The organism is Streptomyces sp. NPDC093109, from assembly GCF_040701725.1.
Lineage (GTDB): Bacteria > Actinomycetota > Actinomycetes > Streptomycetales > Streptomycetaceae > Streptomyces.
Genome location: NZ_JBFBEZ010000028.1, coordinates 1 through 103744 on the forward strand (window position 1 = coordinate 1; position 103744 = coordinate 103744).

Sequence of the window (103744 nt, forward strand, 5' to 3'; positions counted from 1 at the left end):
GTGCTGCACGCCTTCGCCGACGCCGGTGGCCACCGTGCCATCGTCTACTCGCGCGGCGACGCCGCATACCCCATCCCCAAGCGGCTGTACGAGTCCTTGGGATTCACCGCGTACACCCGCACCCACACCTACGTCGGCGCACCGACCGGCTGAGACGCCGACCAGGTCCCGCTGATCAGAACAACCGGGACCCGATCACTTCGCCGATCAGATAGCGCGGGAAGCGCTCACCTTCACTGGGAACGGACAGTTATGGCTGCGAGTCACAGGCGAGGGGCGAGTGGCGCGTAACACTTTTGCAAGCGTGTGCTTGCAAAAGTTAGCGCGCGGTCGCAGGATGGCGGCATGGCATCACTCAACGTCGGCAATCTCGGTGAGTATCTGCGCGAGCAGCGGCGTCACGCGCAGCTGTCGCTGCGGCAGCTCGCCGATGCCGCCGGGGTGTCGAATCCGTATCTGAGCCAGATCGAGCGCGGGCTGCGGAAGCCCAGCGCGGACATTCTCCAGCAGCTGGCGAAGGCGCTGCGGATTTCAGCCGAGACCCTGTATGTGCAGGCCGGGATGCTCGACGAGCGGGAGCGGGAGGAGCTGGAGACGCGGGCGGTCATTCTGGCCGATCCCTCGATCAACGAGCGGCAGAAGCAGGTGCTTCTGCAGATCTACGACTCGTTCCGCAAGGAGAACGCGATGGATGCGGAGGCCGGGGCCGAGGCCGCAGAGGCCGCCGGGACCGGGACCGGCACTGGCGCCGGCGCCGGTGAGTCGCCCGCCGAATCTTCAGACACACCACCACCCTCACAGTGATCCGGGAGGACACAGTCATGGCCATCACCGATGACCTGCGCAAGACCCTCACCGACCCGAAGCCCCTCTACTTCGCCGCCGGTACGGCCGAGCTGGCCGTGGAGCAGGCGAAGAAGGTGCCCGGCCTGATCGACCAGCTGCGGGCCGAGGCCCCGGGGCGGTTCGAGGCGGTACGGAACGCGGACCCGAAGGCCGTGCAGGACAAGGTCAGCGTGCAGGCCAAGGAAGCCCAGGCGACCGTGCAGGCCAAGGTTACCGAGGTGATCGGGGTCCTCGACACCGACCTGAAGAAGCTCGGCGAGACCGCGCAGGATCTGGCGCTCCGGGGCGTCGGCGTGGCCGCCGAGTACGCCGTCAGGGCTCGCGAGACGTACGAGAGGGTCGCGGAGCGCGGCGAGCAGACCGTACGGTCCTGGCGGGGCGAGGCGGCCGAGGAGATCACCGAGATCCCCGTCGCCGTGGAGCCCGTCACCGCGACTGCGCCCGCGACCGCGACTGCGCCCGCGACCGCACCCGCGTCCGAGCCCGCCCCCGAGGTGAAGCCCGCCACCGCCAAGAAGGCCGGGCCGCGCAAGGCCGCCGCGAAGAAGGCCGCCCCGGCGGAGCCTGCCGAGCCGGCCGCCCCTGCCGAGTAGAACGTCTCAGCGCGGGCCGGGCACCTCCAGGGTGTCCGGCCCGTTGTCCAGGTACCTTGGCTGTTCGGTCCCGATTGTTTAGGAGGGTCTCAGGCATGTTGATTTCGGGATTCAACTCGCTGCTCGCCCTGCTCAGCCTGGGCATGGTCATTTTCGCCGTGGTCGCGCTCTTCTTCGCCGCGGCGGCCCGGGAGGACGCGTACCGGGCGGCCGACAAGCAGACGAAGATGTTCTGGCTGATCATTCTCGGCGTCACGGTCGCCGTGGATCTCCTGCTGTCGATGCTGTTCCTGCAGCTCGCCGGGCTGGTCGCCACCATCGTCTTCATGGTCGACGTACGGCCCGCACTCAAGGCGGTCTCCGGCGGTGGCGGCGGCGGACGCCGCAGCGGCGGCTCCAGCAGCGACGGTCCTTACGGGCCCTACAACGGAGGGCGCTGACCCCCCTTTACCGGCCACCGCATGACCCTACGGCCGCCGCGAGACCCTACGCGCCGCGCCCCAGCAGCAGTACCGCCACGTCGTCCGTCAGCTCCCCGCCGTTCAGCTCGCGCGCCCGCGCCACCGCCGCCTCCAGCAGGTCGTCGCCGCTCAGCCCGTCCGCGAGGTGGCCGTTGACCATCTCGACCATGCCCTCCTGGCCCAGCCGCTGGGTGGCCCCAGGACCGACCCGGCCCTCGATCAGACCGTCGGTGTACATCATCAGGCTCCACGAGCCGCCCAGCTCCACCTGCCTGCGCGGCCAGCGCGCGCCCGGCAGCAGCCCCAGCGCCGGGCCGCCGTCCTCGTACGGGAGCAGCTCGCCCGCCCGGCCCTCCCGGGTGATCAGCGGCGACGGATGGCCCGCGAGGCAGAGGCCCGCCCGCCGCCCGTCGGGCGCGATGTCGACCGTACAGAGCGTCGCGAAGATCTCCTCGCTCTCCCGCTCGTGCTCCAGCACCTGCTGGAGCGTCGCGAGGAGCCGGTCGCCGCAGAGCCCCGCCAGGGTCAGCGCCCGCCAGGCGATCCGCAGCTCCACGCCGAGCGCCGCCTCGTCCGGGCCGTGGCCGCAGACGTCGCCGATCATCGCGTGGACCGTGCCGTCCGGCGTACGGACCGTGTCGTAGAAGTCCCCGCCCAGCAGCGCCCGGGACCGCCCCGGCCGGTAGTGCGAGGAGAAGCGCAGGTCGGAGCCCTGGAGCAGGGGAGTGGGCAGCAGACCGCGCTCCAGCCGGGCGTTCTCCTGCGCGCGCAGCCGCGACTCGGTCAGCTGGCGCTGCGCGATGTCCGCGCGCTTGCGCTCGACGGCGTACCGGATGGCGCGGCTCAGCAGCCGCCCGTCCAGTTCGTCGCGGAAGAGGTAGTCCTGCGCGCCGGCCCGTACGGCCGCCGCCGCGCGTTCGACATCGCCCTCCGCCGCCAGGGCGAGCACGGCGTGCCGGGGTGCCAGCCGCAGTACGTGCTTCAGCGGCGCCAGTTCGTCGGCCGCGTCCATTCCGCCGACGGCGGGCAGCGCGAGATCCACCAGGATGCAGTGGATGTCGTCCGTGAGCAGCCGCTCGGCCTCGGTGAGGTTGCGGGCGGTACGGATACGGAGCCGGGTGCCGGTCGCGCCGGAGCCTTCCGGCTGCGTCAGGTCGTCCGGTGCGGTGGTGAGGTCGCCCGCCGGGTCGTCCGCGATGACGAGGAGCGTGAGATCGCCGCCCACAGAAGCGTCCTTGGCGGAAGTGCCCTCGACGGAAGCGCCCTCGGCGTCCTCCGCAGAGGTGTCCCCGGGGCCGCCCACGGCGGAGTCCGCCACCGGGCCGCGCTCGGCCTCCGGCGCCGGCCCTGTGCGCTGCCGCGGTACGGGTACGGATGCGGGCATCGGTCTGGGTTTCCTTCCCACCCCCCGAGGGCATGGTGCGGGCGACGGTCGACGCCCCACCAGACCGGGACCATAGCGTTAGCCGCGCCCCCAGCGGAATGGCACGGGGACCGGGCGCCACCGTCATATGCCGTATCCCGTAACGCATCCGGCGCTATTCGGCCACCGGTGGCCATGACAAACATCACGTGAGGGTTAAGGAGAGAGCCGGCCGGGCGTCGCGCCCTGCGGGTCGGCTGCGGGTCGGCTGCGGGTCGCCTACGGGTTGTCTACGGGTTGTCCACGGGTCGCCCTACGCGTCCGGGCGGACCACTCCCAGGATCTGCATCGACCCCGCGCCCGCCATCGTGATGTTCCGGCCCGGCCGGGGCGCGTGCACCATCCGCCCGTCGCCCACGTACATGGCGACATGGCTGGCGTCCGCGAAGTAGATGATCAGGTCGCCGGGCCGCATGTCCGCGACGGCGACCTTCGGCAGCAGCCGCCACTGCTCCTGCGACGTGCGGGGGATGGGCCGGCCCGCCGCGAGCCACGCCTGCGAGGTCAGTCCCGAGCAGTCGAACGAGTTCGGTCCCGCCCCGCCCCACACGTACGGCTTGCCGATCTGCGCCGTGGCGAAGCCGATGGCCTTCGCGCCCTGCTCGCTCGCGCCCAGGCCAACCCCCTGGAGCTGGAACGATTCCGTCCCGAGCCACGCCGTCTGCGCCCGCGCCGCCGCCGCGCGGTCCAGCGCCGCGAGCCGCTCACGGTCCTTCTTGACGAGGCTCTTCTCCAGCTTCTTGGCGGCGGAGATCTGCTTCTTGATCTCCTTCTCCGCCTTTTCCTTCCTGTCCCGGGTCTCCTTGAGCCGCTCCCAGTGCGTATGGGAGTCGGCCGCGTAGGTCTTCAAGTCCTCCTGTTCCCGGGTCAGTTCGAGGATGAGGTCGCTGGTGGCCTTCTGGCCCTGCTTGATCCGGCCGACGCCGTCGAGGAAGAGCTGCGGGTCACCGGCGAGAAGCAGCCGGGCCTCCGGCGGCAGGCCGGCGCCCATGTACTGCGCGCGGGCGGCGGCGCCCGCCTGGGCTCTGAGGGCGTCGATGCGCTGCCGGCCCCTGACGATGTCCCCGGCCAGATCGGCGACTTCGGACGCCTGCTTCTTCACCTGCTCGTCGGCGAGGTTGTACGCGTCGGTCGCGGACGCGGCCTTGCGGTAGAGCCGCGCGATCTCCAGCCGTACCTTTTCGAGGGACTGTTCACCGCTCCCGGCGCCCGAGCCCGCGATGCCCGAGCCCGCGATGTCCGACTCCGTTGTCCCCGGGGGGAGTTCGACCGGCGGCGGGGCCACGGCGGAAGGGGAGGCGGCCGGCGTGGGCACGGGCGCGGCGTACGCCCGGTTCAGTGGGTCCGGCGAGGCGAGTACGGCCAGCGCGCAGACCAAGGTGGTCGCTACGGCCGCACAACGGCGTCGGTTCACGGACTCCCCCTCCGAAGCCAGGTATTTCGCCCGGCCGGCCGTCCGACCGGTCGTCAGCAGCTCGTTCCCCTTGGCGATGGTGCCATGTTCACGGTCAAAGAGACAGAGGAGGAAGGAAGCTCACGGGTTCCCCCACATCGTCTGTGAGGTCCATGTGGCCCGTGCCACACACGATGCACGAGGTACGTATGTGGTGCGCCGTACATGCGGTGTACGCGTCATGAACGCGGCGCCAATGCCGCCCACTCCACCGTCACTTCGCCCTGCCGGCGCCTGCGCGGGTCGTCCGCCAGCGGCCAGTCGGCCGACAACTCCCGTACGGCCGTGATCCAGCGCTGCCTCGCGCCCAGCGAGGCGTACGGGGCCGCCGCCGCCCACGCCCGGTCGAAGTCCCGCAGGAACGCGTGCACCGGCTCGCCGGGCACATTGCGGTGGATCAGCGCCTTGGGCAGCCGTTCCGCCAGGTCGGAGGGGCGGTCGAGGGAGCCGAGCCGGGTCGCGAACGTGACGGTACGCGGCCCCTCCGGGCCGAGCGCCACCCACACATGGCGCCGGCCGATCTCGTCGCACGTGCCCTCCACCAGCAGCCCGCCCGGCGCGAGGCGCGCGCACAGCCGCGCCCAGACCCCGGCGACCTCGGCCTCGTCGTACTGGCGCAGGACGTTGGCGGCGCGGATGAGGACGGGCCGACGGGGTACGGCCGCGCCCGCGCCGGTGTCGGCACCCGCGCCTGCGCCCGTGCCCCCGCCCCCGCTCCCGCTCCCGCCCGCGCCCGAGACCACGCCGAGCGGGATCTCGAAGCCGCCGTGCCGGAAGCGGAGCCCGTCCGTCTCGTACGGGAGCGCGGCGGCGACCCGCGCCGGGTCGATCTCGATGCCCACGACCTCCGTACGCGGCTCCGCCGCCCGCAGCCGCCGCAGCAGTTCGACGGCGGTCCAGGGGGCGGCCCCGTATCCGAGGTCGACGACCACGGGGTCGGCCGCCCGGCGCAGCGCCGGGCCGTGGGTGGCGGCGATCCAGCGGTCCATGCGGCGCAGCCGGTTCTGGTGGGTGGTGCCACGCGTCACGGTGCCGACCGGACGGGCCGAGCGGGGCGAGGACGAGCGGGTTGAAGGGGACGGGGACACCATGGGACGAGCGTAACGAGAAGGGCGTGCCGCGTGACGGCTGAGCCCCGGGAGTAACGTTTCGGTAAAGCGGAAATGAAAAGGGCCCGCCCCACTGTTCACGCCCTTCGGACGTCTTCGGAACTCTCCAGAACCCTCCGGACCCTTCCGAACGTACAGAGCCGAACGTACGAGCCGAACGTACAGAGCCGAAGAAGCGAGACCCACAGACCCCGGGGCTCCAGAAACCCCGAGTGACCCCGAGCGACAGGACGGTGGACATGAGCCAGTACGTGTCCCGCATCGCCGGTACGTTCGTCGGCCCGCCCCGGCTCCGGCTCCCCGGCCACCACCGCAGGCCCCGCCGTATCGCCGTGTTCAGCGTCCACACCTCCCCGCTGCACCAGCCGGGGACGGGCGACGCGGGCGGCATGAACGTCTACATCGTCGAGCTGGCGAAACGTCTCGCCACCCTCGGCATCGAGGTCGAGATCTTCACCCGCGCTACCACCGGCGGGCTCGCCCCCACCGTGGAACTCGCGCCCGGCGTCCTCGTCCGGCACGTCGACGCGGGACCGTACGAGGGCCTCGACAAGGAGGACCTGCCCGCGCAGCTCTGCGCCTTCACCCACGGGGTGATGCAGGCGTGGGCCGGCCAGCGCCCCGGCTACTACGACCTGGTCCACTCCCACTACTGGCTCTCCGGGCACGTCGGCTGGCTCGCCTCCGAGCGGTGGGGCGTCCCGCTCGTGCACGCGATGCACACCATGGCCAAGGTCAAGAACGCCGCGCTCGCCGACGGCGACCGCCCCGAGCCCGCCGCCCGCGTCATCGGCGAGACCCAGATCGTGCGCGCCGCCGACCGGCTGATCGCCAACACGGCCGAGGAGGCCGCCGACCTCGTCCGCTTCTACGAGGCCGACCCGGCGAAGGCCGCCGTCGTCCACCCCGGCGTCAACCTGGAGTGTTTCCGCCCCGCCGACGGCCGCGCCGCCGCCCGCGCCCGGCTGGGCCTGCCCCAGGACGCCTTCATTCCGCTCTTCGCCGGCCGGATCCAGCCGCTCAAGGCGCCCGATGTCCTGCTGCGCGCCGTGGCCGTACTCCTCGACCAGGACCCGTCGCTCCGTACCCGGTTGGTGGTGCCGGTCGTCGGCGGCCCGAGCGGCAGCGGCCTCGCCAAGCCGGAGGTGCTCCAGAAACTGGCGGCGCGGCTCGGCATCGCGGACGTCGTACGGTTCCGGCCGCCCGTCGGGCACGCGCAGCTGGCGGACTGGTTCCGGGCGGCGTCCGTGCTGGTCATGCCCTCGTACAGCGAGTCCTTCGGCCTGGTCGCGATCGAGGCCCAGGCGGCGGGCACCCCGGTGGTCGCGGCGGCCGTGGGCGGGCTGCCGGTGGCGGTGCGGGACGGGGTGACCGGCTTTCTCGTACCCGGCCACGAACCGGCCGCGTACGCGCGGGCGCTGCGCGACTTCATCGACCACCCCGAGCTGGTCGACCGCATGGGCGCGGCGGCCTCGCGCCACGCGCGCGACTTCGGCTGGGACGCGTCGGCGAGCGCGACGGCGGATGTCTACACGGAGGCGATGCTCGACCACCGGCGCAGGGGCCGGACAGCGCGCTGAGGTCGTACGCTCCGAGACATGGCTGACGCGAAAACCACAGCAGGCACCGAAGGCACCGAAGGCACCGGAAGCACCGAAGGCACCGGAAGTACCGGAAGCACCGGAACGGCGCGAGTCGTCGAGGAAGCGCTGAAGTCGGCCGAACTGACGTGGGAGACCCCGGCCCCCGGCACCTACGTCGTCACCCTCCCCGGCATCCGCAAGCTCTCCACCACCTGCTCCCTGCGCGTCGGCCGCCACGCGCTCTCCCTCAACGCCTTCGTGATCCGCCACCCCGACGAGAACGCCGACGGCGTGCACCGCTGGCTGCTGGAGCGCAACCTCAAGCTGTACGGCGTGAGTTACGCGGTCGACGCGCTCGGCGACATCTACCTCACCGGCAAACTCCCGCTGGCGGCGGTCACGGAGGACGAGATCGACCGGCTGCTCGGGTCGGTGCTGGAAGCGGCGGACGGCGCCTTCAACACCCTGCTGGAGCTGGGGTTCGCGAGCGCGATCCGCAAGGAGTACGCGTGGCGGGTGTCGCGCGGCGAGTCGACGAGGAACCTGGACGCGTTCGCGCATCTGACCAGGCCGGCGCAGTAGCGGCAGCAGGAGCAGCAGCAGTAGCGCGAGGCGGACCCCCGGGCGAGGATGCGCCCATGGCAGACATACCGGACGCGGCGGGCCGCCCGGGGGCGCTGGACCGCCGACCGGACCGCCGACCGGACCGTCGGCGCTTCCTCGGCGTGGCCGCCGCCGGAGCCGCGTCGCTCGCGGTGGGCGCGGTGGCGGCCTGCGATGCCGCGCGTACGGCTGCGGATACGGCGCAGGAGCAACAGCGAACCGCAAGAAACACCGGCACCCCCCTCCACACCGGCACCCCCCTCCCCGCCGACGCCACCGAGCGCGCCCGCCCCGGCAGCCCCGACTGGCGCATCCGCTCCAAGGGCCCGCCCGACGCCGTCCTCGGCTACACCGACCGGGTGAGCGTCCTGCCGGGCGAGGAGTTCGGCCTGTACGTCTCGACCACCGCGCCCGGCTTCCGCGTCTGCGCGTACCGCGTTGGCTGGTACGGCGGCGCGCAGGCCCGGCTGGTCTGGCGCTCCGACCGGGTGCCGGGCCGGGCCCAGCGCGGCCCGCGCGAGGCGCGCCGGGTGCGCGCGACCCAGCTGGTCCGCGCCGACTGGGACCGTACCCTCACCGTCCGCGCGACCGGCTGGCCCGAGGGCGCGTACCTGCTCCGGCTGGACGCCGAGAACGGCCACCAGCGCTACGTCCCGCTGATCGTCCGCTCGGCGTCCGGCGCGGGGCGGACCGTACTGGCCCACGCGCCCGCGACCTGGCAGGCGTACAACCTGTGGGGCGGCCGGAGCCTCTACGAGGGCCCGGACGGCCGGTACGGGAGCCGCTCCCTGGCCGTCAGCTTCGACCGGCCGTACGACAAGAACGGCGCCGAGAAGTTCCTCGTCTACGAACGCGCGGCGGTCGTCCTCGCCGAACGGCTCGGCATCCCGCTCGCGTACACGACGGGCCCGGACCTCCACGCGGACCCGGCCGTCCTGCGGGGCGCGGCGGCGGCGGTCTCGCTGGGCCACGACGAGTACTGGACACCGGAGCAGCGGCGGAACCTCACACGGGCGCGCGACGCGGGGACCAACCTGGCGTTCCTGGGCGCGAACACCTGCTACCGCAGAATCCGCCTGGAGGGCCAGGACCCCGGAAACCCCCGAACGGTGGTCTGCTACAAATCCGACTACGCGAACGACCCGTATCTCGTCCAGCACCGCACCATGGTCACCACTGACTTCCGCCACCCCCCGGCGGCCGACCCCGAGTCCGCCCTGACCGGCGTCCTCTACGAGGGCTTCCCGGTGGACGCCCCGTACGTCGTGCACAGCGCGGACCACTGGATCTTCGCGGGCACGGGCGTACGGACCGGAGACGCCTTCGCGCACCTCGTCGGCGTGGAGTACGACCGCGTCACCCCGGAGGCCCCCACCCCCTCGCCGCTGGAGATCGTCGCCCACTCCCCGCTGACCTGCAAGGGCCGCAGAAGCCACGCCGACTCCGCGTACTACACGACCCCGAGCGGCGCGGGCGTCTTCGCGTCGGGAACGATGCGCTGGGTCGAGGCCCTGATGGCCGGCACCCGGGACAACGGCCGCAACCACGGCCTGACCCCCCGCACCGGCGCGTTCGTCACCCGCACGACGGAGAACATACTCCGAGCCTTCGCCAAGGGCCCGGCGGCCCACCACAGACCACCGCCGCGGGACAACGTACGGAAGGTGTACGGGCGCGGGTGAACGGCGTCGCGGGTTACGGAATCGCCTCGGTGGCCGGCGCGTCCTCCCGGGCAGCCGTCACCTCCCGCGCAGCCGCCGTCGGCCGCTCGGTCGCCGCCTTCCGCTCGGCCTCCGGCTGCTGCGCATCCTCCCGCCCCGGCTCCTCCGTAGGCAGCCCCCGCATCAGCAGCCAGTACCCGGCGCCCGCCGCCGTACCCAGTACCGCGCACGCGCCCCACAGCCACTGCGCGCCGTAGTGGTCGAGGACGAAGCCCGACATCAGCGGGGCGACCAGGGCCGCCACCGACCAGGACATGGAGTACATGCCCTGGTAGCGGCCCCGGCCGTGGACCGGGGAGAGGCGGACGACCAGGCTGGTCTGGGTGGGGGCGTTGACGATCTCGGCGAGGGTCCAGACGCAGACGGTGAGGATGTAGACGCCGAGCGAGCCGGCGAACGCGGTGAGGCCGAAGCCGTATCCCGCGAGGATCGACGAGACGATCAGCAGCCGGCGCGGGTCGCGGTGCTGGATGAGGCGGGTGACCGGGATCTGCAGCACCACGATCAGTACGCCGTTCATCGCGATGGCCGTACCGAAGTCGGCGCTGTCGAAACCGTCGGCCCCCATCGCCACCGGCAGCCCCACGGCCCCCTGCTGGAAGATCAGCGCGACGACGAAGGACAACCCGACGACGCTCATGAACCGCCCGTCGCGCACCACCGCCCCGAGCCCGACCGACGGTACGGACGGAACAGCCGCCGTCGACGGCCCGGCACCGCCCCGCGCGGCCACCGGCGCCCGCTCGGGACGGGACTCCGGCAGCTTCAGGAAGATCAGGACCGCGCAGGCCATCGTCAGCACGGCCTCGCCGAGGAAGCCCGCCAGATAGCTGTACTGCGCGAGGAAGCCCGCGCCCGCCGACGAGATCGCGAAGCCCAGGTTGATCGCCCAGTAGTTCAGCGAGAAGGCCCGCACCCGGTCCTCGGGCCGGACGATGTCCGCCATCATCGCCTGTACGGCCGGACGCGACGCGGTGGAGGCCATCCCCACCAGGAACGCCACCGCCGCGATCGCCAGCGGATCCCGCATGAAGCCCAGCAGCGCGACCGACACGGCCATGGCCGACTGCGCGATCAGCAGCGTCGGCCGCCGCCCGAGCCGGTCCGTCAGTACGCCGGAGCCGAGCGACGAGACCACCCCGCCGAGCCCGTGCAGCGCGGCCACCAGACCGGCGTACGAGGCGGAGTAGCCCTGGTCCAGCGTGAGGTAGAGCGCCATGAACGTGGCGACGAACCCGCCCAGCCGGTTGACCAGCGTGCTGGCCCAGAGCCACCAGAACGCCCGGGGCAGCCCGGACACGCTCTCGCGCACCGCGCGCCGCGCGCTCAGGACGGTCTTGGCGACGGACATGCGGATTCCCCCTGGGACGGTCGAACGATCGCTCGAAACCTACGGAGGGCCGCCCGCCCGCCGCCACTCAATTGACAACACCCGTCAAACCCCGCCCAGGGGGACCGGGCCGGTGGGCCGCCCGGGGCGTTCCATTAGGCTCGGCCCCATGGCCGACGCACCGTACAAGCTGATCCTCCTCCGCCACGGCGAGAGCGAATGGAACGCGAAGAACCTGTTCACCGGCTGGGTGGACGTCAATCTCACCGACAAGGGAGAGAAGGAGGCGGTGCGCGGCGGTGAGCTGCTCAAGGACGCCGGCCTGCTCCCCGATGTCCTGCACACCTCGCTCCAGAAGCGCGCCATCCGCACCGCGCAGCTCGCGCTGGAGTCCGCCGACCGGCACTGGATCCCCGTCCAGCGCTCCTGGCGCCTGAACGAGCGCCACTACGGCGCGCTCCAGGGCAAGGACAAGGCGCAGACGCTCGCCGAGTTCGGCGAGGAGCAGTTCATGCTCTGGCGCCGCTCGTACGACACCCCGCCGCCCGCCCTTGAGGACGGCACCGAGTTCTCGCAGAGCGACGACCCGCGCTACGCCGCGATCCCGAGCGACATCCGCCCGCGGACCGAGTGCCTCAAGGACGTCGTCGACCGGATGCTGCCGTACTGGTACGACTCGATCGTCCCGGACCTGCTCGCCGGCCGTACGGTCCTGATCGCCGCCCACGGCAACAGCCTGCGCGCGCTGGTCAAGCACCTCGACGGGATCTCGGACGCGGACATCGCGGGCCTGAACATCCCGACCGGCATCCCGCTCGTGTACGAGCTGGACGCCGACTTCCACCCGGTCACCCCGGGCGGCACCTACCTGGACGCCGACGCGGCGGCGGCGGCCATCGAGGCCGTCAAGAACCAGGGCAAGAAGTAGGCAGGACGCAGTCACGGCGAAGGCCGCCGCCCGCCGGAACGTTTCCGTTCCGGGGGCGGCGGCTTTTTTGCAGATGCGTACGTTACGGGTGAGCGGCAGGACGTGGCTAGCCGCAGCCGCCGCCGCACTGGCAGGAGCCGCCCGACTGGCAGCCGCAGCCGCAGCCCGAGCCGCAGCCGCAGGCGCCCAGGACGGGCAGGATCGAGCCGGGCGCTGAGCCGGGGGTGTCCCGCGGGGGCTGGGTGATGGGGGAATCGGCCATGGAATGAGCCTCCTCATAGGGCGCGCACGGATGTCGCCGTATCCCATTGCACGCCCATCGCGCCGGGCGCATCAAGGGCGCATCCGTGCAGGCGCCGCCGTACGCACCCGGCGCACGCGCCCCGGCGCCCGTCGCGGCGCCGAGTACTCCCGGAGGCGCGTGCCCTCGGCAGCGAGTGCCCCCGGAGGCGCGTGCCCCCGGAGGCACGCGCCCACACGACGGGCGCCCGTGACCGTTACGCGCCCTCGACCGGCGTTTCGGCCTGCTGGATCTCGTCCGCGTGCTCGCCCGTCACCAGATAGACGACCCGCTTGGCGACCGACACCGCGTGGTCCGCGAACCGCTCGTAGTAGCGGCCCAGCAGCGTCACATCCACCGCCGTCTCGATGCCGTGCTTCCAGCGGTCGTCCATCAGGTGCTGGAACAGCGTGCGGTGCAGCAGGTCCATCTCGTCGTCGTCCTGCTCCAGCTGGAGCGCCAGCTCGACGTCCTTGGTGATGATGACCTCGGCCGCCTTCGCCATCAGACGCTGCGCCAGCTGCCCCATCTCCAGCAGCGTCGTGTGCAGGTCGTGCGGCACGGGCGACTGCGGGAAACGGAGCCTGGCCTGCTTGGCGACGTGCTGGGCCAGGTCGCCCGCGCGCTCCAGGTCGGCGCTCATCCGCAGCGAGGTGACCACGATCCGCAGATCCGTCGCCACCGGCTGCTGCCGTGCCAGCAGGGCGATCGCCCTGGCCTCCAGGTCGTGCTGGAGATCGTCGACCTTCTGGTCACCGGCGATCACGCTCTCGGCGAGCCTCAGATCCGCGTCGAGCATGGCCGTGGTGGCCCGGCCGATGGCGGAACCGACCAGCCGGGCCATCTCGACCAGGTCCTCGCCTATCGAGTCAAGTTCCTCGTGGTACGCGTCCCGCATGGGGTGTGTCCCTCTCTTGTACGTTCCTGCCGTAAGGCCGTAAGGAAGGCCGGTGGGGTGAGGAAACGGGTGGAGTCCGTCCCCCGGTCCCGAGTGGAGCCCTGAGCCCCACGATGTCACGGTGGGCCCGGGACAAGTCAGGACCCTCCACCCCAAGTGAACCGGCCCTTGCTCCTCGGTGAACTCTGGGCGACGAGTGTCCGAGGAGGCCCCTCGATGGCTGGGAGAGTGTCAGTGGACGCGCATAACCTGGATGCATGGACGTGAACGCGGCAGTCGCCGCATTGGCAGCGATCGCCGGGGTGTGCACCGGCGTGATCGCCATGCTGGCGTTTCGCTGGAGCGAACGCGACCAGGCCAGGCCCACTCGCACCGCACTGCACACGGATGCCGTACTGCCCCCGGGCGTGGACACCGTGCTCTCGGTGCTCCGTTCCTCGGCGGTCGTCCTCGACGAGAGCGACTCCGTGGTCAAGGCCAGCTCCGCCGCGTACGCGCTGGGCCTGGTCCGGGGCGGGAAGCTGGCTGTGGAGCCGATGCTCCACATGGCCCGCGACACCCGCAGGGACGGCGAGATACGGCAGGTGGAGCTGGACCTGCCCCGGCGCGGTACGGGCCGGGGCGAGGCCCTCGCGGTCTCCGCCCGGGTCGCGCCGCTCGGCTCCCGTCTCGTCCTCCTCCTGGTCGAGGACCTCACGGAGGCCCGCCGTATCGAAGCGGTACGGCGCGATTTCGTGGCGAATGTCAGCCACGAGCTGAAGACCCCCACCGGGGCGCTCTCCCTGCTCTCCGAGGCGGTCATGGACGCCTCGGACGACCCCGAGGCGGTCACCCGCTTCGCCGGCCGGATGCAGATCGAGGCGACCCGGCTCACCAACCTCGTGCAGGAGCTGATCGACCTCTCCCGGGTGCAGAACGACGACCCGCTGGAGGACTCCGAATCCGTGCGCGTGGACGAGCTGATCGCCGAGGCCATCGACCGCTGCCGGCAGCCCGCGTCCACCAAACAGATCAACATGGCCTCCGGAGGCACGCCCGGCCTGCGCGTATGGGGGAACCGCAGCCAGCTCGCCGGAGCCCTCGGCAATCTCGTGGAGAACGCCGTCAACTACTCACCGGCCCGGACCCGCGTCGGCATCGCCGTACACCGCGTGTCCGCGTCCGGGGGGAACCTGATCGAGATAGCCGTGACCGACCAGGGCATAGGTATCTCGGAGAAGGACCGTGAACGGGTCTTCGAGCGCTTCTACCGCGTCGACCCGGCCCGCTCCCGGGCCACCGGTGGTACGGGGCTCGGCCTCGCCATCGTCAAGCACGTGGCCGCCTCGCACGGCGGGGAGGTCACCGTATGGAGTTCGGAAGGGCAGGGCTCGACGTTCACCCTGCGGCTGCCCGAGGCGGGCGGCGGCAAGGAGAAGCGTGCGCGCGACGCCCCGGACACCTCGTCCGTGCCGTCCGCGGCGTCCACACCGCCGGGCCAGTCCCCCACAGCCTCCACCGCACCGGCCGAGGAAGACCACGGCCCCTACCCCGCAGACCCCAGCCTTCGGCTGGCTCCCCCGACCGTGATTCCTGCCCCGGAGGTCCTTCCGTGACCCGAGTGCTCGTCGTCGAGGATGAGGAATCCTTCAGCGACGCCCTGTCCTACATGCTCCGCAAGGAAGGCTTCGAGGTCGCCATCGCGACCACCGGGCCCGCGGGGCTCGACGAGTTCGAACGCAACGGCGCCGACCTCGTCCTCCTCGACCTGATGCTGCCCGGCCTGCCGGGCACCGAGGTCTGCCGCCAACTGCGCGGCAAGTCCAATGTCCCGGTGATCATGGTGACCGCCAAGGACAGCGAGATCGACAAGGTCGTCGGCCTGGAGATAGGGGCCGACGACTATGTGACCAAGCCCTTCTCCTCGCGGGAGCTGGTGGCCCGCATCCGCGCGGTGCTGCGCCGCCGCGGCGAGCCGGAGGAGGTCACCCCGGCGGCCCTGGAGGCCGGCCCGGTCCGGATGGACGTGGACCGCCACGTCGTCACCGTCTCCGGCGGCAAGGTCGACCTGCCCCTCAAGGAGTTCGACCTGCTGGAAATGCTGCTGCGCAACGCGGGCCGCGTACTGACCCGTATGCAGCTGATCGACCGCGTCTGGGGCGCGGACTACGTGGGCGACACCAAGACCCTCGACGTCCACGTCAAGCGCCTCCGCGCCAAGATCGAACCCGACCCCGGCGCGCCGCGGTATCTCGTGACGGTGCGCGGCCTGGGCTACAAGTTCGAGCCGTAAACCGGACGTTCGTTATACGCGCGCAGGGCGGGAACCGGTGGTCGGGATCCCGCCCCAAAGGCGTTGGCGTGCGCGCCGGTGCTGTACGCGCCGGTGCTGTGCGCGCCGGTCAGTGTGTCAGGCTCGCGCTGGACGTCACCGTACCGTCGGCCGGTGCGGACTCCTCCGAGCCCGTTTCCGCCGCATCGGCGTTCGGCGCGCCCGATTCCCCGGTGGCGGTGTCGCCGCTGCCGGCCTTCGGGGACTCCGTCGCCGAAGGGGTGGCCGACGGGGTCGGCAGGGCGCTCGGGCCGACGCCCTCGAAGTAGCTGCGCGCCGGGTAGACCAGGGCGCCCAGGGTGACCTCGCCCGTCTCGCTGAACGAGAACACGACCTTCTGGACGTCGCCGTCCTTCCCCGCCTCGCGGCCCTTAGCGATCACGGCGGAGGCATTGCCCGCGCCGCCGAGCTGGACCGAGCCGAGCGCGGGCACCGTGATCGGGCCCGAACCCTTGGCGGGGGAGAGCTTCACCGTGACGCCGGCACCCGGCAGCGTGATGGAGTCGAGGGTCTGGTCCTTCTGACCGCTGTTGAAGACCGTGCCGGTGACGACCGCCGGACCTTCGGCCTCGGCCGTCGGCTGGGTGACGACCGTCGCGTTCTGGATCTTGATGTCGCCGACCGAGGTGGCGGCGCTGTCCGGCTTGACGCCGAGCGTCTGAGCGTCGTTGCCCGCACCGCACGCGGTGAGCGGGGCGAGCGACAACACGAGGGCGGTAGCGGCGAGAGTGCCGCGTCGAAGGCTGCGGCTCACGGCGGCGGCAACTCCTAGGACGTACGGACGGAGGGGCTCAGGACACGCTGCGAACCTCGGATACGGATAAAGGTGCCGTCAGCGGCCCTCAGGTTACCGAGCCGTCGTCGTCGCCCCGCACCCGACCCGCCTCCGAGCGGATCTCCGCCGGTGATCGGACAACCCGGAGCCGTCGCCCGAGCGGTCGCCCGAGCCGTCGCCCGAGCCGTCACCGGTCACCGTTTCGCGCAGATCTCATAAAGCTGGTGATCAAGTGGGTGATCGACCGGTGATCAATTTCCGGCGCCGCCGCGGATTCCTTACGAATAGCGTGGTGCGCGACGCGGTGATCAAATTCAGAATCTCTCGCACTTCTGCTGTACTTCCGTCACCCTTCCGCTCGTACGGACAGTCAGCCATCGAACGTGTGTAGGGAACTTTGAGCTTCAGAACCCGGCAAATCGGGACGTTCATCCTCTCCGGAGGGTCTCGCGCGCTTCGTAACGGGCGCGTTTCCCTGCCCCCGTGCAGCCGCTCCGACCTGCGAATACCCCGTTCCGGGAGCCGTCCGCAGCACGACCGCGGCGCTGTTGTCAAGCCCCGAGATACGCCCTGACCTGCGAAAACGCCATTCAGAAGCGCTCATTCTCGTGTTATCCTGGATAGCCACGGAAGGGGTACCTGTCACATGACGTTCAAGGTTGGCGACACCGTGGTCTATCCCCATCACGGGGCCGCGCTGATCGAGGCCATCGAAACTCGCCAGATCAAAGGCGTGGACAAGACCTACTTGGTGCTCAAGGTCGCCCAGGGCGACTTGACGGTGCGTGTACCGGCGGACAATGCGGAGTTCGTCGGCGTGCGCGATGTGGTTGGTCAGGACGGGCTGGACCGGGTCTTCGAGGTGCTCAGGGCGCCGTACGCGGAAGAGCCCACGAACTGGTCCCGCCGCTACAAGGCAAATCTCGAGAAGCTCGCCTCCGGCGACGTCATCAAGGTCGCTGAAGTGGTGCGTGACCTGTGGCGCCGAGAGCGCGAGCGTGGACTCTCCGCAGGTGAGAAGCGCATGCTCGCCAAGGCGCGGCAGATTCTTGTCAGCGAGCTGGCCCTCGCGGAGAACACGAACGAAGACAAGGCCGAGGCTCTGCTCGACGAGGTCCTCGCGTCCTGAACCGTGCGTTCCGAATGCTCTGAACGCAACGCAGCGCATTCGAACGCAGTGCAGCAAGCGCAGTGCAGCAGTGAAATGCCGTGGTGCCCGCTGACCAGCCAGGAGTAAATGGCTGTGTCGCCGGGCGCTGCGGCATGTCCGTGTATCCGCATCCCGCCCGACAATCCATGGCCATTCCCCGTACACGCGCAAACTTCTGCCCGTTCACGTTTCGGTTCACGTTCCGTGCGCGACGCATTTGGTGTTACGGAAGGGACGGAAGGGTCCTGTCAAGCGTCGCGCCCGGCACGCTTGAGGCCATACCCATGTCGGCCGAGGGAACAAACCTGCCGGAGTACAAGCGAATGTCAGAGGAAGCCAGGCCCCACCGCACCGCCGCGGTGATCCCCGCGGCGGGCCGGGGCGTACGGCTCGGTCCCGGCGCACCCAAGGCGCTCCGCGCGCTGGGCGGCACCCCGATGCTGATCCACGCCGTCCGCGCGATGGCGGCCTCGCGCGCCGTCTCCCTGGTCGTCGTGGTCGCCCCGCCCGAAGGCGCGCCCGGAGTGAAGAACCTGCTGGACGACCACGCCCTGCCCGAGCGCACCGACTATCTCGTCGTCCCCGGCGGCGAGACCCGCCAGGAGTCCGTACGGCGCGGCATCGAGGCCCTGCCCGGCGACATCACCGCCGTCCTGGTGCACGACGCGGCCCGGCCGCTCGTGCCGGTCGAGACCGTGGACGCCGTCGTCGAGGCCGTCCACGCCGGCGCGCCCGCCGTCGTACCCGGGCTGCCGCTCGCGGACACCGTCAAAGAGGTCGAGCCCCGCGAGAAGGGCGAGCCCGAGCCGGTCGTCGCCACGCCCGAGCGGTCGCTGCTGCGCGCCGTACAGACCCCGCAGGGGTTCGACCGCGAGACCCTCCAGCGCGCGCACCGGACGGTGGAGCAGGTGGGGGAGGGTGCGACGGACTGCGCCGGCATGGTCGAGCGGCTCGGCGCGCCGGTGGTGATCGTGCCCGGCCACGAGGAGGCGTTCAAGGTGACCCGACCGCTGGATCTGGTACTGGCCGAGGCGGTACTCGCCCGGAGGAGGGCCAACGATGGCTTCTGACGACACGACCCCGACCCCGGCAGTACCGGCGCACGCCTCGCGGGCCCTGCCCTTCGTGCTGCCGCAGGTCGGTATCGGCACCGACATCCACGCCTTCGAGGAGGGCCGCGACCTGTGGTGCGCGGGGCTGCTCTGGGAGGGCGAGGGGCCCGGTCTCGCCGGGCACTCGGACGCGGACGTGGTCGCGCACGCGGCCTGCAACGCGCTGTTCTCCGCCGCCGGGCTCGGCGATCTCGGCGCCCACTTCGGCACCGGGCGCCCCCAGTGGTCCGGCGCGTCCGGGATCACCCTGTTGACCGAGGCGGCCCGGATCGTGCGGGACGCGGGTTTCACGATCGGCAATGTCGCCGTCCAGGTCGTCGGCGTACGGCCCAAGATCGGCAAGCGCAGGGAAGAGGCGCAGAAGGTGCTCACCGAGGCGGTCGGCGCGCCCGTCGCGGTCTCCGCCGCCACCTCGGACGGGCTCGGGTTCACCGGGCGCGGCGAGGGGCTGGCCGCGATCGCGACCGCGCTGGTGGTCCGTACGGGCTGAGGCCGGGGCCGGGGGGCGCGAAATGCGGCGCTGGGGGTGCGGGTTGGGGGAGCATCACCCCGTAAGCCGCTCCGCGTCCCCCGTCCCCGTCCCGGTTCCGCAATCGTCACCCGTCATCCGTCATCCGTCATCCGTCACTCGTCACGCGTACGTTCAGGAGGCACCCCATGGCAGTCGCTCTCTCCGACGACCTCAAGACGCTTCTCGACCAGCCCGTCTTCGTCAACATCGCCACCATCCAGCCCGACGGCAGCCCGCAGGTATCACCCGTGTGGGTGAAGCGTGACGGGAACGACGTGCTGATCTCGACGACGGTCGGCCGCCGCAAGGAGCAGAACCTGGCCCGCGACCCGCGCGTGACGGTTCTCGTCCAGCCCGCCGACTCCCCGTACACGTACGCGGAGATCCGCGGCGTCGCGACGCTGACCACCGAGGGCGGCCAGGGGCTGATCGACGACCTGTCGCGCAAGTACACGGGCAAGGTGTACGCGGACTTCAACCCGGCGTCGGCCCGGGACGCCGAGCGCGTGGTCGTCCGTATCTCCGCCCGCAAGGTCGTCGGCAACATCTGAGCGCCGGCACAGCGCCGGCACAGCATCGGCGCAGCGGCACGGCTGCGGCACCGCCCCGGGCGTTATCGGCCGTATTGGCAGCGCCCGCGGGCCAGAATTGTCACGCTTCGGTGTCCCCGTGGCCCAAAGGGTCGCGGGGCACTGCCCCGGGCGCACTACCCTTGTCGCGTGACTATTCGGCTGTACGACACCGGCGCCCGGCAGATCCGTGATTTCACCCCGCTCACGCCGGGCTGTGTCTCGATCTACCTCTGTGGCGCCACCGTGCAGGCCGCCCCGCACATCGGCCACATCCGGTCGGGACTGAACTTCGACATCATGCGCCGCTGGTTCGCGTACCGCGGCTACGACGTGACGTTCGTCCGCAACGTCACGGACATCGACGACAAGATCATCGCCAAGTCGGCCGAGCAGGGCCGCCCGTGGTGGTCCATCGGCTACGAGAACGAGCGCGCCTTCAACTCCGGTTACGACGCCCTCGGCTGCCTGCCGCCCACCTACGAGCCGCGCGCCACCGGGCACATCCCCGAGATGATCGAGATGATGCGCGGTCTCATCGAGCGCGGTCACGCGTACGAGGCCGACGGCAACGTCTACTTCGACGTCCGGTCGTTCCCCGGTTATCTGGAGCTGTCCAACCAGGACCTGGACGATCTGCGCCAGCCCTCGGGCGACGGCGAGACCGGCAAGCGCGACCAGCGCGACTTCGCCATGTGGAAGGCCGCCAAGCCCGGCGAGCCGTCCTGGGAGACGCCCTGGGGGCGCGGCCGGCCGGGCTGGCACCTGGAGTGCTCGGCGATGGCCCACAAGTACCTCGGCCCCGTCTTCGACATCCACGGCGGCGGGCTCGACCTGATCTTCCCGCACCATGAGAACGAGATCGCGCAGGCCAAGGCGTACGGCGACACGTTCGCGAAGTACTGGGTGCACAACGCCTGGGTCACCATGAGCGGCGAGAAGATGTCGAAGTCGCTCGGCAACTCGGTGCTGGTCTCCGAGATGGTCAAGCACTGGCGTCCCGTCGTGCTCCGCTACTACCTGGGCACCCCGCACTACCGCTCGATGATCGAGTACAGCGAGGAGTCCCTGCGCGAGGCCGAGTCCGCGTTCGCGCGGATCGAGGGCTTCGCACAGCGCGTCGTGGAGAAGGCCGGCGTCGTCGAGCCGGCCGACGAGGTGCCGCCCGCCTTCGCCGAGGCGATGGACGACGACCTGGGCGTCCCGCAGGCGCTCGCGATCGTCCACACCACCGTCCGGCAGGGCAACTCCGCGCTCGCCGCCGACGACAAGGAAGCGGCCGTCGCCCGGCTCGCCGAGGTACGGGCCATGCTCGGCGTCCTCGGTCTCGACCCGCTGGATCCGCACTGGACCGGCGGCGCCGACCGCGGCGAGGATCTGCACGGCGTGGTGGACACGCTCGTACGGCTCGTGCTCGAACAGCGCGAGTCGGCGCGGGAACGCAAGGACTGGGGCACGGCGGACGCGATCCGTGACCAGCTCCAGCAGACGGGCCTGGTCGTCGAGGACGGTCCTGCCGGGCCGCGCTGGACGCTCGGACCGCGCTGAGCTGGGATGAAGCTGGGTTATGTGCCGCCCGGTGGGACCGGGCGGCACACTTGCGTACGCTGACACATAAAACTTGACGTTCTCGCACACCACGTACGCGAACGAGTGATGTATTTCTGAAGCAACGAAACAGGTAGGTCATGGCCGGGAACAGCCAGCGCAGGAACCGCCGCACGTCCAACAAGAAGGGCGCGCAGGTCGGCAGCGGTGGCAAGCGACGCCGCGGACTCGAAGGCAAGGGCCCGACGCCGCCCGCGTCCGCGCGCAAGGGCCATGTCCAGAACCGCGCCGCCAACGCCAAGGCCAAGCAGACCGCGCGCCGCCAGGTCGCGCGGCGCGGCGGCAAGGGCACCAGCGAGATGGTCGTCGGCCGCAACCCCGTCTTCGAGGCGCTGCGCGACGGCGTGCCCGCCTCGATGCTCTACGTACAGCAGTACATCGACAACGACGAGCGCGTGCGCGAGGCGCTCCAGCTCGCGGCCGACCGCGGCGGCATCCACCTGATGGAGGCGCCCAAGCCGGAGCTGGACCGGATGACGAACGGCCTGAACCACCAGGGCCTCGTCCTCCAGGTCCCGGCGTACGAGTACGCGCACCCCGACGACCTCGCCGCCGCCGCCTTCGACGACGGCGAGGACCCGCTGATCGTGGCGCTCGACGGCGTCACGGACCCGCGGAACCTCGGCGCGGTCGTCCGCTCCGTCGCGGCCTTCGGCGGCCACGGTGTCGTCGTACCCGAGCGGCGTGCCGCCGGGATGACGGCGGGCGCGTGGAAGTCGTCGGCGGGAGCGGCGGCCCGTACCCCGGTCGCCCGCTGCACAAACCTCACGCGCACCCTGGAGGCGTACCGCAAGGCCGGTCTGACGATCGTCGGGCTCGCGGCGGACGGCGAGGCGGAGGTCGGCGACCTCACGCAGCTCGGCGGCCCGGTCGTCATCGTGGTCGGCAGCGAGGGCAAGGGCCTGTCGCGGCTGGTCGGGGAGACGTGCGACTTCCGGGTACGGATCCCGATGCCGGGCGGCACCGAGTCGCTGAACGCGGGGGTCGCGGCGGGTGTGGTGCTGTACGAGGCGTCGCGGCACCGCGTTCGATAGGCGGAGCGGGCGGAGGCGGGCCGAGGCTGGTGCGAGGGCTGGTGCGGGGGCTCTTCGGGGGCTCTCTCCGGGTCCCCCGAACGGCCCTGTCTGATGATCTTGACGGGTCTCGGACATCAGCCCGCGTCAAGGCAGTGTCCTAAAGACAAGTCACTCGGTTAGATGAGTGTGGACACCAGAACGCCCCGGTCCGGGTTCGACGATCAGCCCCCGCTGAGCATGCTCAAGGTGGACTGCGATCCCGCGCAGGTCATCGTGAACCACGCCAGCTTCCGGGTGAAGCTCGCGTCGCCCCAGCGCCTAGGCCCCGCACGCACCGCGGCCGACACCGCGCGGATCCCCGCCCTGAGCGGCGCCAGAACGGCGCGCCGCCGGGCCCCGGTGGTCTGGAGCGGCAGGTCGGAGCCGGGCGACCCGGGAGCGAGCGGGCTCCTCCAGGCCGTACGGAACGCACCGCTGGTGCCGGTCGGCGCGGGAAGCGCGGCCGGCGGGGGCGTCGGCGGGTCCGGTGGCGGTGCGGGTGGCGGCGCCACCCAGGTCATTCCCCAGCTCCGGCCGCCCGGCCTCCTCGACGACGAGACCACGCAGCCGACGCCCGTCGTCGGCCCGCAGGGCACGGGACCCGACGGCCGCCGCGCCGGGAGCGGCACGAGCTCCGGCGCCCCGCTGCTGCCGCCCATGCGCAAGGCCGTCGGCGCGTACGACGCTCCGCCCGGCCACGGCCCGTACGGCGGCGGCTACGATGCCGAGCCGGATGTCGACGGCGATCTCGACGACGTGGAGATCGGCGACGACGCCGACGGGCGGGCCCGCCTCCAGCGGCACGGCAACGACTCGGTGCGGCACGCGTACTACCCCGGCCGCCGGATGAACCTCGGCGTGGTGCTGCTCCCGCTCCGCGTCTTCCTCGGCTTCATCTCCATCTACGCCGGTATGGGCAAGCTGTGCGACCCCGTCTACTTCGACGGCGGCGAGCGCGGCTCCATGGTCAAGTGGCTGACCTCGCTGCAACCGTGGGCCCTCGCGGAGCCCCTGCGGGACTTCGCGCTCTCCCACCCGGTCGGCGCGGGCCTGAGCGTCGCCTTCCTCCAGATCGTCGTCGGCGTGCTGACGGTCTTCGGGCTCTGGCAGCGCGTCGCGGCCTCCTTCGGGGCGCTGCTGTCGGCGGCGCTGCTCCTCACCGTCAGCTGGCGGACCGTCCCGGCGTACGACGCGCCGGACATCATCTACCTGGCCGCGTGGTCGCCGCTGATCATCGCCGGCGCGCCGGTCTACTCGGTCGACGGCCGGCTCGCGGGCGAGGCGTGGCGCACGCTCGGGCCGCGCTCCGACATCTGGGACCTGCGGCGGCGGGTGCTGCGGCGGGGCGGGATCATCGCGTCCGTCGTCATCGGGCTGACGCTGCTGATCGGCTCGGTCCTGGGCGGCGCCGTACGGTCGTCCGACATGGTGACCGTGCCGGGCCCGAACGTGGACCCGGTCAACCAGCTGCCGGGCATGCCGCTGCCCCTGCGGCCCGGCAGCAGCGGCAGCGCCTCCGGCTCGCCCGTCAGCGGCGGCCCCACGGGCGGTACGCGGTCCGAGCCGTCGGCGACGCGCTCGGGCAGCCCCTCGGCGCAGCAGTCCGCGCCCGGCGGCGCGACCGCCACCGAGTCCGGCGGCGCGACCGTGGGCGCCAGCACGGGCGCGGGCAGCAGCACCACGGGACAGACGCAACAGCAGCAGCAGCCGCCCAGCAGCCAGACGCAGGGCACGGTCCAGCAGGCCCCGACGCAGCCGGAGCAGCCCGCGCCCCCGGCCGGCGGCCAGGGCGGCCCCTCCTCGACGGGCAGCGGCGGAGGCGGCGGCAGTACGGGCGGTGGCACGGGCGGCGACGGCGGCGCTCCGGACGAGGGCGGATCCTCGACGGGCGGCTCGTCGTCGGGCGGCAGCGGCGGTGGCGGCGGAAACCGGAACCCGATCGGCGGCCTGCTCGGCTGACGTAGCACCGTAACCACGCCCGAGGGGCGGCGCACCCGGACGGGTGGGCCGCCCCTCAGGCATTGCCGTGTCGGATCGAGCCGTATCGGAGTGCCGTATCGGATTGGACGATGGGGTCAGTGACGTCCGGCGGAGAGCTCCCGGGCGGCCTCCGTCAGGTCCTTCGCGGTGTCGATGGCCCGCCAGTACGCCCCGTTGGGCAGCGGGAAGCCCGCCAGGCGGCGCTCTCGGGCCAGCCGGGGGAAGGTGGTGCGCTCGTGGTCCCCGCGGTCGGGGAGGAGCCGTACGAAGTCGGGGGAGAAGACGTACACGCCCGCGTTGATCAGATACGGCGAGGGCGGCGACTCGATGAAGTCGAGGACATGGCCGAACTCGTCCGTCTCGACGGCCCCCCACGGGATCCGCGGCCGGGCGAGGGCGAGCGTCGCGGTCGCGTCGCGCTCGAAGTGGAACGCGGCCATCTCACGCAGCGAGAAACGTGTCCAGATGTCGCCATTGGTGGCGTACCAGGGCTGCTCGGGGTCGGGCAGCGCGGTCGCGGCGTGCTTGAGACCGCCGCCGCGTCCCAGCGGCTCGGACTCCACGACGGTGGTGACGCGCAGCGGAAGATCGGCCGACTCCAGCCACTTCTGGAGGACTTCGGCGAGATGCCCGCACGAGATGACTGCGTCGGTCACGCCCTCCGCGGCGAGCCAGGCGAGCTGATGGCCGATGATCGGGGTCCCCGTGCCGGGAATCTCGACCATCGGCTTGGGACGGTCGTCGGTGTACGGGCGCAGCCGCGACCCCTGGCCACCCGCGAGGACCACGGCCTGCGTCGGAAACGTATGCATGCCGTGAACCATAGGCGGGACGGTGCGGGGGGCCGCGGCCGGGAAGGACCGGCGGAGCCGACGAGGAGGGGACCGGCGGCCACCGCGACAGGACCGACGGCCACCGCGAGGGACGTACGGTTGCTTACCGCCCGGCGGTCTGCTGGGAGACGCCGTACGCGAACGCGGTGTCGCACACGGGCCGCGAGAACGACTGGGCGCGCGTGGGGCCGTAGATGTCCACCGCGGCGCGGCCCAGGGCCCGCGCGATCGACATGCAGTGCTGGGTGAGCGAGGGGCGTTCCTCGACCTCGCGCTGGAGGTGCGTCAGGGCGATGCCCGGGTCCTTCTCCTGAAGCTCCACGAGGAGCTTCTCGCGCAGAACGTCCTGCGGGGCACGGGACTTCGCCTGCGCCGAGGCGGTGTCCGAGGAAGCGGTCAGGACCTGCGACTCCGCGGTGCTGGTCGCCCACGGAACACGGGCGACCGCGAGGGTCCCGGAGAGCACCAGGACGACGGGCAGGACGAAGGCGAGGGATCGGCCGATACGGCGGGCAGTGTGGGTCACGGAGGCGAGCGTAGCGCCCGGTAATGAATTGGCGACATTTAGTCACCCGGCCGGGGGACGGTTCGATGTTTGCTTTCGAATCGGGTGTTGACGGAGGTGGTCCGAAATGGCCTGTGTGCCGGGGTATTTGCCGGCAGACGCGGACGGCCCCGCACCGGAGTGCGGGGCCGTGCGGACGAATTCGCGCCGGGATGCGGCACGGGCGCGTCAGGCGTACGGAGTTCGGCCCGTACGGAAGACGCCCGGTCGATCGGGCGCTCAGTCGCTGAGGCGCTCGCCCGTGGAGGTGGAGAAGACGTGCGTCTCGCCGGCGCGGGGCACGACGTGCAGCTTGGCGCCCTTGTCGGGAACGGCGCGGCCGTTGACGCGGACCACGATCTCCTTCGACTCGCCGCCGACCTCGGCGGTGCCGTAGACGTAACCGTCGGCGCCCAGCTCCTCGACGACGTTCACCGTCACGGCGAGCCCGGCCGGCGCGTCCTTGGAGAGCGCGCCCTCGGCGCCTTCCCCGACGAGGTCGAAGTGCTCGGGGCGGACACCGACCGTCACGGTCTTGTCACCCTTCTCCGTCGCGGCGGCGAGCGTCTCGCGGGAGACGGCCACGACGCTGTTGCCGAACTTTACACCGCCGTCGGTGATCGGCACCTCGACCAGGTTCATGGCGGGGGAGCCGATGAAGCCGGCCACGAAGAGGTTCTTCGGACGGTCGTACATGTTGCGCGGCGAGTCGACCTGCTGGAGCAGCCCGTCCTTGAGGACCGCGACGCGGTCGCCCATGGTCATGGCCTCGACCTGGTCGTGGGTCACGTACACCGTGGTGATGCCGAGGCGGCGCTGGAGCGACGCGATCTGCGTACGGGTGGAGACGCGGAGCTTGGCGTCGAGGTTCGACAGCGGCTCGTCCATGAGGAACACCTGCGGCTCACGCACGATGGCGCGGCCCATCGCGACACGCTGGCGCTGACCACCGGAGAGGGCCTTCGGCTTGCGGTCCAGGTACTCGGTGAGGTCGAGGATCTTCCCGGCCTCCTCGACCTTCTTGCGGATGTCCGCCTTGTTGACGCCGGCGATCTTGAGCGCGAAGCCCATGTTGTCCGCGACGGTCATGTGCGGGTACAGCGCGTAGTTCTGGAACACCATCGCGATGTCGCGGTCCTTCGGCGGCAGATGCGTGACATCCCGCTCACCGATCCGGATGGCGCCGCCGTTGACGTCCTCAAGACCCGCGAGCATGCGCAGGGAGGTCGACTTTCCACAACCGGAGGGACCGACGAGGACGAGGAACTCGCCGTCCGCGACATCCAGCTCGAGCTGATCGACGGCGGGCTTCGTGGAACCCGGGTAGACGCGGGTTGCCTTGTCGAACGAGACGGTAGCCATGGCGATGTGTCCCCTCACCGGCAGGAACGTGCCGGACGATCCGAGTAAAGGAATGGTTCTTCCGCCACCGGCGGAAGATGGGTCTAGTCCACCTGGGTGAACTGGAAGGTGACGTTACCTCCCGTTCACAGATCTGTCAGCACCCCGGCCCGACAAAATTCCTGGCCACCCGCCCCGCGCCGCCGGTTACACTGCTCGCGCACGCCTCCTTAGCTCAGTTGGCCAGAGCAACGCACTTGTAATGCGTAGGTCGTCGGTTCGAATCCGACAGGGGGCTCTGGTGAACCCCAGGTCACACATGCTGTGACCTGGGGTTTTGTGCTACCGGATGCGGCGGCGGCACCTACAGGTGTTCGCGCAGGTGGGCGACGATGTCGCGGACTGCGGCCTTCGATGCCGGCACAACGCCCGGCAGGCTGAGGAAGCCGTGCACTGCTCCGCGATGCTCCGAGAGCCGAGCGGGAGAGCCGGATCGCTTGAGTGCCTCGACATATTTCGCGCCGTGGTCTCGCAGGATGTCGATTTCAGCGGTGACGACCAGGGTGGGCGGGAGCGAGGCGTGAGACGAGGCGCGCATGGGGGACGCGTCGCAGGCCGTGGTGTCGTACTGGTCGTGGAGGTACAGGTGCACCAGTGTTCGCATGTTCGCCGATGTCAGGATCGGCGCCTGTGCATGCTGGACCTCGGACGGATAGATCTCGTACATGTCCGTCACCGGGTAACTGAGGACTTGTGCGCGAATTGGCGGACCTCCCGCGTCGCGCGCCATCAGGGTTACGGCCGCGGCAAGGTTTCCTCCGGCGCTGTCGCCCATGACCGCGATCCGGTCCGGGTCTGTCCCCAGCTCCGCCGCATGTTCCACAACCCAGGTCAACGCGTCCCGCGCGTCCTCGACCGCTGCCGGGTACGGATGCTCGGGCGCGAGTCGGTAGGTCGGTGAGACAACTACCGCGCCGGCCCCTGCGGCCACCTCCGATGCCAGCCACCGGACCTGCTCGGGATTGCCCTGTACCCACCCTCCACCGTGGAAGTTCACGACTACCGGCAGCGATCCCTGGACGTCGGTCGGACGATGAATCAGAGCACGTCGCCCTGCGACCAGAAGGGTGTCTTCGCTGACGTTGGAGGGAATCGTCCCGAAGAGGCGAGGTCCCATCTCGGACTGCTGCAGAGCAACACGTTTCGCACGGTGGGCGGGGAAGTCGGTGATCCGATCGAACCGTTCCTCCGATTTCTTCATGCGCCGAGCGAAGAGCCACGTTTTCCAATGCATCACGATCTCAGTCCTCTGAAGGGTGTTGCAGGAGGCCCGGAATAATCTCCGGCCGCGGCCTGCGTGGCTCAGACCGCGGCGCGACCGACGTTGAGGCCGCCGTCGACCACGAGATCGATGCCGGTGATGTACTTGGCGCGATCGCTGGCGAGGTAGAGCGCGGCGTTAGCGACGTCCCAAGCCTCTCCCATGCGTCCCATTGGGACCATTCTGTCACGCGTGCGCCACATCTCCTCGATGTCCTGGCTCGAGTACGACTCGGCCAGTCCCGGCACGTTGGCCGCCATGGGCGTCTTGATGAGGCCGGGAAGGATCGAGTTGACGCGCACTTGTTGAGGCGCGAACTCGATGGCGGTCGTGCGCGTGATGTGGTTAAGGGCGGCCTTGCTGGCGTAGTAGGCGGCGTACGAGACACCGCCCCACTGCAAGCTCGCAAGCGACGAGATGTTGATGATGCTGCCTCCGCCATTGCCGACCATGTGCGGAATGACCTCCCGCATCGTGTGAACAGCGCCGTTCAGGTTCACCCGCATCACCCGGTCGAACTCGTCCAGGTCGATGTCGACCACGCTGCCCAGGGAGTTGATGCCAACGTTGTTGTGCAGGACATCGATGCGGCCATGTTCAGCGATAACGCCAGAAACAGTTCGCCCGACCGCCTCGAAATCGGTGACATCCAGCTGGACGGTCGAAGCCCGCAGTCCCTCGTCGTGAATCATCCTCGCCGTCTCATCGACCGCTTTCTCGTCAATATCGGCACATATAACAGTTGCTCCCTCGCGCGCGAACGTGATGGCGGTGGCACGGCCGTTGCCAATTCCGCTGGCGATGCTGCCCGCCCCGACAACCAAAGCGACTTTTCCGGCGAGTTCCTGCATGTCTGTGGGCTCCTTCAGTGAATTTCGCGCTTGGTCAGATGGATTTGTCGGACGCTGTCCAGAAGCGGGCGCGGACGTCCTTCTTCAGGACCTTTCCGTTGGCGCTCCGTGGCAGTTGCTCGACGATGACCTGTTTCGGCGTACGCACCGCTCCGAGTGCGGCACGGCACCGCGCGATGATTTCCGCCCCGTCGACTGTGCGCCCGGGCTTCGGCTCGACGACGGCCGTCACTCGCTCTCCCCAGTCGTCATCGGGCACGCCGATGACCGCGCAGTCCTCGACGTCGGGATGGCCCCAGATGACCTGCTCGACCTCGTTGGGATAGATGTTGAGACCGCCGGAAATGATCATGTCCTTCTTGCGGTCGGTGAGATACAGGTAGCCCGCACGGTCGACATGACCCAAGTCGCCGGTATGCAGCCACCCGTCCCGGATGGTCTCGGCGGTGCGCTCGGGATCCTTGTAGTAGCCCTTCATCACCAGGTCGCCGCGGACGCAGACCTCACCCGTCTCGCCGTGCTTCACCTCACGGCCGGTGACTGGATCCTTGATGGCGAGGGTGACGAACGGCGAGGGCCGGCCGCACGATGCCAGGCGCTCGTCGGAGGCCACCTGGCCATCGGCCATGTGCTCGTGAGGGAGCAGGAAGGATATGGACGCCGGCGCCTCCGACTGGCCGTAGACCTCGGTGAAGATCGGTCCAAGACGCTCGATGCCCCGACGCAGCTTCTCGACCGACATGGGCGCGGCTCCGTAGATCACGTACCGGAGGGAACTCGTGTCGATGGTGCGCTCGTCGAGGACCTGCAGGAGCCGGTAGAGGACCGTGGGCGGAAGGAACATCTCCGTGATGCCCTGAGTTTCCACGGCCTTGATGATCGTGTCGACCTGTGCCCCGGGCACGACGACGACAGATCCGCCCCGGGCCGTCGCGTGCAGTGTGAAAATCCCCGAGCTGTGTGTCATGGGCGCGGCTGCGAGGTTCACGATGGGGGCGTCTTCGGGATACGAAAGGGCCAGCATGTGGTGCGCCACCATCACCGAGAGGCTGCGGTGCGTGTTCATGACGGCCTTGGGCACACCGGTCGTGCCGCCCGTGGGCGAGACGGCGACGACCTCGTCCATCTCGTGGACGACATCGGGCCGGGTCACTGGCTCCCCGGCGATCCAGCTGGTCAGGTCGGGGTCGGCGGTACCCCGTTCGAGTGCGATGAACCGCAGGTGCGGAACCTCTTGCCGGACCGTCTCGACCTGCTTGGCGACCGACGGGTCGTAGAACAGGATCTCGACGTCGAGCTGACCGAGCAGACGCGCGTTCTCCTCGGCGGGATGGTCGGGGTTCAGCGGAACCCAGGCTCCGCCCGCACGCCAGATGCCCAGCACGCAGACCCAGGCCAGAGGCGAGTTCGGCGACAGGACAGCCACCTTGGTCTCGCGCCGGAGCCCGTCTCGCAGGAGGGCGTGAGCGATCTGGCACGACGTACGGCCGGCCTCGTCATAGGTCCAGGTCTCATGGTCGGTGCGGTAGACAATGGCCGAGGGGTCCAGGGACCATCCGCGGTCGAAGAAGTCGATGACGGCCACGGTTCACGCACCGCCCAGGATGAGTACGGACATGACGGCTTCCTCGCCCCGGTGGAAACCACCACCGTTCTCGGCGAGAGCGATGCGTGCGCCGGAAACCTGCCTGCTGCCGGCCGTGCCGCGCAACTGGTCTGTCAGCTCAAACACTTGCCCGAGCCCGGTGGCTCCGATGGGGTGGCCCTTGGACTCCAGGCCGCCGGACGGGTTGACCGGAATGCGCCCCCCGATTCTGGTGTCGCCCCGCTCGGCCGCGGGACCACCGTCTCCCGGTCCGAAAAGGCCAAGAAGCTCGGTCTGCAGAATCTCGGCGAAGGCCGTCGCGTCGTGCACCTCCACGACATCGACATCCGACGGGCCCACCCCGGCGCGCTCGTAGGCGAGTTGTGCGACATGGCTGGTGATGTAGTCGTCGTACGCAGTGATGTCCCGGTCCACACCTGTGCCGATGGAGCTCGCGAGGACCTGCACAGTCCCGCGCGCCCGGAGACGCCGCAGACCGGCGTCGTTGCACACCACGACCGCGGCTGCGCCGTCAGTGGCAGGCGCGCACATAGGAACCGTCAACGGGTAGCTCAGTCTGCGCGCGCCCAGCACGGCGTCGACGGACATGGGCTTGCGGTAGTGGGCGCGGGAGTTGTCCGCCGCATGGTCGTGATTCTTCGAGGCCACTTCGGCGATCTGCGCCACCGTGGTGCCGTAGATGTCCATGTGGTGGCGCGCCATCGCGGCGTAGACGTCCATGAAGATGGAGCGATGGCCGGGATCGTCATCCTCGACTTCTCCGCCCAGAAGCACCATGTCGCGTACGAGACCTTCGAGGTCGGAGCGGTCGTAGCCACCGTGGAACACCGACAGGGTGCGTTGCTGATCGCCGATGTTCATCTTCTCCACGCCTACCGCGAGCGCCACATCCGACTCACCCGACCGCACGTTGTTGACTGCCAGATGCAGCGCTGTCGATCCTGTGGCACAGGCGTTCTGTACGTTGTGCACCGGGATCCGTTGTATCCCCATTCCCCGAAGCGCGATCTGGCCGGAAATGCTGTGCTGGCCTTCGAGGACTCCGTGGGTGGTCGTTCCGTAGAAGGCGACCTTCACGTCGTCCACCGACGCCCCGGCGTCCGCGAGTGCCTCGCGGATCGCCCAGTGGGCAAGGTCGTAGTGGGTCTTGTCGTGGTGGATGCCGAACGTCGTCATGCCGACGCCGACGATCCAGACTCGCGTGCTCATGTTTTCCGATCCTGTCGTCGTGGCCAGTCGGTCCAGTCGTGGCCCGGTCGGCCCAGTCGTGGCTCAGTCAGTCCAGCGGGCGATGAGCGGTTTCGGGGAGCCGCGCATACACGACGAGGGCGACGGCGGCCAGCGCGACGAGGTACCACCCGAAGAGGATGGGGTGTCCGATCTTGGCCAGGTAAGTGGCCAGGTACGGAGCGGTGCCGCCGAAGATGGCCGCGGACAGTGCGTACGGGAATCCGATGCCGGAGCCGCGCAGCCGGGCGGGGAACAGTTCGCAGGCCACGGCTGAGGAGATGCTGGTCCACATCGCGGTGAAGACCAGGCCGGTCGCCTGGATCACCAGCAGGCTCGTGACCGACGAATTCAGGACGCCCAGCAGAGGGACGGTCGCGACGACGAAGAATCCACCGAAGCCGAACATCAGCGGCTTGCGGCCGATCCTGTCCGAGATCATGCCGAAGACCGGCTGGAGGACCAGGAAGAGCACCAGCGATGGAATCGTCACCAGCAGGCCCTTGCTGAGGTCGAAACCGACCGTCAGGTTGGCATAGACCGGCAGGTACGACGCCCAGAAGTAGAAGGCGGCGGCGGGAGCCGCGAAGAGCCCGAAGACCTGCATGGCCTGCTTCGGGTGCTCGCGGAAGAAGTCGAACAGGCCGGCGCGCGCGGTGGGCTCGTCATCCGGAATGACAAGGGTCTCCTCGGCGCGACGACGGACCCAGAGTCCGATCAGCGAACCGACCGCCCCGATCACGAACGGGATGCGCCAGCCCCACGACGTCATGTCCTCGGCGGACAGTGTGTTGGCGAGAAACGCGGCGAGCCCGGTGGCCAGGAGCGTGGCGGTGGTGGCCGTGATGTAGCCGACGCTCGAAAAGAGTCCTCGGCGGCCTTCCGGCGCGGACTCGACCAGGAAGGCGGCCGCGGCGGCGAACTCACCACCGGTCGAGATGCCCTGGAGGATCCGGGCGAGCAGCAGGAGCGCCGGGGCCGCGATGCCGATCTGCGCGTAGGTGGGGGTCAGGGCGATGATCAGGCTGCCGACACCCATGCCGATGATGGTCCAGCTCAGCGTGGCCCGCCTGCCCACGCGGTCGGCGAGCATGCCGATGAAGAGTCCTCCGATGGGCCGCGCGAGGAAGCCCACAGCGAAGATCGCCAGTGTCGACAGCAGGGGCACCAGGCTGTGGTCGCTGGAGGACGGGAAGAACTGGCCCGCGAAGTACGTCGCCAGGATCGCGTAGATGTACCAGTCGAACCACTCGACGATGTTGCCGATTCCCGCCGCGGTGACCTGCCGAAGCTGAAATCTGACGTCCTGGCGCTCATGCCGCGTAGTGGTACTGGTCATGGACGGCTCCTTAGGGACCCCCTGGGACTTCCTGGGGCGGCCCCCAACGATGCGACCTGGATCACACGGGTCGCTATGGAGCGTCTTCCAACAATCGGCGCAGGCGGTCGTAGTTTTCTACGACGGGCGCGCGGCGATCTCGAGCGCCCAGGCGAGCTCGATGATCGTGTCGGTGTCCGCCAGTGAGAACCCCGTCGCATCCTCGAACCGCGACAGCCGGTAGCGCAGTGTGTTCACGTGAACGTGAAGTTCGCGGGCCGTACGGGGGATGCTCCTGCCATTGGCCAGGAACACCCCCAGATCGTCGAGGATCTGGTTGCCCAACGGGCCCATGGCCTGGAGCGGGTCCAGGTATCGGCGACGGACGAGGGTCGAGAGCTCAGGGACCCGCCGCAGGCCGATTCGCCACCCGAGATCATCGACCGTCCGGACGCCCTCCGGGACCCCTGACGCGGCGGCGAGGACGCGCTGAGCCGTCTCGAACGAGACCGCGACCTGTGGAATCCGCGCCGCCGGGCCTGCCGCGATCAACAAGCCGGAAACGGCCGGTGGCAGGTCGGGCAACAGGCCCATCAGGCGCCCTTGTTGCACCTGCGTCAGGAGGCCGTGAGCGCCGGGAGCCTGGTGGAAATGAGCGGCCAGCGTGGCCGCGGCCCGGTCGTTCGTGGCTTCATCCGCCGCCGCTCCGCAGAAGGCGATGTACTGGGCGTCGGGATCGAGACGGAAACGAGCGATGCCGTCTGCCATCTGGTCGTCGTCCAGCGTGCCTCTGAGGAGCGCTGACAACCAGTCGTCGCGCCGTCGTCGCTCGGTGACCGCCAGGGTAAGACCGTGCTCGCGGTAGGCCGCGGCTCCGGCGGCTGACAGCACGTCGCTGAATTGCGAGAGAAGCCGGATGAGTGGCACGACTTCCTCCCCGGGCACCCCCAGCTCGGCCGCAAGCTCAATGAGGCGGTCCTCGATGGTGGAGACGGAGAGCCGAAAGCCGGCCATGATGTCTTCGATCGGCACGCCGGCGCGCAGGCGGTCGAGGGTCGCCTGCTGTGCATGTCCGGTCTGGTCCATCGACGGTGGCCGGCGCGTGCGGAGAACCCGCACTGCCATCTGCCGATTGCGGAACGTGGCCGCTTCGATCTGCTCACGGGTGACGGCCGCATAGGTAGGAATCTCGGCCCACGCGCGTTCGGCCGGCGCCGTCACGACCGCGGTGTCTTCCTCTAGCGTCAAGAGGAGCCGGGCGAGCAACTCACCACGCTGAACAGGCATTTTTCCATGCTCCCACACTCGGCCTCAGCGCCGAATATGTGCGCCCTCGAAATTCGGATCTCGCTTTCGGCCTTGAGGAAGCGGCTGATGGAACGGGACAGGGTGCTGCGTCAGCGGGTGCTCGCCGGCCTGCGGCACGGTGGGCCTCATGGGAGTTCCCTCCCCGCCGGCGGAGTCACGATCTGTCCGATTCCTACAAGGGGATTTCGGGCGGGAGGTCGGGGCGCCGGTTTCGCCCCAGGCGGATTCCCACTCTGCGCGGTCCGCGTCCTGCTGCTTGCGGTGCCGCTTCTGCACGCTGACCGTGTTGTCGTCAAGGGCGACGACGTGGAAGCCACACCCGCATTGGAGGGAGAACGATAACTGTCACAAAGAGTAACCAATGGGAGTGTTGTTTCTTTGAACCGATCCGTCAGCCATCGAGATAGCCGGACCTCGGTGTCGTCAACGCTCGCCCACAACCGGGACGGCGGACTCGGGGACGCAGCAGCGGAATCCGGTGTCGTCGTCGAGCATCGATGCCGAGGCGTCGTTGAAGGCGGACGGCGTCGCTCTGGCGAAGGGGCTGGTCCAGGCGCCGGCCTTGAGCGCGTGGCGGCCCGGCTCGGTGCGGGTCGAGCACCATTCCCAGGTGTTTCCGCACAGGTCGTACACCCCGTAGGGCGAGACGCCGCTGTGGTACCTGCTGACGGGAGTCGTCGAACCGATGCCGCTCTCACGGGAGTTGCACTTGGCGGGGGTTGGCTGATCGCCCCATGGATAGATACCGCCGCGCGGGCCGCGCGCGGCCTTCTCCCACTGCTGGGCGGTCGGAAGTTCCTTCCCCGACCAGGACGCGTAGGCGGTGGCGTCGTGCCACGTGACGAAGACGACCGGGTGGTCGAGGATGCTCTCCGGGCACGTGCCGCGAGGCCAGTGCTGGGGCGCCCGATGACCGGTGGCGGTGACGAAGCGGGCGTAGTCGCTGTTCGTCACCGGGTAGACGTCGATGGAGAAGGCCGACAGCCACACCGGCCGGTTCTCCTCGCTCGACAGGAAAGTGCCGGCCTTCACGAAGGCCATCGTCTTGCCGTCGTGCGGATGCCGCGTGTGCCCCTGGGTGAGCTGTGCCCCGTGTTCCGGATTTCCCTGGGCCGGCAGCACGGTGTCCAGGGAACGGGAAAGACTGGCGAACCTCGTGTGGACGTCCGGGTCGCATGCTGCGAGGAAGGTGTCGAGAGCTGCCTGGTTCACGGGGCGCAGTGTGATGGTGTCCTTGCGCTGTTCCCACTTGGAGACCATCCGGTCGCTGACACCCAGACGTGCGGCGAACTCGGTTGTACTCATCCGTGACGCGTCGCGTAAGGCCCGGACCTCCAGGCCGGTCCACTGCTCGACCGTGGCCACCCTGCAACTCCCCGTGTAGCTGAAATCGGTAACGGGCCAGCGTAGCTCCCGGAGGGCCGCGCCACAGGGCGTTTACAGCAGCTCGCCCGGCACCTCCAGGTACTCCCTGCGCAGGGTGTCGATCACCGCGTGGGTCTCGGGCAGAACGATGCTGTCGACTCCGCTGACGGCTCGGACACCCACGGCCGCGTTGGTCGCGAAAGCCGCCCGCATGTGCGGGAGATCGGCAAGGCCCACGGGGCGTGTGTCATGTTCGTGGGTCTGCTGGAGCAGGCGCATCGTGACACCGGGAAGGCAGTCGGACGCGGGCCAGATCACTTGGTCGCCGTCGAAGAACCCGATGTTCCAGGTTCCTCCCTCGGAGATGGTTCCCCGTGCATCGACGAAGAGCGCGTCGTCGAAGCCGTTGAGCTGTGCGGTACGGCGGTGGTGGAGGCTGGAGAACAGCCCGACGCTCTTCACACTCGGCAGGTCCCGGGTGTACGTCCTCGACTGAGCCCGGAGCGGGGGCAGCGGCAGATCGGCGGCCGGCCGTGACGTGACCAGGACGCGGGGCTCGTCGGCCGAGCTGGGATGTCCCATGTCCAGGTTCGGGTCGAAGACCGTCACCCGCACGACGGTTGCTCCGTTTGAGAGCACTGCTCTGCGCGCCAGGTCGCGGACGTGTTCGGGGTCAAGATCGGCCCCGAACAACGTCTCGCAGTCGCGCTGGAGGCGCTCCATATGAAGCGACAGCCCGCGCACCCGACCGTCTTCGACGCGCATCGAGGTGAAGTGCCCGTAGTTGGTCAGGGCCAGGTTCTGGAGCGCCTCGACCTCGACCGCTTTTCCGTTCAGCTCTGCCATCCCGCCAGCATGGCAGCCCCCGGCGGGCCGTTGCGGAACAAGCGTCCGACAGAGCGCTCAAGTTCGGTGAGAGTTCGGTCCTGAGGCGGTGGGAGGCCATTCCGGGGGCGCTCGCACCTCGGCCAGTCTGGTGCCGTGCCCACGAGATGCGCATACGTCCCGACCATCCGGGCCGACCACGGTCGGCCGACGGCTGTCGTCACCGCCGTACAACGCGATGGTCCCGAGGCGTGGATGAGAGAGGTCACCGTGCACGACACGCGAGATCAGACCCCCGAGCTTCCGAACCGAGCGGACGGAGCGGACGGAAGACACCGCCGGCTCACGTTTCCCGTCGCCGGTACGGCGGTGGCGGCTCAGCAGGCTCGGCACCGCATCGTGGCCGCCGTCCGTGCCTGGGACATACGGCTCGGCGAGGGGCGTTTGGGCGCGGTCGAGCTGGTGGCCGGTGAGCTGGTCGCGAACGCCGTGCAGCACGCCGATGCTGGTCTGATCACCGTGAACGTCCGGCAGAGCGGTCCGGAACTGATGGTCGATGTCCATGACACCGGTACGGACCTTCCGCGGGCGACCGCCGCCGACCTGGACTCCGAGTGCGGACGGGGACTGCTGCTCATCTCCGAGTTCGCCGACCGTCACGGTGCCGAACTCTCCGCCTCCGGAAAGCGCTGCTGGGCCGCGTTCGACCTTCCCCTGTCGTCCAACTCCAAGGAGAGCGCCATGACTCCGGCGCCGAGTACGCCCGCTACGACGCCCCGCGCCATCAACTGTTTCACCGGCCCGTGGGAGTTCCTGTCGAACTACTCGGCCGCGCCGGTCCAGCTCGACGGGGCGCCGTACCCCACCGTCGAACACGCCTACCAGGCTGCCAAGACCTTCGACGGAACCGTACGCGCCCGGATCGCCGAGGATCCCGACCCCAACGAGGCCAAGCGCGTTGGGCGGCAGAATGCCGACCGCGCCGACTGGGAGGAGGCGAAGGTGGCCGTGATGCGCTCGCTGGTGGGGCAGAAGTTCCAGGTCCCGGCCCTGCGCGAGCGGCTCCTGGCCACCGGCACCGCCGAGCTGGTCGAGGGCAACGACTGGGGCGACGAGTTCTGGGGTGTGTGCGCGGGACACGGCCAGAACACGATGGGGCTGATCCTCATGGCCGTACGCGAGCAGGCCAGGCGTGAGCAGGCCCCGGCCGCGGAACGGCACGAGTCGGGAGCCTTGGTGACCGACATCGCGGGCGCCCTCGGCTGCGCCGCCCAGGCGCGTATCCCCACCGTCCACGGCGTTTTCACTGCCTGGGGTTACCGCAATGTGCTGGAGGGCGGGGAACACCTGGCGCTCACTCTCGGCCGGGTCCGGGGCGCCGAGCGGGTCCTGGTGCGGGTGCACTCGGAGTGCCTGACCGGCGAGGCTCTGGGCTCGCTGCGGTGCGACTGTGGGCCGCAGTTGGACGCGGCCATGGCTGCGGTGGCCGCCGAGGGCTCCGGGGTGATCCTCTATCTGCGCGGCCACGAGGGCCGGGGGATCGGACTGCTGGCGAAGCTACGGGCATACGCGCTCCAGGACGCCGGCTTCGACACGGTCGACGCCAACGCGTCGATGGGGCTGCCGGCGGACGCACGGGACTATCGGATCGCCGCCCGGGTTCTGGCGGACCTCGGCGTACGGTCGGTACGGCTGCTGTCCAACAACCCGGACAAGGCCGAGGCCCTCACCGCGCTCGGAGTCGAGGTGGCCGAGCGGCTGCCGCTGCTCGTGGCGGCCAACATCCACAGCCTGGAGTACCTACGGACCAAGCGGGACCGTATGGGCCATGACCTGCCGGGGCTGCCCGAGGCAACAGATCTCGTCGGCACAACGGATCTCGTCGGCGCGGAGTACGCGTCGTGACCGAGCCAACCGTACGGACCTTACGGCAGGAGTTTCCCTTCCAGCGAGTGGCCGGCCCTGGCGAAGCAGTCGGGCCGTGGGCCCGGTGCGGCCACGTCCCGCTGGAAGTGCTGGCCGAAGTCCCGCTGTGGCATGGGACGGTGCGTCTTGCCGCGCCCGGACGGCCGGGCTGGATCGGCCACGGCAGCACCTGGCGCCAGGTGCCCGCGCGGCAGGTACTCGCCGCGCTCGCCGGAACCGTACGGACCGCCGGGCCCGTGCGCCTGGTTCTGGCGGAGCGCGGCCGGAAACGCGTCCTGGCGATTCTGGCCGAGGCCGAGGTTCCGCACCCGTGGGCGGTGACCGGTTGGCTCGGCTGGCCGGACATCAAGCCCGTCGGTACCCAGGGCCCCCGGACGAGCGAAGCTCTCGCCGCCCGGAGCAACGATTACTGGGCGCTCGACCTCGCCATCCGCGCCATCGGCCTCGACCGTATGGACACCTCCCACGCGATCCCGATGCCCTGGCGGGCCGGCGTCAGCGTCGTAATCCCGGCCCGTGGAGGCCACGACGTACTCCCGGGCGTCGTGCACGCACTCGTGGAGGCCGTATCCCGTCTCCACCCCGGCACCCCGTGGGAAGCGGTCGTCGTCGACGACGCCAGCGATCCGCCCCTGAGCCTGCCGCCCGGCCTGCCCGAACAGATCCGCCTGATCCGCTCGGAGACACAACTCCACTGCGGTGGCGCCCGCAACCACGGCATGGCGCACAGCCGTTACGGCCTGATCGTCTTCTGTGACGCGGACACCCACCTCGCGCCCGACTACCTGACCGAGCACATCGCCCGCCACCTGCTCGCCCCGAACCTGATCACCGTCTCGCTGCGCGAGCACGTCCCCGCACACGCGCCGGTGCCCGGCCGCGCTCCGGACGGCAGCCGGGACTCCCGTGTCAGCGCCCACTATCCGCCCGGACGCCTCGGCCTGGTCCCTGTTCCCGAGCCCGTCACCGTCCACCCGCTGGCGCAGACGCGTGCCTTCCGGGACTTCGGCCACGGCAGGCTTCTCGGCCCGGTGGATCTGCCCTTCATGGTCAAGGGCAACAACCTCGCCCTGCCGATCGCGACAGCCCGCTCCATCGGTTTCCCGCCCGACTTCACCGGCTGGGGCCCCGAGGACGTCTGCTTCGCCGCCAAAGCCATTGCCCGAGGCTCGTACGTCGTACCGGTCCTGTCCACCGGCGTCTTCCACCGCGAACACCCGCCCCGCTCGGGCAGCACCGCCCGCCGGGACGCCGAGCTGGCCGCCAACCTCCACCGGTACGCCCGCCGATTGAACGAACGCGCCGCCCTGCCCTGGCAGGAGACGACCCCGGTACGGGAGCGCTGATGACCTTCGACATCACGGACGCCTGGCACCCCACGGTGAACCCCTCCGCCCGCATGCCCGTCCACCACCACCGCCACCTCGCGGTCCTCGGCCACGCGCATGGTGTGCTCAACGAGTTCCCGCGTCACCGGGGCGGCACCACCATCCGTCTTCCGCGTATTCGGGGCGGCCGGTTGCATGTCCTCGAACTCCCGGGGCAGAGCGTGTTCGCCCCGTGGTGGCTCCCGGCCTCCGACCCCACTGCCGTACGGCACATCGACGACCTCTACGACGCGGCGCTGCTGCACGCCGAACCGTCCGCGCAGGAACGCGGCGCACTGGCCCGGCTACGGGACGGCTTCCGCCTCCGGTGCGCCCAGGGCGGGCTGACCATCGGTGAAGCCCTGTGGCAGGCCGCCGACGCGCTCCACCGAGAGCTGGTCCCGTCCCTGCCCGAACTGACCCTCACCAGCCTGACCCGGTCCCCGGTACGGCGTACCCTCGCCGACGCCCTCGCCCGGCTACCCGGCGGCCTGCTCCCCACACTCGCGCGGTGGGCAGAGCGGGAAGGCAGACACATGTGGCCACTGCTCGCGGTCGCCACCAGTGCCCAAGGCATCCCCGTGCGCATCCGCCTGCACGCACGGAGCCGGCGCCTCGACGTCTCACCGCTGCCCACCTCCGAGAGTGCGTCAGCCTCGGGCCGTCCCGTTCTGATCAGCGAGGATGGGCTGATCGACCTCCTCGACACCGGTCGGCTGATCCCCGGCTCACGACTGACCGCGCTCGCCGAGACGTCCCTCCACCTCGACGGCACCAGCGTCAGACACTTCGGCAATACCTACGGCAACTTCGACGTCCTGAGCCGCCTGTTCGCCGCTCCGGAAGCGGCCCGGATCCCGGCCTGCGCGGACGACGAGGACTCCTGGCACTACGCCGACCTGCCCCACGGCGGTACCAGCCGCTACCCCCTCCACCTCATCGAACTGGCGGCCTGCTCCACCGACGCGCACACGGCCTCCGAAGCCCTCATCGCCGCCTCCGTGTCCCAGGGAGCCCCCGTACAACTGGAGTTGAAGGGAGACCTCGATGCGACCGTACGCGGTGGAAGGGCTCGACTGCTCCGGTAAAAAGACGATCACCAAGCTGGTCCAGGAACACCTCCGGGACCACGGGCTGAAGGCATACATTGTGATCGGCCCCCTCCTCGGGGGCCGTCTCGGCCGCCTCGACACACGACTCGCGAACATCACCGGCGCCGTCCGCCGGGGCAGCCCGACCGACCGGCTGCGCCGCGGCCTCTACGTGGCGGAACCCGTCCTGGACCGCCTCCTCCACCGCCCCGGCCCGAACCCTGCGCTCAAGGTGAGCACCCACTTCCGGGCCTGGGCCCGCGCCGCGACGGAGCAGGACCGGTGGATGGCCAGCGGATACGACGCCACCCGCGCCGTACACATCCGGTACGCCGGCGCCACCCTGCTGGCCACGGACTTCGACGTCCGCCTGGCCCGGCACCGCGCCGACGCCGTCACGGGCCGTACGTCCAAGGTCGAGGAGCGGCGGTTCTTCGGCCCCGACCCCGAAGCCTTCGCGGCCTGGCACCACACTCTCGACCGCATCATGTCCACGCGTGTCCCGCACGTCCTCCGTCTGGACAGCAGCACCGCCGACCCTGCCGAACTCGCCCGGCAGATCGCCCTGCACGCCGCCGCGTGCTGGGAGGCCGGACGGTGAGATCAGCCCCGTACGAGGCCCGCCAGATAGTCGGCATCCGGGCCGTCGCACACGTGCACCAGATTCCGCAGGAGGTACTCACCCGGCTCGCGGTCGAGCAGCATGTGGCGGACGTACGTCTTCCACCACTGCAACGCGCATGCGGCCTGTCCGCCGGACAGCAGCCACACCTCTATGGGATCGGCGGCGAGATAGTCCACGAGTTCGGCGCGAACCCGGTCGAACTCGACCGTGGTGGTCGCTCCGGCGTACACTGCCTCCACGCCCTGTTCCCCGAGGATCAGCCGCCGCTCGGCCTCCACCTCGAACCCCAGCTGTCGCACGGCCCTGCGCAGCACACCCAGGGTGGGCTCCGGACCGGACCACAGCAGCCGCCCCGCCTGACGGAGCCGTTCCGCGGCTGCCTCCGGGCCCACGAGTGTGCCCCTGAACCCCTCTTCGGTCCGCGATCGTTCAGCAATCTGGGTGGCGGCCCGCTCCGCGCCCGTACGCCACGGCTCCACCAGGCTCCCCGGCCCGTCACCAGCACACTGGGTCGCCAGCGCGGCGAGGAAACCGGCAGCGCGCCGTCCGCCGACCGTGCTGTGCGGTCCTTGGAGTGCGTCAGGCTTGCAGAACACCACGGGCATGCACAGGAGTTCACACCTGAGTGGTTCTCCTGGGCAAGCTCATCCCCCAACTTGACTCACCACCAGGAGAAATGCAGTGGTCTCCTTCCGCTGGATCAGCGAGCCCCTCCCGGCCGGCATCACCGTCCGCCAGGTCTACGGGTTCTGCTTCGACGACACCGGCCGTGTACTGCTCCGCGAGGACGCCGGCCGCTACGGACTGCCCGGAGGCAAACCGGAGAGCGGTGAGGACGCCCCCGCCGTCCTCGTCCGCGAATGCCGCGAGGAAAGCCAGATCACCATCGGTGAGCCGGTCTACCTCGGCTACCAGGAGGTCACCGAGGAGGGCCAGCCGCCGTACGCACAGCTCCGTCTGGCCGCCCGCATCACCGGCTTCCTTCCCCGCGAGCCCGACCCCGACACCGGCCGCACCTACGGCCGCCTGATCGCCCCGCTCAACAAGGCCCCGGCCCTGCTCGACTGGGGAATCGACGGCCTGCTCCAGTCCGCCGCCGCCGTCCACGCCGCGTACCGGCTCGGCCTCGACCCGGCCTCGGTCCGCGAGGACACCTGGCGCAACTGACCCCCGCCCCCACCGAACCAGGGAGCCCACCATGCGATGGCAGTTCCACTATCCCAAGCGCACCAGCTTCTACCCGCCCGACTACGAGAACCCCGGCCTCGGCGGCTGCGAAGCCTCCCTGGTACTCCTCACCCGAGCCCTCGCCGCCCGAGGCCACCGGGTCGAGGTCTTCAACTGCTGCTACCGCCCCGGTACGTACGACGGCGTGACCTGGCGCATGACCTGGGAACTCGACTCCGCGCCCGTACCCGACATCGCGGTAGCGGTCCGCTTCGACGAAGCGCTCTGGCCCACCGACTCCAAGGCCGAACAGCACCTCTTCTGGATGCTCGACGACCGCACACGCGGCCCCGCCGCCTTCGCCGAGACCTTCCGCGACCGCGGCGGCCGGGTAGTCCTCGCCTCACAGGCCATGCGCCAGCGACTCGACGCCGCCAAGGTCGCCATCCCTACCCACCTCATCTCGCTCCCCGTCGAGACGGACCGCTACACCAAGCCCGTCGAGAACCGCGCGCCCATCTGCCTGTTCGCGAGCATGCCCAACCGCGGCCTCGACGCCGCCCTCGCCCTCTGGCCCCGCATCCGAGCCGCAGTCCCCGACGCCGAACTCTGGGTCACCAGCGGCTGGCAGCTCTGGGGCTTCACCAACTCCGAATCCGACGACCGCTGGCACCAACTCCTCGGCGGTCATGCCCTCCCCGACGGCGTACGCCTGCTCGGCGCCCGCCCCCGCGCCGAACTGATCGAGATCCAGCAGCAGGCAGCCCTCACCCTCTACCCCTGCCGCTTCCCCGAGATGTTCTGCCTCTCCGCCGCCGAGTCCAACGCCGCCGGCACCCCCGTCATCACCAGCCCCATCGACGCCCTCACCGAACGCGTCCACCACAACCGCACCGGCATCCTCATCGACGGCGACATCGACCACCCCGAAACCCAGCATGCCTTCGCGCACGCGGCCATCGACCTCCTCACCCACCACGACCGGCGCAACGCCATGGGCCGCTCCGGACGCGCGGGGGCCTTCGGCCTCGCTCCGGACCGGATCGCCGCGGCGTGGGAGGCACTGACCGGCCAGGTCGCTGATCCGTTCGTAGCCGTCAACTCCACATTGTCCGAGTAGATTTCGGCGAACAGGCGTCCGATGGCCTGGCTTTCTCTGTTTCGGGCCGGGCCGGGTCGGGGCGGCGGGAGGTCCTCAGGGGGCGGTGGTCCCGGTCGCGCCCGGTAGGGCGAGGGGCTGGGCGGCGTACGTAATGCGTGTCACGCCGTCGGCGTGGCGGGACGTGGTGGCGCGTACGCCGAAGACCTCGCTCAGGACGTCGGGGGTGAGGACGTCAAGGACCGGGCCCGCCGTGACGACGATGCCTTCGTGCAGGACCACCAGGTGATCGCAGAGCCGGGCGGCCAGGTCGAGGTCGTGCAGGACCGCGAGGGTGGTGATGCCGGTGGCGCGGATCAGGTCCAGGAGTTCGAAGCGGGCGCGGATGTCGAGGTGGTTGGTGAGTTCGTCCAGGACCAGGAGCTGGGGTTGTTGTGCGAGTGCGCGGGCGAGCAGGACGCGTTGGCGTTCGCCGCCGGAGAGCGAGGCGTAGTCCCGTTCGGCCAGGGGGCGTACGCCGCAGCGGTCGATCGCGTCGTCGACGGCTTGGCGGTCGTCGGTGCCGTCGCGGCCGAGGAGGCCGTGGTGCGGTGTGCGGCCCAGCGCGACGATCTCGGCGACCGGCAGGCCGGTGGTGTTGCCGGTGGCGTCCTGGAGGACGGCGGCGGTACGGCGGGCGGCCGTACGGGCGGACAGTGTCCACACGTCGTCGTCGCCCACGCGGACCACCCCGCCGGCCGGGCGCAGCGCGCGGTAGACGGCCCGCAACAGGGTTGATTTTCCACTGCCGTTGGGGCCGATGAGCCCGACGATGTCGCCTTTGCCGGCCTCCAGGCTCACGTCGTGCAGGATCGGTGTGCGGTCCAGGGTGATGTGGAGCCGGTCCACGGTCAGTTTCATGTGGTGTCCATGCCCTTGTTGCGGCGCAGCAGCCAGATGAAGAACGGCGCGCCGAGGAGGGCGGTGAGGATGCCCAGGGGCAGTTCGTTGGGGCGGTCGAGGGTGCGGGAGAGCAGGTCGACGACGACGAGGTAGACCGCGCCCAGCAGGGCGGTCAGCGGGAGGAGCTTTCGGTGGTCGGCGCCGACGGTGAGGCGGACGAGGTGGGGGATCATCAGGCCGACGAATCCGACGCCACCGGCGACGGCGATCGTCGTACCGGTGAGGAGTGAGGAGAGCACCAGCAGTACGGTGCGCAGCCGGTTGACGTCCACACCGAGCGCGGTGGCGGATTCGTCGCCGGCCAGCAGGACGTTGAGCCGTCGGCCGAAGAGGCTCAGCACGATCGTGGTGGAGATGACCACCGCGCTGATGGTGGGCAGTTGGCTCCACTGGGCACCGGCGACACTGCCCAGCATCCAGAACATCACCGTACGCAACTCGTTGGGCGTTGCCTGAAGTTGCAGGAAGCTCGTCGCGGAGATGAAGACATAGCCGATCGCCACGCCCGCGAGTACGAGTCGGGTGGGCGCCATCCTTCCGCGCCGCCGGCCCAGGGTGAAGACCAGCACTCCGGCCGCCAGGGCGCCCAGGAAGGCCGCCGCCGACACTCCGAGCCCGCCCAGTGTGGCGCCTCCGGCCATGACGATGACGAGGACGGCACCGAGCGAGGCGCCGGAGGAGAAGCCCAGGACGGTGGGATCGGCCAGCGGATTGGACACCACGGCCTGGAGCACCGCGCCGGAGACCGCCAGCCCCGCGCCGACCAGGGCGGCAAGCACCACACGCGGTGCCCGGAAGCTCCACACGATCTGGTCCAGCGCCGGATCCTCGGTCGCCCCGCCACCGCTCACATGGTGCAGGACGATCTGCCACACATCGCTCAGCGGGACGGTGACGGCGCCGATGCTGACCGCCACCATCATGGTGACGATCAGCACGGCGAACAGGCCGAGCAGGGCGAACGGGAGCCCCAGCCGCCTCAGAACGCGTCGGGGTGCAGCATCCTGGCCACCTTGTCGACGGCCAGTTCGTTGCTCGGGCCCAGGTACATCGAGTCGGACAGCACCGTGTACGTCTTGTTCTTGGCGGCCGGCCACTGGGGGAACTCCTTGAGCAGTTTCTTGGCGTAACCCGTCGGGTCGTCCGCGTTGTAGCTGATGACGACGACGGCGTCGACGTCGGTGGCCGCCACCTTCTCCGCGCTCAGGTCGGCGAAGGTGGTCTTGGAGGCCGATGCGAAGGCGTTGGCACCGCCGGCCCCGGCGAGGATGTCGTTGACGATGCCCTGGGAGACGACCGAGCTGAATTCGTTGCTGCCCATGGCCATGTTGGCGAAGAGCACCATCACCTTGGGCTTCTTCTCGCCCTTCACCTTCGCGGACACCGCGGCGATCGACTTCTCGGAGTCGGCGATCAGCTTCTCGGCACGGTCGCTGACGTTGAAGACCTTGCCCATGTCGCGCAGCAGTTTGTAGCTGTCGGAGATGGTCATTTTGGCCGGGTTGTCGTCGCAGCCCTGCGGCGAGACGTAACTGTTCGCGCTCACGTCCTTGAGCTGGTCCCGGGTGGCGAAGCCGTTCTTCGCCTCGAAACCGTAGGTCGTGATGGCCATGACCAAGTCAGGACGCAGGCCGATCATCGCCTCGCGGGGGATGTCGTACGCCTCGTTGAGCTTGATGTTCCCGGTGGGCAGCGCCTTGATGGCCTTGGCGCGGCCCGCGACCTCGGACATCCCGTAGCCCTGCTGGCTGGAGACGATACGGTCGCCGAGCCCCAGCGCGAGCAGGGTGGAGACCTCCGCGACGGAGCCGCCGTTCATGACGACGACCCTGCTGGGGGCCTTGGTGAAGGTCTCGGACCGCCCGCAGTTCTCGATGGTCACCGGGTAGCCGGACGCCGCTTCCCCTTCCGCGTCCGTGGAAGCGGAAGCCTTGCCGCTCGCCGCTGTCGTCGAGGACTCGGCGCATCCCGCCGTGATCAGGCACAGGGCTCCGGTCAGGAGTATGGCGAGGGGCCGTTTCTTCGGCATGCGGGCTCCTTGGTGCAAGGTGAAGAGGGTCTGATCCAGTAGTCGGGGCGCGGTGCGGCCGAGTTCCGGGCGATGGCCGACTGTTTCAGTCGCTGCTGGGAGTACCGCTGCTGGGAGTGCCGCTGTTGGGAGTGTCAACGGTGGGAGTGTCGATGGTGGGAGTGATGACGACCGCGACGCTCTTCTGCGGCCCGCTGTGGCGGAAGTGCAGGACGAAGGGGACGGTGTCGCCCAGCTCCCAGTGCGGTTTCGTCCTGGACTTCACCATGACGTTGATGCCGTACGGGGACATGGTCAGCGCGGAGCCACCGGGGACGGTGGCCTTGTCCACCATGGTCATGACGGCGCCCCCCTTGCCGTTGTCCCGGTCTGCGTTGAGCATGGCCTCGGCCATCACCGGGGAGGTCACGGAGAGCAGTTCGTCGTCGGCGTCGCCGCTGTTGTCTATCCGGAAGTAGGCGGAGGTGTACTGGCCGTCGCCGTACGGCAGGAAGATCCGCGCGCTGCTGATCGCGAGCTGCGGCCGGCTGCCGGCGGCCCCCGAGTTGACCCAGGTCGTCAGAGCGCCGAGGGCCACCACGCAGGCGATCACCGGGGCGGTCGCGGCGGTGAGTGTGTCGCGCAGACGGCCGCGTGTGAGCTGCCACCCGGTGGTGGTGGGATGTGTGGCGGCGGGGCTCGTCATCGGGTCCTCCCCTTGCGTGATGTACGGAGCGAGGTGGGCTGCCAGGCGCGCAGGCGCAGGCTGTTGCCGACCACCAGCAGGGAGCTGACCGACATCGCGGCGGCGGCCACCATCGGGTTGAGCAGGCCCACGGCGGCCAGCGGCACCGTGACGGCGTTGTAGCCGAAGGCCCATACGAGATTGACGCGGATCGTGCCCAGGGTGCGCCGGGCGAGCCGGACCGCGTCGGCGACGGCCTCGATGTCGCCGCGTACCAGCGTCACATCGGCGGCCCCGATGGCCACGTCCGTACCACTGCCCATGGCGATCCCCAGATCGGCGCCGGCCAGGGCCGCCGCGTCGTTCACCCCGTCACCGATCACCGCGACCCGCCGGCCCTCGTCCTTCAGCCGGCGCACCAGCCGCGCCTTGTCCTCGGGGGAGCAGCGGGCGTGGACGTCGGTGATGCCGAGTTCGTCGGCGACGGCCCGGGCGGTGGCGTCGCGGTCGCCGGTCGCCAGGAGCGGCTCCACGCCCAGGCGCCGCAGCCGCTCCACGGCCCGGTAGCTGCCGGGCCGCAGGATGTCTCCCACGGCGATCAGGGCCGCGTCGGCCCCGTCCACCCGTACCAGGACCGGTGTCCGGACGGCGGCTTCGGCGTCGGCGAGCGCCTGCGCCAGCGGTTCGGGCAGGTCGGCTCCGGGGGCGCACACCTCGACCCGGTGGCCCTCGATACGGCCGGCGACCCCGAAGCCCGGAGTGGCACGGAACTTGGTGACCTCGGGCAGGGGCTGTCCGGGGAGTGTCCGCTGCGCGTACGTGACGATCGCGCGGCCCAGGGGGTGTTCGGAGCCCGCCTCCACAGCGCCCGCCAGCCGCAGCACGGTGTCGTGGCCGAGGCCGCCGGGCAGCGGTGTGACCTTGGTGACGGTCATGTGGCCGGTGGTCAGTGTGCCGGTCTTGTCGAGGACGATCGTGTCGACATGGCGGAGTGTCTCCAGCGCCTGGGGGCCGCTGACCAGGACACCGAGCTGGGCGCCCCGGCCGGTGGCCGCCAGCAGGGCGGTGGGGGTGGCCAGCCCCAGAGCGCAGGGGCAGGCGACGACCAGAATGGCGACGCAGGCGGTCACGGCCGCCTGGGGATCCGCGCCGGCGCCGAGCCAGAAACCGAGGACGGTGACGGCGAGGGCCAGCACGACCGGTACGAAGAAGCCCGCGACGGTGTCGGCCAGCCGCTGCGCCCTGGCCTTGCCGGCCTGGGCCTCGGTGACCAGGCGGGTGATCCGCGCGAGCTGGGTGTCCGCGCCGATCGCGGTCGCCCGTACCCGCAGGAGACCGCCCACGTTCACGGCGGCGCCGATCACCGCCTTGCCGGGAGCGATCTCGACCGGCTCGCTCTCCCCGGTGACCAGGGACAGATCCAGCGCCGAACTCCCGCTCATCACCAGCCCGTCGGTGGCGACCCGTTCCCCCGGGCGGACGATGAACTCCTGGCCGAGCCTCAACTGCGCGACGGGGATGCGGCGTTCCTTCCCGTTCTCCCTGATGGTCACTTCCTTGGCGGCCAGTTCGGCCAGCGAGCGCAGCGCCTCACCGGTGCCGCGCTTGGCGCGCGCCTCAAGGTGACGGCCCGTCAGGACGAACAGCGGGACGGCGACCGCCGCCTCCAGATAGACGTGCGCGACCTCCCCGGCCGCGGACGGGAGCAGGGTGAACGGCATCTCCATCCCGGGCTGGCCGGCGCCGCCGAGGAAGAGGGCGTACGTGGACCAGGCGAACGACGCCGCGACGCCGAGGGAGACCAGGGTGTCCATGGTCGCCGCCGAGTGCCGCAGCCCGAGCAGCGCGCGCCGGTGGAACGGCCAGGCGCCCCAGACGGCCACCGGGGCGGCGAGCATGAAGCACAGCCACTGCCAGTTGTTGAACTGGAGAGCGGGAACCATCGACAGCACGATCACCGGCACCGAGAGGAGTGCCGTGATCAGCAGCCGGTCGCGCTCCTCGCGTCTTTCGCGCTTCGTACGGCTGTCGGCCGTATCCGTATCCGTATCCGCATGAGTGCCCGTGGCCGTGCCCGTGCCCTCCGTCGTCTCGGACGGTGGCGGCAGCGGCAGTTCGGCCGTGTACCCGGCGCGCTCGACCGCGGCGACCAGGTCCTCCCCGGCGATCTCGGCGGGGTGGGTCACCCTGGCCCGGCCGGTGGCGAGATTGACCGTGGCGGTCACACCGTCGAGCTTGGCCAGCCGCTTCTCCACCCGGCTGACGCACGCCGCGCAGGTCATACCGCCGACGATCAGATCGGTGGTCGCGAGAGTCCCCGCCGGGTTTACGCGGTCCGTCACCGTCCACCGTCCGAGTGCATGTCGTCCATTCCGCCGCCGCCCTGCTGATCCGTACCGGTGTCGCTGCCGGAGACCGCGCCGGGACGCATCCCGGGGGCGACAGGACCGACGGCCGATCCGATCCCGTACGAGACGCCGAACACCGCGACGAGCAGCACCAGGAACCCGGTGAGCGCGGGCGGTGGCACCCACCGCACCCCTACGTCGGGGATACGCGGGTGTTGTTGTCGTTGATCTGCCATCACCACTCCAGGGACGGGGGCCCGCGGGCGCACGGGGGGAGAGGGTGGGGAAGCGCGCGGAGACGCGACGCGGTGTGTGCCGGCGGTGTGTTTCCATGTGTTCCATCGGGCTCGCTGGAGCCATGCTGACACGGCGGACATCCGTCCATGCCCGCCCGCACGGCCTCCCGCACGTGACGATTCTCCCGGCACCGTACGGGAACCGGAGCGGCCCGCGATCCGACGTCACGTCCCGCACGCCGGGACGGCTTTACCGGGGCGACAGCTTTCCGGGGCCGTCAGGGAACTGCCTCACAGGCGCGGCCGACTTGTGGAGTGAAGCGAAGCGCGACTCCCGAAGACCGAGCGACCAGGAGACAACACGATGGCCACAACGGACACGACGGGCACGATGGCCACGACGGGCACGACGGGCACGACGGGCACGACGGACACGACGGGCCACGGAAACACACGCGCACCGTCGGCCGCGCGGACCACGCCCCTGCGTGTGCAGATCCTCATGTACGAAGGCGCGGAGGAGCAGGACGTCATCGGGCCGCGTGACGTCCTCGGGCACGCCGAGCGCGCGGGCGCCCCGATACGGACAACACTGGTGCGGCCGACGGCCCCCGGCGAGGTGACCTGCTTCTTCGGCACCCAAGTCACCGTGCCGGCCGCGTGGGAGCCCACCGAAGGCGATCTGCTGATCGTGCCGGGCGGCGGCGACCAGCTGATCAACGATCCGGATGTCCTGCGGGACCTCGTACGGGCGCAGGAGGCCGGTGTCGTCATCGCCGGTGTCTGCACCGGAACCATGGTGCTGTCCGCGGCCGGTCTGACCAAGGGCCGTCCGTGTACGACACACCACCTCGCCAAGGCCGATCTCGCCGCCCAGGGCGGCCAGGTGATCGACGCGCGAGTGGTGGACGACGGAAACCTGGTGACCGCGGGCGGTGTCACCAGCGGAATCGATCTGGCGCTCTGGATGATCACCCGCGAGTTCGGAGCGCCCCTCGCCGTCAGCGTCGAGTCGATCATGGAGTACGAGCGGCGCGGCGTCGTCTGGCGAAACGCCTGACAGGCGTACGCGGGCGGCCACTGCCGCCCCCGCACGTCCGCACGTCCGCACGTCCGCACGTAGCCACGTCCGCACGCCCGCACGCGCACGGTGTGGGCGTGCGGACGTCAGGTGTCCGTGGTGTCGGTGTCAGCCGGTCGGCGGTCGGCTTCCGCCGGAGGACGGGTCCTGCCGGTCGATCTGCTCGTTGAGCATCTTCTGGGCCGCGTCGACCTGGCCCTTGTACTTGTTGCCCGTCTTCCGGTCGAGCATGTCGCCAGCCTTCTCCACCCCTTTGCGGGCGGTGTTCTCGTGCCCCTTGATGAGGCCCTTCAGCTTGTCGAGCATCGACATGTTCGGCTCCTCGCTCGGAACGTACTCATGTCGACCATCGCCGCTGCCCGGGGATTCCGCATCCGCAGCACGGCGCGCGCGGCGGACGCGGGCGGTCAGGGCGCCGCGTTCAGCAGGTCGAGCGCGCTGTGCTGGCGTGCCGCGTCCGCCGTGTCGAGCGGGCCGTTCCAGCGCAGCCCGTACTGGCCGAGCGGATTGCGGTCACGGGCGTACGCGGCGTCCGCCTGCCGGGACAGATACGCCGTGTAGGGGTGGTCGGCGAGCGCCGCGTTGAGCTTGCCGAGCCCGCGTACGTGCGCGCCCTTGAAGGACGGGCCGTCGGCACCGCAGTCACCGCCCTCGCACGGGTCGCGCAGGATGCCGTCGGTGTTCAGGGACGGGGAGGTGGTGGCCGCGTCGGCGATCTGCCGTGCGGTGGTGAGGAGTGTGGCGTCCTGGGTGGCCCGGTTCAGCTCCGTGAGCGCGCCGAGCAGCACACCCTGGTTGTACGACCAGACGGGGGCGCCGTTGTTGCGGCAGGTGGAGAGATCGATGCCGTCGTTCACCAGGCGGGAACTGTTGACCATCCCGGTCCCCTGGAACCACGACCAGCCGGCGCGGGCCCGGCCCAGATAGGCGGTGTCGCCCGGGATGCGGTTGTGCAGGGCCGCGTTGAGCTGGATGTAGAGGGAGTTGGCGATGGCGTTCTTGTAGGTCTTCGCGGTGCTCCACCACACACCGCCGCCGCACACACCGTCCCAGTACGCGGCCATGTGATCGGCGTCCGCGCGTGCGGTGTTCAGATAGCGGCTGTCGCCGGTCGCGTCGTACGCGGCGATCCAGGCCAGCCCCCACCACCCGGTGTCGTCGATGTAGTCGTTGCGGAACTGGCCTCCCTGCGCGTTCAGTTGGCGGTTGTAGGTGTTGGCGATGGCGTAGCGGTAGCTGGACATTCCCGAGACGCGGATGTTGTCGATGACCGCGGTGAGCGCGTTGGCCGAGTTCCACCAGCCGGTGGTGTCGAACAGCCCCGTGCCGTTGTTGTAGAACTGCATCTGCGCCGTGGCCGCGGCCGTCCGGCGGTCCCACGCGTTCCATGTCGTACGCGCCCAGGGCGTGCAGGCGATCTCCGGACGGTCACCGGCCTTGCCGCAGGCGCGCAGGGCGCCGACCCCGTTGGTGTTCCAGTCGTCCACGTTGTACATGAGGGTGCGCCAGCCGCGCTGTCCGGCGGGCACGACGGTGGCGCCGAGGCGGCTGCCCGAGCTCCAGGTGCGCCCGCCGTCGAAGGACCGGTCGAGCCAGACCTCGTCGCCGGGGTTGCCGTTGTCCGTAGAGGCCCAGCCCATCGCGTCCCGGTCGTCGAAGTGGAGGACGATCGAACGGGAGAAGAGCGTGGTGGAGACGGGGACACGGTCCTCGGGCGAGAGCGCGGGGTCGCGGGCGTCGCAGTACGTGTTGCAGATGGCGGCGGCCACGGCGGCGGTAGCGGCCGGCGCGGTAGCGGCCGGCGCGGCGGCGGTCGCCGGGATCGGGGCGGCCACCGCCGTCGCCGGGGCCACGGCCTGTGGGCTCAGGGCGGCGAGGAGCGCCACGGCGAGCGGCGCCACCAGAGGGCGCATACGGTGCAACCGGGTTGACAGCGTTGTCCACATGGGCGACTCCGGGATCGGTGGGGGGTGCCTGAGAGCGCTCTCAGAACGTATGACCATGACGTAGCCACGTCAATGCACTCCCGGTGCCGCCGTCGCGGCCGGCTCCTTGCCCTCGGCGGACGGCCCGGTGCCCCGGGGGTCCTGGTCGGCCTGGTCGGCCTGGTCGGCCTGGTCGTTCCGGTCGGCTTGGTCGTCCCGGTGGCCCCGGTGGCCCCGGTAGCCCAGGCGGCCCCGGGTGGCGGCCAGCACGATGAGTGCCGCGGTGGCGGCGGCCATCAGGAGCGCCTGGGAGCCCTGGGTGTCCGTCAGCTTCGGGAACATCTCGGCCCAGGCGATGGAGAAGTAGTTGTTGACGCTGGTGTGCAGCAGCATGACCAGCGGCATGCTCTCGTGCGAGCGGTTGAACACCCATGTCATGACGGCGCTGAGGGCGAGCGCCGTGACCATGAACTCCGCTATGCGCACCGGGTCCGCGCCGTGCCCGACGCCCCAGTCGGTCAGGAACAGCGGCAGGTGCCACGCGCCCCACAGCACGCCCACGACGAGGGTCGCCACCAGGGGGCCGTACCGGGTCTGCATCCGGGGCATGGCGAACTCGCGCCAGCCGGGCTCCTCCGCAAGACCGGTCGTGATCATCTGGATCAGCAGACCGGGGAGGTACACGGCGAGCAGCATGGCGGCGGGGGGTATGGGGGTGGTGTCCGTCATCGCGGTGGTGGCGAGGGTCAGCGCGGCGGGGACGGAGACCATCACCAGCAGGTACCACTGCCAGCCGACCCGGAACGTGGTCATCCGGGCCCGCCAGTTCCGCAGCCCCCGACGCCCCTCGGTCAGGGAGGTGATCAGCAGGGCCGAGCAGATCGGGCCGAGGTACGCGCCCGGCAGTACGCCCAGGATCTGGCCCGAGCCGCCGGAGCCGAAGTCGTGGTGCCAGACGCCCAGCCCGTTCTCCGACAGGATGTACGGCGTCCAGGCCAGCCAGCTCAGTGCGTACGTGAGGAAGAAGAACCAGGCCAGCGGGGCGCGTTGGAAGGCGCCTCGGATGCCGCGGGTGCCTCGGGTGCCTCGGGTGCCTCGGGTGCCTCGGGTGTCTGAGGTGGTCTGGACGGTCACCGCGTGTCCTCTCGGATGGGGCTGGTTGTGATGCGTCCAGCACACCAGGGCCGAGGCCGCGGATCACTGCCGCGCGTACCCGGAAACGGGGTGGAGCGGGCTCTACCCCGCGCGTTGTGCCACCGTAAAAGTTAATGACCATCACAGTGTAGTTCCCTGTTATGATGTCAAGGCAATTGCGAAGCGAATGGGTGATGCGAATGACGGCAGGGACAGTCGGGCCGACCCGGCGCGAGCAGCGGCGCGAGCAGACGCTGCGGGAGATCAAGGACCTGGCGATGGAGCAGATCGCCGCCGGGGGCCCGGAGGCGGTCTCCCTCAACGGCATCGCGCGGACCATGGCCATGTCACCGGCGGCCATCTACCGGTACTTCGACAACCGGGACGCGCTGCTGGCAGACATCGTCGTGGAGGTCTACGACTCCCTTGCCGACGCCGTCGAAGCCGCCGGCCGGCACGCGGAGGCCGCCGGTACGCCTGCGACTCGCGGCGCGCCGACCCGCGATGTGCCAACCCGTGATGTGCCGACCCCCGGCGCGCCGGCGCGCCGGCTCACCGCCGTGGCCACGGCCTTCCGGGCCTGGGCCCTGGAGCACCCGAACGCGTACCGGCTGATCTTCCAGACCACCAGCGGCTCCGGCCAGGACCTCGCCCCCGAGCGAACCATCCCCGCCTCCTCGCGCACCATGACCGCACTGCTGGAAGCCCTGCTGCCGCTCGTCGACACCGCAAACGACGACGGTACGGACGTGATCTCCCCGGCGCTCGGCGAGGAGATCCTCGCGTGGTCCGGGCGGATCGGCAGGCCGGACCTGCCGGTACGGGTCCTGGCGCTGGGGCTGATGTGCTGGACCCGGCTGCACGGAGTGATCAGCCTGGAACTGGGACACCACCTGGCCTCCACCGGAATCGACCCCGCCCTGCTGTACCAGGCGGAGATCGACACGCTCATCCACTGCTCCGTCCGCCCTCCCTCGCGGACGAGTTGACCAAGCGGCGAGTGGGCGGCGGCCCCTGCGGTACTACTGGACCCGTACAGCAGCCGCCCACACCGCCCACACCGCCCATACCGCCCGCACCGCCACGCCGCCCGACCCCGAGAGGTCCGCAATGCCACAGTCCAGCACCAGCAGCACGCCCAGCAGCAGCGCCCGCGTTCTCGTCCTCAACGGCCCGAACCTCAACCTCCTCGGCCGCCGCCAGCCCGAGATCTACGGCACGGACACGCTCGCCGACGTCGAGAAGCTCTGCGCCGAAGCCGCCGCGGCCCACGGGCTGGAGACCGACTTCCGCCAGTCCAACCACGAGGGGCAGCTCGTCGACTGGATCCAGGAGGCCCGCGAGCACCACGCCGCGATCGTCATCAACCCGGCCGCGTACACCCACACCTCGGTGGCGGTCCGCGACGCCCTCGCGGCCTGCGACGAGCTGCCGATCATGGAGGTGCACATCTCCAACATCCACCGGCGGGAGGAGTTCCGGCACCACTCCTACGTCTCCCCGGTCGCCGACGGGGTGATCGCCGGGTGCGGGATCCAGGGGTATGCGCTCGCCGTGCAGCGGGTGGCGCATCTGCTGGAGCAGCGCGAGGGGGACGGCTCGTCACGGGCGTAGCGCGGCCGTATCCGGTCGTCACCGCCCCTGCCGTCCCCGTCCTCGTTCTCGTCCTTGTCCCTGCCGTCCCCGTCCCCGTCCCCGTCCCCGGGTGAGCGGGTAGCAGGCGAGCCCGATGAGCACACCGGCGAAGTGGCCGACGTCGGTGAAGGTGCGGCTGGTGAACAGGGGTGTGCCGAAGACGATCAGGACCACCGCGAGATACGGCAGATGCCACGGCCTGGGCACCCGGTACGTAAGGACGCCGATCACCCCGGCGAGCGCGTAACTGACCCCGATGTCCAGGGTGTTGACGGCCGACTGCGGAGCGCGGCCGTCATGGATGGCCCAGCTGAGCACGCCCTCGCTGATCAGGGTGGCGCCGACGTGCGCGAGCGCGGCGACGGCCAGCCAGCGCAGGGTGCCGAGCCAGTGTTCGGCGGGGGCGTGGAAGACGGTGAAGAGCGCGGCGTACGGCAGCCACGTACCGCCGTCGAGCCAGAAGGCGCTGGAGACCAGCACGCGTACGGGGTCGGTCGACAGCTCGTGGATGTTGGTGGAGCGCTGCCGCAGGAAGTGCTCCTCGAAGTGAGGTGACATCCCGTGCAGGGCGACGGTGGTGACGAAGAGGGCCGCCAGCCAGAGGTACGTGCCGGGGGCGCTCGTGATCCAGACGCGGACCGTGCGGAGGAGGCGGCGCATGCGCATGCCCCGATTCACCCACGCGCCCGGGGCGGGACGCGGGAGTGACATTCCCGCGTGAGCGAAATCCCTGGCCCGGCGGCCGGGGGAGGGGACGGGGGAGAGGGGGAAAGGGGGAGAGGGGGAGAGGGTGGAGAGGGTGGAGGCTGGGTCCCATGACCATGATTCGCACCGCGACACCCGCCGACGTCCCCGTGGCCTTACGCCCCAGGGGAGTGGAGTTGGGCGAGCGTCCGCTCCAACTCCTCCCTGAGTGTGCGCCCCGCCGCCTCGGGGTCCCCCTGGGAGACGGCCGCCACCAGCGCCGCGTGACCGTCGTCGCCGTGGTTCGGCTCGCCCGCGCGCAGGTCGAGCAACTCGACCAGATCGCACAGCCCTTGCCGCAGCAGGGGCACGAACTCGGTAAACAGGCTGGTGAGTACGGGGTTGTGCGCGGCGGCGACCACGGCCGCGTGCAGCGCGATATCGGCGTCGACGAACTCGGCGTCGCTCCTGCCCGCCGCGGCACGGCGCTCGGCCAGGGCCGCGTCCAGGGCGAGAAGGTCCTCCTCCGTACGGCGCCGGGCGGCCAACTGCGCGGCTTCGACCTCGACGAGCATGCGCACCTCGTAGACGTCGGTGACGGCGGCCCGGCGCAGCTGGGTGGGCCAGCTCTCCTCGACGCTCGTGGCGATGACGAAGACACCGGAGCCCTGGCGCGGTCGCACCAGTCCGGCCCCGGCGAGCGCGCGGAGCGCCTCCCGGACGGTGGAGCGCCCCACGCCGAGCGATGTGGCCAGGGAGGTCTCGCCCGGGAGCTTCGTACCGACGGCCCAGTCGCCGCCGGTGATCTGCTCGCGCAGACGCTCGGTCGCCTGCTCCACCAGCGGGGACGGTCGCAAGGGGCCTAGTGGCATGTGATGTGCACCTACTCACACCTCTCAGGTTGTCTGAGGAGTTCTGTTTCCCTTACTGTACCGGCATGCCGCAGCTCGAACTCCTTCTCCTTGCCTGCCGCTGCGGGGCCTGACACGACCGGCCCCCGCAGCGGGGTATCAGGCTGCGCCGGTCGCTCGACGGACGACCGAAAGAAGTTCCGCCCCATGCGTTCCTCGTACTCGCCGTACCCCTCGTACCCCCCGGTGGAGCCCACGGCATTTCCCACCCTCCGTACCCCCTCCGGCCTGCACACCCCCACCGGCGCCCTGCCGGCGGACGCGCCCGGCTGGAACCCCCAGCGCCCGAGCGCGATGCCGCACCACCGTTACCGGCCCGCGCACGCCCGGGTCGAGCTGCCCCTGGCGGACGACCGGACCTGGCCCTCCCGCCGGCTCCAGCAGGCCCCGCTCTGGGTGCCGGTCGACCTGCGCGACGGCAATCAGGCGCTGGCCGAGCCGATGGACACCGAGCGCAAGCGCCGCATGTTCGACCTCATGGTCACGATGGGGTTCAAGGAGATCGAGGTCGGCTATCCCTCCGCCAGCCAGACCGATTTCGACTTCGTACGCCACCTGGCGCGCAGCGGCGCGGTACCCGACGACGTGACCATCTCCGTCTTCACGGCCGCCCGCCAGGACCTGATCGACCGAACCGTCGCCTCCGTCGAGGGTCTGGACCGGGTGGTGGTCCATCTCTACACCGCCACCGCTCCCACCTGGCGGAACGTGGTCCTGGGACGGTCCCGCGCCGAGGTCCACGGGCTGGTCCTGGACGCCGCCACCCACCTGATGCGCCGGGCCGAGGAGCAGTCCGGCGCCGGTATCCGGTTCGAGTTCTCCCCCGAGGTCTTCAATCTCACCGAGCCGGACTTCGTCCTGGAGGTGTGCGACAGCCTGACCGCGCTGTGGGACGCGAGCCCGGACCGGCCGGTGATCCACAACCTGCCGGCCACGGTGGAGATCGCCACCCCGAACGTGTACGCGGACCAGATCGAGTACATGGACCGCCACCTGGCCCGCCGCGACGCCGTGATCCTCTCCGTACATCCGCACAACGACCGCGGCACCGGGGTCGCCTGCGCCGAACTCGCCGTCCTCGCCGGGGCGCAGCGCGTGGAAGGCTGCCTGTTCGGCAACGGGGAACGGACCGGGAACGTGGACCTCGTCACCCTGGCCCTCAACCTGTACGCGCAGGGCGTGAACCCCATGATCGACTTCTCCGACATCGACGTGATCCGGGACGTCGTGGAGCACTGCAACCGGCTGCCGGTCCACCCGCGGCACCCCTACGCCGGTGATCTCGTCCACACCGCCTTCTCCGGCACCCACCAGGACGCCATCGCCAAGGGCATGGCCCGGCACGCCAAGACGGCCGCCGAACTGGGCGTCCCGGCCGACCGGGCCCCGTGGACGGTGCCGTACCTGCCGGTCGACCCGGCCGACCTCGGCCGGACGTACGAGGAGGTCATCCGCATCAACTCCCAGTCCGGCAAGGGCGGCATCGCCCACCTGCTCCACACCCACCACGGCCTGGACCTGCCGCAGGGCATGCGGCCCGACTTCTCCCGTACGGTGCAGCGCGTCGCGGACGCGACCGGGCAGGAACTCACCCCCGGCGAACTGTGGGAACTCTTCCACGGCACCTACATCACCCCGGCCCAGGACGGTCCGGTCACACTGGAATCCTGGACCACCGAGGAACTCGCCCCGGGCGAGCACACGTTCACCTGCACGCTGCGCGCCGAGGGGCAGGTGAACGTACGCCGGGGGACCGGCAACGGCCCGCTCTCCGCCCTCACCGACGCACTGCGTACCGCCGGCATCGCGGTCGACATCCTCGGCTACAGCGAACACGCCACCACCACAGGCCCGGGCAGCCCGGCGGTCGCCTACGCCGAATGCCGGATCGACGGCGTCACCCGCTGGGGAACGGGCCGGGACACCTCGATCCTCACGGCGTCGGTGCACGCGGTAATGGCGGCCGTCAACAGGGCGTGATGGGCGCGGTGGGCGCGGTGGGCGCGGTGGTTGGCCGACGGTCGGCTGTCGGGTGCGGGTGAGAGCGGCGTTGAGTGAGGTGAGCCGGTGGCGGGGGTTGTGGGGATAGGGGCCGCCCCTCCTGGTGTGAGTTTCGCGCCTCCAGGACAGGTGTAAAGGGCGCTCCTGGCGTCGCGTCGGCTGCGCCGACTGCGCTGCGCTCCGCCCTTGACTCCTGTCCCGGAGTCGCAAGTGCGGCTTTTCGGGAGGGGCGGCTGGGGGTGAGGGGTTGCCCGGGGGACCGGCCGGGCTGCCGGTCGGTTCAGGGTCCGGCGGCCCGGTGGGCCCTGCGGGGCCACGCGGCAGAGGAGAGGGGCGGTCCGACACCGGCTCGGCGGCCAACGGTCCGCTGCTCGTTGCGACACATGCCCCGCCGGTCACTCCGGGTGGGGGAGGGACTGGTGGGACGTGTGTGGCGGCAAGTGGGCTCCCGGAGGCGGTCTTCGCGCCGGGGAGTGCGTCTAACGCACCTCAGGACACATGTGCCGTCCGGAGGGACCCTCAACCGCCCATCAAACTACCCCATATGGGACAGATCGGCGGGTGGTGGGGTGCTTGATCCCGACGACGGTGACGTTGCGGCCGTCTGCCGGGCCGGAAGTGGCTCTAGCGTCGCACTCCCTGCTCCCGGGCACCGCCCGGAGACCCCCCCCGTCCGGCCCGAGGACCCCGGCCGGACGGCAACTCCCACCCGCCTCCTGGGCACCCCAGCGCAACGGTGACCAGCGAGGCATGAGTGCCAGCAAACAGGCGGCCGTCAGCCGCCGAGACGAGCCCCGCTGCCCCATGCAAAGTGTGCGCAGCCCCGCAGGGTCCACCGGCCCGCCGGACCCTGAGCCGAGTGGTATTTCCGGGCACCTCTTGGGCCCCCCTCACCCCCCGGCCGCCCCTCCCGATAAGCCGCACTTGCGACTCCGGGGCAGGTGTCAAGGGCGGAGCGCAGCGGAGTCGGCGCAGCCGACGCGACGCCAGGAGCGCCCTTTACACCTGTCCTGGAGGCGCGACACTCACAGCTGGAGGGGCGGCCCCCTTCCCAACAACCCGCGCCACCGGACCCGTCGGTCCCGCCGCCGTCCCTCGCCGTCCCTCGCCGTCCCTCGCCGTCCCTCGCCGTCAGTCCCGCCGCCCCCCGCCGGCCTCGGCGCCGGGGCGTGGTGTGTCCTGGGTGCGTAGGCCCAGGAGGTAGCCCGCCTGGAAGCGGCTGTCCGCGCCGAGTTCCTCCATCAGCTCCGCGATGTGCCGGCGGCAGGTCCGCAGGGACATGCCCAGCTTCCGGGCGATCACCTCGTCCTTCGCCCCTTCGGCGAGCTGTCCGGCGATGGTGTCCCGCAACTGCGTCGTCGTCGCTGCCGTGTAGGACGCGGAGAAAGGTTCCGCCAACCCCCACGCGGTGGCGAACACCGAGCGGAGGAACGCGACCGCCGACGGCTCCCGCAGCACCACGGCGGCGTCCGGGTTGTCCCAGACCGGCAGAAAGGCGGTCGACCGGTCGAACACCAGCATCTTGCCGAAGAGTTCGCTGAGCGTCCGCACCTCACCCCCGGCCGCGCTCACCTCGCGTACGTACTCCTGGGTGCCGGGGCTGTAGCGGGCGGTGTGCTGATAGAGGGTGCGCAGCCGTACCCCACGGCCCAGCATCTCCAGGTCCCTGGGCAGTGCCCGCTCCAGATGGCCCGCTGGGCGACCGCCGCCGGGCTGGACGGTCAGGGCCTCCTCGGAACAGCGCGCCGCCGCGTCCGAGATCAGCAGCATCACCCGGCTACGGGCCTCGACCACCTCGATCGCACCGGAGTCGGCGCTTCGGCGCCGCGCCTCCTCGTACAGGGGGATCAGGGTGCTCAGCCGCGCCCGAGTGCGCTCGATGCTCTCCAGGCGGTGGCGCAGTACGTACTCCTCCGGGCCGACGAGTTCGGCCACCGCCGTGTATGGACTCACCGCCCGCCAGCGCACGGGGGCACCTCTGTGCTCCTCGTCGGCATGCTCCTCGTGGGCATGCTCCTTGCCGGCATGCTCCTCGTCGGCATGCGCCCCGATGTCGTGCTGCCCCTCGGCAACGCGTTCCTCAACGACCAGACAGTGACGTACGAGTTCGGTGACGAAGCGTTGCGTCTCGCTCTCCGCCATGCCGAGCACCGTCGCGAGAGCGGCTGTCGGCGCCGGGCCGTTCTTCAGTAGATGGGTGTAGGCCCGCAGAGCCACGGCGTCCAGGTCCCCGAAGTCGTCGGGCTCGGTGTCCGGTGGCTGCTGTAACACTCTCTTCGGTCCCCCGGCCGTCCCGATTCCTTCAGCGATGTCCACAATATGCCCCCTCCTTTTCATGCAGGCACGTTCCTGAGACCGTGATTGCCTGGACCGGGAGTTCCCCTTCGGTGGACTATTCAGAGGTCGGAAATAAACCTCCGGCGAGTGCACCGGCCTCTTCATCCAGAATTCACATTCTCAGGAGTGCGACCCGATGTTGACTCGGTTCCTTGGCACGGCGACACCGCACCCCGACACCCTTCCGACTGCTGTTGCCAACTGCGGTGACTCCGGCGCGGAGGACACCGAGTGGTAGCACCCGACGTCCCACCGTCCTCCGGTCCTCTAGATACCTTCCGACCCGGGGAGGTTCCGAAAGTTCCCGATCTCGAACCGGACTTCCCCGCACTTCTGACCGTGAGCATCCATCCGAACCGACAGAAATCCGGCCGCCACTGGTGGCCGGCGCTGTCCCTCGCATGCGCCGGCGTCGGCGCCGCGGCCCTGCTCTACAGCAGGTTCCTCGGTACGGCGTCCTCGCGGGCCGGCTCCCGCCCGGGCAGCGGCCACCGCTCCATGAACGACACGGCATCGCATCTCACCACCTCGTGGTGACAGGCCGTGTGGTGACAGGGCTCGGATTCCGCTCCGAACGCCGGAGCGGAATCCGTTTCCCGGAGCGGATTTCCTGACGCATCGGATTGAATCCGCTGCGAGATCATGCCCAAGGCGCGGGGTGCTCATATCCCGTGCGCCCAAAATCCGTGAAAATCCGTCACGCCGAAACTCCCGCGTGCCCAAAACCAGCACAGATTCGCGTAATTCACTCACTCAACAGAAGGAGTAAACGCCGTGAACAAGAACCGGACCCGCATCGCGACGACGGTAGTCAGCTCGGTCCTCGCCCTGGGAATCCTCCTGCCCACCGCCGCCCAGGCGGCGACCCAGGCACCGGTAGCGCCCAAGCCCCGGCCGGTGGCGCCCCAGAGCGTGGAGGCCAGCCGTGTTGGCGCCCTCGGCGCCAAGGTCGACGTCGCCTCGGCCCTCGTCGACATCACCAAGAAGATCCTGAGCATCGTCACCGACGCCATCGAGCGCAAGCAGAACCGCGAGGGCTACGTGAAGAGCCTCATGGAGGGCTCCTTCTACCAGGCCAACCAGCGCTACAACGTCATGATCATCAAGAACAGCAACAAGATATCGCACTCGCTCAAGGGCGTGGTCTACGACGCCAAGGTGAGCGGTATCCACGGCACGTACCGGGTCCTGGTCTTCGAGTCGGGCAAGTTCACCAACCACGGCGACGGCGGCTACATCAACTGGGCCTTCCGCGGCTGGTTCGACCGCAACGGCATGACGGTGAACTTCCGCCGCTCCTGGTAGTCCCAGTGGTCCCAGTGGTCCCGGCAGTCCGGGCCCCACGTACCCCACGTACCCCACTTCTCTGAGCCACCTCCAGAAAAGGATCTTCTTCGATGCGCCGTAACACCGTTCTCGCCACACTCGCACTCACCGGCGTCACCCTCACCGGCGTCGCCACCGCCCCCGCCCAGGCTGCCCCGCGCCCGGCCACCGCCACCCAGGCGGCCGTTCAGGCCGACGCCAAGACGGTCCAGCCCGCGCAGGTCGGTGTCGCGGCCACGAAGGTCAAGGTCACCATCGCGATGGACCAGCTCGGCAAGAGCAAGGCGATCACCGACGCGTTGAACTCCATCAAGACCGACAACCGCGGGACGTTCGTACGGGACGCCATGAACAAGGCCTTCGTCGCGGCGGGCAGCCGGCACAACGTCATGGTGTTCAACCTGAGCCAGGGCTACAAGGAGCGGCTCACCAACAAGCGCGTCTACGCCAACGTCCAGTGGGGCAACATCTACTACGGCCTGTGGATCTTCGAGTCGGGCGAGTTCACCAACACCGGCGACGGCGGCTGGATCAACTGGGGCTTCCGCGGCTGGTTCGACCGCAACGACAAGCACGTGAAGTTCAAGCGCTCCTGGTAACGGCCTACGGCACCCGACAGCCGTACGTGCCGGCCTGAACGGCCTGTACGAAGGCGGTGAACGCGGGCGCCGGGAAGACGAGCACGGGCCCGTGCGGGTTCTTGGAATCCCGCACGGGCACGGCGCGTTGGGCGTTGCCGTTGTCGTCGGCGGCGACTTCGAGGCATTCGCCGCCGTCCGAGTTGCTGTACGTGCTCTTGCGCCAGCGGGCGGCGGCCTCGACGCACTGGCCGCCGTCCTGGTTGCTGTAGGTGCTCCTGCGCCAGCGGATGTCGCTCGGGTCGGCTGTCGATCGCACAACACTTCCTTCCGGCGGGAGGCCAGGAAGTATCAGTGTGCGTCGAAGCTGCCCGACTGAACAGACCGCACGAAGGCGGCGAAGGCGGCGGTCGGGAAGAGGAGCGCGGGTCCGTCGGGGTTCTTGGAGTCCCGTACGGGGACGGTGCCGGGGAAGTTGACGGCGGTTTCGACGCACGCGCCGCCGGATGAGTTGCTGTACATGCTCTTGTGCCAGACAGCGGTGCTCAGGTCGATGGGTCGCACGAGACCTCCTCCATCATTTGCGTGATGAGGTTCCGTGACTCGGCTGGTGACAATGCCAAGTCACGAACTGCATCGTACCGGAGTTGGAGTTGCTGGACCGGTGTCGGTTGTTCGATGAGGTCACCACGGAGCGCGTTCTCCGTGTACGCCACTGTGGTGCCGTCCGGGGTGTGCAGGAACATCACGTCAGTGCTGTCCAAGCCGTGTGGTCCGACGGCAAGTGGCAGTACTTGCAGAGTGACTTTGGCGCGCTCGGACATCGCGAGTAGATGTGCAAGCTGCTCCTGCCATGCCTCAGTGTTCGGCAATGGCGAACGCAGCACGGCCTCGGACAGAATTGTGCGGAAGTGTGGCGGGTTCTCATTCTCCAGCAACGTACGACGCCCTACCCGTGCCTGAACCTCTCGTTCCAGTTCGACACCGTCGATGCCGTCCGCCGCGAGTATGGCCCGCGCGTACCTCTCCGTCTGGAGCAGCCCATGGACGGTGCTGATGCCGAAGTGCCAGAGGCTGACCGCCTCGGCCTCCAACAGCATGTACCGGCGGTACCGCTCCCGGAACTGCGTCGGGTCACCCATGGCCAGTTCCCACAGCGTGAGCAACATCGGCGTTGTCCCGTAGAACTGATCCAGCGCCTGAACGACGTCCGGGCTGCCCAAGGTGTCCCCGGTCTCCATCTTGCCGAACAGTGAGTGGTCCCAGCCCAGGGCCTCCGCCAGCTTCCGCAGGCTGAGCTGCTTCTGCTCGCGCAGCCGGTGCAGCTCCTCCGCGAACCGCTTGCGTGGTTCCTGGCTTCGGCCGGTGACGATCCTTCTCGGTGGCATGGTGTGCTGACCTCCGTCGAGCGTGTGGAATGGACGCGACCTGGCGTCGAAGTGCCGTCCGCCAGCGGGCATTTGAGCCCATTCCCGGATGCATTCTCGTAACTGCCCGAGCACGCAAGGTAATGCACCGACCTTCCGCCCAGCCGGGTGTATGGGCGAAAAAGATGCCAGATGGCGACAACATGCCAGATATCCGGATGAAGGCGACGAGGCTGGGGCCCTCCGTGCTACCCGGTGACCGGTACCGGATGCTCCGGGGTGTCCAGCCAGAGTGTGTGCCGGCCGTCGGCGGCCACGGTCAGTCCGAACCGTTCAGGTCCCGGGCTTTCGGCGTCGCGCCACCACGCGTACGCCGCCTCCGCCTCGTCCACGAGGCGGCGCGGGCCGTACTGCCACGCCGTGAACCGGCCGGCCGTCTCCTCCCGGCCGTCCTCGCAGTCGATCGCCGCCCACGACGTGGTGTCCGTGGTGGCGAGCCGCAGGCGGGAGGTGACGCCCGGCACGTCAGGGGCGTGGTGCCAGGCCGGCCAGACGTTACGGAGCTGGAGGCCGACGGCGAAGCGGGCGGACCACTCGTCGCCGGTGATGGCCCAGGGTGGCAGGGGGGTCCGGGACTCCTCGGGGGTCTGGTCGTCCCGTACGACATCGCGGAAGATCCGCAGGTCGGTGCTGTGGCGGCGCATCGGCATGAAGCAGGCGTACGGTGCGAACCGCCCCGAGGCGCCCGAGGCGCCCGAGGCGCCCGAGGTGCCTCCCCCCTCGTCCACGGTCAGTCGCAGCAGCCCGTACGCGAACCACGGCGTCTCCCACGGCACGAGGATCACCCCGCCGGGCGCCGACTGCGTCAGCCAGGCCGTGGGGATCTCGCGTACGGAGCAGGTGGCGAGGATCCGGTCGTACGGTGCCCCGGCAGCGTCTCCGACAGCCCCGTCACCGGCGATCAGTTGGGGCTTCAGCCCGCACGCCGCCAGGTTCGCCGCCGCCCGCGCGGAGAGGGCCGGGTCCACCTCGACGGTGGTGACGTTCCGGTCGCCGAGCCGGTGGGCGAGGAGCCCGGCGTTCCAGCCGGTGTCAGGTAGGACCGCCGCATTACTGCGGCGGTCCCCCCTCAGAACCGTGCGTGCCACTCGTCGCGGCACACGGCTCAAGCGAGTCCTACTAGCCTGGGAAAAGGCGATGCTGCTCGCAGATACGGGGAAGGCTGCCGCTCCAGTCGTTTCCCGCAGTGTGCGTGGATGAGTTGATTCCGCGGAACCTTCCGATCGCTTGCTCTGGTGGTCTCCGCGAACGACATGGCCGCCTTAAGACGGATCGCTTTGCGGATTCCGGTGAACCACGTGGCCCAGTCGTCCGGGTGTTGTGGCTCAGTGTCGGCGTAGAGCAGGTATTCGCCGCAGAGCGGGCACTTTCCACGCTGGCGTTGCATCATTCGGATGCGCACGTCGCTAAGCGGTGGCTTGTGTTTCCGCCGCCGCTGTGCCCAATATTCGGCAAGTTCAGGGTCGTCCGGGGAGGCGTTCCCGTTGACCATCACGTGCCGGACGATCGGTGTCCAGGCAAGCTTGGTGAGGTATCGTCCCGAGGCTCGGTCGCCGAAAATCCACCGTGCTTGGCTGGCGGGGTTGAACGCGCCGAAGTAGCGTTCACTGATCCACTTCTTCGACTTGTTCGGGTGCGTGCGAGCCGCCCAGCGAAAGACGGCCCACCAGAGGTAGTCGTCGACGTCGCTGAACACTCGCTTGGACACCCCGTTCCGGTAGTAGGCAGCCCACCCTCGAAGAATCGGGTTCAGCACCGTGATCACTTCGAGTGCGTTGGTCCCGCGAAGCATGCGCAGTTTATTACGCAGTCTGTTGCGGAACCGGGCCACCGCCGCAGAGCTCGGCTTGATCAGCAGCTTGCTTCCTTTGTAGCGGCGGACGTTGTACCCGAGAAAGTCGAAACCTTCGTCGAGGTGGACGATACTCGTCTTCTCCTCGTTGAAGGCCAGACCCCTCGGAGCCAGCCAGTCGGCAAGCCGTGCCTTGACTTCTTGTGCCTGGTCATAGGAGTGACACAGGGCGACGTAGTCGTCGGCGTATCTGATCAGTACCGGGCTGCCAGGTGCCGTCTTTCCGGTATGAATACCGTCAGTTCGGTATCTGACCCCTGCGGCCTCTTCCATTCCATGAAGAGCGATGTTCAGCAGCAGAGGGCTGATGACTCCCCCTTGCGGAGTGCCTTCCGCAGTCGGGGCGAACGTCCCGTTCTCGATCACACCAGCTTTGAGCCACGCCCGCACCAATTCCCTGGCTGGGAAGGTCGCGAGCGAGGCGATGAGCCGTTGGTGGTCGATGCGGTCGAATGCCGCCGCCAGGTCGGCGTCGAGCACCCACCTGCGCTTGGAGAGGCGTCCTCTCGCCACGTGGAAGATGGCTTCGATCGCGTCGTGGCAGCCGCGGCCGGGCCGGAATCCGTAGGATCTCGGCTCGAACCGCGCCTCCCATTCGGGCTCCAGCGCGTTCAGCACCAAGGCCTGCATGGCCCGGTCACGGATCGTCGGAATTCCCAATGGGCGCTGTTTTCCATTGCTCTTCGCTACGTACACACGCCTGACCGGCATCGGCTTCCAGGTTTCCACCCGGGACTGTGTCCACTCGGGCAGTGCCGCCTTGGAACTGTCCCGTAGAACGGTGTAACCGTCCACTCCTGGGGTCTTGCGTCCTGCGTTGATCTCCGTTACGCGTCTCACCGCTACCAGAGCGTTCGAACGTGAACGGAGCATCAGCTTCTGCAAGTTGCGGACCTTCTTCAGGTCCCCTTTCCTTGATGCCGCGAAGATTCGCTGACGCAGCCGCCGTACGTCCTCTTCCGCCGTGTTCCAGTCAACCGACTGCCAGTCGAAGAGTTCGTCCTCAGGTCCGTTCGCTTCCCGGTTACCGGGAGCGTCTAACTTGTCCATCGGTTCTGGGGCCGTCGTCATCGTGTGCTTCGCAGACTCACCAGGCCCGCGTGGGCTCCCTTTCGGGCCAGGCATGGAGCCTGTATCCGGCCGGTTATCCGGACAGTCGGCGGAGGTGCCGCGTTGCCTCGTCCGGTTTCCCGTTTCCTTTCGGCTGCCGGCCTTCGCTTCTCGGGCCTTCCTGTTCCCGCTGGAGAGTTGGGCCTCCCTTGCGGTCGGCTTACCAGGTGTGTGCACGCCTGGTCTCCAACGGGGTTACCACGTTCCGCACATGCAAGATGCGGCCGGTTTGGGTGCCCTCTATACCCCGGAGCAGTGGTGCTCTCCCGGCCGACACGGGCTCGCCGGTCGGCACTCGCCGCTTTTCAACGGCCAGCTCTGTACGGCCCTTCACGCATTCCATCCACGGGCCTGAATCGTAACGAGGCATCAACGAGGATTCACTTCCGTTCACCCGCTCGGCCTTCCCCGGCCTGTGGCTCCTGGATGGAACAGGACCCCTTGGACCACGTTCCCCGGGCTTCGCACCCCGCGATTACTCGCGACGCGCGCCGGGGCGGGGACAGGTCTTGAGCACTGACCTGAGACAGCGATATTGACTACTTCAGAGAGCCAACCTCCTTATCGCGTCTACTTGCATTGTGCGACCTCGTGTCGCACGCCGGTGCCGATCTCCAGGACGCGGTGGCCGTCGCGTACGTCCAGCAGGTCGAGCATGCGGAAGACGATCGACGGTGCGGATGCCGAGGACGAAGCCCGGCGCCCGCCGTCAACCTCCTCCGCGTCCGGCTCCGCGCCGTCGTTGATCTGCGTGACGGCCGGATCGTCCGCGTAGACGGCACGTAACCAGCCGTCCGGGTCGGTGGCGCGGTCGCACGGCGACAAGTCGGCCCCCAACCAAGTCTGTTCGGGTACGAACCGATGCCGTGGCACGCCCCAGAAGGCCCGCTCCCACTCGGGGCTCAGCGCCTCGCCGAGTTCTTCCTTTACGGGGCCGAGCAGGCCGCGCATGGCGGCCTGCTCGGTGGTGGTGACCTCGCTCATCGGGCGGATTCCCCGTCCTTCTTGTGCTTCGGCTGGGGCGCCGGCCGCTGGGTGTCCCCCGACTGCTTGTCCTTGCTCGGGTCCTTGCCGCCCGCGTGCTTGCCGTCGCCTCCGCTGCCGCCCGTGCCTGTTCCCCATCCCATGGTCCAGCTCCCTCCGTCCGGTGTTCTGCGTGGTCGGTGTGCGCGGGGCCCGTGCAAGGCCCCGTGAACGATCACGATAGGGATGGACAAGAGGCATTTAGAGCCTGATTCCCGCACTTTCGACTGGAGTTGCCGATACATGCGACATGCTCGCCACGGTCGGGGCGGCCCGTCACGCCTCGCGCTGCTGCGGCGAGCGGGCCGTGACCATGACCGTCGCCAGCACCGCCGCGAACAGCAGGATGACGGCCGCCCAGGCGATGGCGACCGTGAAGCCGTGGACCGTGGCGGTGTTGGCGAGGGCGGTCTTCTGCGCGGGGGTGAGGCCACCGCGTCGGGCCGCCTGTTCTGCCGCCTTCGCGAGGTGGCTCGTCGCGTACGACGTGGCGCTGGTGATGGCGATGGTGTTGAGCAGCGACGTACCGATGGAACCGCCGATCTGCTGCGCGGTGTTGACGGTCGCGGAGGTGACGCCGGCGTCCCTCGGGGCGACTCCCGACGTGGCGACGGACATGACGGGGAGGAAGGTGAGGCCCATGCCGAGGCCGAGCAGCAGGGTGCCGGGCAGGATGTGGGAGACGTAGCTGGAGTGGGTGTCGATGAAGGTGAGGCTGAACAGCCCGCCCGCCGCGAGCAGCAGCCCCGGGCCCATCAGCAGGCGCGGCTGTACGTAGTGCATCAGGCGGGCCGCGATCTGGGTCGAGGCGATGACGATCATGGCGCTCATCGGGATGAAGGCGAGGCCCGTCCTGAGCGGAGAGTAGCCGAGGATGTTCTGCAGGAAGAACGTCATGAACAGGAACAGCCCGAACATGCCGATCGTCGTCAGACACATGGTCAGCACCGAGCCCGCCCGGCTGCGGTCCTTGATGATGTGCAGCGGCAGCAGGGGGCTGGGCGCGCGCGTCTGCCACCACACGAAACACGCGAGGAGCGCCACCGCGCCGCACAGCAGCCCCAGCACCAGCGCGGACGACCAGCCGCGCGACTCGGCCTCGCTGAACCCGTACACGAGGGCGACCAGCCCGCCGCAGCCGAGGACGACCCCCGGGATGTCGAGGCGCGACTCCTTGTGGCCCTCCCGGTCGTGCAGCAGCCCGAGCGCGCCGGCGACGGCGATCACGGCGATCGGCACATTGACGTACAGGCACCAGCGCCACGACAGGAACTCCGTCAGTACGCCGCCGAGCAGCAGCCCGATCGCCGCCCCGCCGCCCGCGATCGCGCTGTAGATCCCGAACGCCTTGGCCCGTTCCCTGCCGTCGCGGAAGGTGGTGGTGAGCAGGGAGAGCGCGGAGGGTGCCAGGATTGCGGCGAACATGCCCTGGAGCGCGCGGGACGCGAAGAGCATCGTCGGGTTCTGGGCGGCGCCGCCGAGCGCGGAGGCGGCGGCGAAGCCGATCAGGCCGATGATGAAGGTGCGTTTACGGCCGACGAGGTCGGCGATCCGGCCGCCGAGCAGCAGCAGCCCGCCGAAGGCGAGGGTGTAGGCGGTGATGACCCACTGGCGGTTGCCGTTGCTGAGGCCCAGCTCGCGCTGGGCGGACGGCAGGGCGATGTTCACGATGGTGGCGTCGAGTACGACCATCAGCTGAGCCATCGCGATGACGGCCAGGCCCCACCAGCGGTGGGTCTCGGGGTCGGTGTCGGAGGTGCCGGGGGTGGCGGGGGTGGCGGGGGTGCCGGGTGCGCCGGAGGCGCCTGGGGTCGTCGGGTCGCTCATCGACGTTTGTCCCTCCCCGTGGGGTTCTGTGGTGGCGACGGTGTTCTGTGGTGGCGCGTGCGCGTATCACCACAGAACAACACGAATCGTCCGGGTTCGCTACGGCTCCAGCACTACCTTCCCCACCGTTCCGCGCGTCTCCAGCGCCCGGTGCGCCCGCGCCGCGTCCGCCAGCGGGAAGCGCTGTACGGCGGGGCGCAGCCGGCCCGCCTCCGCCTCCGCGAGCGCCCGGTCCTCCAGGGTGCGGATGTCGCCGCCCGCCTTTTCGATCATCACCGGGCCGAGCACGGTCTCGGAGGTGATGCCGCGTTCCGCCAGCTCCTCGGGGGTGAAGGTGAGCGGCGTCCCGTCGTGCCGGCCCGATCCCGATCCCGATTCCGCTCCTGCTCCTGCTCCTGCCACTGACCCCGACCAGCCGAACACCACATGCTTCCCGCCCTTGCCGAGCAGATCGACGGCCGCGAGCCCGATCGCTCCGCCGACCGAGTCGAAGACGACCGCCGCCCGGTGGTCGCCGTGGTGTGTTCCGTGCGTTCCGTGTGCTCCGTGCGTTCCGTGGTGCTCGCGCAGATACGTCCGTACGCGCTCCGGCCAGTCCGGCCGGGTGTAGTCGACGGCGAGATCGGCGCCGTTCTCCGCCACCCGGGCGACCTTGGCCGGGCCGCCCGCGAGGCCGATGACGACGGCGTCGAGGTTCTTCGCGTACTGCACGAGGAGCGTGCCGATACCGCCGGCCGCCGCCGTGACGAGGACGATGTCGCCGGCGCCGAGGTCCGTGAACTGGAGGATGCCCATCGTCGTACGGCCCGTCCCGATCATGGCGACGGCCTCGGCCGCGTCGAGCACCTCCGGGATCTCGTGCAGCCGGGTGGTGTCGGCGACGGCGAACTCCGCGTAGCCGCCCGGGACCATGCCCAGGTGCGTGACGACGCGCTTCCCGAGCCAGCCGTCCGCCACGCCCGCGCCGAGCGACTCGACCGTACCGGCCACCTCGCGGCCGGGGATGGTGGGCAGTGCGGTGGGCGCGGGCATCGGGCCGAGCTGGACGCCCTCGCGCAGGGCGGTGTCCACGAGGTGTACCCCGGCGGCGGCCACAGCGATACGTACCTGGCCGGGGCCGGGGGCGGGGTCCTCGGTCTCCTCGTAGGTGAGGTTCTCGGCGGGGCCGAAGGTGTGGAGGCGGATGGCGTGCATGCGGGGGCTCCTCGGAGTCCGGTGGGCCGGCGTGCTTGCCGGCCGACTTGCGGGCCGACCTGTCGGCTGACTGGCGTGACGTGATCAGCCTCCAACCTCAAGCTTTGTTGAGGTCAACCCCCTTGTTCGGACGGCCACGCCCCGCAGGCGCCGTACCGCCAGCGTCGCCGCCTCGATCCCGCTGTTGAACGACACCTCGGCCAGCACCCCGGGCGCCGCCACCGCGTCGCCCGCGAGGTACACCCCGCCGCCCCGGTCGATGCGCGGCCGGTCCCGCCAGGTGGTGCCGGGGAGGTCGACCGCGCCCGTACGGCCGTCGGCCAGCGACTCACGGCGCCATACGGTGCGCTCGCGCCAGCCGCGAAACCCCAGGTCGAGCAGGTGCTCGGCGCGTGCGAGGCCGTCGGAACGACGTTGGTCCCGGCCGATCGGGAACTGGCCCTGGACCAGTTGCTCGCCCGCCGGGGCCAGGGTCGGATCCACCGCGCTGAACCGCTCCAGCCAGCCGGGGGCGTCCAGGTCCGAGATGATGAACGGATCGCCCGGGCGCGTACGCAGCGCCAGATCCAGCAGGACGGTACGGCCGCTGAGGTAGCGCAGCGCGTCGTCCTTGAGGATGCGACGAGCCGAGTTCAGCGATGTCGCGACGATGACGGGCGCGTCCTCGGCGCTGTGCGCGGGCAGGTCGTCGATCCGTACGCCCGTCTCGATGCGTACGCCGAGCTGTTCCGCGTACGCGGCCATTCGGTCGACGAGACCGCCCCAGCCACCGACCGGGTAGCGCGCCTCGGGTACGAGCGCGGCGGAGCGCCGCAGCCGTTCCTGCACGAAGGCGGCGGAGAGGGAGCCGGGGTCGTGGTGGTAGAGGGCGACGGCGATGTAGTGGGTGGCGTCACGGGCGGCCACCGGGCCCGCCTTCGCCGTCGCCCAGGTCAGGAAGTCGGTGTCGACGGGTGCGCGCTCCGCCGAGCGGCGGGGGAGGGTGAGCAGGCCCAGGGGCGGGACCGCGCGCAGGACACCGTTGCGGTGGAAGCGGATGAAGGGGCCGCCGGGCCGCAGGGGTGCGCCGGTGACGGCGCCGAGCAGCCCGCGCTGCCGGAGCCAGGCCCAGTGGGGGCCTTTGTTGTAGAGGGCGTGCGGGCCGTCGTTGGTGCGGTACGGAGCGGTCGCGTCCGGGATGTGCACGGCCGCCGTACGGGCCCGGCCACCGAGCGTGCGGTGTCCGTCGTAGAGGGTGACGGGAGCGGCGCCCGATTCGGCGGCGGTGATGGCGGCGGTGAGGCCGGCGAGTCCGCCTCCGATGACGGTGATGGTGTGCGTGGCGGTGGTGTTCGTGGCGGTGGTGCGGTTCGTGGCGGTGGTGGGCCGACGGGATTCCATGGTCGGGGTTCTCCTTGGTCCTTGGTGGTCCTTGGGCCTTGGCCTTCTCTCTTCTGGCCGTTCTCTGTTGCGACGGGAACGGGTCGCCGAGATGTGACATCGACGCGTTGTCAGTGGCGTACGTCACCATGGGGGCATGGCACGGAAGACAACGAGGAGCGGGGCCACGGCGGCGAAGCGCGCGGAGGTGCGGCTGCCGCCACTGAGTCCGTACGGCGGCGGGCTGGAGCCGGACGGCGACTACGACGGGTTGGAGTTCACGGATCTGGACCTGAGCGGCCAGGAGGGGCCTGGCTCGCGGTTCATCGACTGCGCGCTGCGTGGCTGCGGGCTGGACGAGACGGCGCTGGGGCGGGCGCGGTTCGTCGACTCCGTACTGCACGGGGTGAAGGGCGTCGGCACGGACCTGTCGGGGGCGTCGCTGCGGGATGTGGAGGTGGTGGACGCGCGGCTGGGCGGGGCGCAGTTGCACGGCGCGGTGCTGGAGCGGGTGCTGTTCAAGGGCGGGAAGATCGACTATCTGAACCTGCGGAAGGCCCGGCTCCGGGATGTGGTCTTCGAGGGATGCGTCCTGTCGGAGCCGGACTTCGGCGGCGCGGAGCTGGAGCGCGTGGAGTTCCGGGACTGCGTGCTCAGACGGGCCGATCTGAGCGGGGTCCGGATGAAGGACGTCGATCTGCGGACCGTCGCGGAGCTGGACATCGCGCGCGGGCTGGACCGGCTGGCGGGTGCGGTGATCAGCTCTGCCCAACTGCTCCATCTGGCACCGGCGTTCGCGGCGCAGATCGGGGTGCGGGTGGAGGACTGACCAAAGGACCGGCCGGAGGACTGGCCGGAGGACCGGCCGAACGACTCACCTGCGGCCGGCCGGGGCACTGACCGGAGGCCCCGACCCGGGGGGAGTGGGGGGTTTGATCGGGGCCTCCATGGTGCTCCGGGGGGACGCGCCTGGGTGGGGGGAAGAAGCGGATCGTCGTCCGCTTCCCGGCGGTGCCCCGGTAAGGAACGTGTGCCCGGCGGTGCGGGATGTACGCGCGGCGACGCGGAAATCGATGAGTGGACTGTGTGGTAGCTGTGTGACCACGGTGTGAGGGGCGGGGAGGGGCGGGGCGGGGGACGGCTGCTACGGCGCCACCTGCGTGCGGGGGAAGCGGGACTGAAGGTCCCAGATGATCGGGTTGTCGGCCAGACCCTCGTGCATATCGGCGAGATCCGCGATCAGGTCGTGCAGGAAGTCGCGCGCCTCGCGGCGCAGCAGCCGGTGGCCGAAGGTGAGCGGCGGCTCGTCGCCGGGCATCCAGTCGGCCTCCACGTCGACCCACCCGAAGCGCCGCTGGAAGAACATGCGGTCCGCCGACTCGGTGAAGTCCAGCTCGGCGAACTGCGGCTTCGCCGCGCGGCTGCCCCGGGGATCCCGGTCGAGCTGCTCGACGATGTCGCACAACGCCCAGGCGAAGTCCAGCACCGGCACCCATCCCCAGGCTGTGGACACCTCGCGGTCCTTCACGGTGTCCGCGAGATACACGTCCCCGCAGAAGAGGTCGTGCCGCAGCGCCCGCACGTCCGCGAGGCGGTAGTCGGTCTGCGGAGGGTCGGGAAAGCGCCGGGAGAGGGAGTAACCGATGTCGAGCACGGCCCCGATGGTGTCACGCCGCCGACGGCGCCCGCCCCACGGAGCCACGATCGGGGGCCGGCCCCGCAGAAACGTCACCGCTCACACGTTCGAGTGAATGGTTCCGGGCTGCGCGTGGGGAGGACCGTTCTCCCTGACAGGGTCGGGGCCGCCCTGTGCGAAGGAGGTCTGTCGTGGCACCGCTTGTTCCGGAGTGCGAACCGGAGTACGTCCGTCTGCTGAACCGGCTCAAGGGAAGGATCCCGGCCCTGCTTCCGGAAGAGGCGTTTGAGCTGTTCAGCGCGGTCGCACCTGCGGGTTGGCGGGTGGAGCTTCTCGAAGACGGGATCCACGCGGGACCCCTGGCCGATGGAGCGCACGCGGAGATCGTTTCGGAGCTCTGCGGGCAGTTCCATGACCACCGTCAGGATCCATTACTGCGTACCTATACGGGCGTCGGGCTGGCCCTTTCCGGTCCTTCGCCTTCGGCCAACGGCCGGGCCATGCCCGGCAGGGCCATCCCGGACCTCGTCATCGCCCCGAAAGGCAGCTTCGCCGACGAGCTGGAGTTCCACGATCCCGCCCCCGTGCTCCTGATCGCCGAGGTGACGTCCCGTTCCACCGGGGCGAACGACCGGGGCAAGAAGATCCGGGGCTATGCCCGCGCAGGCATTCCCGTCTATCTGCTCGTCGACAGGGAAGCGGACCAGGCCATCCTCTTCACCTCCCCCGTCGGTGAGGAGTACCGGCGCAAGGAGTCGTACAAGCTCTCCGAGGCGGTTCCGCTGCCCGCGCCGTTCGGGTTCGAGCTGGACACCGGCGCGTTCTGAGGCGCGGCGGAGGGCGGTGTCACCCTTCGGCTCTACGATCGCCGGGTGCTTCGACCCCCGGCCGCGACCAGACCGCTCGTACTCCCGCTCGTCCTGCTCGTTCTCGCGAGCGGCTGTACCGGCGACGGCACCCGCGCTGCCGCCGGTCCCGCCGGTCCCGCCGGCCACGTCGGGGCGGCCGGGCTCGGTGATCCGTACTTTCCGGGGCTGGGCAACGGGGGCTACGACGTCGAGCACTACGGGCTGACCCTCGACTACACGCCCGCCACCGGGCGCCTCAAGGGCGTCGCGGAGATCACCGCCCGCGCCACCCAGGACCTCGGCGCGTTCAACCTCGACTTCGCCGGGATGACGGTGGACTCCGCGACCGTCGACGGGGCATCGGCCGCCGTGCGCAGGGACGGTACGGAGCTGACGCTGCGGCCCCGGGCGCGGCTCGGGCGGGGGGACACCTTCCGTACCGTCGTCCGGTACTCCGGGGTGCCGCGCCGGATCACCGACGCCGACGGGTCGCAGGAGGGGTGGCTCGTCGACGCGGCCGAGGACGGCCGCCGGGTGGTCGCGCTGGGGGAGCCCACGGGGTCGATGGCCTGGTTCCCCGGCAACCACCACCCCAGCGACAAGGCGTCGTACGACATCACCGTCACCGTGCCGGCCGGGCTCGGGCTCAAGGCCGTCTCCAACGGCGAGTTGCGGAGCGAGCGCACGCGCGACGGCCGTACCTCCTTCGCCTGGCACGAGCCCGCGCCGATGGCGAGCTATCTCGCCACGGTCGCCATCGGTCCGTACCGGACCAAGGCGACAGCCGGCACGAAGAACGTCGTCCCGCTCTACACGGCCGTCGATCCGACCGTCGTCAACGACAGCGCCGCGCTGCTCGCCGCCGTCCCCCGCGTCATGAAGTGGAGCGAGCGGAACTTCGGGCCGTATCCGTTCTCCTCCGGCGGCCTGATCATCGGCCGCCCCGGCGACGCCGAATACGCCCTGGAGACCCAGACCAGGCCCTTCCTCCCCGGCCCGACCGCCACCGAGACGCTGGTGCACGAGGTGGCCCACCAGTGGTTCGGGAACTCCGTGACGCCGAAGACCTGGCGCGACATGTGGCTCAGCGAGGGCTTCGCCACCTACGCGGAGTGGCTCTGGCTGGCGGAGACCGAGGGCGTACCCGTCGGGGACAGCTTCGCCGAGGCGTACGCCGACCAGGCCAACTGGGCCTTCCCGCCGGCCGTACCGCCGTCCGCCGCGCGGATCTCGGACCCGCCGGTGTACGGGCGCGGGGCCATGGTGCTCCAGCGCGTGCGCGAGGCCGTCGGTGACGACACGTTCTTCCGTATCGTCCGGGGCTGGGCACGTGAGCACCGGCACGGCAACGCCGGCACCGGCGACTTCACCGCCTATGTGGAGCGGGAGGCGGGCGGGTCGGGTGCATCAGGTCCGTCGGGCACGGCCGGCCGGAAGCTCGAATCCGTGTGGGACGCCTGGCTGTACGGCAAGGCGAAGCCGCCGCTCGGCTGAGGCGCAGCTGAGGCGCGGCCGAGGTACACCCGAAGCCCACCCTGGGCACACGCGATACGTACCCGAGGTGTACGCGATGCGTACCCGAGGCGCGCCCCGAGCCGGGTGGGTGCTCCGTACCGCCCCACCCGGCCCCTCGAAACCGATCTACCTGTTCAGCCGCGTCAGAGGTTCACACCGAAGTCCGTGGCGATACCGACCAGGCCCGAGGCGTACCCCTGGCCGACCGCGCGGAACTTCCACTCGGCGCCGTTGCGGTACAGCTCGCCGAAGACCATCGCGGTCTCGGTGGCGGCGTCCTCGCTCAGGTCGTAACGGGCGATCTCGACGCCGCCGGCCTGGTTGACGATACGGATGAACGCGTTCCTGACCTGGCCGAAGTTCTGGCTGCGGGTCTCGGCGTCGTAGATGGAGACCGGGAAGACGATCTTGTCGATGTCGGCCGGCAGGGCCGCCAGGTTGACGTTGATCGACTCGTCGTCGCCCTCGCCGTCGCCCGTGGTGTTGTCCCCGGTGTGGACGATCGACTGGTCCGGCGTCGACTTGTTGTTGAAGAAGACGAAGTGCGAGTCGGAGAAGACCTTCCCCGCCGAGTTCACCGCGATCGCCGAGGCGTCGAGGTCGAAGTCGGTACCGGTGGTGGTGCGGACGTCCCAGCCGAGGCCGACCGTCACGGCGGTGAGGCCGGGGGCCTCCTTGGTGAGCGAGACGTTGCCACCCTTGGACAGGCTTACAGCCATGGGGATTGTCCTTTTCGTTGTCGTGTGCGGACTTCGAGCCGTCCCCGAAGCTACCGTCACACGCCATAACGAGGGCACAGGACCGGGAGGTTCCAGCTTCTTTACTTTCTTTACCCGGAACTGGCCGTTGGCCCGAAATCGGCAGTCCCTGGCCGGTGAGTGACCACGCATCGGGAAATGCGGGTGACGGGACCGGTCCTGACACGGGACGATGGACACATGTCCGGGCCCTCTTCTCATGTCATCCGCGGTTCGGTCTCCCTGCCGGAGGCCGAGCTGATGTGGCGTTTCTCGCGTTCCTCGGGCCCCGGCGGCCAGCACGTCAACACCAGCGACTCCCAGGTGGAGCTGCGCTTCGACCTCGCGAGGACGGAGGCGCTGCCGCCGGTCTGGAAGGAGCGGGCGCTCGAACGGCTCGCGAACCGGCTGGTGGGCGGCGTGATCACCGTACGAGCCTCGGAGCACCGCTCCCAGTGGCGCAACCGCGAGACCGCGTCCGTACGGCTCGCCGCGCTGCTGGCGGAGGCGACCGCGCCGCCACCGCGGGCGCGCCGGAAGACGAAGATCCCGCGCGGGATCAATGAGCGCCGGCTGCGCGAGAAGAAGCAGCGCGCCGACACGAAGCGGGGACGGACGGGCAGGGACTGGGGGTAGCGGGCGGCTCGTACCGCTTGTGCCCTACGTAAGCGGGCGGCCCGTACCGCTTGTGCCGCTCGTAAGCGGGCGGCCCGTACCGCCCGTACCGCCCGTACCGCTCATGCCCCCGCACCTCTGCCGCCCGTACCGCCTATGCCTGTTTGTCCCGCTCCTACCGTCCCAACTGCCTGTACTTCCCCTTGAAGTACAGCAGCGGCTCGCCCTCCCCGCCCGGCAGCTCCGCCGTCAGCACCCGTCCGATCACCAGCGTGTGATCGCCCGCCACCACCCGCTGCTCCGTACGGCACTCCAGCGTCGCCAGCGCGCCCTCGATCAGCGGCGCCCCGCTCAGCTCACCCCTGCGGTGCGCGATGTCCGCGAAGATCAGCCGGTCGCTGATCCGGCCCTTCATGGAGAACCGGCCCGCGATCTGCCGCTGGTTCTCGGTCAGCAACGAGACCGCCCACAGCGGCTGTTCGAGGAGCAGATCGTCCATCCGGGAGCCGTTGCGGAGGCTGACCAGCACCAGGGGCGGATCCAGCGAGACCGACATGAAGGCGGTCGCCGTCATTCCGGCGTCCTCGCCGCGCGGGCCGTCCTGGCTGAGTGGGGGCTCATGCGCCGTCACCAGCACCACCCCGGCGGCCAGCCGGGCGAGGGCGGCGCGGAACTCGTCGTTGCTCACCCCCACAGCATGCGGGACGGCGCGGCCTTCGGGGTCGACGGAGGCCGCCGTGGGCGGGGCTGTGGGCGGGGCTGCGGCCGGGGTCATGGACGGGGCTGCGCCCGGGGCCGTGGACGGGACGGCGGACGGGGCTATGGCGGTCGTGGCGCCGGTGATGGGGCCGGCGGGGCTCGTCTGGGACACGCGGAAGACGCTAGTCTCGGTCGTTCCCCGCCGCATCGGGCCAGGGGACCAGCCCCGGTCCTAGGACCAGGGCCCCGTACACTCACCGACCCCCTGAGTTTGCGTTCAAAAAGACCGAGGGACCGTCCCCACCAGGCGTTCCGCCCTTCCGTCACTCGTGTGACTTGACTCACAGACGGGGGTATTTGTTGACCCTGTGTACCGGGCGCACAGCACCCTGTGATTCAGTGGCGAGGACCCTGCAAACACGAGAGCCGATAAAAATCACTGGAGTTGCTGTCGAGGTCTCGGGGAGAGCGAGCAATGGAGACCGAGTCGGAGCCGTACGTCCGCCTTGCGACCCTGCGGCAACTGCATCAGGCCGTCGCCGAACTCAACACGGCCCGCAGCCTTGCGGACACGCTTCAGACCGTCGCTGACGGAGTCGTCACAGGGCTCGGTTACGAACTCGCCTGCGTCAATGTCGTCCAGGCCGACGGCGATCTCGTCGTGGCCGCCTTCGCGGGCAGCACCGCCGCGGAATCCCTGATCACCGGCCGGGTCGGCTCCCGCGGTTCCTGGGAGCGGCGGCTGGCGATGGGCGAGACCTGGGGCGATCTGCGGTTCATACCGCACACCGAGGGCTGGGTGCTGCTGGAGGACGACGTCCCGCAGTGGTTCACCGAGGGCCCCTACCCCCGCTTCGAGGACGAGTGGCACCCGCAGGACCGCCTGTACGCCCCGATGTACGCGGCGGCCCGCCGCGACCCCCCGGCGCACGCCAGGGGCGGCGGTGGCGAACTCCTCGGCGTCATATCCGTCGACCGGCCGCGCGGCGGGCGCCGCCCGGGGCCCTGGGGGCAGGAAGCCCTCCAGATGTACGCGTCGCAGGCGGCCATTGCGATCAGCAACGCCCGGCTCCGCGCAAACATGCAGCGCGCGCTGGTCCGGCTGGAGCGCGAGCAGCAGGCCCTGCGCGCCAGTGAGGAATCCTTCCGCCAGGCCTTCGAGTACGCGCCGAGCGGCATGGCCATCGCCGAGATGGGCGGCGACCAGCACGGCCGGCTGCTGCGCACCAACGACGCGCTCTGCCGCCTCCTGGGCCGCCCCGCCTCCGCGATGCGCCGCCAATCCTTCTCCGACCTCGTCCACCCCGAGGACATCGGCACCCTGCTGCGCACCTCGGCCGAGGGCGGCCGGGCCGAGCTGCGGCTCGCGCGCCGCGACGGCACGTACGTCTGGGTCTCGCTGCGCAACTCGGTGGTCGCCGACACCACCGACGGCCCCCGCTTCCTGCTCACGCACGTCGAGGACATAGAGGAGCGCAAGGGCCGCGAACTCCAGCTCGCCCACCGGGCCTCGCACGACTCCCTCACCGGCCTCCCCAACAGCGCCGAGCTGCGCTCCCGGCTCAGCGCCCGGCTCTGCTCGCGCCCGCACGCCCTGCGCGAGACCGCCGTCGAGGCGCTGGACGCGGCGTACGGGGGGTACGACGGCACGGTGCTCCACAAGCCGGGCTACGACCCGTACGACGGCTATGACGGGTACGACGGCTACGACACGTACGAGGAGACGGCCGGCGGCCCGCGCGTTGGCGGCCCCTTCGACAACCACGTCCACCTGGTCGCGCCCACCGAGAGCGGTGGCGGCGTCCCCGGGGAGGACGGCGGTGACGGCACCACCGGCGCCGACGACGGCACGAAGGGGCTCGCGGTCCTCTTCTGCGACCTCGACGGCTTCAAGTCGATCAACGACCGCTTCGGCCACAACACCGGCGACGAGGTGCTGATCGAGGTCGCGCGCCGGCTGACCACGGGCGTACGGGACGGGGACACCGTCGCGCGGCTCGGCGGTGACGAGTTCGTGGTGCTCGCGGACGGGCTGGGCGCGGCGGACGCCGCCGATCTCGCCGTACGCCTGCGGAACGCGATCATCCCGCCGATCCGGGTGGACGGCCGGGCGGTCAGGGTGGGGGCGAGCTTCGGCATCAGCTGGGCGAGCTGCGGAATGTCGGTGGAGGAAGTGCTGCAATCGGCTGACCAGCGGATGTACATCGAGAAGCGCTCGCGGAGCAAGGCACCCCGGCGGGCGGGGTAGCGGAACGCGGGCGGGGTGGCGGGCGGGGTAGCAGACGGGGTAGCGGCACGCGGACGGGTACGTGTACGGCGGCCGACGACCGAAGAAACGTCTCCGCCCGTTCGGGACAGGGCTGGGACATGTCCGCTATCCGTTCTTCACCCAGGACTTGGAGACTGGATGCCACTCGTCAAGACCCGTTCGTAGGCTTGCCCGTACGAGGTAGGCTCGGGCCGGTCGGCGACGCTGGCGAGAGGGTAAGGAGTGACCAGGGAATGACGGCCGGGAACAACGGCGCGAGCAAGCCCGAGGACGACGATCCGTTCGGCTATCTGTACGAGGACGGACAGGCAGCCGCCGCCGCTCAGCGAGGCCAGGCGGGCGGCTACGGCTACCCCGGTCCCGCGGCCCAGCCCGGCGTGCCCAGGACCTCGTACAACCAGGTCAGAGCGGTGGGCGACCGCCGCCAGGCGACCCCTCCTGTGCAGCAGGCCCCGTACGGCGGCCAGCAGGCCCAGTACGGTCAGCAGCAGGCATATGCCCAGGCGCCCACGACCGCCCATCCCACGCTCGACCCCCGCCAGCTGCCCGGGCAGCGTGGCGGCGGTGGTGGACATGGCAGCGGCAGCGGTCCCAACACCAGGGGCCTGCTGATCGCGGCGGTCGCCGTGGTCGCGGTCGTGGTGATAGGTATCACGGTGGCGCTGATGAACACCGGCGACGACACGACGGGCGACAACGCGGACCCCACGGGCGGCGCCAGCTCGTCGGCCGAAGGTTCTCCGTCGCCCAGCACCGCACCGAGCGACGACACCGCCGACGACGCGGCCTCGGGCGAACTGCCCAAGGGCGACGCGGCGGTCATGAAGCTCACCTCTCCCGCCGCGATGGCCACGGACATCCCGGGCGCGAAGAGCGAGAGCGGCGCGTACATCACGCTCAACGGCGCGGGCGCGGCGGCCAGTTGGACCTTCGAGGTGCCCGACTCGGGCCAGTACACGGTCTTTGTGACGTACGGCGTGCCCGGCAAGGACGCGGACATGACGCTGAGCATCAACGGCAAGGCGCGTGACACTCCGCTCAACATGGAGAACTTCGCCCGTGCGCCCGAGGGGGACTGGGAGAAGGGCTGGACGACCACCTACGCCTGGTTCGACCTCGAAAAGGGATCCAACACGATCAAGATCTCGTGCGAGGACGGCAATCAGTGCGAGGCGGCCCTCGATCAGTTCTCGCTCAAAGAAGGCTGGGTCAAGAGCTGACGCGGTGAGCGCGGCGTAGAGAACGGTCGCGGCGGTCGCGGTTCATGCCTCCGGCTGCTCCGTGACCGTCATACGCGGTCACCGGTGCCGGGCTCAAGCTCCGTATCCACCCGCTGGCCGCCGCGCTCGCGCACGACCAGCTCGGTCGCCTCGACGGCTACCTCGCAGGCCGGGCCGAGATCGCCCGCCACCTCGGCGAGCGGTTCGCGGGCATGCCCGGCCTGGACGTCATCCCGATGCCCTTCGGAGTGATCCCGTCCTGGTACGGGTTGACGCTCACCTACCGGCCGGAGGAGCTCGGTGGGCTGGGCATCGAGCGTTTCCACCAAGCACTCCTGGCAGAAGGCGCAGCCGAGTTCGACCGGCCCGGCTCGACCTGCCCGATGAACCGGCTGCCGCTGTACCGGCAGCCCGGCCCCCTGTTCCCCGGTCATCCGCGTTCCCACCGCCGTTACGAGGAGGGGGATTTCCCCGTTGCCGAGCACACCCACCGGCACACGATCAAGCTGCCCGTCTGGCATTGTGACGAGGATCTTCCGCTGGTCGAGCAGTATGTCCGCGCGGCCCGCAAGGTGATTGACCACCACAAGGAGCTTCTGTGACGTCCCTCTTCGACGCCGAACCCGACTTCGTCCCCGCCCTCCTGGCCGAAGCCGCGGACGCGGGGATCGGGCAGTTTGTCGTCGGCGCGCTGATCACCGACGACGCCGGCCGCGTGCTCCTGCTGCGACGGAAGCCCGATGACTTCCTGGGCGGCCTGTGGGAGCTGCCCGGTGGCGGTGTTGAGTCGGGCGAGAAGCTGGAAGAGGCCCTGAGGCGGGAGGTCATGGAGGAGACCGGCCTCCCTCTCGCTGAGGTCACCGGCTATGTCGGCACCTTCGACTACGCCTCCAACAATGGCCTGTCGACCCGGCAGTTCACCTTCTCCGTCACCGTCGGGAAGTACGAGCCGATCGCTCTCACCGAGCACGACGACTCGACTTGGGCAGACCGGAGCGAACTGCCCAAGGTGAGCGACGAGACGAGAGCCCTCCTCGCTCGCTGACATTCCTTGTTCCCGGCATGACCCCTCGATCCTCGCTCCCCAACGCGATCGAGGATCGAGGCCCACTGGCATCGGCCCACGCCTCCGGGTGCTCCGTGTCCGGCTGTCCGCCACTCCTGCGCCTACCGCACTCAGGACAGGGCGAACGGTGCAGGTCACGGTAGCCTCGCTGGGCATGAGCGTTGCGCCGGAGGAGCCTGCGGGTGAGTTGTCGGAGTACGACCGGTTGTCGGAGTACGACCGGTCGCTGCCGCGGAAGCGGATGTCGGCCGGCGCGCTGTTCTTTGACGCCGACGGCCGGGTGATGCTCGTCGATCCGGTCTACAAGGACCCGTGGGAGATCCCCGGCGGCAGTGTGGAGCGGGACGAGTCTCCCCGCGACGGGGCCGTGCGCGAGGTGGCGGAAGAGCTGGGGCTCGCCTGGCGGCCCGGCCGGCTGCTCGGGATCGACTGGACGGGGCCGCGCCCCGGCCGCAGCGAGGGCATGGCCGCGATCTTCGACGGTGGTGTGCTGACGGCCGAGCAGATGGGCGGGATCCATCTTCAGGAAGAGGAGCTCCGCGCGTACGAGTTCGTCGGCCCGGAAGAGGTCCGCGCGAGGCTGACCCCGTCGCTGGCCCGCCGGGTGGAGGCGTGTATCGCCGCGCGGGAGCGTGGCGTGACGGTCTATCTGGAGTACGGCGTCCCGCTCTGATCCGAAGGTACGGCGATACGTCGCGGTAAGTGGGTACGGCGTTACGGCGCCGGGTGTTCCGTGACCCTCACGCGCGGCAGCAGCTCCTCGTACGCCGTCGCGTCGAACTCGCCCGCGACCGGGGAGAGTACGGTCGCCGTCGACAGCGCGACCGCGCGGCTCAGCCGGGTGGGCCACGGGAGGCGTTCGACCAGGCCGGAGAGGATCCCGGCGACCGCCGAGTCGCCCGCGCCCGTAGGGTTCCCGCGCGCCGGGGCCGGCGGCGCGGCGCGCCAGAGGCCCTCCGGGGTGGCCGCGAGGATGCCGTCGGGGCCGAGGGAGGCGATGACGGCGTGCGCGCCCCGGCGCCGGGCGTCGTGCGCGGCGCGCAGGGGGTCGCGGGAGCCGGTGAGCAGGGCGAGTTCGTCGGCGTTCGGCTTCACCAGGTCGGGGCGCGCCGCGACGCCCCGACGCAGTGGCTCGCCGCTCGTGTCGAGGAGTACGGGGACGCCGGCGGCCCGGGCGCGCCGGATCAGCTCCGCGTACGCGCCGACATGGATGCCCGGCGGGAGGCTCCCGCAGAGCGCCACGGCCTCGGCGCCGGGCACCAGCCGGTCGTAACAGCTCAGGAACGCGGTCCACTCGGCGGCCGAGACGGTCGGCCCCGGCTCGTTGAGCTGGGTGGTGTCACCGGTCGCCGCGTCGACGACCGCGATCGTGCGCCGGGTGGATCCGGAGATCGGCAGCAGCGCGTCCACGGGTCGGGGCCGCCCTCGGCGTTCGTGTTTTCCGCCGACCGGGCGCGCCGTGGAGCCCGCCCCCAGCAGCTCGCGCAGCACATCGCCCGTACGCCCGCCCGCGAACCCCGTGACCACCGTCTCGTGCCCGAGAGCCGACAGCACCCGCGCGACGTTCAGGCCCTTGCCGCCGGGGCGTTCGACCACCTCGGTGACGCGGTGCGTGGTGTGCGGGATCAGCGCGGGGGTGCGGTACGTGATGTCCAGCGCGGTGTTGAGGGTGACCGTCAGGATCATCCGTCGCGCCTCCGGGAATGGGCTTGCTCGCCCACGGCCGGCTGTCTGCCGGCCGGCCTTGGGCCATGGATGCCGATCATTCCAAAAAGTCGGCGGTCGGCCCAGACCCCCGGCCGTACGAGCCTACGGGCGTACGGGCCAACGGGCGTACGGGCGTACGGGCCTACGGGCCGCGGAACTCCGGGTGCCCAGAGTGCGTATGATCATCCGTTCGGCGGTGGATCAGCCCCACCTGTCCCACCTGCCGCACCCCACCTGCCGCCCCCCTTCCCGCCACCCGTCGTCGCTTCTGCGTATTTCCGGGCCTGAAAGGGCAGTTCATCCATGATCCCGACTCCTCGCGCGCGGCGCTTCCGTACCGCCCGCGCCCTGTCCGTCGCCACGGCGACGGCCTCCGGTCTGCTGGGGACCGTAACGCCCATGGCGGTGGCGGCGCCCACTGCCTCGGCACCCACTGCCTCGGCACCGGCCGCCGTGCCCGCGGCCGACTGCGCGTCGCCGGTCTTCACCCGGCAGTTCTTCCCCAACACCACCTTCTCGGGCAAGCCGAAGAAGACCGACTGCGACAAGGTCATCGACGAGAACTGGGGCACCGGCGCCCCCGTCTCCGGCCTGCCGAAGGACGGCTACGGCGTCCGGTGGACGCTGACCAGGGACTTCGGCTCGGGCGGCCCCTTCACCCTCAACGCCGCCGCACAGGACGGCATTCGCGTGTACGTGGACGGTGTGCGCCAGATCAACCTCTGGAAGGACGTCTCGACCACCCAGAAGAAGACGCGCGACATCACCGTCCCCAAGGGGAAGCACAAGCTGCGCATCGACTTCGTCAACTGGACCGGCCGCGCGAACGTAAAGTTCGGTTACGTGCCCAGGACTTCCAAGTCAGTCGACAAGACCGCACCGCTCACCCCGACCGGTGTGAAGGCCGTGCTGGACAACACCACCGCCGAGGCGAAGGTGACGTGGCAGGCCAACAAGGAGATGGACCTCGCGGGCTACCGCGTCTACCGCCGGCTCGAAGGCAGCACCAAGTACACGCATGTCCGCACCACCACCGGGACCAGTTACGCGGGCGTCCCGCCCGAGGCCGGCAAGACCTACTACTACGAGGTCCGCGCCTACGACAAGGCCGGCAACGTCTCGGCGGGCAGCGTCAACAAGCCCGTGACCACCATCAAGGCCACCACCCCGGAGGGCCTCGCCGCGCGGGGCGAGGACGCGGGCATCGTACTGACCTGGAAGGCGGTTCCGGGGGCGGTCCGTTACGACGTAGTGCGCACCAACGGCCAGGGCAGTGTCACCAAGTCCACCACGACCGCCGGCTTCACCGACGCCACGGCAGCGCGCTCCCAGAACTGGACCTACCGCGTGGCCGCCGTGGACGGTGCCGCCCGCCGCTCCGAGTACGCCGTCGCTGTCACGGCCCAGCGTCCGGTCGCGGCGCCGCGCGAGGTGACCGCGTCGGCCGCGGTGGCGGATCGGACCGTCCTGACCTGGAAGGTCAATCCCGCCACGGACGGTGTCTACTACGACTTCCACGTCTACCGTTCGACGCGGCTGCCCGTGGACACGGCGAAGAGCGAGCCGATCCGCTGCGCCACCAGCTGGACGACGCTCGCCGACAAACAGCGCCAGTACACCTGCACGGACCTCTGGCCGGCGGAGAAGACCACGTACCACTACGTGATCAAGGGATACGACAGCCGCGGCGTCGAGTCACTGCCCTCCGCCACCGTGTCCGTCACCACGAGGGAGAGCGAGCGCGACCTCACACCGCCCGCCCAGGTCAAGGGGCTCACGGCGACGGCGACGGAGTACGGCGTCGTCCTGCGCTGGACCCCCAACACCGAGTCCGACCTCAAGCGGTACGAGGTCCATACCGGCGATGTGTGGACCGACGAGGAGGACGGCACCCGGGTCTGCGCCGACTACGGGACGGCGGCCTACCTGGGGACGGACGAGACGACCTGGACCCATGAAACACGGCCCGACGGTGAGGAGAAGTGCTACTTCATCGACGCCGTCGACACCGCCGGCAACTCCAGCTACCGGTGGACCCGCGAGGCCGACATCGTGGCCGTCACCAAGCTGGATCTGCGACCGTCCACCGAGACGCCCGAAGGCTCCCCGGTCAGGGGGCTCGACGTGGTGCGGAGCACGGGCGGCGACACCGTGAACCTCTCCTGGTACGAGACCGACGGCGCGGCGGGCTATCTGGTCCAGCGCTGGGACCGCGCCGCCGGCACCTTCCGGACGCTGACCGACCGGCCCGTCACGGCCACGGACTACGTGGACCGTACGGCCGCGCCGGGTACCACCCACTACTACCGGGTGAGCGCGGTGTATCCCGACGGCACGGAGTCCGTGCCGGCCGAGGACTGGGTGATCGTGCCACCCGCGAAGTAACCGGTCCGACTGCCTCGTTGAGCCGTGCGGGCACGTCCCCGCACGGCTCGACGGGCTTACGAGGCGCGCGGTTCTACGAGGTGCGCGGTTCTACGAGGCACACGGGTCTTCGAGGCACGCGGGTCTACGAGGCGCGCGGGTCTACGAGGCGCGCGGGTCCAGTACCCAATCACCCTTGTACAGAACGCCCTTGAGTCCGAAGTCCGCGTCCAGGACCACCGCGTCCGCATCCTTGCCCGGCTCCAGCGAGCCGACCCGGTTGTAGACGCCGAGCAGCTTCGCCGGGTTCGCCGAGACCGCCTCCACGATGTCCTCCACCGGCAGCCGGTCCACGGTCGCCGCGCGCCGGAAGGCGGTGTCGAGCGTGAGGGTGGACCCGGCGATCGAACCGCCCTCCACGAGCCGCGCGACCCCGTCCTTGACGTCGACGGCCAGCGGGCCGAGCTGGTAGCGGCCGTCGCCGTAACCGGCCGCGTCCATCGCGTCCGTGATGAAGGCGACACGGCCCGGGCCCGCGCGGTGGAACGCCAACTCCAGTGCCGCCGGGTGCAGATGCGTGCCGTCGTTGATCAGCTCGACGGTCACCCGCTCGTCCTCCAGCAGCGCGGCGACCGGCCCCGGCTCCCGGTGGCCGAGCGACGGCATCGCGTTGAACAGGTGCGTCGCCACGCGCGCGCCCGCGTCGATCGCCTCGACTGTCTGCTCGTACGTCGCGTCCGTATGGCCGACGGCGGCGAGCACGCCGTGCTCCACCAGCAGCCGTACGGAGTCGAGCCCGCCGGGGAGTTCGGGCGCGAGCGTCATCATCGCGGCCGTACCGCGCGCCGCGTCGATCAGCTTGCGCACCTCGGCCGGGTCGGGGTGGCGCAGCAGCTCCTCGCTGTGCGCGCCCTTGCGGCAGGGGGAGATGAACGGGCCCTCGAAGTGGATCCCGGCGAGGTCGCCCTGCTCGACGAGCTCGGAGAGGAGGCCGGCGCGCTGCGCGAGGAAGGCCGGTTCGCCGGTGACGAGGGACGCGACGAGCGTGGTCGTGCCGTGCGCGCGGTGCGTACGGACGCCGTGGAGTACGTCGGCGACGGAGCCGGAGGTGAACGAGGCGCCGCCGCCGCCGTGGTTGTGGAGGTCCACGAAGCCGGGGACGAGCCAGTGTCCGGTGAGGTCGATGCGGGTGGCGTGGGCGGGGGCCGCGCCCGTGATCCGGCCGTTCTCGACGATCACCCGGCCGCCGTCGACGGTGCCGGTCGGGAGCACCACCCGGGCGCCGGTGAGAACGGTGCATGCGGCGCGTGCGGCGGGAGCGGCGGGAGCGGCCATCAGGCGGTTACCTCCGATTGAGTGGGGGGAGTGGGGGGAGCGGGGGGAGGGACTTGCGTGGTGGGAGGGGTGGGAGGCGTGGGAGGGGCGGGGGAGGCTGAAGCCGCCGGTACGGGGGCTGCCGCGGCCGGTATCGCGCTCGTCGGCTCCGTGGTGCTCGCCGCACTCGTCGGCTCTCTCGCGCTCGCCGGCTCCGCCTCCCGCGCCGCCAGCAGGTCCCACGCCAGCAGCCCCGCCCCCAGACAGCCCGCCGTGTCCCCGAGCGCCGCCGGGACGATCTCCGGCAGCGACTGGAACGTCACGCGCGCCTCGACCGCCGCCCGCAGCGGTGTGAACAGGGTGTCTCCGGCCCCGGCCAGACCCCCGCCGATGATCAGCGTCCGCGGGTCCAGCAGGGTGAGCGCCGTGACCAGCCCGGCGGCGAGCGCGTCGACCGCCGTGCTCCAGATCCGTACGGCCGCCGGGTCGCCGGACTCCACGGCCTTCGCACAGTCCGCCGCGTCCGCCGCCGGATCGCCGGTCTCCGCCGCCCAGGCGCGGCTCACCGCGCCGGCCGACGCGAGCGTCTCCAGACAGCCGCGCTGCCCGCAGCCGCACGCCGGGCCGTCGGGCCGTACGACGACATGGCCGATCTCGCCCGCCGAGCCGTGCGCGCCCGCCTCGATGACGCCGTTGATCCCGATGGCCCCGGCGATCCCCGTACCCAGCGGTACGAACAGGAACCGGTCCGCGCCCCGGCCCGCGCCGAGCCGCCCCTCCGCCAGCCCGCCCGTCCGTACGTCGTGCCCGAGCGCGACCGGCACCCCGCCGAGACGGGCGGTGAGCAGCTCGCGCAGCGGTACGTCGCGCCAGCCCAGGTTGGACGCGTACAGCGCCACGCCGCGCTCGGCGTCCACGATCCCGGGGACGGCGACCCCGGCGGCGAGGGCGCTCGCGCCGAAGTGCTCCGTACCGTACGCGCGCAGCTCGGCGGCGAAGCCGAGGATCGTCTCGACGACCGCATCGGGCCCGCGCTCGCGGCCGGTCGCCCGGCGCGCCTCGTGGAGCAGCGCGCCGTCCGCCCCCACGAGGGCGGCTTTCATTCCGGTGCCGCCCACATCAAGGGCGATGACGTGTCTCACGGGAACAGTCTCGCGTGTAGAGCCCTGAAAGGTCTAGTCCACTGTTCGGGTTTGTTGCGTGTTGTTGCGCGTATCGGTGAGTGTCGATGCGTTGTCGAAGCGTAATCATCTTCAGTGGACCTCAAACCTCTACATGGGAGAAAATCCGACACCACATAACAACGAGTGACGAAGCAACAACGGGCGACAAGAACACGGCGGGAACACAACGTGCGACAGCGCTACTCAGGAATGACCGCGGCGATAGCCGCACTCTGTACGACCGCGGCGCTGGCCGGTTGCGGCAGTACGGGAGGGGCCTCCGAGGTCACGCTCGAACTCGTCGCCGCCGATTACGGCACGAACGCGGATGACAGTTCCTCGAAGTACTGGAAAGCCCTGGCCGCGGAGTTCGAGTCCAACAACCCCGGCATCAAGATCAGTGTCAATGTGCGTCCCTGGAAGACCATTGACGCGGACGTCTCCGAGATGGCCGCGAACGGCGAAGCGCCCGACATCGCGCAGATCGGCTCGTACTCCCACTTCGCGAAGGCGGGCAAGCTCTACACCGCCGATCAGCTGCTCTCCGTTCCCACGCAGGCGAACTTCCTTTCGCAGCTCTCCGAGGCCGGAAAGATCAACCGCGTCCAGTACGGAATGCCGTTCGTCGCCTCGACCCGGCTGCTCTTCTACAACAAGGAGCTCTTCGAACGGGCCGGAGTGACCGACGCCCCCAAGAACTGGGACGACATCAAGGCCGACGCCCAGGCGCTGAAGGCGCAGGGCGTGACGACGCCGATCGCGATCCCGCTGGGGTCGGAGGAGGCGCAGGGCGAGACCCTGATGTGGCTGCTGAGCGGAGGAGGCGGCTACACGGACACGGGCGACGGCTCGTACAGCATCGACTCGCAGCAGAACATCGCCACGTTCGACTGGCTCAGGAAGGACCTGGTCGGCGAGGGCCTCACCGGCCCGGTCGCCCCCGGCAAACTCGACCGCGCGACCGCCTTCAAGGCGTTCACCAGCGGCCAGGTCGGCATGCTCAACGGCCATCCGACGCTGATGCAGGAGGCGGGCAAGCGCGGCATCAAGGTCGGCATGGTGGCGCTGCCGGGCACCAAGGGCAAGGCCAAGTCGTCCATGGGCGTGGCGGACTGGATGATGGCGTTCAAGGAGAACGGCCACCGCCGCGAGATCGGCCGCTTCCTGGATTACGTGTACGAGGACAAGAACGTCCTGAACTTCGCCGGCCAGTACGACCTGCTGCCCGTCACGTACAGCGCCAGCGAGACGATGACGGCGGACGACAACCACGCCGATCTGCGCAAGTTCCTGGAGGCGCTGCCCTCGTCCGAACTCCTCCCGTACGGCAAGAACTCCTGGTCGGCGGTGAGCGAAAGCATCAAGAAGAACATCGGCGAGGCGGTCGAGCCGGGCGGGAGCGCGTCGAACGTGCTGGGCAGGATCGCCCGGGACGCGGCGACGGCGGAGGCCGCGGAGTAGGTAGCGTGGAGGTGCGATGACCACCACGAATGAGCCAGCAGAGCCGGAACGGCGGGAAGACCCGGCCGCGCCGGAAGACCCGGCCGCGCCGGAAGACCCGGCCGCGCCGGAAGAAGCGGCCGGGCCCGTGCCCGAGCCTGCCCCCGTCGAGTCCGGGGGCGGGCTCTCCGACCGCGACCGGGCCATCCTCGCCATGGAGAGCCGCGGGTGGCCGGGGACCGGCGCCAAGGAGCGGGCGATCCGGGAGCGGCTGGGTCTCTCCCCGACCCGGTACTACCAGCTGCTGAGCGCGCTGCTGGACGACCCGAGGGCGGCGGAGCACGATCCGGTGACCGTGAACAGGCTGAGGCGCGTACGCCAGGAACGGCGCGAGCGCCGCTAGCCGCGCGACGGCCCGTAGCTCTGGCCCGGGCGCGATCCGGTGGGGTGTGGCCGGGGCGGCCACTCGTCTAGGGTCGAAGCCATGGGCAGCCATCCGCACCCCCAGGACCACCGGAACCACCGGAACCACCGGAACCACCAGGATCCCCGGCGCCTCCTCCTGCCGGAACCGACCACCCCCGCAGGCGCCGACGGCCTGGCCGCGCTGCTCGCGCGGCCGGGGAAGGCGGTCGTCGCGCTCGACTTCGACGGCACGCTGGCCGACATCGTCCCCGACCCCGAACAGGCCCGCGCCCACCCGGGCGCCGTCCCCGCGCTGGCGGCGCTCGCGCCGCACGTCGCGTCGGTCGCCGTCGTAACCGGCCGGCCGGCCGAGGTGGCGGTGCGGTACGGCGGCTTCGCCGGGGTGCCGGGGCTGGAGCGGCTCGTGGTCCTCGGCCACTACGGCGCCGAACGCTGGGACGCGGCCACCGGGACCGTACACGCCCCGGCGCCGCACGACGGCGTCGCGGCCGTCCGCGCCGAACTCCCCGGATTCCTCGACCGGTTCAGCGCCTGGCGCGGCACCTGGGTGGAGGAGAAGGGCCAGGCCCTCGCCGTCCACACCCGCCGTGCCACCGACCCGCAGGCCGCCTTCGACGCCCTCCGCGCCCCCCTCGCCGAACTCGCGGCCCGCCACGGCCTGATCGTCGAACCCGGCCGCCTGGTCCTGGAACTGCGCCCGCCCGGCATGGACAAGGGCGTGGCACTGCTGGAGTACGTACGCCAAACGGGCGCCGAGACCGTCCTGTACGCGGGCGACGACCTCGGCGACCTCCCGGCCTACGCGGCCGTCGGCGAACTCCGCGCCGAGGGCCACCCCGGCCTGCTGCTGTGCAGCGGCACCGAAGTCCCCGAACTGGCCGCCCGCGCCGACCTCCGCCTCCCGGGCCCGGCGGCGGTGACGGACTTCCTGGCCGCGCTGGCACAGACGGTCGCCGTCTGACGCCGTCCTTCCGGCTGCCTCCGCCTCCCCCGCCTCAGACCTGCCGCAGCGCCTCCAGCTGGTCCAGGAACCAGCGCTGCGGCGGGAGCGCCGTCGCCGCCGCGGCCAGGCGCTTCGAGCGTTCGGCGCGTTCGCTGTCGGGGAGGGTGAGGGCCTCGCGGAGGGCGGTGGCGGTGGCGGAGATGTCGTACGGGTTGATCACCAGCGCGTCGTCGCCCAGCTCCTCGTACGCGCCGGCCTCCCGGGAGAGGACGAGCGCGCAGCCGTGGTCGGAGACGACGGGGATCTCCTTCGCGACGAGGTTCATGCCGTCGCGGATCGGGTTGACGAGGGCCACGTCCGCCAGCCGGTACGCGGCCAGGGAGCGGGCGAAGTCGTCGTCGACGTGGAGGATGACCGGGGTCCAGCCGTAGGTGCCGAACCGGGTGTTGATCTCGTCGGTCACCCGCTGGACCTCGGCCGTGTACTCGCGGTAGACCGCCAGGTCCTGGCGGGAGGGGTAGGCGAAGGCGACATGGACGACCCGGCCGCGCCATTCCGGGTGGTCGGTCAGCAGCTGGCGGTAGGCGTACAGGCCGCGGACGATGTTCTTCGACAGCTCCGTACGGTCCACCCGGACGATCGTCTTCCGGGGCTTGCCCGTGTCCGCGCTGCCGATCTGGGCGCGCAGGGCGGCCATGCGGTCGGCTACGTCGGGGCGGTGCGAGCGCTCGCGCAGGAAGTCGGCGTCGGAGCCCAGGCCGTGCACGCCGATGCGGGTGCTGCCCGTACCGCCCAGCAGCTCCGTACAGCAGGCGGTGAAGGCGTCGGCCCAGCGCCGGGTCAGAAAACCGGCGCGGTCGGCGCCGAGGATGCCGCGCAGCAGCTGGCGCGCGATGTCGTCGGGCAGCAGCCGGAAGTAGTCCACCGGCGCCCACGGGGTGTGCGAGAAGTGCCCGATCCGCAGGTCGGGGCGGAGCGCGCGCAGCATGCCTGGCACCAGCGCGAGGTGGTAGTCCTGCACGAGGACCGCCGCGCCCTCGGCCGCCTCGTCGGCCAGGGCCTGCGCGAAGGCGCGGTTGTACGTCTCGTACGACGCCCACCGGGCGCGGAACTCCGGGCCGAAGGACGGCTCCAGCGGGGTCTGGTAGAGCAGGTGGTGGACGAACCAGAGCGTCGAGTTCGCGATGTGGTTGTACGCGTCCGCGTAGACCTCGGGCGGAACGGCGATCATGCGGACCCGCTGCCCGCCGGTGTCCGCCGGGTCGAGCCTGCCGTCCAGCCGCCGCACGGCCTCGCGGTCGCCCTCGCCGAGCGCCGCGCACACCCAGACGGCGTCCACGTCCGGGCCGATGGCCGACAGCCCGGAGACCAGCCCGCCGCCGCCCCGCTTGGCCACCAGGGCGCCGTCGTCGCCCACGGTGTACGAGACGGGGCCGCGGTTGGACGCGACGAGTACTTGCGCGGGTTGCGCGGGTTGCGCGGACTGCGCGGGCTGTGCGGGTTGCTTGGGCTGCTCGGAGACCATGTGCCGAAACCTAGCCCGCGTGGCGAGGGCTCAAACGTACGGACGTGCGGGTGTGACCTGTCAGTCGCGCGGACCGCGGGTGCCGCGCATCGCCGCCAGGGCGACCGCCCCGGCACCCGCGAGCGCCAGCGTCACCCCGCCGAGCAGCCACAGGCGCTCGGCCGCCGCGCCGGTGAGGGCGAGCTGGCGGTCCGCGTCCGCGATCATGCCGATGAAGATGTGTTTCATGCCCATAAGGGATGAATGTAGGTAATCGGATCGGGGGTGGGGTGTTGCGCCGCGCCGGTACGCCGTGCCGGTACGGGCCGGGTGCCGCTACCGGGCGGGTGCCGTTTCGGCCGGGTGCCTTACGCGGCCCTGCCCGCCGTGTACTCGGCTATCTCGCGCATCGGCGGGCGCTCCTCCGTGTCCACCGCGTGCGTCCGAGGCGCGAAGCCGCCCGCGCCGTCCTCCCGCCGCTCGAACTGCGTCAGCCGCGGCCGTACCAGCTGCCCCAGCTGCCCCGCCTGTCCCGCCGGACGCCCCCGCGACAGCCGCAGCTGCGCCGTGCGGTAGATCGCCGCCGCCATCCGGCCGAGGGCTGCGTCGTCCTGGTGGCGGTGCAGCCGTACCCCTACGTCGACCTGCGCCAGCGCGTCCAGCCCCACCGCGTGGAGCGCGTCGACCAGCAGGCCCAGCTCGACGCCGTACCCGACCGGGAACGGCAGCCGCTCCAGCAGGGCGCGGCGCGCCGCGTACTCCCCGCCCAGCGGCTGGACGAAACCGGCCAGCCGGGGCCAGTGCAGATTGAGCAGCGGCCTGGCCACCAGCTCGGTCACCCGCCCGCCCTGGCCTGCGCTCTGGCCGGTGCCCTGACCGGCGCCCCCGGTACCGGGCGCGTCCGTGGCGTTCCTCAGCGGCCGGTCGTACATCGCCTTCACGAAGTCCACCCCCGGGTCCGTGAGCAGCGGGCCGACCGTCCCGGACACGAAGTCCGCCGAGAACTCCCGCAGGTCGGCGTCCACGAAGCACACGACATCGCCGCTCGTCACCAGCAGCGACCGCCACAGCACCTCGCCCTTGCCGGGCAGGGCCGGCAGCCTCGGCAGGATCGCGTCCCGGTGCACGACGCGCGCGCCGGCCGCCGCCGCCACCCGGGCCGTACGGTCCGTGGAGCCGGAGTCGATCACCACCAGCTCGTCCACCAGCGGCGCCGTCCGCGTCATCAGCGCGCGCCGGATCACGGAGACGATCTCGCCGACCGTCTCCTCCTCGTTCAGCGCCGGCAGCACGACGCTCACCGTGCTGCCCCGGGCGGCCTTCGCCGCCAGCAGCTGGTCGAGCGTACGGTCGGCGGCGGACCAGGAACGCCTGGCCAGCCAGCGTTCCACCTCTTCCAGCACGTTCGGTACTCCCTGCGCTGATCCGTAAAGCTTCGTAAAGCGTTGTAAAGCGTCGTAAACCACTGATCCGTGTGATCCGGTCCGGACCCCGCGCGGACCCCGTGCGGACCCCGTGCGGACCCCCGTGTGATCCATCTCGCGGTGCGGACGACTATCTCAGCCGTCCACTCCTTCGGTTACAGTCTTGAACGACACCAGCAGGTGAAACAAACGCACCGGACCCCGGGTCCGGCGTCATAGCGCTCATCCAGAGGGACTGAGGGAACGGCCCGTTGAAGTCCCGGCAACCCTCCCGCCGACCGCGAGGTCACGGTGGGGAAGGTGCCAATTCCGTCTTGCGGCGAAGTACGTCGCGAGGAAGATGAGGAGAAAGGGCCTCGCCATCATGGCTGTGCAGACCGTCCCGGACAACGAGACGAAGAACACGGGCAGCGGAAGTACGGGCAGCGGAAGCGGAAGTGTTGATTTCGGTCCCGCCGTCGCGCTCTCCTGCCGCGAATGCGGCGAACGTTTCGCCCTCGGACCCATTTTCGCCTGCGCGAGCTGTTTCGGGCCGCTCGAAGTCGCGTACGACCTGCCGAGCGGCAGTCCCGAAGAGCTGAAGAAGCGCATCGCCGAGGGCCCCGACAACATCTGGCGCTACGCACCGCTGCTGCCGGTCCCCGCCGACGTGGCCACGAAGCCGAACATCAACCCCGGCTTCACCAAGCTCGTCAAGGCCGACAATCTCGCCCGTGAACTGGGCATCACCGGCTCGCTCCACGTCAAGGACGACTCCGGCAACCCGACGCACTCCTTCAAGGACCGCGTCGTCGCCATCGCCGTCGAGGCCGCCCGCGCCTTCGGCTTCACCACGCTCTCCTGCTCCTCCACGGGCAACCTCGCGGGCGCCGTCGGCGCCGCCGCCGCCCGCGCCGGGCTGCGCTCGTGCGTGTTCATCCCGCACGACCTGGAGCAGGGCAAGGTCGTCATGGCCGCGGTGTACGGCGGTGAGCTGGTCGGCATCGAGGGCAATTACGACGACGTGAACCGTTTCTGCTCCGAGCTGATCGGCGACCCGCTCGGTGAGGGCTGGGGCTTCGTCAACGTCAACCTGCGCCCGTACTACGGCGAGGGCTCCAAGACGCTCGCGTACGAGATCTGCGAGCAGCTCGGCTGGCGGCTGCCCGACCAGCTCGTCATCCCGATCGCCTCGGGCTCCCAGCTCACGAAGATCGACAAGGGTCTTCAGGAGCTGATCAAGCTGGGCCTGGTCGAGGACAAGCCGTACAAGATCTTCGGCGCCCAGGCCGAGGGCTGCTCGCCGGTCTCCACCGCCTTCAAGGCGGGCCACGACGTCGTACGGCCGCAGAAGCCGGACACCATCGCCAAGTCGCTGGCGATCGGCAACCCGGCGGACGGCCCGTACGTCCTGGACATCGCCCGGCGCACCGGCGGTGCCGTCGAGGACGTCAACGACGAGCAGATCGTCGACGCGATCAAGCTGCTCGCCCGTACGGAGGGGATCTTCGCGGAGACCGCGGGCGGGGTGACCGTCGGCGTGACGAAGAAGCTCATCGAGGCGGGGCTGCTGGACCCGACGCTCACCACCGTGGTCCTGAACACCGGTGACGGCCTCAAGACGCTGGACGCCGTGGCGCCCACGACCGGGCCGACGGCGACGATCAGGCCGAGTCTCGACGCGTTCCGGGCGGCCGGGCTGGCGGCGGTCGGGAGCGACGGCGCTTCCGGTGACGCTTCCGGTGAAGCCTCCGACGGCGCGAGCTGACCCCCACTCGTTCAGCAGCGACCCCGTACTCCGCAGAAAGGGCACCACCATGAGCGTCAAGGTCCGCATCCCCACCATCCTCCGCACGTACACCGGTGGTGAGGCCGAGGTCCCGGCGGAGGGCGCGACCCTCGCCGAGGTCATCCAGTCCCTGGAGGCCAACCACCCCGGCATCGCCGCGCGCGTCCTGGACGACCAGGGCAAGCTGCGCCGCTTCGTGAACGTGTACGTGAACGACGACGACGTCCGCTTCGAGCAGGGCCTGGAGACCGCGACGCCCGCGGGCGCCGGCATCTCGATCATCCCGGCGGTCGCCGGCGGCTGACCGCCGCGTACGCGCATCGCACGCGCATCGCACGTGCATCGCACGCACATGCGATGCGCTCCGGATTACTGGAATGGCCCCCTCCGCAAGCGAAGCGGAGGGGGCCATTCTGCATGGTTGAGCGCGATACAGTAGGGGAAGGCCCTGCCGTCCGCCGCCGCCAACGCGCGCGAGAACGCGACAACATGAGGCCGATCTCCCGGTGGCCTTTGCGTGATAGATGCGCTTTGCCCGGCCCGACTTGCCCTGGATCGCTGCGAATTCATCGCTATGCGAGTTCGGCCACGCCCAGATTTCTCGTCCGATTGACCTGTTGCAGAGGGCAGTTGGGCAGATACATTCAGCCGCGGTCGACGCGTTCCGACGCGAAGTGTGGCCCCGTGCAAGGGCCAGTAATAGGGGAGTTAGGCATGGCTCAGGGCACCGTCAAGTGGTTCAACGCGGAGAAGGGCTACGGCTTCATCGCGGTAGACGGTGGTGCGGATGTTTTCGTCCACTACAGCGCGATTCAGATGGACGGTTACCGCACCCTTGAAGAAGGTCAGCGAGTGGAGTTCGAGATCTCGCAGGGCCAGAAGGGTCCGCAGGCGGACATGGTCAAACTCGCCGTCTGATCCCGGCGCGATCGGCCACCGACGCACTCACGACACGCTGCACGTCACTCACGCCGAGGGGCCCGCATCCATCACGGATGCGGGCCCCTCGTGCGTCCCCGGCCGACCGGAAGACGCTTGCACTCTCGGGTGCCGAGTGCTAATTATTGGCGTTAGCACTCTGCATACGAGAGTGACAACTTAAGGACCGGGTCGGTGAGGCTCGGAGGGTCGGTGGGGCAAGGAACCACCCGGCTCTCAGGCCGTCCGTCGCGGGCGCCAGCGCGGTCCGGAGCAATCCTTCCCCCAGCTCGTCAGCTGTTTTCCGAGCGTCCGAGCGGGGGAGAACCCGATCCGTCCGGGAGGACCACTTCACATGGCCAAGATCATCGCGTTCGACGAGGAGGCACGGCGCGGTCTCGAGCGCGGGATGAACCAGCTCGCCGACGCCGTCAAGGTCACCCTTGGTCCCAAGGGCCGCAACGTTGTCCTCGAGAAGAAGTGGGGCGCCCCCACGATCACCAACGATGGTGTTTCCATCGCCAAGGAGATCGAGCTCGAGGACCCGTACGAGAAGATCGGCGCCGAGCTGGTCAAGGAAGTCGCCAAGAAGACGGACGACGTCGCCGGTGACGGTACGACCACCGCGACCGTCCTGGCCCAGGCGCTCGTCCGCGAGGGCCTGCGCAACGTGGCCGCCGGCGCCAACCCGATGGCCCTCAAGCGCGGCATCGAGAAGGCCGTCGAGGCCGTCTCCGGTGCGCTGCTGGAGCAGGCCAAGGACGTGGAGACCAAGGAGCAGATCGCTTCTACGGCCTCCATCTCCGCCGCCGACACCCAGATCGGCGAGCTCATCGCCGAGGCCATGGACAAGGTCGGCAAGGAAGGCGTCATCACCGTCGAGGAGTCCCAGACCTTCGGGCTGGAGCTTGAGCTCACGGAGGGCATGCGCTTCGACAAGGGCTACATCTCGGCGTACTTCGCGACCGACATGGAGCGCATGGAGGCGTCGCTCGACGACCCGTACCTCCTGATCGTCAACTCCAAGATCGGCAACGTGAAGGACCTCCTTCCGCTGCTGGAGAAGGTCATGCAGTCGGGCAAGCCCCTGCTGATCATCGCCGAGGACGTCGAGGGCGAGGCTCTGTCGACGCTGGTCGTCAACAAGATCCGCGGCACCTTCAAGTCCGTCGCCGTCAAGGCCCCGGGCTTCGGCGACCGCCGCAAGGCGATGCTGAACGACATCGCCATCCTCACCGGCGGAACGGTCATCTCCGAGGAGGTCGGCCTCAAGCTGGAGAACGCCGGTCTCGACCTGCTGGGCCGCGCCCGCAAGGTCGTCATCACCAAGGACGAGACCACCATCGTCGACGGTGCCGGTGACAGCGACCAGGTCGCCGGCCGGGTCAAGCAGATCCGCGCCGAGATCGAGAACAGCGACTCGGACTACGACCGCGAGAAGCTCCAGGAGCGCCTGGCGAAGCTCGCGGGCGGCGTGGCCGTCATCAAGGCCGGCGCCGCGACCGAGGTCGAGCTCAAGGAGCGCAAGCACCGCATCGAGGACGCGGTGCGCAACGCCAAGGCCGCCGTCGAGGAGGGCATCGTCGCCGGTGGTGGCGTGGCTCTGCTCCAGGCTTCCTCGGTCTTCGACAAGCTCGAGCTGACGGGCGACGAGGCGACCGGCGCCAACGCCGTGAAGCTCGCGCTGGAGGCTCCCCTCAAGCAGATCGCCGTCAACGGTGGTCTTGAGGGCGGCGTCGTCGTCGAGAAGGTCCGCAACCTGAAGGTCGGCCACGGCCTGAACGCCGCGACCGGCGAGTACGTCGACATGATCGCCGAAGGCATCATCGACCCCGCGAAGGTGACGCGCTCCGCGCTGCAGAACGCCGCCTCCATCGCGGCGCTGTTCCTCACCACCGAGGCCGTTATCGCCGACAAGCCCGAGAAGGCCGGCGCGGCCCCCGCGGGCGGCGGCATGCCGGGCGGTGACATGGACTTCTGATCCGACCGGGGCTCCGGCCCCAGTGGATCGACTGTCCTGACCGAGGGCGGCATTTCCTTCCAGCCGACGGCCGATGGCCCATGGCTGATGGAGGGGATGCCGCCCTTCGGCGTTTCCGGGCTCGCTGTAAGGATCCGCCGGTGCGTGACATATAGAGGGTGTGGAGACCAGGGGGAGCAACACCGCTACGACCGCGCGGTTCACCGCGCTGTACGCGCGCGAGCATCCGCGCGTATCCGCCTACGTGTACCGGCGGCTGGGCGACCGGAGCGCCGCCGAGGAGCTGACGGCCGAGGTCTTCCGGATCGCGTGGGAGCGTACGGCGGGGGCGGGGGCGGGGGCGGGGGACGTTACGGCGGCGTGCGGTGAGGTGATGACCACGGGCTGGCTCATCGTCACCGCGCGGAACCTGCTCGGCAACCACTACCGCGCGACCGCCCGGCTCACCGAACTCCACCGCCGCATCACGGACGAGCTGGACCGCGCCCCGGCCGCCGGCCAGGACACCGCCGTACTCGACGCCCTCGACCAGCTCCCGGACCGGCACCGTGACGTGCTCCTCCTCAGCTACTGGGACGGGCTGGGCGCCGCCGAGATCGGCGAGGTACTGGGCTGCGCCGCCCCGGCGGTCTGGGTACGGCTGCACCGCGCCCGTAAAGCATTCCGCGCCGTCTATATGGAGGAGTCCGAGTGAGGCGAGTGCGACGAGTGGGGCGAGTGGGGCGAGTCAAGTCCTTGATCAGGCAGGCGAATCCGGTGCCGAACGCGGCGCCGGGTCCTCCGGCCTCTGGCCCGGCACCTCGCTCCCGCCGGCGCCGGGGCCTCCTGATGGCGGCGGTGGCGTGTGGCGCGGCGGTGGCGATCGGGGGCGGGGCCGTCCTCGTACTGGACGGACAGCTCCCGGGCGGCTCCGGCAGCGCCTCAGTCTTGGGCGACGAACCGTACTACGGCACCACGGCGGAGCTGGAGGACTCGGCCGATCTGATCGTACGGGTGAAGCTCGGGGCGGGGCATGAAGAGACCCACGACGGCATGACCGACACGGTCGCCAGGGCAGAGGTGTTGGCGACCGCCAAGGGGGAGAGCCCGGGCGACGCGATCAACGTGGCCTACACGGCGCCCGGTTCCGGCCCGGAGACGGCGGGTCTCCGTGCCGGGACGGAGTACGTCCTGCTGCTGAGCGACGGGGAGGACGGGCGTTACTACCTGGTCAACACCACCCAGGGCTGGTACGAGGTCGACGGCGACGGCCGGATGGCCGGCCGGGGCCGGGGGCCCGTCGGGGGCGAAGAGTCCGTGGTCGGGCTCAGCGCGGGGGTGCGGAAGGCGCTGGGGCTGGGGCTGGTGGGGTGGAACGGGGCGGTGGGGGCGGCGGCGAGCGCGTTGGTTACGTACGATCGATCGCGCATGACCCCCCTCGACCACTGGAGGCACCCATGACCACCGACTCCACCCCCGCCGCTTCCTCCTCCCCGCAGAACGTCACGTTCCCCAGCGCGGGCAGCACCGCCCACGGCTACCTCGCCGTACCCCCGGCCGGGCACGGACCCGGTGTCATCGTCATTCAGGAGTGGTGGGGGCTGACCACCCACATCAAGGAGATCGCCGACCGCCTCGCGCAGGCGGGCTTCGTGGCGCTGGCGCCCGACCTGTACGGGGGCGAGGTCGCCCACGACGCGGAGGAGGCGCTGCGGATGATGCTGGAGCTGCCCACCCCGCGCGCGGTCGAGCTGCTCTCGGGCGCGGTCGACTACCTGCTCACGCGGGAGGAGACGGACGGCGACCGGATCGGCTCGGTCGGCTTCTGCATGGGCGGCGGCTTCGTGCTCAGCCAGGCGGCACACGACCAGCGGGTCGCGGCGGCCGTGCCGTTCTACGGGGTCAACAAGGAGGGCGTGCCCGACTTCTCGGGGCTGAAGGCGCAGATCCTGGGGCACTACGGCGAGACCGACGAGTCCGTGCCGCCCGCGTCCCTGGAGGAGCTGCGGGAGGCGATCGTGGCGCAGTCCGGCATCACCCCGACGCTGCACCTCTACCCGGCGGGCCACGCCTTCTTCAACGACGCCCGCCCCGAGGCATACCACGCCGACTCGGCCACGCTCGCCTGGCAGCGCACCCTGGACTTCCTGCGCACGACGCTGACGGAGGACGGGACCGGGAACTGAACGGGTGTGGGTTGCTGCGGTGTTGTGGGGTGCGGGTTAGAGCAACGCTGAGTGGGGGTGTGTGGGTGGCGGAGGTTGTTGGGATGGGGGCCGCCCCTCCTGCTGTGAGTGTCGCGTCTCCAGGACAGGTGTAAAGGGCGCTCCTGGCGTCGCGTCGGCTGCGCCGACTGCGCTGCGCTCCGCCCTTGACACAAGGCCGTGAAGTTTAGGGTTTGTGGTGGTGGTTACGGGGTGGGGTGGGGAGATACGGACAGAGCTCCTGGTCGTTGAGGTGGTTGTCGAGACC

General features: G+C 70.2%; 98 protein-coding genes, 1 tRNA gene, 2 pseudogenes and 1 riboswitch. Of the genes and pseudogenes, 50 read left to right on the forward strand and 51 right to left on the reverse strand.

Features of this window, described 5'->3' with window-relative positions; all coding sequences use genetic code 11:
- The first annotated feature begins 345 nt into the window (after nt 1–345).
- The 3 genes from AB0389_RS25105 to AB0389_RS25115 all read left to right on the forward strand — a co-directional run bounded on the left by AB0389_RS25105 (nt 346) and on the right by AB0389_RS25115 (nt 1879).
- Nucleotides 346–804 (forward strand): helix-turn-helix transcriptional regulator, encoded by a 459-nt coding sequence (locus tag AB0389_RS25105; RefSeq protein ID WP_366397735.1) that lies wholly within the window; start codon nt 346–348, stop codon nt 802–804.
- Between the two features lie 17 nt (nt 805–821).
- Nucleotides 822–1439 carry a hypothetical protein gene (locus tag AB0389_RS25110; protein ID WP_366397736.1) on the forward strand — a complete coding sequence of 206 codons (618 nt, stop codon included), beginning with the start codon at nt 822–824 and terminating at the stop codon, nt 1437–1439.
- 95 nt (nt 1440–1534) lie between these two features.
- Complete coding sequence (locus AB0389_RS25115; RefSeq protein ID WP_366397737.1) at nt 1535–1879, forward strand: DUF2516 family protein; 345 nt, start codon at nt 1535–1537, stop codon at nt 1877–1879.
- Nucleotides 1880–1925: 46 nt separating this feature from the next.
- Here the strand turns inward: AB0389_RS25115 and AB0389_RS25120 are convergent, their stop codons facing one another.
- The 3 genes from AB0389_RS25120 to AB0389_RS25130 all read right to left on the reverse strand — a co-directional run bounded on the left by AB0389_RS25120 (nt 1926) and on the right by AB0389_RS25130 (nt 5867).
- Entirely contained in the window at nt 1926–3284 is a 1359-nt protein-coding gene (locus AB0389_RS25120; protein ID WP_366397738.1) for a SpoIIE family protein phosphatase, read from the reverse strand.
- A gap of 292 nt (nt 3285–3576) precedes the next feature.
- Nucleotides 3577–4737: an NlpC/P60 family protein gene (locus AB0389_RS25125; RefSeq protein ID WP_366397739.1), complete on the reverse strand. Its 1161-nt coding sequence runs from the start codon at nt 4735–4737 to the stop codon at nt 3577–3579.
- 218 nt (nt 4738–4955) lie between these two features.
- Nucleotides 4956–5867: a class I SAM-dependent methyltransferase gene (locus tag AB0389_RS25130; RefSeq protein ID WP_366397740.1), complete on the reverse strand. Its 912-nt coding sequence runs from the start codon at nt 5865–5867 to the stop codon at nt 4956–4958.
- A gap of 257 nt (nt 5868–6124) precedes the next feature.
- Between AB0389_RS25130 and mshA the strand changes: the two genes are divergently transcribed.
- From mshA to AB0389_RS25145, 3 genes are read left to right on the forward strand one after another with little or no spacing between them, the layout of a single operon-like run.
- Nucleotides 6125–7465 carry a D-inositol-3-phosphate glycosyltransferase gene (gene mshA / locus AB0389_RS25135; protein WP_366397741.1) on the forward strand — a complete coding sequence of 447 codons (1341 nt, stop codon included), beginning with the start codon at nt 6125–6127 and terminating at the stop codon, nt 7463–7465.
- 18 nt (nt 7466–7483) lie between these two features.
- Nucleotides 7484–8050, forward strand: coding sequence for a YbjN domain-containing protein (locus tag AB0389_RS25140; protein WP_366397742.1), 567 nt, complete (start codon nt 7484–7486; stop codon nt 8048–8050).
- Between the two features lie 56 nt (nt 8051–8106).
- Nucleotides 8107–9753 (forward strand): N,N-dimethylformamidase beta subunit family domain-containing protein, encoded by a 1647-nt coding sequence (locus tag AB0389_RS25145; RefSeq protein ID WP_366397743.1) that lies wholly within the window; start codon nt 8107–8109, stop codon nt 9751–9753.
- 13 nt (nt 9754–9766) lie between these two features.
- Here the strand turns inward: AB0389_RS25145 and AB0389_RS25150 are convergent, their stop codons facing one another.
- On the reverse strand, nt 9767–11143 hold the full coding sequence (locus AB0389_RS25150; protein ID WP_366397744.1) for an MFS transporter: 1377 nt from the start codon (nt 11141–11143) through the stop codon (nt 9767–9769).
- A gap of 148 nt (nt 11144–11291) precedes the next feature.
- Between AB0389_RS25150 and AB0389_RS25155 the strand changes: the two genes are divergently transcribed.
- The gene (locus AB0389_RS25155; RefSeq protein ID WP_114660690.1) at nt 11292–12050 is read left to right on the forward strand and encodes a phosphoglyceromutase; all 759 of its coding nucleotides are present in this window, start codon (nt 11292–11294) and stop codon (nt 12048–12050) included.
- A 106-nt stretch (nt 12051–12156) separates the two neighbouring features.
- Here AB0389_RS25155 and AB0389_RS25160 read toward each other — a convergent pair whose 3' ends face one another.
- Together AB0389_RS25160 and phoU are read right to left on the reverse strand one after the other, a co-directional pair.
- The gene (locus tag AB0389_RS25160) at nt 12157–12312 is read right to left on the reverse strand and encodes a hypothetical protein (protein ID WP_366397745.1); all 156 of its coding nucleotides are present in this window, start codon (nt 12310–12312) and stop codon (nt 12157–12159) included.
- A gap of 235 nt (nt 12313–12547) precedes the next feature.
- Entirely contained in the window at nt 12548–13228 is a 681-nt protein-coding gene (gene phoU, locus AB0389_RS25165) for a phosphate signaling complex protein PhoU (RefSeq protein ID WP_114660691.1), read from the reverse strand.
- Nucleotides 13229–13485: 257 nt separating this feature from the next.
- Between phoU and AB0389_RS25170 the strand changes: the two genes are divergently transcribed.
- Complete coding sequence (locus tag AB0389_RS25170; RefSeq protein ID WP_366397746.1) at nt 13486–14823, forward strand: ATP-binding protein; 1338 nt, start codon at nt 13486–13488, stop codon at nt 14821–14823.
- A complete protein-coding gene (locus tag AB0389_RS25175) occupies nt 14820–15500 on the forward strand; it encodes a response regulator transcription factor (RefSeq protein ID WP_030353388.1) in 681 nt (226 codons plus the stop codon). Before AB0389_RS25170 ends, AB0389_RS25175 begins: the two co-directional genes overlap by 4 nt.
- A gap of 109 nt (nt 15501–15609) precedes the next feature.
- Here AB0389_RS25175 and AB0389_RS25180 read toward each other — a convergent pair whose 3' ends face one another.
- Nucleotides 15610–16293: a DUF461 domain-containing protein gene (locus AB0389_RS25180; RefSeq protein WP_366397747.1), complete on the reverse strand. Its 684-nt coding sequence runs from the start codon at nt 16291–16293 to the stop codon at nt 15610–15612.
- A gap of 667 nt (nt 16294–16960) precedes the next feature.
- Between AB0389_RS25180 and AB0389_RS25185 the strand changes: the two genes are divergently transcribed.
- From AB0389_RS25185 to AB0389_RS25215, 7 genes are all read left to right on the forward strand, one after another.
- Nucleotides 16961–17443 carry a CarD family transcriptional regulator gene (locus AB0389_RS25185; RefSeq protein ID WP_003953493.1) on the forward strand — a complete coding sequence of 161 codons (483 nt, stop codon included), beginning with the start codon at nt 16961–16963 and terminating at the stop codon, nt 17441–17443.
- Between the two features lie 344 nt (nt 17444–17787).
- Entirely contained in the window at nt 17788–18534 is a 747-nt protein-coding gene (gene ispD, locus AB0389_RS25190; protein ID WP_366397748.1) for a 2-C-methyl-D-erythritol 4-phosphate cytidylyltransferase, read from the forward strand.
- Nucleotides 18524–19066: a 2-C-methyl-D-erythritol 2,4-cyclodiphosphate synthase gene (gene ispF / locus AB0389_RS25195; protein WP_366397749.1), complete on the forward strand. Its 543-nt coding sequence runs from the start codon at nt 18524–18526 to the stop codon at nt 19064–19066. The genes ispD and ispF overlap by 11 nt, the downstream gene beginning before the upstream one ends.
- 167 nt (nt 19067–19233) lie before the next feature.
- Nucleotides 19234–19638, forward strand: a complete 405-nt coding sequence (locus AB0389_RS25200; RefSeq protein ID WP_366397750.1) for a PPOX class F420-dependent oxidoreductase — start codon at nt 19234–19236, stop codon at nt 19636–19638.
- A 168-nt stretch (nt 19639–19806) separates the two neighbouring features.
- The gene (gene cysS, locus AB0389_RS25205; protein ID WP_366397751.1) at nt 19807–21204 is read left to right on the forward strand and encodes a cysteine--tRNA ligase; all 1398 of its coding nucleotides are present in this window, start codon (nt 19807–19809) and stop codon (nt 21202–21204) included.
- A gap of 140 nt (nt 21205–21344) precedes the next feature.
- Nucleotides 21345–22298, forward strand: a complete 954-nt coding sequence (rlmB, locus tag AB0389_RS25210) for a 23S rRNA (guanosine(2251)-2'-O)-methyltransferase RlmB (RefSeq protein WP_366397752.1) — start codon at nt 21345–21347, stop codon at nt 22296–22298.
- Nucleotides 22299–22460: 162 nt separating this feature from the next.
- Nucleotides 22461–24278 carry a DoxX family protein gene (locus AB0389_RS25215; protein ID WP_366397753.1) on the forward strand — a complete coding sequence of 606 codons (1818 nt, stop codon included), beginning with the start codon at nt 22461–22463 and terminating at the stop codon, nt 24276–24278.
- 116 nt (nt 24279–24394) lie between these two features.
- Here the strand turns inward: AB0389_RS25215 and AB0389_RS25220 are convergent, their stop codons facing one another.
- The 3 genes from AB0389_RS25220 to ugpC all read right to left on the reverse strand — a co-directional run bounded on the left by AB0389_RS25220 (nt 24395) and on the right by ugpC (nt 27038).
- Nucleotides 24395–25111, reverse strand: coding sequence for a nucleotidyltransferase family protein (locus tag AB0389_RS25220; RefSeq protein ID WP_366397754.1), 717 nt, complete (start codon nt 25109–25111; stop codon nt 24395–24397).
- A 124-nt stretch (nt 25112–25235) separates the two neighbouring features.
- The gene (locus AB0389_RS25225; RefSeq protein WP_366397755.1) at nt 25236–25658 is read right to left on the reverse strand and encodes a hypothetical protein; all 423 of its coding nucleotides are present in this window, start codon (nt 25656–25658) and stop codon (nt 25236–25238) included.
- 258 nt (nt 25659–25916) lie between these two features.
- Nucleotides 25917–27038: a sn-glycerol-3-phosphate ABC transporter ATP-binding protein UgpC gene (ugpC, locus tag AB0389_RS25230; protein ID WP_366397756.1), complete on the reverse strand. Its 1122-nt coding sequence runs from the start codon at nt 27036–27038 to the stop codon at nt 25917–25919.
- Nucleotides 27039–27241: 203 nt separating this feature from the next.
- On the opposite strand from ugpC, the gene AB0389_RS25235 reads away from it, so the two are divergent.
- Nucleotides 27242–27315: transfer RNA gene (locus tag AB0389_RS25235), tRNA-Thr, on the forward strand.
- A 66-nt stretch (nt 27316–27381) separates the two neighbouring features.
- Here AB0389_RS25235 and AB0389_RS25240 read toward each other — a convergent pair.
- The 9 genes and pseudogenes from AB0389_RS25240 to AB0389_RS25280 all read right to left on the reverse strand — a co-directional run bounded on the left by AB0389_RS25240 (nt 27382) and on the right by AB0389_RS25280 (nt 36859).
- Nucleotides 27382–28278: an alpha/beta hydrolase gene (locus tag AB0389_RS25240; RefSeq protein WP_366397757.1), complete on the reverse strand. Its 897-nt coding sequence runs from the start codon at nt 28276–28278 to the stop codon at nt 27382–27384.
- A gap of 101 nt (nt 28279–28379) precedes the next feature.
- A complete protein-coding gene (locus AB0389_RS25245; protein WP_366397758.1) occupies nt 28380–29189 on the reverse strand; it encodes a glucose 1-dehydrogenase in 810 nt (269 codons plus the stop codon).
- A 34-nt stretch (nt 29190–29223) separates the two neighbouring features.
- On the reverse strand, nt 29224–30774 hold the full coding sequence (locus tag AB0389_RS25250) for an AMP-binding protein (protein ID WP_366397759.1): 1551 nt from the start codon (nt 30772–30774) through the stop codon (nt 29224–29226).
- 3 nt (nt 30775–30777) lie between these two features.
- Complete coding sequence (locus AB0389_RS25255) at nt 30778–32004, reverse strand: thiolase family protein (RefSeq protein WP_366397760.1); 1227 nt, start codon at nt 32002–32004, stop codon at nt 30778–30780.
- 67 nt (nt 32005–32071) lie between these two features.
- The gene (locus AB0389_RS25260) at nt 32072–33361 is read right to left on the reverse strand and encodes an MFS transporter (RefSeq protein ID WP_366397761.1); all 1290 of its coding nucleotides are present in this window, start codon (nt 33359–33361) and stop codon (nt 32072–32074) included.
- A gap of 117 nt (nt 33362–33478) precedes the next feature.
- Nucleotides 33479–34627 (reverse strand): helix-turn-helix domain-containing protein, encoded by a 1149-nt coding sequence (locus tag AB0389_RS25265; protein WP_366397762.1) that lies wholly within the window; start codon nt 34625–34627, stop codon nt 33479–33481.
- Between the two features lie 225 nt (nt 34628–34852).
- A pseudogene (locus AB0389_RS25270) lies at nt 34853–34963 on the reverse strand (site-specific integrase); the annotation flags it as partial.
- A 108-nt stretch (nt 34964–35071) separates the two neighbouring features.
- Nucleotides 35072–35953 (reverse strand): SUMF1/EgtB/PvdO family nonheme iron enzyme, encoded by an 882-nt coding sequence (locus AB0389_RS25275; protein ID WP_366397763.1) that lies wholly within the window; start codon nt 35951–35953, stop codon nt 35072–35074.
- Nucleotides 35954–36085: 132 nt separating this feature from the next.
- On the reverse strand, nt 36086–36859 hold the full coding sequence (locus tag AB0389_RS25280; RefSeq protein WP_366397764.1) for an aminotransferase class IV family protein: 774 nt from the start codon (nt 36857–36859) through the stop codon (nt 36086–36088).
- Nucleotides 36860–37207: 348 nt separating this feature from the next.
- Between AB0389_RS25280 and ribA the strand changes: the two genes are divergently transcribed.
- From ribA to AB0389_RS25300, 4 genes are all read left to right on the forward strand, one after another.
- Nucleotides 37208–38743, forward strand: coding sequence for a GTP cyclohydrolase II (gene ribA / locus AB0389_RS25285; protein ID WP_366397765.1), 1536 nt, complete (start codon nt 37208–37210; stop codon nt 38741–38743).
- Between the two features lie 140 nt (nt 38744–38883).
- On the forward strand, nt 38884–40110 hold the full coding sequence (locus AB0389_RS25290) for a glycosyltransferase family 2 protein (protein ID WP_366397766.1): 1227 nt from the start codon (nt 38884–38886) through the stop codon (nt 40108–40110).
- Nucleotides 40110–41219, forward strand: coding sequence for a hypothetical protein (locus AB0389_RS25295; protein WP_366397767.1), 1110 nt, complete (start codon nt 40110–40112; stop codon nt 41217–41219). Before AB0389_RS25290 ends, AB0389_RS25295 begins: the two co-directional genes overlap by 1 nt.
- On the forward strand, nt 41179–41823 hold the full coding sequence (locus AB0389_RS25300) for a hypothetical protein (protein ID WP_366397768.1): 645 nt from the start codon (nt 41179–41181) through the stop codon (nt 41821–41823). The genes AB0389_RS25295 and AB0389_RS25300 overlap by 41 nt, the downstream gene beginning before the upstream one ends.
- A gap of 2 nt (nt 41824–41825) precedes the next feature.
- On the opposite strand, the gene AB0389_RS25305 is transcribed toward AB0389_RS25300, so the two are convergent.
- A complete protein-coding gene (locus tag AB0389_RS25305; RefSeq protein ID WP_366397769.1) occupies nt 41826–42452 on the reverse strand; it encodes a hypothetical protein in 627 nt (208 codons plus the stop codon).
- Nucleotides 42453–42528: 76 nt separating this feature from the next.
- On the opposite strand from AB0389_RS25305, the gene AB0389_RS25310 reads away from it, so the two are divergent.
- Both AB0389_RS25310 and AB0389_RS25315 read left to right on the forward strand, forming a co-directional pair.
- Nucleotides 42529–43014: an NUDIX hydrolase gene (locus tag AB0389_RS25310; RefSeq protein ID WP_366397770.1), complete on the forward strand. Its 486-nt coding sequence runs from the start codon at nt 42529–42531 to the stop codon at nt 43012–43014.
- A 31-nt stretch (nt 43015–43045) separates the two neighbouring features.
- Nucleotides 43046–44134, forward strand: a complete 1089-nt coding sequence (locus AB0389_RS25315; RefSeq protein WP_366397771.1) for a glycosyltransferase family 4 protein — start codon at nt 43046–43048, stop codon at nt 44132–44134.
- 75 nt (nt 44135–44209) lie between these two features.
- On the opposite strand, the gene AB0389_RS25320 is transcribed toward AB0389_RS25315, so the two are convergent.
- From AB0389_RS25320 to AB0389_RS25345, 6 genes are all read right to left on the reverse strand, one after another.
- A complete protein-coding gene (locus AB0389_RS25320) occupies nt 44210–45013 on the reverse strand; it encodes an ABC transporter ATP-binding protein (RefSeq protein WP_366397772.1) in 804 nt (267 codons plus the stop codon).
- Nucleotides 45010–45978 (reverse strand): iron ABC transporter permease, encoded by a 969-nt coding sequence (locus AB0389_RS25325; RefSeq protein WP_366397822.1) that lies wholly within the window; start codon nt 45976–45978, stop codon nt 45010–45012. Before AB0389_RS25325 ends, AB0389_RS25320 begins: the two co-directional genes overlap by 4 nt.
- 56 nt (nt 45979–46034) lie before the next feature.
- On the reverse strand, nt 46035–47084 hold the full coding sequence (locus AB0389_RS25330; protein WP_366397773.1) for an ABC transporter substrate-binding protein: 1050 nt from the start codon (nt 47082–47084) through the stop codon (nt 46035–46037).
- 85 nt (nt 47085–47169) lie between these two features.
- Nucleotides 47170–47769: a copper chaperone PCu(A)C gene (locus AB0389_RS25335; RefSeq protein WP_366397774.1), complete on the reverse strand. Its 600-nt coding sequence runs from the start codon at nt 47767–47769 to the stop codon at nt 47170–47172.
- A complete protein-coding gene (locus tag AB0389_RS25340) occupies nt 47766–50090 on the reverse strand; it encodes a heavy metal translocating P-type ATPase (protein ID WP_366397775.1) in 2325 nt (774 codons plus the stop codon). Before AB0389_RS25340 ends, AB0389_RS25335 begins: the two co-directional genes overlap by 4 nt.
- Nucleotides 50087–50332 carry a hypothetical protein gene (locus tag AB0389_RS25345; protein ID WP_366397776.1) on the reverse strand — a complete coding sequence of 82 codons (246 nt, stop codon included), beginning with the start codon at nt 50330–50332 and terminating at the stop codon, nt 50087–50089. The genes AB0389_RS25340 and AB0389_RS25345 overlap by 4 nt, the downstream gene beginning before the upstream one ends.
- A gap of 364 nt (nt 50333–50696) precedes the next feature.
- Here AB0389_RS25345 and AB0389_RS25350 point away from each other — a divergent pair, with 364 nt between their 5' ends.
- On the forward strand, nt 50697–51392 hold the full coding sequence (locus tag AB0389_RS25350) for a DJ-1/PfpI family protein (protein WP_366397777.1): 696 nt from the start codon (nt 50697–50699) through the stop codon (nt 51390–51392).
- A gap of 129 nt (nt 51393–51521) precedes the next feature.
- On the opposite strand, the gene AB0389_RS25355 is transcribed toward AB0389_RS25350, so the two are convergent.
- The 3 genes from AB0389_RS25355 to AB0389_RS25365 all read right to left on the reverse strand — a co-directional run bounded on the left by AB0389_RS25355 (nt 51522) and on the right by AB0389_RS25365 (nt 54472).
- Nucleotides 51522–51725 carry an antitoxin gene (locus tag AB0389_RS25355; RefSeq protein WP_366397778.1) on the reverse strand — a complete coding sequence of 68 codons (204 nt, stop codon included), beginning with the start codon at nt 51723–51725 and terminating at the stop codon, nt 51522–51524.
- A gap of 95 nt (nt 51726–51820) precedes the next feature.
- Nucleotides 51821–53326 (reverse strand): glycoside hydrolase family 76 protein, encoded by a 1506-nt coding sequence (locus tag AB0389_RS25360; RefSeq protein ID WP_366397779.1) that lies wholly within the window; start codon nt 53324–53326, stop codon nt 51821–51823.
- 102 nt (nt 53327–53428) lie between these two features.
- Nucleotides 53429–54472 (reverse strand): type II CAAX endopeptidase family protein, encoded by a 1044-nt coding sequence (locus tag AB0389_RS25365; RefSeq protein ID WP_366397780.1) that lies wholly within the window; start codon nt 54470–54472, stop codon nt 53429–53431.
- A 200-nt stretch (nt 54473–54672) separates the two neighbouring features.
- Between AB0389_RS25365 and AB0389_RS25370 the strand changes: the two genes are divergently transcribed.
- A complete protein-coding gene (locus AB0389_RS25370) occupies nt 54673–55461 on the forward strand; it encodes a TetR/AcrR family transcriptional regulator (protein ID WP_366397781.1) in 789 nt (262 codons plus the stop codon).
- Between the two features lie 121 nt (nt 55462–55582).
- Nucleotides 55583–56086: a type II 3-dehydroquinate dehydratase gene (gene aroQ, locus AB0389_RS25375; protein WP_366397782.1), complete on the forward strand. Its 504-nt coding sequence runs from the start codon at nt 55583–55585 to the stop codon at nt 56084–56086.
- 18 nt (nt 56087–56104) lie between these two features.
- Here aroQ and AB0389_RS25380 read toward each other — a convergent pair whose 3' ends face one another.
- Nucleotides 56105–56773: a rhomboid family intramembrane serine protease gene (locus tag AB0389_RS25380; protein ID WP_366397783.1), complete on the reverse strand. Its 669-nt coding sequence runs from the start codon at nt 56771–56773 to the stop codon at nt 56105–56107.
- A gap of 194 nt (nt 56774–56967) precedes the next feature.
- Entirely contained in the window at nt 56968–57663 is a 696-nt protein-coding gene (locus tag AB0389_RS25385; protein WP_366397784.1) for an FCD domain-containing protein, read from the reverse strand.
- Nucleotides 57664–57849: 186 nt separating this feature from the next.
- Between AB0389_RS25385 and leuA the strand changes: the two genes are divergently transcribed.
- Nucleotides 57850–59682 (forward strand): 2-isopropylmalate synthase, encoded by a 1833-nt coding sequence (leuA, locus tag AB0389_RS25390; protein WP_366397785.1) that lies wholly within the window; start codon nt 57850–57852, stop codon nt 59680–59682.
- Nucleotides 59683–60834: 1152 nt separating this feature from the next.
- On the opposite strand, the gene AB0389_RS25395 is transcribed toward leuA, so the two are convergent.
- Entirely contained in the window at nt 60835–61974 is a 1140-nt protein-coding gene (locus AB0389_RS25395; protein WP_366397786.1) for a hypothetical protein, read from the reverse strand.
- A 405-nt stretch (nt 61975–62379) separates the two neighbouring features.
- Here AB0389_RS25395 and AB0389_RS25400 point away from each other — a divergent pair, with 405 nt between their 5' ends.
- The 3 genes from AB0389_RS25400 (at nt 62380) to AB0389_RS25410 (ending at nt 63965) form a co-directional block, all read left to right on the forward strand.
- Nucleotides 62380–62577 (forward strand): hypothetical protein, encoded by a 198-nt coding sequence (locus AB0389_RS25400; RefSeq protein WP_366397787.1) that lies wholly within the window; start codon nt 62380–62382, stop codon nt 62575–62577.
- A 237-nt stretch (nt 62578–62814) separates the two neighbouring features.
- Nucleotides 62815–63345, forward strand: a complete 531-nt coding sequence (locus tag AB0389_RS25405) for a stress protein (protein WP_366397788.1) — start codon at nt 62815–62817, stop codon at nt 63343–63345.
- Between the two features lie 92 nt (nt 63346–63437).
- Complete coding sequence (locus AB0389_RS25410; RefSeq protein ID WP_366397789.1) at nt 63438–63965, forward strand: stress protein; 528 nt, start codon at nt 63438–63440, stop codon at nt 63963–63965.
- 4 nt (nt 63966–63969) lie between these two features.
- Here the strand turns inward: AB0389_RS25410 and AB0389_RS25415 are convergent, their stop codons facing one another.
- From AB0389_RS25415 to AB0389_RS25460, 10 genes are all read right to left on the reverse strand, one after another.
- On the reverse strand, nt 63970–64263 hold the full coding sequence (locus tag AB0389_RS25415; protein ID WP_366397790.1) for a DUF397 domain-containing protein: 294 nt from the start codon (nt 64261–64263) through the stop codon (nt 63970–63972).
- Between the two features lie 32 nt (nt 64264–64295).
- Nucleotides 64296–64508: a DUF397 domain-containing protein gene (locus AB0389_RS25420; protein ID WP_366397791.1), complete on the reverse strand. Its 213-nt coding sequence runs from the start codon at nt 64506–64508 to the stop codon at nt 64296–64298.
- Nucleotides 64490–65332 (reverse strand): helix-turn-helix transcriptional regulator, encoded by an 843-nt coding sequence (locus tag AB0389_RS25425; RefSeq protein ID WP_366397792.1) that lies wholly within the window; start codon nt 65330–65332, stop codon nt 64490–64492. The genes AB0389_RS25420 and AB0389_RS25425 overlap by 19 nt, the downstream gene beginning before the upstream one ends.
- Before the next feature lie 227 nt (nt 65333–65559).
- Nucleotides 65560–66459 carry a methyltransferase gene (locus tag AB0389_RS25430; RefSeq protein ID WP_366397793.1) on the reverse strand — a complete coding sequence of 300 codons (900 nt, stop codon included), beginning with the start codon at nt 66457–66459 and terminating at the stop codon, nt 65560–65562.
- A 17-nt stretch (nt 66460–66476) separates the two neighbouring features.
- Nucleotides 66477–68294: a group II intron reverse transcriptase/maturase gene (gene ltrA / locus AB0389_RS25435; RefSeq protein ID WP_366397794.1), complete on the reverse strand. Its 1818-nt coding sequence runs from the start codon at nt 68292–68294 to the stop codon at nt 66477–66479.
- 609 nt (nt 68295–68903) lie between these two features.
- The gene (locus tag AB0389_RS25440; protein ID WP_366397795.1) at nt 68904–69317 is read right to left on the reverse strand and encodes a hypothetical protein; all 414 of its coding nucleotides are present in this window, start codon (nt 69315–69317) and stop codon (nt 68904–68906) included.
- Nucleotides 69314–69460: a hypothetical protein gene (locus AB0389_RS25445; RefSeq protein WP_366397796.1), complete on the reverse strand. Its 147-nt coding sequence runs from the start codon at nt 69458–69460 to the stop codon at nt 69314–69316. The genes AB0389_RS25440 and AB0389_RS25445 overlap by 4 nt, the downstream gene beginning before the upstream one ends.
- Before the next feature lie 172 nt (nt 69461–69632).
- On the reverse strand, nt 69633–71060 hold the full coding sequence (locus AB0389_RS25450; RefSeq protein ID WP_366397823.1) for an MFS transporter: 1428 nt from the start codon (nt 71058–71060) through the stop codon (nt 69633–69635).
- A gap of 222 nt (nt 71061–71282) precedes the next feature.
- Entirely contained in the window at nt 71283–72377 is a 1095-nt protein-coding gene (locus tag AB0389_RS25455) for a zinc-binding dehydrogenase (protein ID WP_366397797.1), read from the reverse strand.
- Nucleotides 72378–72461: 84 nt separating this feature from the next.
- A complete protein-coding gene (locus AB0389_RS25460; protein ID WP_366397798.1) occupies nt 72462–73757 on the reverse strand; it encodes an NAD(P)-binding protein in 1296 nt (431 codons plus the stop codon).
- A gap of 136 nt (nt 73758–73893) precedes the next feature.
- Between AB0389_RS25460 and AB0389_RS25465 the strand changes: the two genes are divergently transcribed.
- Entirely contained in the window at nt 73894–74565 is a 672-nt protein-coding gene (locus AB0389_RS25465) for a pentapeptide repeat-containing protein (protein ID WP_366397799.1), read from the forward strand.
- A gap of 315 nt (nt 74566–74880) precedes the next feature.
- Here AB0389_RS25465 and AB0389_RS25470 read toward each other — a convergent pair whose 3' ends face one another.
- Nucleotides 74881–75390 (reverse strand): hypothetical protein, encoded by a 510-nt coding sequence (locus AB0389_RS25470; RefSeq protein WP_366397800.1) that lies wholly within the window; start codon nt 75388–75390, stop codon nt 74881–74883.
- A gap of 173 nt (nt 75391–75563) precedes the next feature.
- Here AB0389_RS25470 and AB0389_RS25475 point away from each other — a divergent pair, with 173 nt between their 5' ends.
- Nucleotides 75564–76199, forward strand: a complete 636-nt coding sequence (locus AB0389_RS25475) for a Uma2 family endonuclease (RefSeq protein WP_366397801.1) — start codon at nt 75564–75566, stop codon at nt 76197–76199.
- Nucleotides 76200–76244: 45 nt separating this feature from the next.
- The gene (locus AB0389_RS25480) at nt 76245–77714 is read left to right on the forward strand and encodes a M1 family metallopeptidase (RefSeq protein ID WP_366397802.1); all 1470 of its coding nucleotides are present in this window, start codon (nt 76245–76247) and stop codon (nt 77712–77714) included.
- Between the two features lie 164 nt (nt 77715–77878).
- Here the strand turns inward: AB0389_RS25480 and AB0389_RS25485 are convergent, their stop codons facing one another.
- Nucleotides 77879–78454, reverse strand: coding sequence for a TerD family protein (locus AB0389_RS25485; protein WP_366397803.1), 576 nt, complete (start codon nt 78452–78454; stop codon nt 77879–77881).
- A gap of 219 nt (nt 78455–78673) precedes the next feature.
- On the opposite strand from AB0389_RS25485, the gene arfB reads away from it, so the two are divergent.
- Nucleotides 78674–79108, forward strand: coding sequence for an alternative ribosome rescue aminoacyl-tRNA hydrolase ArfB (arfB, locus tag AB0389_RS25490; RefSeq protein WP_366397804.1), 435 nt, complete (start codon nt 78674–78676; stop codon nt 79106–79108).
- A 154-nt stretch (nt 79109–79262) separates the two neighbouring features.
- Here arfB and AB0389_RS25495 read toward each other — a convergent pair whose 3' ends face one another.
- Complete coding sequence (locus AB0389_RS25495) at nt 79263–79958, reverse strand: flavin reductase family protein (RefSeq protein ID WP_366397805.1); 696 nt, start codon at nt 79956–79958, stop codon at nt 79263–79265.
- Nucleotides 79959–80261: 303 nt separating this feature from the next.
- Between AB0389_RS25495 and cdgB the strand changes: the two genes are divergently transcribed.
- From cdgB to AB0389_RS25520, 5 genes are all read left to right on the forward strand, one after another.
- Nucleotides 80262–82034: a diguanylate cyclase CdgB gene (gene cdgB, locus AB0389_RS25500; RefSeq protein WP_366397806.1), complete on the forward strand. Its 1773-nt coding sequence runs from the start codon at nt 80262–80264 to the stop codon at nt 82032–82034.
- 254 nt (nt 82035–82288) lie between these two features.
- The gene (locus tag AB0389_RS25505) at nt 82289–83275 is read left to right on the forward strand and encodes a carbohydrate-binding protein (RefSeq protein ID WP_366397807.1); all 987 of its coding nucleotides are present in this window, start codon (nt 82289–82291) and stop codon (nt 83273–83275) included.
- Between the two features lie 113 nt (nt 83276–83388).
- On the forward strand, nt 83389–83877 hold the full coding sequence (locus tag AB0389_RS25510) for a hypothetical protein (protein WP_366397824.1): 489 nt from the start codon (nt 83389–83391) through the stop codon (nt 83875–83877).
- Nucleotides 83874–84320 carry an NUDIX domain-containing protein gene (locus AB0389_RS25515; protein WP_366397808.1) on the forward strand — a complete coding sequence of 149 codons (447 nt, stop codon included), beginning with the start codon at nt 83874–83876 and terminating at the stop codon, nt 84318–84320. Before AB0389_RS25510 ends, AB0389_RS25515 begins: the two co-directional genes overlap by 4 nt.
- A 175-nt stretch (nt 84321–84495) precedes the next feature.
- Nucleotides 84496–85014, forward strand: coding sequence for an NUDIX hydrolase (locus tag AB0389_RS25520; protein WP_366397809.1), 519 nt, complete (start codon nt 84496–84498; stop codon nt 85012–85014).
- Nucleotides 85015–85055: 41 nt separating this feature from the next.
- Here AB0389_RS25520 and AB0389_RS25525 read toward each other — a convergent pair whose 3' ends face one another.
- Nucleotides 85056–86027, reverse strand: a complete 972-nt coding sequence (locus AB0389_RS25525; RefSeq protein ID WP_366397810.1) for a 1-phosphofructokinase family hexose kinase — start codon at nt 86025–86027, stop codon at nt 85056–85058.
- 324 nt (nt 86028–86351) lie between these two features.
- Here AB0389_RS25525 and AB0389_RS25530 point away from each other — a divergent pair, with 324 nt between their 5' ends.
- A complete protein-coding gene (locus tag AB0389_RS25530; RefSeq protein WP_366397811.1) occupies nt 86352–88433 on the forward strand; it encodes a PA14 domain-containing protein in 2082 nt (693 codons plus the stop codon).
- A gap of 141 nt (nt 88434–88574) precedes the next feature.
- Here AB0389_RS25530 and nagA read toward each other — a convergent pair whose 3' ends face one another.
- On the reverse strand, nt 88575–89747 hold the full coding sequence (nagA, locus tag AB0389_RS25535; RefSeq protein WP_366397812.1) for an N-acetylglucosamine-6-phosphate deacetylase: 1173 nt from the start codon (nt 89745–89747) through the stop codon (nt 88575–88577).
- A 206-nt stretch (nt 89748–89953) separates the two neighbouring features.
- Nucleotides 89954–90868, reverse strand: a pseudogene (locus tag AB0389_RS25540) (ROK family protein); the annotation flags it as partial.
- 231 nt (nt 90869–91099) lie between these two features.
- Between AB0389_RS25540 and AB0389_RS25545 the strand changes: the two are divergent.
- The 3 genes from AB0389_RS25545 to otsB all read left to right on the forward strand — a co-directional run bounded on the left by AB0389_RS25545 (nt 91100) and on the right by otsB (nt 93716).
- Nucleotides 91100–92350, forward strand: a complete 1251-nt coding sequence (locus tag AB0389_RS25545) for an extracellular solute-binding protein (RefSeq protein WP_366397825.1) — start codon at nt 91100–91102, stop codon at nt 92348–92350.
- Between the two features lie 127 nt (nt 92351–92477).
- A complete protein-coding gene (locus AB0389_RS25550; protein WP_366397826.1) occupies nt 92478–92732 on the forward strand; it encodes a DUF3263 domain-containing protein in 255 nt (84 codons plus the stop codon).
- An 81-nt stretch (nt 92733–92813) separates the two neighbouring features.
- Nucleotides 92814–93716, forward strand: coding sequence for a trehalose-phosphatase (gene otsB, locus AB0389_RS25555; RefSeq protein ID WP_366397813.1), 903 nt, complete (start codon nt 92814–92816; stop codon nt 93714–93716).
- 34 nt (nt 93717–93750) lie between these two features.
- Here the strand turns inward: otsB and AB0389_RS25560 are convergent, their stop codons facing one another.
- The 3 genes from AB0389_RS25560 to AB0389_RS25570 form a co-directional block, all read right to left on the reverse strand.
- Nucleotides 93751–95223, reverse strand: a complete 1473-nt coding sequence (locus AB0389_RS25560) for a trehalose-6-phosphate synthase (RefSeq protein ID WP_366397814.1) — start codon at nt 95221–95223, stop codon at nt 93751–93753.
- Between the two features lie 60 nt (nt 95224–95283).
- Entirely contained in the window at nt 95284–95451 is a 168-nt protein-coding gene (locus AB0389_RS25565) for a hypothetical protein (protein ID WP_366397815.1), read from the reverse strand.
- Nucleotides 95452–95570: 119 nt separating this feature from the next.
- Nucleotides 95571–96605, reverse strand: a complete 1035-nt coding sequence (locus tag AB0389_RS25570) for a glucosyl-3-phosphoglycerate synthase (protein WP_366397816.1) — start codon at nt 96603–96605, stop codon at nt 95571–95573.
- Nucleotides 96606–96845: 240 nt separating this feature from the next.
- Nucleotides 96846–96973: riboswitch (SAM riboswitch) on the forward strand.
- A 17-nt stretch (nt 96974–96990) separates the two neighbouring features.
- On the opposite strand from AB0389_RS25570, the gene thrC reads away from it, so the two are divergent.
- The 7 genes from thrC to AB0389_RS25605 all read left to right on the forward strand — a co-directional run bounded on the left by thrC (nt 96991) and on the right by AB0389_RS25605 (nt 103458).
- Nucleotides 96991–98373 (forward strand): threonine synthase, encoded by a 1383-nt coding sequence (thrC, locus tag AB0389_RS25575; protein ID WP_366397817.1) that lies wholly within the window; start codon nt 96991–96993, stop codon nt 98371–98373.
- A gap of 49 nt (nt 98374–98422) precedes the next feature.
- Nucleotides 98423–98698: a ubiquitin-like small modifier protein 1 gene (locus tag AB0389_RS25580; RefSeq protein ID WP_366397818.1), complete on the forward strand. Its 276-nt coding sequence runs from the start codon at nt 98423–98425 to the stop codon at nt 98696–98698.
- Between the two features lie 410 nt (nt 98699–99108).
- Nucleotides 99109–99312 carry a cold-shock protein gene (locus AB0389_RS25585; RefSeq protein WP_005315736.1) on the forward strand — a complete coding sequence of 68 codons (204 nt, stop codon included), beginning with the start codon at nt 99109–99111 and terminating at the stop codon, nt 99310–99312.
- A gap of 355 nt (nt 99313–99667) precedes the next feature.
- Entirely contained in the window at nt 99668–101293 is a 1626-nt protein-coding gene (groL, locus tag AB0389_RS25590; RefSeq protein ID WP_114660763.1) for a chaperonin GroEL, read from the forward strand.
- Nucleotides 101294–101453: 160 nt separating this feature from the next.
- Nucleotides 101454–101987, forward strand: coding sequence for a sigma-70 family RNA polymerase sigma factor (locus AB0389_RS25595; RefSeq protein WP_366397819.1), 534 nt, complete (start codon nt 101454–101456; stop codon nt 101985–101987).
- 134 nt (nt 101988–102121) lie between these two features.
- On the forward strand, nt 102122–102733 hold the full coding sequence (locus AB0389_RS25600; RefSeq protein ID WP_366397820.1) for a hypothetical protein: 612 nt from the start codon (nt 102122–102124) through the stop codon (nt 102731–102733).
- Nucleotides 102730–103458: a dienelactone hydrolase family protein gene (locus AB0389_RS25605; protein ID WP_366397821.1), complete on the forward strand. Its 729-nt coding sequence runs from the start codon at nt 102730–102732 to the stop codon at nt 103456–103458. Before AB0389_RS25600 ends, AB0389_RS25605 begins: the two co-directional genes overlap by 4 nt.
- The last annotated feature ends 286 nt before the right edge of the window (nt 103459–103744 follow it).

What these genes read in the sequence shown, in the direction of transcription:
- AB0389_RS25105 (WP_366397735.1), top strand. Translation starts at nt 346, where the DNA reads ATGGCATCACTCAACGTCGGCAATCTCGGTGAGTATCTGCGCGAGCAG.
- AB0389_RS25110 (WP_366397736.1), top strand. Translation starts at nt 822, where the DNA reads ATGGCCATCACCGATGACCTGCGCAAGACCCTCACCGACCCGAAGCCC.
- AB0389_RS25115 (WP_366397737.1), top strand. Translation starts at nt 1,535, where the DNA reads ATGTTGATTTCGGGATTCAACTCGCTGCTCGCCCTGCTCAGCCTGGGC.
- AB0389_RS25120 (WP_366397738.1), bottom strand. Translation starts at nt 3,284, where the DNA reads ATGCCCGCATCCGTACCCGTACCGCGGCAGCGCACAGGGCCGGCGCCG.
- AB0389_RS25130 (WP_366397740.1), bottom strand. Translation starts at nt 5,867, where the DNA reads ATGGTGTCCCCGTCCCCTTCAACCCGCTCGTCCTCGCCCCGCTCGGCC.
- mshA (WP_366397741.1), top strand. Translation starts at nt 6,125, where the DNA reads ATGAGCCAGTACGTGTCCCGCATCGCCGGTACGTTCGTCGGCCCGCCC.
- AB0389_RS25140 (WP_366397742.1), top strand. Translation starts at nt 7,484, where the DNA reads ATGGCTGACGCGAAAACCACAGCAGGCACCGAAGGCACCGAAGGCACC.
- AB0389_RS25145 (WP_366397743.1), top strand. Translation starts at nt 8,107, where the DNA reads ATGGCAGACATACCGGACGCGGCGGGCCGCCCGGGGGCGCTGGACCGC.
- AB0389_RS25150 (WP_366397744.1), bottom strand. Translation starts at nt 11,143, where the DNA reads ATGTCCGTCGCCAAGACCGTCCTGAGCGCGCGGCGCGCGGTGCGCGAG.
- AB0389_RS25155 (WP_114660690.1), top strand. Translation starts at nt 11,292, where the DNA reads ATGGCCGACGCACCGTACAAGCTGATCCTCCTCCGCCACGGCGAGAGC.
- AB0389_RS25160 (WP_366397745.1), bottom strand. Translation starts at nt 12,312, where the DNA reads ATGGCCGATTCCCCCATCACCCAGCCCCCGCGGGACACCCCCGGCTCA.
- phoU (WP_114660691.1), bottom strand. Translation starts at nt 13,228, where the DNA reads ATGCGGGACGCGTACCACGAGGAACTTGACTCGATAGGCGAGGACCTG.
- AB0389_RS25170 (WP_366397746.1), top strand. Translation starts at nt 13,486, where the DNA reads ATGGACGTGAACGCGGCAGTCGCCGCATTGGCAGCGATCGCCGGGGTG.
- AB0389_RS25185 (WP_003953493.1), top strand. Translation starts at nt 16,961, where the DNA reads ATGACGTTCAAGGTTGGCGACACCGTGGTCTATCCCCATCACGGGGCC.
- ispD (WP_366397748.1), top strand. Translation starts at nt 17,788, where the DNA reads ATGTCAGAGGAAGCCAGGCCCCACCGCACCGCCGCGGTGATCCCCGCG.
- ispF (WP_366397749.1), top strand. Translation starts at nt 18,524, where the DNA reads ATGGCTTCTGACGACACGACCCCGACCCCGGCAGTACCGGCGCACGCC.
- AB0389_RS25200 (WP_366397750.1), top strand. Translation starts at nt 19,234, where the DNA reads ATGGCAGTCGCTCTCTCCGACGACCTCAAGACGCTTCTCGACCAGCCC.
- rlmB (WP_366397752.1), top strand. Translation starts at nt 21,345, where the DNA reads ATGGCCGGGAACAGCCAGCGCAGGAACCGCCGCACGTCCAACAAGAAG.
- AB0389_RS25215 (WP_366397753.1), top strand. Translation starts at nt 22,461, where the DNA reads ATGAGTGTGGACACCAGAACGCCCCGGTCCGGGTTCGACGATCAGCCC.
- AB0389_RS25220 (WP_366397754.1), bottom strand. Translation starts at nt 25,111, where the DNA reads ATGCATACGTTTCCGACGCAGGCCGTGGTCCTCGCGGGTGGCCAGGGG.
- ugpC (WP_366397756.1), bottom strand. Translation starts at nt 27,038, where the DNA reads ATGGCTACCGTCTCGTTCGACAAGGCAACCCGCGTCTACCCGGGTTCC.
- AB0389_RS25240 (WP_366397757.1), bottom strand. Translation starts at nt 28,278, where the DNA reads ATGAAGAAATCGGAGGAACGGTTCGATCGGATCACCGACTTCCCCGCC.
- AB0389_RS25245 (WP_366397758.1), bottom strand. Translation starts at nt 29,189, where the DNA reads ATGCAGGAACTCGCCGGAAAAGTCGCTTTGGTTGTCGGGGCGGGCAGC.
- AB0389_RS25255 (WP_366397760.1), bottom strand. Translation starts at nt 32,004, where the DNA reads ATGAGCACGCGAGTCTGGATCGTCGGCGTCGGCATGACGACGTTCGGC.
- AB0389_RS25260 (WP_366397761.1), bottom strand. Translation starts at nt 33,361, where the DNA reads ATGACCAGTACCACTACGCGGCATGAGCGCCAGGACGTCAGATTTCAG.
- AB0389_RS25265 (WP_366397762.1), bottom strand. Translation starts at nt 34,627, where the DNA reads ATGCCTGTTCAGCGTGGTGAGTTGCTCGCCCGGCTCCTCTTGACGCTA.
- AB0389_RS25275 (WP_366397763.1), bottom strand. Translation starts at nt 35,953, where the DNA reads ATGAGTACAACCGAGTTCGCCGCACGTCTGGGTGTCAGCGACCGGATG.
- AB0389_RS25280 (WP_366397764.1), bottom strand. Translation starts at nt 36,859, where the DNA reads ATGGCAGAGCTGAACGGAAAAGCGGTCGAGGTCGAGGCGCTCCAGAAC.
- AB0389_RS25295 (WP_366397767.1), top strand. Translation starts at nt 40,110, where the DNA reads ATGACCTTCGACATCACGGACGCCTGGCACCCCACGGTGAACCCCTCC.
- AB0389_RS25300 (WP_366397768.1), top strand. Translation starts at nt 41,179, where the DNA reads ATGCGACCGTACGCGGTGGAAGGGCTCGACTGCTCCGGTAAAAAGACG.
- AB0389_RS25305 (WP_366397769.1), bottom strand. Translation starts at nt 42,452, where the DNA reads ATGCCCGTGGTGTTCTGCAAGCCTGACGCACTCCAAGGACCGCACAGC.
- AB0389_RS25315 (WP_366397771.1), top strand. Translation starts at nt 43,046, where the DNA reads ATGCGATGGCAGTTCCACTATCCCAAGCGCACCAGCTTCTACCCGCCC.
- AB0389_RS25320 (WP_366397772.1), bottom strand. Translation starts at nt 45,013, where the DNA reads ATGAAACTGACCGTGGACCGGCTCCACATCACCCTGGACCGCACACCG.
- AB0389_RS25325 (WP_366397822.1), bottom strand. Translation starts at nt 45,978, where the DNA reads ATGATGGTGGCGGTCAGCATCGGCGCCGTCACCGTCCCGCTGAGCGAT.
- AB0389_RS25330 (WP_366397773.1), bottom strand. Translation starts at nt 47,084, where the DNA reads ATGCCGAAGAAACGGCCCCTCGCCATACTCCTGACCGGAGCCCTGTGC.
- AB0389_RS25335 (WP_366397774.1), bottom strand. Translation starts at nt 47,769, where the DNA reads ATGACGAGCCCCGCCGCCACACATCCCACCACCACCGGGTGGCAGCTC.
- AB0389_RS25345 (WP_366397776.1), bottom strand. Translation starts at nt 50,332, where the DNA reads ATGGCAGATCAACGACAACAACACCCGCGTATCCCCGACGTAGGGGTG.
- AB0389_RS25350 (WP_366397777.1), top strand. Translation starts at nt 50,697, where the DNA reads ATGGCCACAACGGACACGACGGGCACGATGGCCACGACGGGCACGACG.
- AB0389_RS25355 (WP_366397778.1), bottom strand. Translation starts at nt 51,725, where the DNA reads ATGTCGATGCTCGACAAGCTGAAGGGCCTCATCAAGGGGCACGAGAAC.
- AB0389_RS25360 (WP_366397779.1), bottom strand. Translation starts at nt 53,326, where the DNA reads ATGCGCCCTCTGGTGGCGCCGCTCGCCGTGGCGCTCCTCGCCGCCCTG.
- AB0389_RS25370 (WP_366397781.1), top strand. Translation starts at nt 54,673, where the DNA reads ATGACGGCAGGGACAGTCGGGCCGACCCGGCGCGAGCAGCGGCGCGAG.
- aroQ (WP_366397782.1), top strand. Translation starts at nt 55,583, where the DNA reads ATGCCACAGTCCAGCACCAGCAGCACGCCCAGCAGCAGCGCCCGCGTT.
- AB0389_RS25380 (WP_366397783.1), bottom strand. Translation starts at nt 56,773, where the DNA reads ATGCGCATGCGCCGCCTCCTCCGCACGGTCCGCGTCTGGATCACGAGC.
- AB0389_RS25385 (WP_366397784.1), bottom strand. Translation starts at nt 57,663, where the DNA reads ATGCCACTAGGCCCCTTGCGACCGTCCCCGCTGGTGGAGCAGGCGACC.
- leuA (WP_366397785.1), top strand. Translation starts at nt 57,850, where the DNA reads ATGCGTTCCTCGTACTCGCCGTACCCCTCGTACCCCCCGGTGGAGCCC.
- AB0389_RS25410 (WP_366397789.1), top strand. Translation starts at nt 63,438, where the DNA reads ATGCGCCGTAACACCGTTCTCGCCACACTCGCACTCACCGGCGTCACC.
- AB0389_RS25425 (WP_366397792.1), bottom strand. Translation starts at nt 65,332, where the DNA reads ATGCCACCGAGAAGGATCGTCACCGGCCGAAGCCAGGAACCACGCAAG.
- ltrA (WP_366397794.1), bottom strand. Translation starts at nt 68,294, where the DNA reads ATGACGACGGCCCCAGAACCGATGGACAAGTTAGACGCTCCCGGTAAC.
- AB0389_RS25440 (WP_366397795.1), bottom strand. Translation starts at nt 69,317, where the DNA reads ATGAGCGAGGTCACCACCACCGAGCAGGCCGCCATGCGCGGCCTGCTC.
- AB0389_RS25445 (WP_366397796.1), bottom strand. Translation starts at nt 69,460, where the DNA reads ATGGGATGGGGAACAGGCACGGGCGGCAGCGGAGGCGACGGCAAGCAC.
- AB0389_RS25450 (WP_366397823.1), bottom strand. Translation starts at nt 71,060, where the DNA reads ATGGCTCAGCTGATGGTCGTACTCGACGCCACCATCGTGAACATCGCC.
- AB0389_RS25455 (WP_366397797.1), bottom strand. Translation starts at nt 72,377, where the DNA reads ATGCACGCCATCCGCCTCCACACCTTCGGCCCCGCCGAGAACCTCACC.
- AB0389_RS25460 (WP_366397798.1), bottom strand. Translation starts at nt 73,757, where the DNA reads ATGGAATCCCGTCGGCCCACCACCGCCACGAACCGCACCACCGCCACG.
- AB0389_RS25465 (WP_366397799.1), top strand. Translation starts at nt 73,894, where the DNA reads ATGGCACGGAAGACAACGAGGAGCGGGGCCACGGCGGCGAAGCGCGCG.
- AB0389_RS25485 (WP_366397803.1), bottom strand. Translation starts at nt 78,454, where the DNA reads ATGGCTGTAAGCCTGTCCAAGGGTGGCAACGTCTCGCTCACCAAGGAG.
- arfB (WP_366397804.1), top strand. Translation starts at nt 78,674, where the DNA reads ATGTCCGGGCCCTCTTCTCATGTCATCCGCGGTTCGGTCTCCCTGCCG.
- cdgB (WP_366397806.1), top strand. Translation starts at nt 80,262, where the DNA reads ATGGAGACCGAGTCGGAGCCGTACGTCCGCCTTGCGACCCTGCGGCAA.
- AB0389_RS25505 (WP_366397807.1), top strand. Translation starts at nt 82,289, where the DNA reads ATGACGGCCGGGAACAACGGCGCGAGCAAGCCCGAGGACGACGATCCG.
- AB0389_RS25520 (WP_366397809.1), top strand. Translation starts at nt 84,496, where the DNA reads ATGAGCGTTGCGCCGGAGGAGCCTGCGGGTGAGTTGTCGGAGTACGAC.
- AB0389_RS25525 (WP_366397810.1), bottom strand. Translation starts at nt 86,027, where the DNA reads ATGATCCTGACGGTCACCCTCAACACCGCGCTGGACATCACGTACCGC.
- AB0389_RS25530 (WP_366397811.1), top strand. Translation starts at nt 86,352, where the DNA reads ATGATCCCGACTCCTCGCGCGCGGCGCTTCCGTACCGCCCGCGCCCTG.
- nagA (WP_366397812.1), bottom strand. Translation starts at nt 89,747, where the DNA reads ATGGCCGCTCCCGCCGCTCCCGCCGCACGCGCCGCATGCACCGTTCTC.
- AB0389_RS25545 (WP_366397825.1), top strand. Translation starts at nt 91,100, where the DNA reads ATGACCGCGGCGATAGCCGCACTCTGTACGACCGCGGCGCTGGCCGGT.
- otsB (WP_366397813.1), top strand. Translation starts at nt 92,814, where the DNA reads ATGGGCAGCCATCCGCACCCCCAGGACCACCGGAACCACCGGAACCAC.
- AB0389_RS25560 (WP_366397814.1), bottom strand. Translation starts at nt 95,223, where the DNA reads ATGGTCTCCGAGCAGCCCAAGCAACCCGCACAGCCCGCGCAGTCCGCG.
- AB0389_RS25565 (WP_366397815.1), bottom strand. Translation starts at nt 95,451, where the DNA reads ATGAAACACATCTTCATCGGCATGATCGCGGACGCGGACCGCCAGCTC.
- thrC (WP_366397817.1), top strand. Translation starts at nt 96,991, where the DNA reads ATGGCTGTGCAGACCGTCCCGGACAACGAGACGAAGAACACGGGCAGC.
- AB0389_RS25580 (WP_366397818.1), top strand. Translation starts at nt 98,423, where the DNA reads ATGAGCGTCAAGGTCCGCATCCCCACCATCCTCCGCACGTACACCGGT.
- AB0389_RS25585 (WP_005315736.1), top strand. Translation starts at nt 99,109, where the DNA reads ATGGCTCAGGGCACCGTCAAGTGGTTCAACGCGGAGAAGGGCTACGGC.
- groL (WP_114660763.1), top strand. Translation starts at nt 99,668, where the DNA reads ATGGCCAAGATCATCGCGTTCGACGAGGAGGCACGGCGCGGTCTCGAG.
- AB0389_RS25600 (WP_366397820.1), top strand. Translation starts at nt 102,122, where the DNA reads ATGGCGGCGGTGGCGTGTGGCGCGGCGGTGGCGATCGGGGGCGGGGCC.
- AB0389_RS25605 (WP_366397821.1), top strand. Translation starts at nt 102,730, where the DNA reads ATGACCACCGACTCCACCCCCGCCGCTTCCTCCTCCCCGCAGAACGTC.